Origin of the sequence: Streptomyces sp. NPDC127038, assembly GCF_042725875.1 — a bacterium.
In the GTDB taxonomy this organism is placed as follows: domain Bacteria; phylum Actinomycetota; class Actinomycetes; order Streptomycetales; family Streptomycetaceae; genus Streptomyces.
Map to the genome: position 1 here is coordinate 132,224 of NZ_JBHXDQ010000003.1, position 115,343 is coordinate 247,566.

Genomic DNA, 115,343 nt, shown 5'->3' on the forward strand with positions numbered 1-115,343 from the left:
GGGCGGGGCCGGGGTGGGTGGCCGCCGGAGTCCTGGTGGGGCCGGGGGCGCCCGCGCGCCGCGGCGCGGGGCGGCCCCCGGCCGGATGTCAGCAGGTGCCTTCGTCCTGCCACGGACCCCAGTCGACGCCGGTCGGCGTCTCGTTCTGGGTCCACCACTTGGCTTTCCAGTTGTGGTGGTTGTACGAGGCCTCGTCGCCCGCGGTGTAGACCGTGGCCGAGTTCCACGCCGTCTTGCAGCCGCTGCTCGGCGGCGTGGGCGTGGGCGTGGGCGTCGGGGTCGGGGTGGGCGTCGGGGTCGGTGTGCCGGTGGGCGGGGTCGCGCCGGCGAACTTCACCGAGTACTTCGCGAAGTCCCAGGGGTTCTGGGTCACGCTGGAGCAAGTGCCCGACGTGCGGCCGCCGTTGTCGGCGGGGGAGCACTGACGGTCCCGGTTCAGGGACCAGAAGGTGAAGCGGTCCATGTTGTGACTCGTGGCGAAGTCCAGCACCGTCTGGAAGTCGGACTGGGAGAAGTACTCGCCGCTGTCACTGCGGCCGTTCATCCCGGAGAAGCCCTCGTGGGCGTACGCGGTCGCCTGGTCCCAGCCGAACGTCGACTGGAGGATCGTGTTGAAGTTGGCGAGCGCGCTGGTCTGGGACGCGGCGCCGTTGAAGCCGCCGTCGAACGGCATGATGGAGAAGTTGTTCGGGGTGAAGCCCTGCGACTTCGCCTCCAGCAGCATCTGCTTGCCGAACCAGCCGGTTCCGTCCGCCGTTCCCGGCGTGGTGACGGACACGTACAGGCCCGGGTTGTTCTGCTGGAGGATCTTGGCGGCGCCGATCTCGTTCTTGATGGCCCCGGTGTTCTCGTACTCCGGCTCTTCGAGGTCGAAGTCGACGGCGTGCAGCCCGTACTTGGTGATGACCTGCTGGTACGCGGCGGCCGTGGCGGCAGCGTCCGAGCAGGTCTGGCCGAGCTTGGTGCCGCCGTAGCCGCCGATCGAGATCGAGACGTCGCCGCCCTTGGAGCGGATGGTGTTGATGACCGACTGCACGGCGGTGTCCGAGGAGACCGCTGCCGTGCCGCCCCAAGTGGGCGAGCAGCCGCCGCCGTTGGGGGCGAGGACGAAGGCGAGCTGGAACGCCTTGAGGCCGGTCGCGTCCATGATGGCGGCCGCGTCCGGCGGATCGTTGTCCAGCGGCATCAGGTAAGGGGCGGCGGCGTACCACCGGTTGCTGAGCGCCGTGGTCGCGCCCGAGGCGCTGCCCGCGACGAGTGCGGTCGTGCCGACCGCGGCCAGGCTCACCGCGGCCGCCGCGCCGAGACCTGCGCGAAGACGTCTCACTGTGCCTCCAGAGGGGTGGGGGAACCCCAGCTTCCGGCGTCTGTCGCGGCCACGTCAACAACTTGGACTAGACCAAATAGGTCTTTGGACTAGACCAGACGAACTCTTTACCCGGGGAGCTTCCGCGGCGCTCCGCGCGGTCCCCGGCTCCGGCCGGGCGCTCGGAAATGGCACGCGCAGACATCTTGTCACTGAGTGACATCCGCTCCTACTCTCCAGATGTGACTCGGGAGTAACTAGCGGACATCGTACGGGACTTCGACGTCCGTTCCTGCCGAGCACGGACACAGGAACAAGGCGGCACGGAACAACGGGGAGACAGCACCGAACGGCGGAGCCGCAGCCACGAGCCCCCGGGCTCCGCCCAGCACGACCCTCACACCACACCGCCTCGCCCGGCGTCGTAGACGCACGGGTGGGCACCTCACCACGCGCCGCCCGGCCGACGGCGCGCGGCCGGTGCCTTCGTCCTGTCCACCTCCGCGACGCGTCCGGGCGTGGTCCCGCCCTGCCCGCGTCCGGATCCGTGTGCCGCCTTCCCCCCCTTCACCGGCCCGGAACGTCACCAGCGGTCCCGCGGTGGCGCCCGGCCGGTCTCCCCAGCCGGAAAACGGCGTCACTCCATGGACGCCGTCGGCCGCCCGCACGACCCCCACGTCTTGACGAAGCAGGAGTGAGCCGCATGGAACGACCCCACGACACCCGTACCCCACGCCCGGCGTCCGGCCCGAACCCCCACGCGGACCGGCCCCCGACCTCCCCCCGCCGCGGGGCCCTGGCACGCAACCGCGGCCGGGTCCTCGCCACCGCGCTCGCGGTCCTCGCCGCCCTCGGCGTCCAGGCGGTCCCCGCCGCCGGCGCGGACGCCGTGGTGTCCCGAGGCGTGACCATCCCCGCGTTCTACACCCCGCCCACGAGCCTCCCCGCCGCCAACGGCGCGCTGATCCGCAGCGAACCCCTCCCGCTCGCGCTCAGCCTGCCCGGCCTCGACGGTCCGCTCCCCGGCACCGCGACCCGGCTGATGTACAGGTCGACCGACTCCAACGGGCGTCCCGTCGCCGTGACCGGCGCCTACATCGAACCCACGGCCGACTGGAAGGGCGACGGCCCGCGCCCCCTCGTCGCCGTGGCCCCCGGCACCATGGGCCAGGGCGACCAGTGCGCCGCCTCCATGGGCCTCCAGCACCCGATCACCCTCAACGGCCAGACGGTCTCGGTCGGTTACGAGGACCTCGCCATCTACCGGCTCCTGGCCTCCGGCGCCGCCGTGGTCGTCACCGACTACGTCGGACTGGGCGCGACCGACCGGCTCCACACCTACGTCAACCGCCTCGACGGCGGACACGCCCTCCTCGACGCCGTCCGCGCGGCCCGCGGGCTGACCGGGGCATCGGTCACCTCCGCCTCACCCGTCGGCCTCTTCGGCTACAGCCAGGGCGGCGGCGCCAGCGCCTCGGCCGCCGAACTCCAGCCCACCTACGCCCCCGACATCACCCTGGCCGGCACCTACGCCGGAGCACCGCCCGCCAACCTCACCGAGGTCATCAAGGGCATCGACGGCAGCGCGCTGGCCGGTGCCCTGGGCTGGTCCCTCAACGGCTTCCTCCAGTCCGACCCCGACCTCCAGGCCGTCGCCGACGCGAACCTCAACACCGCGGGCAAGGCCGCGCTCACCGACCTCTCCACCATGTGCGTCGGCGACGCGATCCTCGGCTACGCGTTCAAGAACAGCACGTCCTGGACCAAGAGCGGCGAGTCCGTCAGCCAACTCGTCGCGCGCACCCCGGCACTTCAGGCCACCCTCGACGACCAGCGCATCGGCAACCTCAAGCCGGCCAGTCCCGTACGTCTGGTCACCGGCGTCCAGGACGACATCGTCCCGCACGCCCAGGCCCGTCAACTCGCCGTCGACTGGTGCCGCAAGGGCGCCGACATCACCTACGACGCCATCATCCTGCCGAACCTCGGCGACAAACTGCTCACCAACCACATGGCACCCCTCCTCACCGACCAGGGCGACGCCATCTCCTGGCTGACCGACCGGCTGGAAGGCCGGCCCGCCGGCTCCAACTGCTGGACGATGCCCCTCCAGCCCTGACCCACGCGGTGCGGGCCCGGCGCCGGACCACGGCGCCGGGCCCGTCCGGCCGCCCGTGTCCGATCCGAAAGACAAACGGTCGGCATCGCTCAACGAGGGCCTTTTGGCGGCAAAGCACCCTGAACACGCCCGGGGATTCCTAGGCTCGCCTCCTGTTTCTCAGGATCCGGGAGGACCCGCGTGCCGCAGCCCCATCGGACGAACGAGAACGATCTCGTCCTCCCCAGCGGTTTCGACGACATCGTCCGGGCGATCGACCGGTACGTCGTCGACCGCCGGACCGGCGTCCCCCACGGACAGCAGAGCGCCAGACACCGCCTGCCCGCCCTGCTCCTGACCCGCGAGCCCGCGGCCGAGACCGGCGCGGCGGCCACCGCCGCGACCGGAGCCGCGGCGCGGGACGAGGGACGGGGCGAGGCCGACCCGGCGCTCTCGGCCCTCGTCCACGTCTACCACCACCGTCTGGTGCGCCTGAACAGCGGCGGGACGGGCCACCTGGCCAGCCTCGCGCCCCACGCCATCGTCGACGAGGAACTGCTCGTCTGCGACCACCCGGGGGACGACGCCGAGGGGGGCGACGGCCCCCACGTACGCCTGCTGGACCGGGTCGCCAGACAACTGCGCACCACCATGCCGGACGGCTCCGGCACCCTGCGGCTCACGGAGTTCGACGCCTGTCTGTCGGTGCTGCGCGCCACCGTCCCCGACGGGGACGTGCGGGACGAACGGCGGGCGCTGCGCGACCGGATCTACGACAAGTACGCCTGGAAGTTCGGGTTCGCCGCCGAGGTCACCGCCCTCGGCGAGGAACTCGGCGCCCGGCAGTTGTCGGCCGTCACGAAGCTGGTGACCACACCGCTGGCCTGGCTGTGGCGGTGGTCGTACGGCGTACGTGTCGACCGAGGCGCCCGGTTCCGGTGGGTCGGCGGGATGCTGGACGAACCGGGGCGCAGCTTCCTCAACGCAGCCCTGTCCCTGCGTGACGCCCATCTGCGGTCCCGGGCCCAGGAGCGGGCCGACCGGGAGGCACCGCCGGCGGCCGGCGCCCCGGCGGCCTCGGCGAGGTCGGCCGTGTCCGCCGTCTCGGCCCGCGACGAGGCCGTGGTCCGCCAGATCCTGCTGACCGCGCTCATCCACGATCTGACACGGGCCGCCCGCCCGCCGGTGTGGAGCGCCCGCAGACCCCGGAGGCGATGGCCGTTCGTCCTGCTGCTGCCGACGGTCGGCGGCGACGAGTCGCCGAGCCGCAGACTCCTGAACTCCTTCTCCGCCGTGGCCGAGGAGACCGCCACCTGCCCCCTGCTCGTGCTGGGCGCGGCCACGGCGGACGTCCCGCCGTACGCCGTCGGCCTGTCCCGGCCCGCCGTCCCGAGCCAGAACGTCCGGCCGGGCGCCTACGGCGCGACCGCCCAGGCGGTGACCTCCGTGCTCGCCGCGGGTGCGTCCGGCCGGCCCGTCGAAGCCGTGCGCGCGGTGCCGCTGTCCCGGGTGCCCGACACCGGGACGAGTGCCGAACGGCCCGCGGTGCAGCGGACCGTGCGCTCCCGTGAGCGGCGCGGGAGCGACTGGCTGCGTCCCGGTGCCGCGGCCGTGGCCGTGCTGGCGGTGCTCGCGGTGGTCGCCGCCGGACTGACACGGGTGCCCGGGCTCGGCGGCACACGGCACCACCCCGCACCGAAGCCCGTGGCCGCCGCCGACACCTGGTGTCCCCGGGTCGACACGGGCGAGCGCGTGGGGATCACCGACGGCAGCGACGGATGCGACCTCGCGCACGGCCTGTACGCGGACGAACTCCGTTCCCTCGAAGCCCGGTTGGGCCGCCAGAACGCCAAGGTCGACCGGTCGGGGCCGTACCGGACCCTGGTCTTCTTCGCCCCGCTGAGCGTCGGCTCCGCGTCCCGCCGGACCGTGCCCACGGGTTTCCAGATGCTGCGGGGCGCCCTGCTCGCGCAGAAGCAGGTGAACGACCTGAACCTCAAGTCCCAGATGCCGATCCGGCTGCTCGTCGCCAACTCGGGGGAGTACTTCCACTTCGGATCGCGCGGCGGACTCAACAGGACCAACCACAGCCGCGTCGACGTGGCCCGCCTGATCGTCGACCGCATCCACCGCGACCACATCGCCGGTGTCATCGGCCTCACCCAGAGCCGGCCCGAGTCCCTCCAGGCCGCCGTCGAACTCGACGCCCAGGGGGTGACGGTCATCGGCACCGGCGTCTCGGGCCAGCCCATGGTCGAGGGAGACTCCCCGGTGTCGTACTTCCAGCTCTCCGCACCGGACGCCCGGGTCGCGCGCGTCATGGCGTCCTTCGCCCGGCGCTCGCCCCGGCTGGCGGCCCTGACCAAGGTGCCCGCGGGGCACACCGCGCCCGCCGCGGTGCTGGTCTTCGACCCGCACGACACCTACTTCAGCGCGGACCTGAAGAAGCGCTTCACCGACGCCTACGGTTCTGCCGGTCCGGTCTACCCCGTGCCGTACAGCGAATCGGGCAACGACAGCCAGACGACCTCCGTGGCGGCCGGTGTCTGCGCGCTGATCCACCGGACCGACGGCTTCGTCCTCTACGCGGGCCGGGCCGGCGTCATGTACGACCTGTTCTACTACCTCCAGAACGACAAACAGTGCCGCACGCACCAGGGCCGTATCGCCGTGATGGCCGAGAGCGCCGCCCCGAGCCTGGTGCTCCACCCGGAACTGATGGCGCAGCAGTACGGCTCCCTCAGCCTCTTCTACAACCAGTTCAGCCTGCCCGAGGCCAAGGGCACCTTCGCCACCGCCTTCCGGACGGCCTACCGGGTGTCCTCCGACAGCGACGCCGCCGCCGGCTACGACGCGCTGAACGTCTTCTTCAAGGTGATGAACGAGATCGCCGTCACCGACCCGCAGTTCACCCCCAGCGCCGTGGTCACCTTCCTCCAGTCGACCGGAGTCACCGACTACGTGGGCGAGTCGGGGATCATGACGTTCGGCAAGGGACACAAGTACCCGGTGAACAAGGAGATCGACATCCGGGAGATCACCGGGGACGGCACCAGGATCACCGACCTGACGTGCGGAGCCGTCGCCGCCCGCGAGGAGCCGGTGACGCGCTGGGGCCCGTCCGCGAACTTCCTCTGCCCCGAGGACGACTGACGCCACGTCACGGCGTGTGTCCGGACACGGACAGGAGGCAACCCTCCGGCATTCTCTTCCGTCCTCGTGGGACGGGGGAGCGCTTCGGGACCGACGGGGCGACGGGGGCGTATGCCGACCAGGAGGAGAAGAACCTTGTTCCGTGTCCGGCGCACAGGTGTGGTTGCCGCGGTGCTCGTCGCAGCGGTCGCGGGATCGCCAGGATCGACCCAGGCACAACAGAACACGGCGGACCCGGTGCGGTCCGTGAGACCCGTCGCGGACGCCGGCGGCGGACTCCCCGCCGGGTGGAGCGTCACCGGCCGGGGAGCGGTGCGCCAACTGGTCTGGCACGCGGACCGGCCGGTGCCCCTCAGCGACTCGGGCGTGGCCTTCTATTCCGGGGACCGCCTCCTCGGCCGCCCCGCCGGGTCGCCGGACGGCCGCACCTTCCGGCTCACCCTCGGCACGGCCCCGCTCGACGGACGGCCCGACCTCCGGGCGCGGACCGGCGAGCGGCGCCTGGACATCGCGGGATCCGGAAGCGGCATGCCCGCCGCTCCGGCCGGGTCGGGAGAACGGCCGGGGCTGTCGGCCACGCCCCCGACGCGATTACCGGTCAACGCCGTCGACCCCGGCAGGCCCGGTTCCTACCGGACGGCGACCGGCGACTACAAGCTCCCCTCGGTCCGGCTGCCCGGACTCGCCGAGCGCGTGGAGATGCACGCCGTGGTGGTCGCGCCCACCAACGCCCCCGGACACCGGCCGCTGGTCCTGTTCCTGCACGGCCGCCACGCCACCTGCTACACCGCCCGGGGCCGGGACACCAGCGGCGACTGGCCCTGCCGCGCGGGCGCCCGGCCCATCCCGAGCTACCGGGGATATCTCACCGACCAGAGACTGCTCGCCTCCCAGGGATACGTGACCGTGTCCATCGCCGCCAACGGCGTCAACGGACAGGACTACGCGGCGGAGGACGGCGGCGCACAGGCCCGCTCCTCCCTCGTACGGCAGCACCTGGCCCGCTGGGCCGACTGGGCCGCGCATCCGGCCTCCGCGCCCCCGATCGTGCGGCGCACGGCCCTCGCCGACCTCTCGCGCGTCCTGCTCGTCGGCCACTCGCGCGGCGGCGAAGGGGTGAACAGGGCCGCCATGGACAGCCTGTACGGCGCCCCGGCCGACCAGGACGGCTACCACGGGCCGGTGCGCTGGCACATCCGCGGCACCGTCCTCATCGGTCCCACGATCTTCGGCCAGAACCCCACGCCCGACGTGCCCTCGGCGACGATCCTGCCCGGCTGCGACGGCGACGTGTCCGACCTCCAGGGCGAGATGTACGTCGACGCGACCCGCGGGGTCAGCGGCGGGGCCGCCCTGCACAGCGCCGTCTACATGGTCGGCGCGGACCACAACTTCTTCAACAGCCAATGGACTCCGGGCCAGGCCGAGGCACCCGCGGAGGACGACTTCTGGAGCGGGGACACCCCCGACCGGGTGTGCTCCCCGGGCACCGCGACCCGGCTGACGGCCCGTCAGCAGCAGGCCGCAGGCGCCACCTACATCGCCGCGGCCGCCCGGCTGTTCGTCGCGGGCGACGACCGGGCACGGCCACTGCTCGACGGTACGGGCCGGCGCGCGCCCTCCGCCGGTCCCGCGCGGGTGCTCACCCACGCGGTCGGCGGGCGCCGCACTCCGGCGTTCCTGCCCGACGGGGACGTGACCGTCTCCGGCGGCAGGCTGTGCGACGAGGTGACCGAGGTCGTCTCCGCGGCCTGCCTCGGCTCCGGCCGGAGCGGTGTCTCGCCGCACTTCGCCTCGTGGGCGCCCTCGCGGGAGCCGGGCCGGCGGGCCGTGGCCCTGCGCTGGACGGCGGCCGGCTCCCCGGCCGTGGTCCGGTCGGCGAGCCCCGTCCGGCTCACCGGCTCCAGGGAGCTGGCGCTGCGCCTGATCGTTCCGCCGGACTCCGGGGACACCCGGTTCGACATCGGGCTGACCGACACCTCCGGCCGCCGGGCGGTCCTCGGACGGGTCCGGCTCGACGGCCTGCCCGGGACCGGCCGCACCGCCTCCTACTGGGGCCAGGAGGTCCGGCTGCCGCTGACCGCCGCCGTGCGCGCGGGAGTCGATCTGCGCCGGGTGAGGTCCCTGTCGGTCGTCCCGCGCACCGGCTCGGGCCAGGCGTGGCTCGTCGACTCCTGGGGGTGGCGGGCCGGCACCCCCGCGGTGCGGGCCGCGGACCTCGCACGTGTCGACATCGGCCGGACGACCGTCGCCGAGGGCGACTCGGGCGTGCGGACGTACCACGTGCCGGTACGGGTCAGCGGGCACGGCAGCGGCACGGTCCGGCTGTTCGTCGCCGATCCGGAGACCGGCCGGACCACCGCGCGCGAGGTGACGGTACGGCCCGGCGGCCCGACGCCCGTCGTGCCGGTCGAGGTCCGGGGCAACACGCGCTACGGCTACGACGTGTCCCACGACGTCTTCGTGAAGGCGGTCCACGGCACGGTGGCCGGTGCCTACCGGGGCGGGGTCACCGCGCGCGACGACGATCCGGTGCCCGCCGTCGAGGTGACCCCGGCGGCCGCCGAGGCCACCGAGGGCGGAAACCTCACCTGGCGGGTGTCGCTCTCCGCCGCGGCCGACGTGGAGATCTCGGCCGACGTCGTCGTCCTGCCCGTCACCTCGGGGACCGAACTGTCCACCACGGACGTCGACTCCCGCTGGCTGGCCAGGTATTCCGCGGAGGGGCCGCTCCCGTCGCGGCCGCTGTCCCGGCTGCGCGGACTCTCGCTGTACGCCGATGTCCCGCCCGGCCGGACGAGCACCGAGATCACCGTCCCGATCGCGACGGACGCCGTGACCGAGCCCGCGGAGAAGGTACGGCTGCGGCTGGAGCTCTACGACGAGCAGACCGGCACCCGGCGCGACGGACCGGAGTTCACCGGGACGGTGCACGACCCGGCGTAGCCGGCGCGGGCCCGACGGTGCCGGCCTCTCCGGGAGGCCGGCACCGTGATGTGCGGAACTGCGCCGCCTCTCACGGTCGTTGCCTTTCGTCCGCGTCGGCCCGGAATGGGCTTCCACGCTGTCTTTCGACGACCTCCCGAAGGGCTTTCGGCGTCACGTTCGGTCAGAGTCCGGTGGCACAGCGAAGGGTTCCCGGCGATCTTGGTGCCTGGGGTGAACCGCGTCTGATCACCGTCGTGTTGGCAGTAGGCTCAACCTGCTGCGGCGCCCCGATGATCACTCTGCTCGGTAGGCACCGAGCCGTGGCGATCGACGAGAACCCAACGGCGTGAGGATGAAGCACAAGTGCTGATAGCGGGGCGGTATCGGCTCCAGACCACTCTCGGGCGGGGCGCGATGGGGGAGGTGTGGCGGGCCCACGACGAGATGATCGGCCGGTCCGTGGCCGTCAAACTGCTTCTCTCCCAGGACGCCGACCCGACGGCCGCGGCCCGGTTCCGTCTGGAGGCCCAGACCGCGGGTCTGCTCAACCACCGCCACGTGGTGGGCGTCCTGGATTTCGGGGCCTTCGACAACCGGCTGTTCCTCGTGATGGAGCTGGTCGAGGGCGACAGCCTCGCCAACGTCCTCACGGGCGCCGGGACGCTCCCCGCCGACCGGGTCGCGCGGATCGCGGCCGAGTCCGCCGCGGGGCTGGCCGCCGCCCATCAGCAGGGCATCGTGCACCGCGACATCAAGCCCGGCAACCTGCTCCTCGACGCCGAGGGAAGCGTCAAGATCGGCGACTTCGGCATCGCCCGCTTCATGGACGATCCGGCGGGCGGCCTGACCGCGACCGGGCAGATCGTCGGCACCAGTCTGTACCTGGCCCCCGAGCGGGCCCTCGGCAAGACCGCGGGACCGCCCTCCGACATGTACTCCCTGGGCTGCGTCCTGTACCAACTCCTCACCGGGCGGCCGCCGTTCCAGGCGGGCAGCCCCGTCGCGGTCCTGCACCACCACCTCGACTCCATCCCCACTCCGCCGCGGGAGCTCGGCGTCGATCTGCCGCCCGCCTTCGAGAACTACCTCCTCAGCCTGCTCGCCAAGCAGCCCGAGGACCGGCCCACCGCGCTCCAGGCGGCCGCCTGGTACGGCTCGGGCGCCTGGCAGGGACGCCCGGAGCCGCTCCCGGCCGTGACGCCGGAGCCGCGCCGCCACCGGCAGGACATCAGGGCCGCGGGCCCCGCAACCACGTACGCCCTGCCTTCGGTGGTCCGGGACACCAACGGCGGCGGCCGCCGCTCACGCCGGCGCCAGCGCTCGGGAGCCGCCGAACTCCTCGCCGACCGGCGAAGACTCGTGGGGGCGGCGGCCGGAGCCGTGGTCTTCCTGCTGGCCGTGCTCGTGGGCGTGGCGATGTTCTCGCCCGACAGCAGCTCCGCCGAGACCCCGGAACCCGGCTCGACCGCCGGGGTGAACACCTCCGCGCCCGCCGCCACGGCCCCGGCAGGCCCTTCCGCCGGCTCCTGACCGGCCGGGCGCCGACGCGGCCTCCCCCGCCCGGAGGCGGGCGTCCGGGCGGCGGTCGCGGGCTCGGGAGCGGGTGCGTCGAATGACATAACTCCCCTGTATTTGTGCGGAGTTCGTCGATCTGGCACATGTGAGACGTGGCGCTTTCGTGCCATCGGCTCGCTGTTCCCGGCGCAGGTACGGGGCCGGTAGAAAGCCTTCCATGATCTCCCGCATACCTCCCCGCCCAGGCGGTCGACGGTCGCTCGCGGCCGTGGCCGGTGCCCTCGCGGTTCTGACGTCCCTGGCCGCGCCGCCCGGTCTCGCCGCAGCCGACACGTCCTCAGTCGCCTTAGGTCCGAGCCCCGTTGCGTCCACCGGCGCCGGACGGCACACCGTCACCCTCCTCACCGGTGACGTCGTCCGCGTCGACGGTCCCTCCGGGGGCCCGCAGACCGCCGACGTGACCCGCCCGCCCGGGGCCCTCGGGGGCGTGCGCACCGAGACCGTGGGCGGCGACCTCTACGTCTACCCGGACGAAGTGCTGCCCTACCTGGCCGCGAACCGGCTGGACCGGCGGCTGTTCGACGTCACCGCCCTGATCGAGCAGGGGTACGACGACGCGCACAGCGACGGCATCCCGCTGATCCTGGGCTACGGCTCCAAGGCGACGCCCTCCACGGAGGCCACGCCCGGAGGAGCCACCCGGGTCCGCGACCTGCCCGCCATCCACGCCAGGTCCGTACGCGCGGCGAAGAAGCGGGCCCGCGCGCTGTGGCGTTCCGTCGCACCCGCGGCCTCCGCGCGGGCCTTGAAGGCGGGTTCGGAGTCCGCCGCGCCCCGGCTCGGGGACGGACTGTCCAAGATCTGGCTGGACGGCCGGGTCAAGGCGACCCTGAAGGACAGCACCGCGCAGATCGGCGCACCCGACGCCTGGGGCAAGGGCCTGGACGGCAAGGGCGTCAAGGTCGCCGTGCTGGACACCGGAGCCGACTTCGACCACCCCGACCTGAACGGCCGGATCTCCGCGTCGCAGAGCTTCGTGCCCGACGAGACCGTCCAGGACGGCCACGGCCACGGCACCCACACCGCCTCCACCGTGGGCGGCAGCGGAGCGGCCTCCGACGGCGCCGAGAAGGGAGTGGCGCCCGGCGCGGACCTGATGATCGGCAAGGTGCTCTCCAACAGCGGCTACGGCCAGGACTCCTGGATCATCGCCGGCATGGAGTGGGCCGCCGGGCACGGCGCCAAGGTCATCAGCATGAGCCTCGGCTCCTCGGACCCCTCCGACGGCACCGACCCCATGAGCCAGGCGGTGAACCGCCTCACCGACGAGACCGGGGCGCTCTTCGTGATCGCGGCCGGCAACTCCGGCAGCGAGGCGTCCCTGGGCAGCCCCGGTGTCGCGGACGAGGCGCTCACCGTCGCCGCCGTCGACGCCGGCGACAAGCGCGCGTCCTTCTCCTCCCAGGGCCCGCGCCTGAACGACTACGCCCTCAAGCCCGACATCTCCGCCCCCGGCGTCTCCATCCTCGCCGCCAAGGCGGGCGGCAGCGCGGCCACCGGCTGGTACCAGTCGATGAGCGGTACCTCCATGGCGACCCCGCACGTCGCGGGCGCCGCGGCGATCCTCGCCCAGGAGCACCCGGACTGGAAGGCGCCCCAGCTCAAGGACGCGCTGATGAGCACGTCCGAGCAGTTGCCCAACTACACGACGTACCAAGTGGGTTCGGGCCGCGTCGACCTCTCCGCCGCGACGGCCGCAACGCTCACCGCGACCGGCTCGGCGTACTTCGGCATCGACTCCTGGCCGCACGCCGACAGCACGCCGGTCGACCGCACGGTGACCTACACCAACACCGGCGACTCCGACACCGAACTGCACCTCGCGCTGAACGCCTCCGTCGCGGGCGGTCCGTACGACACCGACCCGACCGCGGGCAAGGGCACCCCGGCCCCCGACGGGATGTTCACGCTCTCCGCAGACACCCTGACCGTGCCCGCGCACGGCACCGCGACGGTCACCGCGACCGCCCGGCCGGCCCTCGGCGCCGACGGCCGCCGCTACCTCGGGCAGATCACCGCCACGGACGGCTCCGGTGCCACGCTCGCCCGCACCCAGGTCGGCCTGTACCGGGAGGACACCCGCCACACCCTGCACATCACCCTGAAGGACCGCTCCGGCAACCCGGCCGCAGGCTGGGTCGAGATCCAGCGCCTCGGCAGCACCGAGGACCCGTACAGCGCGACCGTCGACGACAGCGGCAAGCTCGACCTGCGCATGCGCGAGGGCACGTACAGCCTCCTGACGTATCAGGACGTGGCCGGCAGCCACGGCCCCGACTCGCTCGGCATGGCGCTGATGGGCGACCCGGAGGTCGTCCTCGACCAGGACCGGACCGTCGACCTCGACGCGAGCCGCACCCGTGAGGTCACCGCCGAGGTCCCGCGCCGGACCGAGGACCGCGCGCTGTCCATGAACTGGTACCGCGCGGACGGCCAGGCCGCCAACTCCTACGGCGTCGGCGCCGTGGAGGTGCAGTACCTGCTCGACTCCGCCTACGACAGCATGTTCGTGCTGCCCACCCGCAAGGTGACCCAGGGCACCTTCGAGTACGAGACCCGCTGGCGCAAGGCACTCCCGCTGCTCACCGTCACCGACGACGGCAGGCCCGTCCCGGTGATCACCCAGACCGGCTCCGCGCGGTACGACGGACACAAGCGGCTGCCGGCGGTGTACGCGGGCACCGGAACCCCCGCCGAGTACACCGGGCTGGACGTCAAGGGCAAGGTCGCGCTGGTGACCCGCTCGGACGCGCTCACCGGCGCACAGCGGGCGCAGGCGGCGGCCGACGCCGGGGCGGCTCTGCTGCTGGTCGTCGACGACCGGCCGGGCAAGCTGATCGAGTCCGTCGGCGGCACCATGCCCGTGTTCTCCGTGACCGCCCGCGACGGCGCCCCGCTGATCGCCGGCGCCAGGCGCGGCCGGCTGCGGCTGGACGTCGAGGGCGTGCCCAACTCCCCTTACGTCTACGACCTGTCCGACCCGCACCCCGGCCAGATCCCGTCCACCGGGCTCACCTACCGTCCCCGTCCCTCCGAACTGGCCACGGTGGAGATGCGGTTCCACGGCGCCACGCCCACCCAGAGCGGCGAGTGGAGGTCCGGCTTCCGTCCGTACCGCAAGTACGGCTTCGGGTACCTGCTGCGCCAGGACATGCCCGCCACCCGCACCGACTACGTCTCGGCGCAGGCGGGGACGCAGTGGGTGGAGACCTCGGGCACAGGCCCGGGAATGCTGCTGTCGAGCCAGAGCACACGCACGACGTACAAGCCCGGTTCGTTCCAGGTCCGCGACTGGTTCAAGCCGGTGACGCACCCCGCCAACGGAGGCACCTACTGGTGGTCGCAGCGGCAGAAGACCTCGCTCGCCTTCAACGTCCAGCCCTGGTCCGACAGCGGTGACGGCCACGGCGGCGTCATCCAGAGCAACGGTCCGGCGAAGGTCAGCCTGGCGGTCTACCAGGACGGCACCCTGCTCAGGACCATCGGCTCTTCGGCCCTCACCATCTCCCGCCCGCCGACCACACCGTCGGTCTACACCCTCGACCTGACCGCCGACCGCGACGCGGCCACCTACCGGTTGTCCCCCCACACCCACACGGTGTGGCAGGTGAAGTCCGACCCGGTCACCGACCCCACGGTGATCGACCGGGTGGCGGTGATGCAGATGGACTACGGCGTCGACACGGATCTGGCGGGTGACGCTCGTGGCGGCCGCCAGACGCTCCGTCTCACCCCGCACCACCTCGACGGCGCCGCCGGCGCCGGGAAGATCCAGGGCGCGACGCTGTCGGTGTCGTACGACGACGGCACCACCTGGCAGCCGGTCAAGGTCACCGGCAAGTCCGGTACCTGGACCGCCTGTTACGAGGCCCCGCACCACGGCTATGTGTCGCTGCGGGCCGAGGGCTGGGACGACGCGGGCAACCGCATCACCCAGGAGGTGATCCGCGCCTACGGTCTGAAGTAGTCCGCGCACGGAGGCCGTCGCCCCGAACCGTCGCCCGTCCAGGGACCGCCGGGGCGACGGCCTCCGTCACAAGGGGCCTCCGTCGCGAGGGGCCCCGTGCCGAGGGGCCTGCGCGGTGACGGAGGCCCGGTTCGGGACCGGGACGGCCGCCTTCGGCCGGACCGGGCAACCAATTCGGGTGCTCGGCCGTCCTTTGGACGAGGATCCCGGACGGGAGGCGCCCATGGGCCTGGTGCGTGCATTGCTGCCGCTGTCGCGTGCGGCGGCCCGGCTGAGCCCCGGGCCGGGCGGACGGCTGCTCGGGGCCGCCCTGACGCGCTGCGTGGCCCCCTACTGGGTGCTGCTGCGACCGCCCCCGCCGCTGCGCCGGCTGGCCTGGGCCGAGGAGGCGACGGCCGTCTACGGGGCGCTCGCCGGCACGGACCGCGCCCGCACGCGGGACCGGGACCTGCTGGCCCGCAGCCTGGTCTGGCACGCCTACACGCTGGTGCTCGTCCAACGATGCGAACAGGCCTGCGCGGCGCTGGACGCGGCCTCGGACGTGTCCGGCGCGCGGTGGCCGCCGGCGCAGCGGGCCATCGCCCTGCATCTGCGGGCGCAGGCGCGGTTCGGCCTGGCGCGGCTGGACGAAGCGCTGGGCTCGGCGGGGGAGTGCGTGGCCGCCTACCGCCGGCTCGCCCCCACCCGGCGGGACCGGACGCTCGGCGGTCTGCCGGGTGCGCTGCGCACCTACGCCCTGGTGCTGGCCGCCCAGCACCGCACGGAGGAGTCGGTTGCCGCCTACGAGGAGTGCACGGCACTGCTGCGGGACATGTCCGTGCGGCAGTTGAGCCACGCGGTCCTGGTCCGGGTCCGGGCGCTGTGCGAACTCACCTTCGGACTGGCGGCGTTGGGCCGCTACGAGGAGGCGCTGTCCGTGGGCCGGGAGGCCCGGGACGCCGCCGACCCGCTCATGCTGCGGGTCGCGCCCGAGATCGTACGGCCGTTGAGGGTGCGGCTCTTCGCGGACCTGGCCCGATCGCTCCAGGTGACCGGGGACCTGCCCGCGGCCCGTGCCACCGCCGCTGAGGCCGTGGCCGAGGCCCGGACCCTGGCGGGCCGGGACAGGGCGTCGGGTGAGCCCCTGCTCGTCATGGCGCTCGACCGCCTGGGCGACCAGTACGAGGAACTGGCGGACCGGCCCGCGGAGTCGGCCGCCCGGCGGGAGGCGGCCGATCTGGCCGCCGCTCTCGCCGCCGAACGGCCGGCCGCCCACGACCCGCTCCTCGGCGTCTGCCTCGACCGGCTGGCCGAATGCCACAGGGCGGCGGGCGACCGGCGCGATGCGGTCCTGGCGGGGGAGGGCGCCGTGGCCGCCTACCGGCGCGCGGCGGATCTCGACCCCACCGCCTACGATCCTCAACTCGCCAGGGTGCTGGCGGACTTGAGCCGGTCGCGGCTGGAGGACGAGGACCCCGAAGGCGCGGCCGTGGCCGCCCGGGAGTCGGTCGCCCTCACCCGCCGTCTGACCGAGTCCGACTGGACGGCCCATCACGTCCTGACCGCCCGCCGTCTGCGGGTGCTGGGCAGGGCCCTGCGCGGGGCGGGCGACCACGGGGCGGCCGTCGCCTGCTACACGGAGTCGGAGTCCATCCTCATCGACGAGTCGGCGGGGCCCGAGGGCGTCCGGTACACGGCCTCGCTGGCCGCCGCACGGCTCGGTCTCGCGCTCACCCTCGACGCCGAGGCGCAGGCCCGGCTGGCCGAGGGCCGGACCGACGACGCGGTGGCCGCGCTGCGCTCCCTGCTCGCGCTCACCCGCCGTACCGAGCAGGCGGACGTCCACGCCCGCTGTGTGGCCTCGTTCGCCGACGCCCGCGCGGAGTACCCGGACGTGGTCCGGCAGGCCTGGACCCGGGCGACCGGGCAGGGCTTCCCGACGTTCGTGTACCGGTGGTCCGCGGCCGTGAGCGGGGAGCGGCCGCCGGGCGCGACCTGAGCTGCGGCGGCCGATCGGGCGGATCCCCGACAGACCGGGCGCATCACGGCAGGGAAGCGGAACGCTCCTTCTTAAGTGCGGGTTAAACGCGTCTTAAGCAACCATGGGTGCGGTCGGCCGCCATAAGTAACCGCAGGTCAGGGCGATTTGGCGGACGCCGGTGGCAGTTGGCCTCTCAACGACCCGTGCGTAGCATCGGGGCTCACCGGTGCCGCCCATCGCTTCCGGAGAGCGCTCTCACGCTGTCGCCCTCCTCGCTCACCCGCTCGTTCGACCGCACGGCGGACGGGGCTCCGCACGGGTCCACACTCCCCACAGCCGCACAGACAAGGGGTGTTCAGTCATGGCTGTTCATCGCGCACGCCGTTGGTCCCTCGGAGGGCTCGCGTTCCTGCTCGCCACGGGTGTCGCCGGTGGTGTCCTGTTCACCACCACGGGTCCCGCCGCGAACCGGGCCCACGCCGCCTCGGTCACGCAGACCTGGTCCGACGAGTTCGACGGAGCCGCCGGGAGCGCGCCGAACTCCGCCAAGTGGACGCTGGAGACCGGTGGTTCGGGCAACGGCAACCACGAGCTCCAGTACTACACGAAGAGCACCGACAACGCCGCCCTCGACGGGAACGGCCACCTGGTCATCACCGCCCGCAAGAACGGCGACAGCGGCCTCCAGTGCTGGAACGGCACCTGCCAGTACACCTCGGCCCGGCTCAACACCGCGCAGAGCTTCACCCAGGCGTACGGCCACTTCGAGGCCCGTATCAAGGTGCCGCGCGGGCAGGGCGTGTGGCCCGCGTTCTGGATGCTGGGCGACAACCTGGGCAGCGTGGGCTGGCCCAACAGCGGCGAGATCGACGCCATGGAGAACGTCGGCAACGAACCCGGCACCGTGCACGGCACCATCCACGGCCCCGGCTACTCCGGCGCCGGCGGCATCGGCGCCGCGTACACCCTGCCCAACGGCAAGGCCTTCGCCGACGACTTCCACGTCTTCGCCGTCGACTGGAGCCCCAACGCCATCACCTGGTCCGTGGACGGGCAGGCCTACGAGACCCGCACGCCGGCCGACGTGAACGGCAACAAGTGGGTCTACGACCACCCGTTCTTCATCATCCTGAACTTCGCGGTGGGCGGTGACTGGCCCGGCAGCCCGAATTCCGCCACCTCCTTCCCGCAGACCATGACCGTCGACTACGTCCGGGTCACCGCCGCGGACAGCGGCAAGCCCACCACCGGGACCGGCACCACCGGGGCCATCAAGGGCATCGGCGGCATGTGCGTGGACGTGGCCGGTGCCTCCAGCGCCGACGAGACGCCGATCCAGCTCCACAACTGCAACGGGGCCGACGCCCAGAAGTGGACCGTCGGCACCGACGGCACCGTACGGGCCTTGGGCAAGTGCCTCGACGTACGTGCCGCGTCGACCGAGAACGGCGCCGCGGTCCAGCTCTACGGCTGCAACGGCACGAAGGCGCAGCAGTGGAACCTCGACTCCGCCGGAGCGCTGACGAACTCCGGCTCGGGCAAGTGCCTCGACGCGAAGGACAACTCGTCGGCGGACGGCACCCGGCTCCAGATCTGGACCTGCTCCGGAACGGCCAACCAGAAGTGGACCCTCGGCTGACGAGCCGCCAACCCGCCCAGCCCCGCAGGGCATCCGTACCCCATCGCGTGAATCCGGCCGCTTCCCCCGGCGGCCGGCCCCGCACTTCCCCCGCCGCCTCCCCGAGGCGCGAGCACCAAGGAGCACACCTCATATGACGCCCCGTCACCAGCGGAACCTGACCCGTCGCAAGACGCTGTTCGCCCTCGGCGGCGCGGCCGTCGCCGCACCCGCCGTCGCGGCGATAGCGCCGTACGCCATGGCCGGGCAGACGCGCGCCACCACCAAGGCCGCCGCGGGCTCGCTCCCGCTGACGATCGTCAACAACAGCGGTTCGTTCTCCAACGCGTCGGTGCACGTGTACATCGTCGGCAACCAGAACGGGAAGCAGGTCCGCGTCACCCAGGACGGCAGGCTCGTGCCGGTCGCCCTGTCGGACAACGGCGCGGACGGGTTCACCGACTACGCGCTCACGCTGGCCAAGAGCGGCGAGACGAAGATCAGCCTCCCCTTCATGTCGGGCCGCATCTATGTGTCGCTGGGCGCGAAACTGAAGTTCAAGGCCGTCAAGGACGGCAACGGCAACGCGGCCCTCCAGTTCCCGGCCGGCTGGGTCAAGTCCGACCCCAGCTTCCGGGTGCTCCACGACTGCGCCGAGTTCACCTTCAACGCCTCCGGCATGTTCTGCAACACCACCATGGTCGACATGTTCAGCGTGCCCATGAACATCCGGCTGACCGGGGCCAAGCAGCAGACCACCGGCGCCGTCCGGGCCGGCGGTCGGGCCGCCGCGTTCGCCGCGATCAAGCGGAACGCGGACTTCGCGCCCCTCGTGGTCGACAACCTCCGCATCATGGCCCCGGGCCACGGTCTGGACGCGGGCCTGTTCGCCAAGGACTACCTCGCCCCGTACATCGACCAGGTGTGGAGCACGTACACCGGCAAGAACCTGACCGTCAAAACCAACGCGGGCACGTTCACCGGCCGGGTGCGCGGGGACCGCTTCACCTTCACCGGGCCCGCCTCCGTGTCGTTCGCCAAGCCCTCCACCCGGGACGTCCTCTTCTGCGACGGCAACCTCGCCGCGCCCAACGACGGCACCACGGGACCGGTGGCCGCCGTGCTCGGCGCCGGGTTCAACCGCTCCACCCTGCTCAGCAACCCGGCACAGCCGACCACCAAGGCGGCGGACTTCTACCGGACCGCGCTCACCAACCACTACTCCAAGGCCGTTCACGCGGCCACCGTGGACGGCAAGGCCTACGGCTTCGCCTTCGACGACGTCGCCGACTTCGCGTCCTTCATCCAGGACACCGCCCCCACGGCGATGCGCCTGACCCTGTCGCCCTTCTAGAGCCCCCGGAGCCCCTCGCCCCCCCGCCGTCCGGGCGGGGCGCGAGGGGCTCCGGTCGCGCGTCGGCGCTGAGCGAATATGGTGGAACTCTGACAAACCAGAATGTTCAGGTGGTTAACGGTATACGGAAGTGTCATGGTTTCATCGCTGGGCGGACGTGACCGACCGGACCCGGAACTGGACAAGGCCGTGCTCGGAGCGCTCTTCTCCGAGTCGACCGTCGGGCTGCACGTCTTCGACACACGGCTGCGCCTGGTGCGCTTCAACACCGCCGCCCGTTACGTCAGGGCGTTCGCCCTGGACCAGGCCCTGGGGCGCCATCCCCGGGAGTGGGCCGGTGACTTCTACTCCGGCCCCTACGAGGCGATCCTGCTCCAGGTGCTGGACACGGGCGTGGCCGCGCTGGACGTGGAGGTGCGCGGCCATCTGAGGCCCGACCAGCCCGAGCTCGTGCTGTCGCTCTCCTGCTTCCGCCTGGAGGACTCCGCCGGGGGCGTCATGGGCCTCGCGACGGCGGTCGTGGACATCACGGAGCGGACCCGCGCGGCCGAGCGCCTGGCGCTGCTGGAACGGGCGGGCGGGCGCATCGGCACGACGCTCGACATCTTCCGTACGGCCCAGGAGTTCGCCGACGAGATGGTTCCCGCGCTGGCCGACACGGTGGTGGTCGAGGTCCTGGACTCCGTCCTGCGCGGCGACGTCGGCGAACCTGGCACCGTCCTGGAGTACGGGGCCCTGCGGTGCACCGGCCGCCGCTCCGCCGACCACGAGGCCGAGCGGTACCTGCCCTCCATCGGCGAGGCGGTCGGCCTCGCCGCCGCGACCCCCTTCGCGCAGTGCCTCTCCGACCTCGGTCCCCGCCTCCTGGAGCGGCTGGGCGCGGAGGCGGACTGGCTCGCGCGGGAACCGGTGCGCGGGCGTCGTCTGACCGAGGCCGGCGCCCACTCGCTGCTCGTGCTGCCGCTCGTCGCCCGCGGATCGGTGATCGGGGTGGCCCACTGCTACCGGAACCGCACCGCGTACCCCTTCGACGGGGGCGAGCTCGCGCTGGCCGCCGAACTCGCCGACCGCGCGGCCCTGTGCCTGGACAACGCCCGCCTGTACGCCAGGGAGCGCTCGGCCGCCCGGATCCTCCAGCTCAGTCTGCGGCCGGCCCGGGTCCTCGGACACGGCGCCGTGGAGACCGCCCACAGCTACTGCCCGCTCGGCGCGGGCGGCGACTGGTTCGACGTGATCCCGTTGTCCGGGGCGCGGGTGGCCCTGGTGGCGGGCGACACCGCGGGCACCGGCCTGGAGGCCGCCGCCACCATGGGCGAGGTACGGGCCGCGATCAGCGCGCTGGCCGTCCTCGACCTGGCACCCGAGGAACTCCTGGAGCGGCTGCACGACCTGGTGACCAGGCTGCACGGAGAGCGTCCCCCGCCCCCGGACGCACCGGCGGACGACGAACGCCGGGACACCACGTGCCTCTACCTCGTCTACAGCCCCGTCACCCGCCGGTGCTCCGTCGCCGCCGCCGGGCATCCGCCCCCGGTGCTCGCCCTGCCCGACGGCACCGTCGAGTACGCCGTGACCCCCACCGGACCGCCCCTGGGCCGGGGCCTGGCGAAGTACGACTCCGCCGAGTTCGAGGTCCCCGAGGGCAGCGTCCTGCTGCTGTCCAACAGCGCGCTGCTGCGTGCCGTGTCCGACGATCCGCAGGAACAACTGGACCGGGCCGGCGACGCGTTGCGGCCGACGCACCGGCCGCTCCAGGAGATCTGCGACGAGGTGCTCTACAAACTGGCCCCCGAGGAGCCGGACAACGACGCCGTCCTGCTGCTGGCGCGCACCCGCGCCCTGGGGCCCGGCCAGGTCGCCTCGTGGACGCTGCCCAACCACCCGGCGTCCGTCTCCGAGGCCCGCGCCCGCACCGAGCGCGCCCTGACGGCCTGGGGCCTGGAACAGCAGGCCTTCACCGTCACCCTCGTGGTCAGCGAACTCGTCACCAACGCGGTCCGCTACTCGGACGGCCCCATCGAGGTCCGGCTCATCCTCGACGGCCGGGTCCTCGTGTGCGAGGTGACGGACGACAGCAGCACCGTGCCGCACCTCCGGCACGCCGAGGAGGTCGACGAGGGCGGCCGGGGCCTCTATCTCACCTGGCAGGTCAGCAGGCGCTGGGGGACCCGGCCGGAGAACCGGGGGAAGACGATCTGGGCGGAGGTCGCGCTGGGCGAGGACGGCTGAGCGCCGCGCGGGCGGGACCCGGCAGCTGGCCGTGTCGTCCGGCCCGGTCGGCGGGGCCGTCCGTTACGCTCGCAGCGCCATACCGGGCCCGAGGTTGCGGAGGACACGACGGCGGGGATCAATCGCGAGCGCGTCGTCAGGACGCTGACGTTCTGGCTGCGTCCCGCGTTCGCGCTGCGCGTCCTCAACCGGTTCCAGAAGCTCGTGGGCTTCGACCGCTCGATGGCCCTCGCGTCCAGCGCCCTCACCGCGCTCATCCCGCTCACGATCCTCATCGGTGCCCTGCTGAGCAGCTTCTCGGACTACGACGCCGCCGACCGGATCGTCCAGCGCTACGGTCTCACCGGGCAGGGCGCCGACGCGGTCAAGTCGCTCCTGGACCCGGCCGAGAGCGCCGGCGCGAGCGTTGGCGTGTTCGGGAGCCTGTTCCTGGTCATCTCCGTGCTGAGCTTCGCGCGCGCCTCGCAGCGGCTGTTCGAGCAGACGTGGGAACTGGCCCCGCTGAGCGTCCGCAACACCAGGAACGGGCTGTGGTGGATCCTCGGGCTCGGCGGCTACGCGGTCGTCACCGGGTGGCTCCACGCGGTCCTCGGGGCGAGCAAGTTCGGGGTGGTGGCCTCGGCGTGCGAGATCCCGGTGAGTGTCGCCTTCCTGGTCTGGACCGGATGGCTGCTGTCCGCGAAGCGGATCTCCTGGCGCGACCTGCTGCCCTTCGGCGTCACGGCCGCCGTGCTGACCGCCCTCTACTCGGTGGGCGCGTCCGTCTACCTGCCGCGCCTGTTCAACTCCTACGCCGGGCGCTACGGGGCGATCGGCGCCGTCTTCGCGATGATCTCGGCGCTGTTCGCCGCGATGTTCGTGATCGTCTCGGCGGCGGCCCTCGGACGCGAGATGCGTGACGAACTCGACCGGATCCGCGTGGGCGACCGGCCCTCGGACGACGAGGTCCGCCGCGAGTGGGACAGCGTCGTCGAACAGGCCCGGTCGCGCTGGCGCACCACCCGCGAACAGGTCTCCTCCCGGCGGCGGTCGAAGGACGCGAAGGACGCGAAGGACAAGGACCGGAAGAAGAAGGACACGTAGAAGCGGTGCGGCGATGAGGCGTTGGGGCTACGTCGCGCGGGCGACGAGCAGGGCGACGTCGTCGTGGTCGTCGGGGTTGCGCAGACCGTACAGGAGCAGGTCGCAGATCTCCTCCAGCGGCCGGTCCGGCTCGTCGAGGTACCCGAGGAGCACGTTCAGCCGGTCGTCGATGGGATGCAGCCGGGTCTCCACGAGACCGTCCGTGTAGAGGACGAGCAGGTCACCGGTGTTCACCTCGAACGTGGTGGTCTCGAAGGGGACGCCGCCGATGCCGAGGGGGGCGCCCGAGGGCAGGTCCAGCAGGGTGGCGGCGGAGCCGGGCCGGGCCAGCGCGGGCGGCATGTGTCCCGCGTTGGCGATGCGGCAGCGCTTGGTGTGGGGGTCGTACACGGCGTAGAGACAGGTGACGATGTAGTGCTCCAGGTCGCATGTGATCTTGTCCAGGTGGTGCAGCACCTCGCCGGGGTCGAGATCCAGGTCGGCGTAGGCGCAGGTCGCCGTGCGCAGCCGGCCCATGGTGGCGGCGGCGTCGATGCCGTTGCCCATGACGTCGCCCACCACCAGCGCCGTCCGGTCACCGGCCAGCGGGATCATGTCGTACCAGTCGCCGCCGACCTCGCTGGTGGACTGGGCCGGCTGATAGCGGGACGCGACCTCCAGGCCGGTCAGGTGCGGGGGCCGCTCGGGCAGCAGGCTGCGCTGGAGCGTGACCGCGGTGTTGCGCACGCTCTGGAACCAGCGGGCGTTGTCGATGGCCACGGCGGCACGGGTGGCCAGCTCACCGGCGAGCACCACGTCGTCCTCGTCGAAGGGGAGCGGATTGCGGGTGCGCTTGAGGTCGAGCGCACCGAGCACCTCGCCGTGCGCGATCAGCGGCACCGCGAGGTACGAGTGGACGCCGGCCTGCGCCAGCAGGGCCGTGCCCTCGGCGTCCCGGGCGATCCGCGGCAGATCGCGTTCGCCGACGTGCTTGACCAGGACCGGCCGGCCGGTGTGGACGCACAGGGTCACCAGCCGGTCGCCGTCGTACGTGGCCAGATCGCCGGGAGGGTCGGCGGCGCGCAGCGCCACGGTCGGGTGCGAGGCCTTCAGGGCGAGGGCCCGGAAGAACTCCGGTCCGTTGTCCGGTCTGCGCCGGGGCCGGCAGGCCAGGACCGAGTCGAGGACGTCCACCGCGACCACGTCGGCCAGTTCGGGTGCGGCGATGTCGGCCAGCTCGCGCGCGGTCTGCTCCACCTCCAGGGTGGTGCCCACCCGGGTCGAGGCACTCGCGACGAGCGCCAGCCGGCGCCGCGCCCGGTCGGCCTCGGCCGCCGCGCGATGGCGTTCGGTGACGTCGACGACCGAGACGGCCGCTCCCAGCACCCGTCCGCCCGGGTCCTCCAGCCGGTAGAAGGACAGGGACCAGGCGTGCTCGTGGTCGGGATCGACCGGCGGACGGCCCACGTGGTACTGGTCGAGCAGCGGGGTGCCGGTGGTGAGCACCTGCCGCAGCGCCGACTCGACGGTGTCCACGTCGGGAAAGGGCAGCGTCTCGCGCAGATGCCGGCCGACATGGTCCTCGGCGGGAATACCGTCTATCCGCTCCAGCGCCGGGTTGACCATGAGGTAGCACAGGTCCGGGTCCATCAGGGCCAGCCCGATGGGTGACTGGTTGATCAGCTGCTCGCACAGGGCCAGATCGGTCTCGACCCGCTGGAGCAGGGTGTGGTCGGCCGCGATGCCCAGCGCGTAGACGTCACCGCGGTCGTCCAGGAGCCGCATGTTGCGGAACTCCATGAGCCGGGTGCTGCCGTCCTTGTGCCGGATGGGGAACGCGCCCGCCCAACTGCGGCCCGTCTCCAGGACGTCGGCGAACAGCTCGGAGACGGCCTGGAGGTTCTCCGGATGGATGATCAGTCGCGCCGCGTACTTGCCGAGGGCCTCCTCCGCCGTGTAGCCGATCAGCTCCTGCGCCTGCGGGGTCCAGAACACGATGCGGCCGTCGGAGTCGAGGACCAGCGCCCCCACGCGCAGGACGTCCAGCAGGCCGGTCGGCCGGGTCGCCTCGGGCTCGCGGCTCTCCGCATCCTCGAACTGCGTGGACTCGGCTGTCATCCCTGGCCCTCCTCCACCGGCCGGCGCGGTGTGCCGGGCTCCGTGGCCGCCGCGGCACCTGTGTGTCGGCCCCGGCCCTTCCATGCTGCGCCCTGCCCACGGGCTTGCCCACTCAGGGACCCGCTTTGGCATGTTCAGGCCCGCCGGGTGGGCGGGCGCGCGCCGCCGTCCCGCGGCGGTGATCGTCCGCCGGGTCTGCACATCGGGCGGACAAGCAGGAACATGGTCCTGTAGAGGATGAGAGCCACATGGTTTCTGCTCAGGAAGGTTCCGACGCGCCCGTGTCCGAAGGACCGGGCGGTCTCGACGCGTCCACCGACGCGGCGGCCGTGGTGTCCGCCGCCGGGGTGGTGATGGGCTGGACCAGGGGCGCCGAAGCGCTCCTCGGCCATTCGGCCGCCGAGATGGTCGGCTCCTCGGCCGCCCGGCTCCTCGCCCTGCCCAGGGACCCCTCACGGGTCGCGGCGGTCGCCGAGCGCTGCCGCCGCGGCATGGGCTGGAGCGGTCAGATCCCCCTGCGGCGCCGCGACGGCCGGCGCGTCGACGTGGACCTGCGCGTCTCCGCCTCCTTCGGCATGGGCGGGAGCGAGTGCTTCCTCGTCTCGGCCCGCGACCGCGTACGGCAGTGGACGGTGGGCCCGTCCTTCCTCGACGGCTTCCTGACCCGTTCGCCGGTGGGCATGGCGGTGCTCGACCTCCAGCTGCGCTACGTCTGGATGAACGACACCCTGGAACACCTCGGCGGAGTGCCCCGCGACCAGCGGCTCGGACGCCGGCTGACCGAACTGCTGCCCGGGCTCCAGGCGGAGACCATCGAGGGCCTGATGCGCAAGGTCCTGGCGACCGGCGAACCGATCATCGACTACGAGTACCTGGGCTGGAGCTGGGCCGACCCCCACCGTCGGCACGCCTACTCGTCCTCCTTCTTCCCACTGCTCGGCGTCGACAACGCCTACACCGGCGTGTGCTACATGGTCCTGGACGTCACCGAGCGCTGGAACGCCCGGCAGCTCCTGTCGCTGGTCAACGAGGCCGGGACCACCATCGGCGGGACCCTCGACGTCATGCGCACCGCGCAGGAGATCGCCGACTTCGCCGTGCCGCGCTTCGCCGACTTCGTCATCGTCGACCTCCTGGAATCCGTCCTCAGCACCGAGGGCCACGGGGCCTGGCTCTCGGACGCGGGCCCCGCCCCCGCGAAGCCGGTGATGCGGCGCGCGGGAATGAGCTCCGTACGGGAGGGCTGCCCGGAGGCCGTGGCCCGCATCGGCGACCGGGCCGACTTCCTCCCGCCGCCGCACGACGTGCACCTGCTCACCAGCGGCGAACCGGTCCTCATCCCGGTCCTCGACCCGGACGACGACCTGTGGATCGCCGAGGAACCCGCGCGAGCGGCCAGCATCCGCCGCTACGGGCTCCACTCGCTCATCTCCGTGCCGATGCGGGCCCGCAACACCGCCCTCGGACTCACCACGTTCCTCCGCTCGCTCAACCCGGTCTCCTTCCAGCCCGACGACGTCCTGCTCGCCCGCGAGGTGGTGGCCCGCGCGGCCCTGTGCGTCGACAACGCCCGCCGCTACACCCGCGAACACACGGCGGCGGTCACCCTCCAGCGCAGCCTGCTGCCCCAGGCGCTGTCGGGCGGCACCGCGCTGGAGGTCGCCTCCTCGTATCTGCCCGCGGACCCCAGCGGCGGGGTCGGCGGCGACTGGTTCGACGTCATCCCGCTGTCCGGGGCCCGGGTGGGCCTGGTCGTCGGAGACGTGGTCGGCCACGGCATCACGGCGGCGGCCACCATGGGCCGGCTGCGCACCGCGGTGCAGACCCTCGCCGACATGGAGCTGCCCCCCGACGAACTGCTGGCCCACCTCGACGACCTCGTGCTGCGGCTCAGCGAGGAGCGCACCCAGGAACGGCGGGCCGACGGGAACGGCACGGACCGCGAGACGGCACGCAGCACCACGGACCAGGAGGCGGCCCGCAGCACCACCGCCTCCTTCCTCGGCGCGACCTGCCTCTACGCCGTCTACGACCCGGTCACCAGGCGCTGCACCATGGCCAGGGCCGGACATCCGCCCCCCGTGGTCGTCGCCCCCGACGGACAGGTCTCCTATCCGGAACTGCCCGCCGGGCCTCCCCTCGGCCTCGGCGGGATGGCCTTCGAGAGCCGGGAGGTCGAACTCGCCGAGAACAGCCTCGTCGGCCTCTACACGGACGGGCTCGTGGCGGGGGCGCACTACGACATGGAGCTCGGCATGGCACAGCTGGGGGAGCTACTGGCCCGGCCCGACCCCGATCTCGAAGCGCTGTGCGCCGACGCCGTACGGCAGCTCGTGCCCGTTCCCCAGCCCGACGACATCGCCCTGCTGCTGGCACGCACCCACAGCCTGGGCGACGAGCACGTCGTCTCCTGGGAGGTGCCCGTCGACCCGGCCGCCGTCTCCGAGCTGCGGGCCCGTGCCACCGGCGCCGTGGAGGCGTGGGGACTGGGGGAACTGACCATGACCACCGAGCTCATCGTCAGCGAACTGGTCACCAACGCGATCCGTTACGCCGTACCGCCCATCCGGCTGCGGCTGCTCTGCGACACCCGGCTGACCTGCGAGGTCTCCGACGCCAGCAGCACCGCCCCACGCCTCAGACACGCCCGCAGCACCGACGAGGGCGGCCGGGGCCTGTTCCTGGTGGCCCAGCTCGCCCACCGCTGGGGCGCCCGCTACACGGCGGAGGGAAAGATCATCTGGGCGGAGCAGGAGATCCCCTGAGGGTCAGCCGCGCCTCGGATCCCCTGAGGGTCAGCCGTCCTCGGCGCCGCACCAGGAGCGGTACGCGGCGACCGCCGTGGGCAGCGTCGGGAAGATCCGGTCCTCTCCCACCGACGCGCTCAGCCCGTAGGCGTCCAGATCGTCGCGCAGATCCTGCTTGACCCGGGCCATCGCGAACTCGATGCCGCGCTCGCCCAGTTCACGGCGCAGCTGGTCGAGCGAGTCGAGGGCGGTGATGTCCACCTCGACGTTGGCCTCCGCGTTCAGGACGAACCACCTGACGGGGACCTCCTGTTCGGCCACCGCGTCGAGGGCGCTGCGCCGGAAGTCCTCCGCGTTGGCGAAGAACAGCGGGGAGTCGTAGCGGTAGACCAGCAGCCCGGGGATCACCCGGGCGTCCGGGAAGTCGTCGACGTCGTGCATGCCCGCGAGGCCGGGCACCAGACCCTGGACCGCGTCGTGCGGGCGCGCCACCCGGCTCAGCAGCTCGGCGACCGACAGACCCACGGCCACCAGCACCCCGTAGAGGATGTCGAGCGCGAGGACGCCGACGAGACAGCCGAGGGCCAGCAGGAGTTCGCGCAGCCGGAAGGAGGCCAGCCGCCGGAACCCGGCCAGGTCGATCATCCGGATCGCCGCGTAGACGACCAGCGCGCCGAGGACGGCCGAGGGCGTGTCCGTCAGCAGGGGACTCAGGAACAGCAGGACGGCCAGCACGGAGACCCCGGCCGTGAGCCCGTACGCCTGGGTGCGCGCGCCGGTGGACTGCGCGAGGGCGGTGCGGCTGGCGCTGCTGCTCACCGGGAACCCCTGGAGGACGCCCGCGCCCAGGTTCGCGGCGCCCAGGGCCAGCAGCTCCTGGTTCGCGTCCATCGTCGTACCGTCGTCGGTGGTGAAGGCGCGCGCCGTGAGGATGAAGTCCGTGTAGCCCACGAGCAGGACACCGACCGCGGGCAGCAGCAGCTGGGGCAGCGTGTCGAGCGGGGGGACGTCGGGGCGGGGGAGTCCGGCCGGGATCTCCCCGATCACCGCGATGCCGTGGTCCTGGAGACCGAAGGCCGCGACCACGGCCGTACCGGCGACCAGGACGAGCAGCGGCCCGGGGACCCGCCAGCGGAAGCGCGTGGCCAGGTACAGGACGACCAGGGCCGCGGCGCTGAAGGCCACCGTGGCGGGATGGATCTGATCGAGGTTCCCGAGGAAGGAGAACAGCTTCGGGAAGAACTCCGACCCGTCCGTCGGCACCCCGGTGAGCTTCGTGAGCTGATCCACCATCATGATCAGGGCCACGCCCGCCAGATAGCCGATCAGCACGGGCCGCGACAGCAGGTCGGCCACGAAACCCAGCCGGGCCGCCCACGCCAGCACGCACATCAGCCCGACGGCGACCGCGAGCGCCGAGGCCAGCACCGCGTACCGCTGCGGATCACCGTCCGCGAGCGGTCCCACGACCGTCGCGGTCATCAGTGCCGTCGTGGACTCGGGCCCCACCGACAGCAGTCGCGAGGAGCCCAGGAGGGCGTAGAGCACGATGGCGGGCAGGATCGCCCACAGACCCACGACCGGCGGCAGCCCGGCCACACTGGCGTACGCCATGACCTGCGGCACCAGATAGGCCGCCACCGTCACCCCGGCCAGCAGGTCGCCGCGCAGCCAGCTCCTGCGGTAGTGCCTGAGCACCGGGAGCCCGGGCAGCGCCGGTACGGGGACGCGCCACCCTCCGCCCGGGGTGCCGTGGTGCTTCGACACGGGCCGTTCCTTCGGATCGTGCCGGCGGGCTCATGGTCAGGGCCCGCGCGGTCAGTCGGTGGGCCGGGCTCTGCGGGCCAGGAGCTTACCCACCTCCCACACGACCAGGAACGCCACGGCGGACAGCAGGGCCCAGCCGAACTGCCGTGCGTCGATCTCGGTGGTGCCGAGGATGCGGCGGAACCCGTCCAGCTGCGTCACCGCCACCGCGAGGACGAACTGGGCGAGCGCCGTCCAGTTCATCTGCTTGCTGTCGAACGTGCTCGCCGTCAGCACTGAGTCCGTCTCGCTGCGGCATTCGAACGCGGCCACGATCAGGCAGAGGGCGAACGCGGTGAACGCGATCGAGCTGCCGATGTGGACGCTGTCGTAGCGGGACTCGCCGAGCTTGATCAGCCCGAGCAGGATCAGCGTGATCGCCAGACCGCTGAGACCGACGGTCACCATCACCGGCCGGGTCAGCACCGACTCCCCGCGGGGCCGCGGCCTGCGCCGCATCAGCCCCGGGCTCTCCTGGTCGAAGCCGAGCGCGAAGCCGAACGAGGCGTTGACCACGAAGTGGATCCACAGCACCTGCGGCGGGGTGAACGGCTCGCCGGCCGCGATGTTGAAGATCGTCGCCCCGAGGAAGGTCAGCACGAACGTGACCAGCAACAGCAGCACGAACCGGATGTACTTGGTGAGGTTGTCGTAGAGCTTTCGGCCCTGCTCCACCGCGTAGACGATCGTCGTGAAGTTGTCGTCGGACAGGATCATCCGGGCCGCGTTCTTCGCCACGTCCGTACCGCTGCCCATGGCGATGCCGATGTCGGCGGCCTTGATCGCGGGGGCGTCGTTGACGCCGTCGCCGGTCATCGCGACCACGGCGCCCTTCTTCTTGAGGGTGTCCGCCAGCAGCACCTTGTGCTCGGGCGCGACCCGCCCGACCACACCGATGCCGTCGATGCGCGCCAGCCGCTCGCTCTCCGGCAGCGCGGCGAAGTCGGCGCCGAGCATGGCCTCGCCCGGGATCCCCAGCTGCCGGGCGATGGCCGCCCCCGTGGTCACGTCGTCCCCGGTCACCATGCGGACCCGGATGTGGGCCGCCTGGGCGCTGGCCACCGCCGCCTTCGACTCCTCGCGCGGCGGGTCGACCATCCCGACCAGACTCGTCATCCGCAGCCCGGTCACATAGCCGAGCAGATCGCCGCCCGGATCGAACTCCGCCGGGTCCAGGTCCCTGGTGGCCGCCGCCATCACCCGGCGCCCCTCGCCGCCCATGCGCTCGCCCTGTTCGTCGGCCCGCCTGCTGAGCTCCGCGTCCCACGGAACGGTCGTGTCACCCGACAGCGCGGTCGTCACCCGCGCCTGCACCGCCGGGGCCGCGCCCTTGACGAAGCAGCGCACCACCGGCCGCCCGGCGGCGTCCACGGCGGAGTTGAAGGTTGCCATCAGCTTGTACGTCGGGTCGAAGGGCAGCGTGGCGAGCCGGGGCAGCCGCTCCCGGGTGGCCTCGATGTCCAGGCCCGCCTTGTGGGCCAGCACCAGGAACGCGCCCTCGGTGGGGTCGCCCACCACCTCGCCGTCCACCAGCTTGCCGTCGTTGGCGACGAGGTAGGGGAGGATCGCGTCCTCGATGCCCGCGGCGGAGCCCGCGGCGTGGTGGATCCGTCCTTCGAGCCCGTAGCCCGTGCCCGAGACGGTGTACCGGTCGGCGGGCGTCACCACCTCCACCGCCGTCATCTGGTTCATCGTCAGGGTGCCGGTCTTGTCCGAGTTGATCGCCGACGTGAACGCCAGCGTCTCGACGGACGGCAGCTCCTTCACGATCGCGTTGCGCTTCGCCAGATTGAGACTGCCCACCGACAGGATCGCCTGGGTCACCGTGGGCAGCGCCTCGGGGATGGCGGCGATGGCAAGCGAGACGGCGCTGACGAACAGGGCGTCCCACGCCTGGTCGCGGCTGCGCCCCAGCGCGAACATCACGATCATCGTCAGACCGGCCGCGGCGGTGATCCACAGCGTCAGCGTGTCGAGTTCCCTGGTGAGCGGCGCCTCCTCCGCCTCGGTCGCCGACAGCATCTCCGAGATCTTGCCGAGCTCGGTGCCCTCACCGGTCCCGGTGACGATCACGAGACCGCTGCCGTGGGTGACCGGGGTGTGCATGAACGCCATGTTCGACTGGTCGCCCGGCCCCAGCACCACCTTGGGCAGGGTCGCGGCGTCCTTCGACGCGGGAACGCTCTCGCCGGTGAGGGCCGACTCGTCGATCTGGAGCGCGTGCGCCTCGATGATCCGCCCGTCCGCCGGAACCTGGTCCCCGGCGGAGATGTGCAGGACGTCGCCCACGACCACCAGCTCCGCGGGGATCTCCGACTCGCCGCCGTCCCGCCTCACCCGGGCCGTCGCCGTCAGCATCGACTGGAGCGCGTTCATCGCGCTCTCCGCCTTCCCCTCCTGCCGCAGGCCCACGACCGCGTTCAGCAGGGTCAGCAGGATGAGGATGATCGCCGTGCTCCACTCCGCGATCGCCAGCGAGACGACCGCCGCCACCACGAGGACGATCTGCATGTAGCTGCGGTACTGCTCGGTGAACCGCCGCCAGGCCGGCTTCGCCTTCTCCTCGGGCAGCGCGTTCGGCCCGTTCTCGGCCAGCAGTTCGGCGACCCGGGCCGCGGTGAGCCCGGACGCCGGGTCGACACCGAAGGCCGAGGCGACGTCCTGGGGGTCACGCGCATACCAGAGCTCCGGAGCGGCGCGCTCCGGAGCCTTCGGGCCGCTCGACTGCATCGCCATCTCAGCTCTCCGATCTGGATCCGGTACGCCGCCGGTGTCCCGGGCGGCGGCAGGGACCTACTTCCGCTTGCGTTTGACCGGGTGAGCGGCCGCGTACGGATCGGCCGGCGCGCCCTTCGGAGCGTCGGCCTCCAACTCCCGCCTCGCCGCACGGAGTTCCTTGCGCGCCTCCTTGCCGACCACCGGGTAGGCGGGATCGATGTCCATCAGCGTGTGGGCCAGGACCGCCGCGGTGGAGATGCGCGCGAACCACTTCCGGTCCGCCGGCACGACGTACCAGGGCGCCCACGGCGTACTGGTCCGCGAGAGCATCTCGGAGAACGCCTCCTGGTACTCGTCCCACCGCCGGCGCTCGCGGACGTCGGCCGCGGAGAACTTCCAGTTGCGCTCGGGCAGGTCCAGCCGCTTCATGAACCGGGTGCGCTGCTCCTCCTTGGACAGGTTCAGGAAGATCTTGACGACCTTGAACCCGTTGTCGGTCAGATAGCGCTCCCAGTCGTTGATCGCCCGGTAGCGGCGGTCCCAGACGTCCGGCCCGCGCACGTCCGAGGGGAGCCGCTGCCGGTCGAGGACCTCCCGGTGCACCCGGACGACGAGCACCTCCTCGTAGTGCGAACGGTTGAAGATCGCGATGTCGCCGCGGGCGGGCAGCCGCGCCGCGTACCGCCACAGGTAGTCGTGGTCGAGCTCCTCGGTGGACGGCTGCTTGAAACTGCTGACCTTGACGCCCTGGGGGTTCACCCCGCTCATGACGTGCCGGATCGTGCCGTCCTTGCCCCCGGCGTCGAGCGCCTGGAGACACAGCAGTACGCCGTACGTGTCCTGGGCCGCCAGCCGTTCCTGGTACTCGGCGAGCAGCTGCACGCCCGTGCGCAGCAGCTCCACTCCCTGCTTCTTCTTCAGGCCCCCCTTGTAGCGGGGGTCGAAGTCCTCGGCCAGGTTCACCCGTGAGCCCGGTTTCACCCGCAGCGGCTCGATGAGCCTCGCGACGCGTTCGGCCCTGGTATCGGTCATGACGACCCCGCCTCTTCTCCTGTCACGGTGAGCACCGCACGGTCATGGGCGCTCACCGACACCTCCCAGGTCGGACGCGGACGCGGGCGCGGGCCTGAGCCTGGCGGGGATCCAGCGGCCCAGCAGGGGAGTGCGGCGGGGCCGCTCGGCGGACTGCTCCGCCGTTCCCGCCGTCATCGTTCCCCCGGCCCCCGTGCCGCCCGGGGCGGCCGGCGCCGGGGCGGCTTCGTCCCCGCCGAGTCCGGAGAGCAGCGCGCGGACCCTGCGCTCGATGAGGATCGGGACGTACGTCCTGACCTTCGCCTGCCGGAAGGAGCCGCGGGCCGTGGCGACGACCTGGTCCACGACGGAGGGGTCCACCGAGGGGTACGCGGCCTTCAGCCGGGCGGCCAGGCGCAGGAGGGCGACCGCCTCGTCGTGACGGACGTCCCCGGGGGCGGGCGCTGCCGCCGGGGGGACGGTGTCCGTCGGTGACGAGGGGGCGTCCGCCGGGGGGACGCGGTCCGTCTGCGGGGAGGCGGTGGTGCCCAGCGGAGGGGCCGTGTTCGCCCGGGGGGCGGACGCGCCCGCCGGAGGGGCGGCGTCCGTCCGCGTCTGCGGGGCGGGAGCGCGACTCGCCCCGCGTGATGCCGTGCTCTCGTCGGCCGTGGCTGCCGGCTCGTCCGTCTTCATCGTTCGACCACCCGCGCGCTCGCAAGTCCCGAGCCTCAGGGGGCGAGGACCGCCAGGCCCACGGTCACGATCCGGCTGCCCCGAGACGGCTCGACGGCCGGGATACGAGGCCGTCCCACTCATTCTGGGTCCGCCCGGTCGAAACCGCCTCACGGACGATCCGCACCGGCCGGCCACCCGCGGGACCCTCGGACCCCGAGGCGTTCCGGGGGCGCGACGGCCCGCGCCACCCGGCCCGTACCGGCGGCCGTGGCCCGCGTCCGGGCGGTCCGGTGGACGCGGACGGCACGGGAGGGCGGGGTGCGGCGGAGGGGCGGGCGGGTGGCGCGGACCGCGTGAGGTCCCGGCCGACGCCGGATGGCTCGAACAACCTCAGTGACGCGGGTAGACACAGGTCGTCAACCACCCGCGCGGTGACGGGGGTTGTCTGTACAAGGGCGGGGCTCAGCCGAAGGCCTTGACCGCCTGGTAGTAGGTCCACGCGGTGCTGTCGCAGGTGGTCTTCGTCGCGCCGCTGTAGTTGGCGCAGACCCGCTCCAGATCCGCGTACAGCATGCTGTCCAGACGCGGCTTGTTGGCGTCGAAGGTGCCGGCGGCCTTGTAGTTGCGGTACCCGAAGTCGTGCCGGGCGCAGGAGGTGGCGAAGGGGAAGCCGAACGGGTTGTCCGGGGAGTCGGAACAGTAGTCGGTGGACCAGTCGAACGCATACGCTGACCAGGCCGACTGGTTGGCGCGGGCGGCTACCCAGGCGTTGTAGCTGGACGCGCTGGTCTGGGTCCAGTTGGACAGGACTTGGGGCTTGTCGGCAGGGGCGGCGCTAGCGGCTGTAGCGGTCGCCGTGACGGCGACGAGGGCCATGGCCGAGGCGGCGAGGCCGGTGGCGAGTCTGCGGTGCATCCCAACACCTCCATGAGGCTGCGACCCGCCCATCGGGCAGCAGGTTCATGACAAAGATGATCGGCATCGCGACCCCTCTTGCCTAGTGTCTGGACCCCAACAATCAGTTAACTCAGGGGAGTTGGGGCGGCACGTTTCATGGCTGAGGGCGCCATGGCGGCCTATGGCTGGATGTGTTCACCGCGGGCGGGACGTGTCCCGGTCGGAACCCATCCGTCCCGTGCCCGGTGCCCTGCGCCCTGTGCCCCGTGTCCCGTGTCCCGTGTCCCGAGTCCCGTGTCTCTTGTGTTGCGGGTCCGTTCGCGTGTCCCTCCCCTGTGCGTGTGTGCCGGAGTGGCGGCCGCGTGCGGTCGTCCGTGTCGCGGACTCGCGTCCTGCCGACGGGGCGGCGAACCACCGGTGTGCCTGACCTGGCCTGGCGTGTGCGGTGCCGTGACCGGATCGGTCCGCCCCCGGACCCGATGCGGCCTGTCCCGGTGGCCCGTCCGCCGGTCAGAGTGGAGACATGACCCGAGCACTGATCGTCATCGACGTCCAGGAATCCTTCCGCGCCCACCCGCTGTGGGAGACCATCTCCCACCCGAAGATCAGCCACCAGGTGGACCGGCTCGTCGCCCTCGCCCGCCGGGCCGGGGACACGGTGGTGTGGGTCCTGCACTCCGAGCCCGGCAGCGACGGCGTCTTCGACCCGGCCCTCGGCCATGTCCGGCTGATGGACGAACTCACGCGCCGGGACGGCGAGCCGCTGATCCACAAGACCTCGCACAACGCGTTCACCACCACCAACCTCCAGCAGCTCCTCACCGAACGCGGGGTCCGCGAGCTCACCGTCTGCGGGATCCGCACCGAGCAGTGCGTCGAGACCACCACGCGTCTCGCGAGCGACCTCGGCTACCAGGTCACCTTCGTCACCGACGCCACCGCCACCAACCCCATCCCGCACCGCGACGCCCCCGAGGGCCGGAGCGTTGCGGAACTGCTGGCCGACCCCCGCACCCTGAGCGCCGAGGACGTCATCAGGCGCACCGAGTACGCCCTGGCCGGACGCTTCGCCACCATCGCCACCGTCGAAGAGCTGGAGACCTCCGCCGCCTCTCGGGCATGATGACCGGATCGTGAGCGACATCGTCTTCTTCCTGGTGCCCGGAGTCCATCTGCTGGACCTGGCCGGCCCCGCGCAGGTCTTCTCCACGGCCGCCGACTTCGGGCACCCCTACACCCTCGACTACGTCGCCGAGCGGCCCCGGATCACCACCGCCCAGGGGCTGCACGTGACGGCCCGGGTCGACTGGCCCGAGCTCGGCCCCGATGACCTGATCGTCGTGCCCGGCTGGCGCGCGCTCACCCTCGGCGACGGGCCGCCCATCGCCGAGGACAGCCTGCGGGCCCTGCGGGAGCACCACGCCCGCGGCGGCACGGTCGCCAGCGTCTGCGCGGGAGCCGACGCCCTCGGCCGGGCCGGACTGCTCGACGGCCGTCGCTGCACCACCCACCACGACGTCCAGGACGAACTCGCCCGCCGCCATCCCAGGGCCGCCGTGGTCCGCGACGTCCTGTACACCGAGGACGACCGGGTCGTCACCTCGGCGGGCATCGCCAGCGGGATCGATCTCGCCCTGCACCTGGTCTCCACCCGGCACGGCCCCGCGGTGGCCGCGCAGATCGCCCGGGACATGGTGGTCTACGCACGGCGCAACGGCCACGAACCCCAGGCCAGCGCGATGCTCCGGCACCGGTCCCACCTGGACGACACCGTGCACCGCGCCCAGGACCTCATCGACGCCCGCTTCGACGGCCCGGTGCCCCTGCCGGAACTCGCCGCGGCCGTGGGCGTCAGCGAGCGCACCCTCACCCGCCTCTTCGCCCGCGCCACCGGCGGCCTCACCCCCCTGCGCTATCAGCAGGCCCTGCGGCTGGAGCGGGCCGAGCACCTCATCAGCCACGGTGTCACCGTCGACGCCGCCGCCCGCGCGGTGGGCTTCGAGGACGCCCGCATGCTGCGCCGCCTGCGGGCGCGCGCGGCCTGACCTCAGCCCTCCTGCCCGGCCCCCGTGAGCGTCGACCGCTGGCGCGCCGCGCGCACCGCCTCCGTCAGGGTGGCGATGTCGTAGGCGCCGTGGTGCCTGCGGCCGTCGACGAAGAACGTCGGGGTGCCCGAGACACCGCTGAGGTCGGCCGACTCGACGTCCCTCGCGATCCGTGCAGCTCCCGCCCCGCCCCTGAGGTCCGCGCGGAACCGTTCGCCGTCCAGGCCGAGCAGTGCGGCGTACCGGAACAGGTCCTTCGGCCCCAGTTCGCCCTGGTGCCCCATGAGCAGGTCGTGCATCTCCCAGTAGCGGTCCTGCCGGTCCGCCGCCTCGGCGGCCTGCGCGGCGAGCTGGGCGTTGGGGTGCACATCGGTGAGCGGCAGATGGCGCCACACGTAGCGGACGTCACCGAAGTCGGCGAGCAGCTCACGCACCACCGACTCGGCCAGCCCGCAGTACGGACACTCGAAGTCCCCGTACTCGACCAGGGTCACCGGAGCGCCCAGCGGCCCGCGCACATGGTCGCGCTCCACGTCGACCGGTTCGCTCAGATCGACGATCGTCTGCCCCGTGCCGAGCAGCGCCAGCGCCCGGGACCGCCCGGAGAGGGCACCGAGCACCAGGGTGACGACCCAGGTGAGCAGGAACGAGCCCGCGACCGCCGCCAGGATGCCGATCTTCGCCTGCGCCAGCCGGTCACCGTCGAAGGCCAGCGACGCGATCAGCAGCGCCACCGTGAAGCCGACCCCGGCCAGCGTGCCGCCCGCGGTGATGGCGCCCCAGCCCACGGGCGGATGCAGCCGTCCCCGCCCGGCGCGCGTGGTCAGCCAGGTGCCGCCGATGACACCGACGGGCTTGCCGAGCAGATAGCCGAAGAGGATGCCGAGGGTCACGGGGGAGGTGAAGGCGTCGGCCAGCTGACCGGCGCTCAGGGTGATACCGGCGTTGGCCAGCGCGAACAGCGGCACGATCACGTAACTGGTCCACGGGTGGAACATCTGCTGAAGGCGCTCGTTCGGGGAGAGCGTGGAGGCGAGACCGCGCCGCACCGTGCGTTCCAGCTCCGGCGTCGGCTGCTCTCGGAACCGCCGGAACAGCCGGCTGGCGTGCTCCAGATCGCTGCGATCGGCCGCGTACGCGTACGTCAGCATGCCCATCGCGAGGCCCGTCACCACGGGGTCGATGCCCGACTTCAGCAGCGCCACCCAGATCGCCACGCCCAGCACCCCGTACAGGGACGGCACGCGTGCGCCGATCGTGCGCCGCAGCAGCAGGACGACCACGAACAGGCCGAGCGCCGTCAGCAGCGCGGGCAGCGCGATGGTGTCGCTGTAGGCGAGGACGACGACGGCCAGGGCCAGGAAGTCGTCCACGACGGCGATGGTGAGCATGAAGACCCGGAGACCCCCGGGCAGCCGGGAGCCGAAGACGGCCAGCATGCCCAGGGCGAAGGCGGTGTCCGTCGACATCGCGGCCCCCCAGCCGTGCGCCGCCGAGCCGTGGCCCGCGGTGACGGCCAGGTACACGACCACCGGGACGACCATGCCGCACAGCCCCGCCAGCAGCGGCAGGGTGACCCGGCGCCGCTCCCGCAGCTCGCCCAGGTCGAACTCGCGCCGCGCCTCCAGACCGACGACGAAGAAGAACAGCGTCATCAGTCCGCTGTTCACCCACGCCCGCAGGTCCATCGACACCCCGCCCGACCCGATACGGATCGACAGCACGGTGCTCCACACCTTCTCGTACGTGCCGGGACCGATGTTGGCCCAGGCCAGGGCCAGCAGCGCGGCGGCCAGCAGCACGGCCGCGCTGCCCGTCTCGGTCCGCAGGAACGCGTGCAACGGGCTGCGGGACTGCTTGCCGCACTGGGTCCTGCCGGACATGGGCGAGGCGTCGGAAGGCGTGGTCACCCTCCGATTCTCGCCCCGGACCCGGCACTTCCCCAGGCGACCGCCTCCGGCCGCCCGGACCGGTCAGTTTCTGAGAAGCGCCGGGGGCCGTGTCTCGCCTAGCGTGGCGCAAGGTGCTCCCGGCGCGCCGCGCGAAGCTGGTTGGATCGGGGCAGGCGATGCCGGCGGGTCCGCGAAGGCGGCTCCGCCCGACAGATGGAGAGACGATGAGCAAGGCCACGAGGACGGACCCGCGGTCGTCCGCGCCGCACGGTGCCGACAGCCACGATCTGATCCGTGTGCTCGGCGCGCGCGAGAACAACCTCAAGGACGTCAGCATCGAGATCCCGAAGCGCCGGCTCACGGTGTTCACCGGCGTGTCCGGCTCGGGCAAGAGCTCACTGGTGTTCAACACGATCGCCGCCGAGTCCCAGCGGCTGATCAACGAGACGTACAGCAGCTTCGTGCAGGGATTCATGCCCACGCTCTCGCGGCCCGAGGTCGACGTCCTGGAGGGACTGACCACCGCGATCATCGTCGACCAGCAGCGGATGGGCGCCGACCCCCGCTCCACCGTCGGCACCGCCACCGACGCCAACGCCATGCTGCGCATCCTCTTCAGCAGGCTCGGCGATCCCCACATCGGGCCGCCCAGCGCGTACGCGTTCAACGTCCCCTCGGTCAGCGCGAGCGGCGCCATCACCGTGGAGCGCGGGGCCAAGAAGGCGGTGAAGGCGACCTTCAACCGCACCGGCGGCATGTGCGTGCGCTGCGAGGGCCGGGGCTCGGTCTCCGACATCGACCTCACCCAGCTCTACGACGACTCCAAGTCCCTCAACGACGGCGCGATCACCATCCCCGGGTACGGCTCCGACGGCTGGAACATGCGCCTCTACAAGGAGTCGGGCTTCGTCGACCCCGACAAGCCGATCCGCAAGTACACCAAGCGGGAGCTCCACGACTTCCTCCACCACGAGCCGACCCGCATGAAGATCGCGGGCATCAACATGACGTACGAGGGGCTCGTCCCGCGGATCCAGAAGTCGATGCTCTCCAAGGACAAGGAGGCGATGCAGCCGCACATCCGGGCGTTCGTGGACCGGGCCGTCACCTTCGCGCCCTGCCCCGAGTGCGAGGGCACCCGGCTCAGCGAGGGCGCCCGCGCGTCGAAGATCGAGGGTGTCAGCATCGCCGACGCCTGCGCGATGCAGATCAGCGACCTGGCCGAATGGGTCCGCGGTCTCGACGAACCCTCGGTCGCGCCCCTGCTCGCCGCGCTCCGCCAGACCCTGGACTCGTTCGTGGAGATCGGCCTCGGCTATCTCGCCCTGGACCGCCCGGCGGGCACGCTGTCCGGCGGCGAGGCCCAGCGCGTCAAGATGATCCGCCACCTCGGCTCCTCGCTCACCGACGTCACCTATGTCTTCGACGAGCCCACGGCCGGTCTGCACCCGCACGACATCCAGCGGATGAACGACCTGCTGCTGCGGCTGCGGGACAAGGGCAACACGGTGCTGGTCGTGGAGCACAAGCCCGAGACCATCGTGATCGCCGACCACGTCGTCGACCTCGGCCCGGGCGCGGGTACGGGCGGCGGCTCCGTCTGCTTCGAGGGCACGGTCGAGGAGCTGCGCAAGGGCGGCACCGTCACCGGCCGTCACTTCGACGACCGGGCCAAGGTCAAGGAGAGCCCGCGCGAGTCCACCGGCACGCTGGAGATCCGCGGCGCTTCGGCGAACAACCTGCGGGACGTGGACGTCGACATCCCGCTCGGGGTGCTGGTCGTCGTCACCGGGGTCGCCGGCTCCGGCAAGAGCTCGCTGGTCCACGGGTCCATCCCCGAGGGCGAGGGCGTGGTGTCGGTCGACCAGGCCCCGATCCGCGGTTCGCGGCGCAGCAACCCGGCGACGTACACCGGTCTGCTCGACCCGATCCGCAAGGCCTTCGCGAAGGCCAACGACGTGAAGCCGGCGCTGTTCAGCGCGAATTCGGAGGGCGCCTGCCCCACCTGCAACGGCGCCGGCGTCATCTACACGGACCTCGCCATGATGGCCGGTGTCGCCACCACCTGTGAGGACTGCGAGGGCAAGAGGTTCGACGCCTCCGTCCTGGAGTACCGGCTCGGCGGCCGTGACATCAGCGAGGTCCTCGCGATGTCGGTGGACGAGGCCGGGGAGTTCTTCGGCGCGGGTGAGGCGCACACGCCCGCCGCACAGCGGATCCTGGCGCGCCTCGCCGACGTCGGACTCGGCTATCTCACCCTCGGACAGCCGCTGACCACGCTGTCCGGCGGCGAGCGCCAGCGCCTCAAGCTCGCCACCCACATGGCCGACAAGGGCGGTGTGTACGTCCTCGACGAGCCGACCACCGGCCTGCACCTCGCGGACGTCGAGCAGCTGCTCGGGCTGCTCGACCGGCTCGTCGACTCGGGCAAGTCGGTCATCGTCGTCGAGCACCACCAGGCGGTCATGACCCACGCCGACTGGATCATCGACCTCGGCCCCGGGGCCGGCCACGACGGCGGCCGGCTCGTGTTCGAGGGCACCCCGGCCGACCTCGTCGCCGCCCGCTCCACCCTCACCGGCGAGCACCTGGCGGCGTACGTCGGAGCCTGACGGGAGTGCCACCGACGTGCGGGACGGGTCCGGCGGCGGCCGGGGCCCGTCCCGCACGACCGCCGCGGACCCGGGCGGCCGTCGCCCACGTACGGGCGGGAACCGGCGAGAGCTCCGCCGAGCGAGGCGGGTGGGTGACCGGTCGGCGACTGCCGGGCGACCGGTGGGCAACGGGTGAGCGACCGGTCGGCGCCATGCGGGCGACACGCGGGCGGCACGTGGCCGGCACGTGGTGCCTCACGCCGAACGGCAGCCGCCCCGACCGGAAGTGGCGCCTGCTCCGGCCCCGGCAGCTCCGCGCGCGCCCTGTCCGAAATGCACCTACGGTTGACGCATCAAGTGGCGCCGGCGGACACCGATTCCTTCCGCCTGACGCGCCTCCGTCCGCGCATCAGGAGACCGGCAGCCATGACCACAGCATCCGACACCCCTGTCCTGGACACCATCGCCGCCATGACCGTCGACTCGGTCGAGCGGTGCGAACTGCCCACGGACCAGCTCCTCCTCACACGTATCGCGGCACTCGCGGCCTCGGACGCGCCTCCCATCTCCTACCTCGCCCACATCGACCCCGCCATCCAGGCCGACCTGACCATGGCTCAGGTGCAGGACGTCCTGGTGGCCATCGCCCCCATCGTGGGGACGGCCCGGGTCATGACCGCGGCGGGCAACATCGCCAGGGCGTTCGGCATGGCGATCGCGGTGGCCGAGGCGGAACTCGAAGGCGACGCATAGCCCTGGCCGCCCCGGTCTCGTGGCCGGTCAGCCTTCGTACGGGGGCCCGTCGCCCTGCGCGCCGGGCCCCGACGCGCCCTGCTGCTCCCTGCCCCGCTGGACCGCCGACACGAGCAGCCGGGCGGCCACGCCGATCAGCAGCACGTTGACCGCCATCTGCCCCGTGACCAGGGACCTGGCGGTCTCGCTGCGCGCGGTGATGTCTCCGAAGCCGACCGTGCTGAAGACCGTGACGGTGAAATAGAGGGCGTCGGTGCGTGTCAGGGTCTCGCTGAAGCTGCCCGGCGCGCTGCGCTCCATCAGGTAGTAGACGATCGCGAACAGCAGCAGATAGAGCGGGGCGCTGGTCGCCAGCGCCTCCATCGCCCGCAGTTCGGGCCGCGAGGCCCGGGTGATCTCACGGATCTGCCAGGACAGCAGCAGCGCCACGGCCGCGATCCCGCCGACGAGCGTGATGATGGTGGCCGGGGTGAAGGCCTTGTCGAGCGGGAGCACGTAGTAGGCCGTCACCAGGACCGCCGAACTCAGCAGCGAACGCAGGGTCGAGCGGATGGCCTCCCTGTGGCTCCTCCTCGGACCCCTGATCACCGCTCCGCCCCGCTGTTCTCCGCCACGACCGTGCGACCGTGCCGTCGCGCGGACCCAGCCTTCCGGACACCTCGGCCGGCCTGCGGCAGGCGCACCACGCGGTCACCGGGATGGCGGTGTCGCCGACGGGAGAACACGGGCGCCGCACCGCTCACGTGGGAGGTGGGCGGTGCGGCGCGTGTGCACGGGCTCGATCCGTCAGATGCGGCGATCGTCGACCGGGGTCAGGCCGTCGTACTGCGGTACCAGGGGATTCCACAGCTCGGCGAACCGCGCCTTGGCCTTGTTCGCCTTGGTGTTGTGGACTCCGGCCTCGTAGTCCGCGCCCGGCTGACCGCCGTGCCCGCATCCATAGATCGGATCGTCCGTCACGAACTCGACGGTGTCCGAGGCCCAGAGGGAGTAGGCCCGGTCGGCCTCCGCGGACTCCGTCCACGCGAGGGACAGGGCGTCCAATGCCTCGGCCAGGTCCCCGTCCGCCTGCGGTCTGAGCGTGGCGAGCTTCTTCACGAAGCTCTCGCGGGCCTCGGCCACCGCCTCCAGGTCGTCACGGGCGTCCCGGACGGGCCCCGCGCCTTCGGAGCAGTCCTGGGCCCGTGCGATGGCCTTCTGCACGCGAGTCCGCAACGGGTCGTTCTCGTCCAGCAGCGACTGCACCTCGTTGACGATGGCTTCCGGTGAACCGGCCGACGCGGACGGGGACGCTCCGGAGTCGGACGGACCCGTCGGTGCGGCAGAGGCCGGCGCCGAAGGCGGGACGGAGGCGGCGGTTCCCGGGACCACGGTGTCGCCGGTCGCGCGGGTCGTGTGCGGCGGGGCGGCCGACCGGTCGGAGGCCAGCCGTATCCCGGCCGCGGTGACGCCCCCGGCGAGGACCGCGCTCGACACCAGGGTCACCGCGACGACACCCCAGCCGATCTTGCGCCGTCCCGGCTGGGGCACGGGAGCGTGAACCATCGGGGGTACGGGGGCGGGGTACGCCGCCATGCCGCCGGTCGGCAGGTTGGCGAAGGCGTCGGCGTGCTCCCGAGCGGAGGGGAACGGGGTGCCGGACCGCACCGGGGCGGGGGTGGGCGCCGGGGGAGCCGGGGGACCGGCGGGCTGGGCGGCGGCGGCCGGTGTGCCGTTGGGGGCCGCTGCCGGGGCGGCGACCGGTCCGTCGACGGCGGTGAGGGTCGGTGCGGCCGCCTGGTCCGCGGGTGCGAGCGGCTCGTCCGCAGGTTCGGCCGGTTCCGCCGTCGGTGTGATGGGCTCGTCGGCCTGCTGGACCGGCTGGTCCTCGGATACGGTCGCCTCGTCGGCCTCGTCGGCCTCGTCGGCCTCGTCGGCCTCGTCGGCCTCGTCGGCCTCGTCGGCCTCGTCGGCCTCGTCGGCCTCGTCGGCCTCGTCGGTGTCCGCCGGTTCACCGGGCTCGGCCGGCTCCGCAGCGGCCTCGGCTGATTGCGGCTCGCCGGTGGGGGCCGCCTCCGCCTCCTCCTCGTCCGAAGGCGTCTCCGCCGTTTCCGGCATCACCGGCGGAGCCACAGGCGGCTCGACGGCCACCGGGGCGACGGCCGCGACCGCGACGGGAGCAACTTCCGCAACGGCAAAGGGAGTTGAGGTCGATACGGGGACCGGGGTGAAGGGCGCGGCGGGGGCCGTCAGGGTGGAGGGCCGGTGTCCGGGGTGCCCGCTCAGGCGCCTGCGGAGGGCCGCTGGCACGGGCACCTCCCCGACGCGTGTGATGCCGAGCCGACGGGCCACCGCCGGCACACCGAACGCGCCGAGCGCGGCCCAGACCGTCGCCGCGAGCAGGACGGTGGGAACGCCCAGCCCGAGCGACACCGTGCTGCCGTCCACCTGCGAGATGTGCGCCGCGGCGAGCGCGTAGGCCAGGAGCGACGAATCGCCGGTCTCCGCGGACAGACTGACCGCCACCCCCGCCATCACGGCCAGCAGCAGGAACCCCGCGACGAAGCAGACCGCGGCGCGAACGGCGGCGGCGGGGCGAGCCGCCTCCCGCAGGACGCCCGCGCCCAGCATCAGCGCGGCCACCACGGCGAGCAGCACGGAGAGCCGGACCCAACCGCTCAGGTCATGGAGCTCGAACAGGGAAGCGGACACGGAAGAGGCCGAAGTGTCCGTGACGAGGAGGGTGTTGGAGAGGTCCACGGACGCACCGGAGGCCAGCCCCAGGAGGACCGCGCCGAGGTTCGGGGCCAGAAGCACCGCGGGGATCAGCGCGGAGGAGCCGGCCTCGGACACCAGGTACACCACGGCGGCGAGGCCGGCCAGGGCCACCGGCACGGCCAGCGCCAGGCCCGCCCCGCGAGCCGCGCGGAGCCAGTCGCCGAGCCCCGGCCGACGGGCGGCCCAGGCCGACAGCGGCACCCGGCACAGCGTCGGGAAGAGCACCACGGACGCCAGCAACAAGGTCCACCAGGCCGCGCGCAGCGGGGAACAGGTCACGGACACCGTGACGTCCGAGAGGTTCAGCGCGCGTTCCAGGTAGTTCGCCGAGGCGTCGGAGGAGTCCGACGCGAGGGCGACCGACGTACCGGCCGCCCAGGCCAGCAGCACGGACCCGAGTACGGCCGACAGCACACCGCGTACGCCCAGGAGCAAGGCCTCCGAGGTGTCGAGGTGCCTTCCGGCGGCGGCCCTGCCCCGCAGGTACAGCCGGGCGCCGAACCACAGGGCCGCCGCCCACAGCAGCGTCACTCCGAGCGGCATGACGGAGAGTTCGAGCGATGCCGACGCCGTCGAGTCCTGCCCCGTCAGTTCGAGTCCCGGGCGGGCGCCGAGGGCGGACAGGACGACCGCGAGCGCGGCGGGGAACGCGCCGCCGAACGAGGCGTCCTGGGCGGTGAGCGCCAGGACCAGGGACAGGATCAGCAGCAGCGCGGCCGGCAGGGCGGCCATGCGGGCGGGCCCGATCCAGTCGCCGTTCAGCAGACGGGTCAGCGCCGTGGCCGCGGCGGACGGAGGCTGCGCGGTGGGCGGCGAGGAAGGAAGGGGCGGTGCCGCCGGGGACGGGGCGGGCGCCGGGGCGCTGGTGGGGCGGCCGCACGAGGCGCAGTAACGCGCCCCGTCGGTCACGGAGTCGCCGCAGTGCGGGCAGAAGGCAGGCATCGATTCCCTCGGTGAACGTGGCAGGCAGACGTGAAGACGGCGGGTCCCGGCCGTGGGCCGGTCGGTGCTAACCGCTTCGCGTGAAAGGCGAGGGATGCCGGAAAGCTGATGGAGACGAAGGAGGAACGGGACGTCGAAAGCTCTCTCAAGTCACCTGCATGTGAAGATCATGTGAGCAAGGTGTGATCATGAATATCAGGGCGCGGCATCGTGATCAAGAGATGTGGCGCGACTGGTTGTACGTCGCACGAGTCGCCCGAGGCATCCTTGCGGTGAAGGGAGCCCGGCTCCCGGCCCCCTTCACCGCTTCGCGCCTCGTTCTCACGGTCGCAGCAGCGTCACCTCACGGCGGTGCGCGGCCTGGACCTCGGGGGACCAGTCGCCGGTGCAGTAGACGGACACCTCGCTGATCGAGCCGTCGCGCACCTCGGCGCGGACCATCTCACGGCAGTACCAGTTCCCGTCGGCGTCCTCCCAGCGTTCCTCGAACTCGATGACCATCCCGGTCCCGGTGACCTCCACGCGGTGGCGCGGGACGGTGCCGAGGGCGGGGTGGCTGCGACGCCGCACGTCCACGAGGTCGTCACGGCCGGCCGTCTGGAGCCGCCACTGGGGCAGGCTCAGGTCGAGGAACACGTCGTCCGTGAACAGCCCGTCAGGGGCGCTGTTCGTCCGGAGGAACTCCACGAAGAGATCGGCCAGTTCCTTGGTCCGGCGGGCGTCGGGGGCGCTCATGACGTCGCCTCCGCGAGGTTGTGGCCGACGACCCGCATGGTGCGGTCCAGTTCGGCGGTGGGGCTGAATTCGACGACCTCGGTTCCGGCGAAGAGGAGCGGCAGGTGCCCCGGAGCCCCGTAGTAGGCGTCTCCGGCGTGGAAGACCTCGTCGTGGTCGGCGTACCGGAACATGATCTTCCCGGAGATCACCTGGCCCCAGTGAGGGCACTGGCACCGGTCGTCGGGCAGCCCCCGGAAGAGCGGGCCAGGATCCATGTCCGCCTTCATGGTCTCGTACGAGACGGTGTACGGGCCGATCTCGGCGTACCGGCCCTCGATCACCGGCTCGTCGACCTTCAGCTCCGCCTCTGCTTTGGCTGTGCGCGGCATGACCTCCGCCTTTCGTTCCCCGGCCGTACCCGGTTCCGTACGGCGCCTTCACCCCTCAGGCGTGAGACCGGGCGGCACGATGTGAGGTCGCGGCTCACGCCGGCCCCGGCTCCCGCGGCCCCCGCGGTGCGGCTCGGGGCTCACAGGCGCCAGGCGGGCGGGTTCTCGGGCTCGTAGACGCACAGCGTGCCCGTGCGGACGGCCGTCCCCAGATGGCGCCCGAGCTCCGGGTGGACCGCCGCGACCCGGCGGACGGCGGCGCGGACGCGGGCCGTCACGGCCGTACGGGCGCGTTCCGCGGGGGAGCCCGCGCGGCGGACGCGGCCGCCGATGCCGTAGGCGGCGGACAGCTGACGGACGAGCGCGTCCTTCTCCTCCGCGATCCGGCGCGACCGCGCCGCGTCCCCGCGTGCGTCCGCCTCCTCGGCCTCCCCTTCGAGCTCGCGCAGCCGCCGCCGGTACGCGGCGCGCGCGGTGGCGTCGACGACCTCGCCCAGGTCACCGGGAGCGTGCAGGTCCCCGGCGCTCGTGGCGGCCCCGCCCGCGGCGGCGCCCGGTGCCGCCAGATCGACCGCCGGGACCGGGGTGCCGGGGCGGCCGAGGAGCACCGCGATGTCGTGCAGACCCTTGCTGTCGGGGAGGCGGGCCTCGCGGCCGGCGTACACCAGGTGCCACAGCGGTCCTTCACGCCGGAACTGCGCCACGGACGGCGGCGGAACCGGCTCCCGCCCGTGCGCGCCGGGTCCTGCCGTGCCGGGTCCTGCCGTGCCGGGCCCCGCCGTGACGGGGCCGGTCGTGACGGGGCCCGCGGTGTCCCTGGCTCCCGTGTCCCCGGCTCCCGTGTCCCCGGGCCGCGGGTCGCCGGGTCCCGTGTCCCCGGGCCGCGGGTCGCAGGAGACCTGGTCCGGAGTACCGGCGCCGGTGCCGTCCTCCGGCACGCCGGCCGGCCGGGCGTCGCCCCCACGGAACACCGCCGCGGCGACCGCCGCCCCCGGCGAGCTCCCCGTCCCGGACCTCCCCGGCACGCCCTTCTTCCCGGCGGAGGTCCGTGCCCCCGCCGTCTCCTCCGCGATGCGCTCCGCCAGCGCCGCCGCCCCCGCTTCCACGGCGGCCCGCACGGCGCGGTCGCGGTGACGGCGGGCCGCCCCGTCGTCCCCCATGGACCGGGCCAGCAGCGCCAGATGACGGTCCACCGGGCCCCGGATCGCCGCGCCGATGCCCTCCACCGCGAACAGTCCCGCGTACGGTGCCAGGGCGTCGTAGAGGGGACGCGCGGACGGATGGGTGCCCACCGCGCCGACGGTCTCCGCGGCCTGCGCCATCATCGGCAGCCACTCGCTGTCCCGGGGAGCCCCGCCGAGTGACGGCATCACCCCGGCCAGCCGGCGGGACGCCTCCTCCAGGTGTCCCAGCTGCGCCGCGATCAGCGCCAGGGTGACCCGCGGCCACACCCCGGGCATCCGCTCCAACGGCGCCCGCTCGCGCAGCAGTCGGAGACTCTCCCGGTCACCGCTCTCCGCGTACAGACACCAGCGCTGCGTCTCCGCGAGCAGCGCCGCGTTGGGGCTGCCCGCCGCGCCGCCCAGCACCTCCACCTCGTCGAGCGCGGCGGCACAGTCGTCGTAGCGCCCCTCCATCAGCGCCCGGGTGCCGCGCCACAGGGGCACGTACCACGCGTACAGCGGCTGTCGCAGCGGCCGGGCGGCGGTGTCGTACGCGGCCGCCTCGGAGTCGGCCGCGGCGAACGAGCCGGTCTCCATCAGCGCGACCAACCGCAGCCGCCGGCCCAGGAGTTCGAGCGGGAGGTCGCGCCCGTCGCGGGCCACGGTGATGATCTCCCCGGACCGGTCGAGGCGGTCGCGACAGTGGTCGGGGCCCGAGCGCGCGTCGCACAGCGCGGCCAGTGCCGGTCCGAGCGTCGCCGGGTCGTTCGCCTCGCGGGCCGCGGCCACCGCCTCCTCGGCGAGAGCGACCCGGTGTTCCTCGGTTTCGAGGAGCGCCGCCGCCAGGGACAGCCGGGCGGTGACGGCGGCACGCAGGGCCGCGTGCGCCGGATCGCCCGCGAGAGCCGAACGGGCCTCGCCGAGCAGGTCGGCCTGCTCACGGTCGGCCACGTCGACCTCGAAGCCGACGGGACCCGTGCCGAGGCCGAGCGCGGCCCGCGCCAGCAGATCGGGCCGGCCCGCCCGGCGGGCGAGCGAGGCGGCGCGCAGCAGCGTGGTGCGCGCCGCCTCCCACTCCCCGGACCCGAACCGCGCGGCCCCGAGCCCGAGCAGCACCTCGACGAGCTCCCCGGCGTCGTCGTCCCCTCGGAGGGCGGCCTCGCCGCCGCGACCCCCGTCGGCCGCGGGGGTCCCGAGGTCACGGGCGCCAGCGGTCGCGTACGCGGCCACGGCCCGCTCGTACCAGCGGGCCGCCTCCTCGAACGCGAGCAGCGCGGCGGCGCGCTCGGCGGCCTCCCGGCAGTACCCGGCGGCCTCGCGCGCGTGTTCCGGGCCGGAGAGGAGGAGGTGGTGGGCGACCTCGGCCGGGCCGGTGTCGCGGCCGCGCCCCGCGTGGCCGGCCAGCACGGCGGCCAGCGCCCGGTGCAGCCCCGCCCGCTCGGCGGGCGCCGGCCTGCCGGACAGGGCCTCGCGCAGAAGGTCGTGCCGGAAGCGCCCCTCGTTCGCCCCGGCCTCCGTCAGCAGCCCGGCCCCCGCCGCCTCCCCGAGCAGTGCGCGCACCTCGTCGAGGGGCACGGCCGCGGCCTCCGCGAGCACGTCGAGCCGGAACCGTGTCCCCAGCAGGGCGGCGAGATCCAGCAACCGCCGTGCGCGCGGCGACAGTTCGGCGGTCCGGGCCCGGACCGCGTCCCGGATCCGCACGGAGACGGCCGTCGCCGTGCTCCCGGAAGAAGGTGCTTCGAGTCCGCCGCCCGACCGGAGCAGTTCCGTCACGAAGAACGCCTCACCGCCCGTGTACGCGGCCAGCGCGCGCACGGCCGCGGGCGCGGGAGCATCCCCTTCGCCGCGTCGAGCAGGGCCGCCACGTCCCGCTCCCGCAGCGGTCCCACCGGCAACGCGGTTCCTCGGCGCAGCAGTTGGGCGCGGGCCCAGGCGCGGTCCTGCCAGGCCGAGTCGTCGTCGCGGGCCGTGGCGAGCAGCAGGACCCTCGCACCGCGTACGGCGTCCGCGGTCTCCATGAGCAGCCGCAGCGAGGAGGCGTCGGCCGCGTGGACGTCGTCGAGGACCAGCAGCAGCGGCCGGCGCCGTGCCACCGTCGTCAGGATCTCGGTGACGTCCCCCGCCAGTCGCACCCGTGCCGCCTCCGGGTCCGCCTCGGCCCGCCCGCCCGCCGCGGACCCGGCCAGCACCGCCCGCAACGAGGGCGACGAGGCGACCAGCCGCGCGCACCGCACGTCGTCCACGACGAGTTCGCGCAGCAGCCGCGACCAGGGCCTGAGCGCGTGTTCCACGGCGTCCGGCGGGCACCACGTCCACACCGTGCGAAAGTCCCCGGCGCGGGCGGCGGCCTCCTCCGCGACGCGGGTCTTGCCCGCCCCCGCCGCTCCCGTCAGGGTGACGAGCCCGCCCCGGCCCGCGGCGGCGCGTTCCCCCGCCTCCCGGAGCTCACCGAGCACGTCCTCGCGTCCCACGAACGGGAAACCCGTCACCATGGCAGTCGTCCTTGTCGGTTCTTCCGCGCCACGCCCTGCCGTAGAGCCTAGGCAGGGCGGACGCGGCCCGCGCGGCACGGACACACCGGGGACGGCCGCGGCCTTTCGGCTCCCTCCGCCGGGAACGGCCTCAGTCCGTCGGCGCCGCGCGGTACGGGCGGAAGAACGCGCGCAGTTCCTCCGCGTAGACCTCGGGCTCCTCGAAGGGGGCGAAGTGTCCGCCGCGGGGCGGCTCGGAGAGGTACGCGAGGTTCGTCGTGCGTTCGAGCCACGCCCTCGGCGGCCGCACCAAGTCGCCCGGGAACAGCGAGAATCCGGACGGGACCTCGACCCGGCGGGCCAGCTGCGAGGGCGGGATCGCCCCGTTCGCGGCGTACATGCGCATCGACGAGCCGATCGTCCCCGTGAGCCAGTAGAGCGTCACGTTCGTCAGGATCTCGTCCTTCGTGAAAGCGCGTTCGACGTCCCCGTCGCAGTCGCTCCAGGACCGGAGCTTCTCCACGATCCAGGCGGCGAGAGCGGCCGGTGAGTCGTGCAGACCCACGGCGGCGGTCTGCGGCTTCGTCCGGTGCATCGCGGCGTACGCGCCCTCGGTGGCGCCCCAGGCCGCCACGCCCTCCATCCAGGAGCGTTCCTCGGGCGTGAGGTCGGCCGGGTCCCCCGTGAACACGGGAAGCCCACCGTCCATGCGGTGCACGGCCACCACACGGTCGGGGTGGTCCAGCGCCAGATAGCGGCTGACGTGGCTGCCGATGTCACCGCCTGCCGCGCCGAACCGCCCGTACCCGAGCACCTCCATGAGCTCCGCCCACAGGCCGGCGACGGCGATCGAATCGAGCGGCCGTCCCGCGGGGCGTTCGGAGTGTCCGTAGCCGGGCATGTCGGGCACGACCACGTCGAAGGCGTCGGCGGGATCGCCTCCGTGCGCGCCCGGATCGGTCAGCAGCGGGATCACCTTCGTGTACCGCCAGAACGAGTCCGGCCAGCCGTGACTGAGCACCAGCGGCAGGGCGGGCCCGGCCGGCGCGACCGCACGGGCGTGCACGAAGTGGATGCCCAGGCCTCCCAGCCGGACGCGGAAGCGGGGGAGCCGGGCCAGCTCCGCCTCCCGCGCGGGCCAGTCGAAGCCGTCGGCCCAGTAGGAGACGAGCTCGCGCAGATACCCGAGGTCGGTGCCCAGCGACCACCCGGCGTCCTCGGGGGCGTCGGGCCAGCGGGTCGCGCGCAGCCGCGAGCGGAGGTCGTCGAGTTCGGCCGGGTCGGTCCGGGCGGTGAACGGCACGGGGTGCGGCGGGACATCGGACATGCTCCGCATCCTAGGGAGCGTGCCGGTCGGATCGGGGGCACCGGCTCGCGCCGCGCCCGCGGCGCCGACGGCGAAGGGCGGGAGCCCGGCACACGGTGCCCGGCTCCCGCCCCCTGGAACGCGTCCGCTCAGGTGCGGTAGGCGTAGTACGCGGCGTTCGGGTACGACGCGATGATGCTCGCCAGCGACCTGTTGTAGGTGTTGGTCGAGTGGTACGACACGTACGGCACACCCTGCGGGCTGCGGTACGTGACGATCATCGTGTGGTCCTTGGACCCGTCCTTGTTGAAGTCCATCTGGATGACGTCACCGACGTCGGCCTGATAGACGTTCGCGAGGCTGGTGACCCGCTTCGAGGACAGCGCGAACCACGAGAACTCGTTGACGCCGACGAACGAGTCGGACTGGATCTCGGAGTTGCCGAACCACTTGTGGAAGTCGGTCCCGTCACCGGGAACGTGCTTCCAGCCGCCGGCCTTCAGGGTCTGGCTGACGAAGTTCGTGCAGTCTCCGCCGGCGCCCTCCCCGTTGAAGTCCGGGTAGGCCGGGTTGTAGTTCTTCCAGTACTTCGCGGCGTACGCGGCCATCGCGTTGTAGTCGTAGCCGGTGGCCGAGAAGTTCTTCGGCTTCGCCGGCGCCGGCGTCGTGATGGCGGCGCGCGTCGCCGACGGCGGCGCGGTGCTGGCGGTCATCGGCGTGACGACGGCCGGCGTGGCCTGGACCTGGTTGACCGCGACCCCGTCGTCCGTGTCACGGATGCCCGTGAGCTGCCAGTCGCCCGCGCGGTCGGCCTTGAACGTCAGCGTGTGGTGCGCCTCGAAGCCGGTGGTCTTCGGCTCCGAGCCCGTGGCCTTGTCGTAGGCCAGCGAGGTCGTCTCGGTGACGTCGACCGTCGCGTGACGGCCCTTCACCCGCGTACGGTCCAGCGTCACCGTGGTGTTGGCCGAACGGTACTTCTCGCCGAGCTCCGCCAGACGGGCCTTGCGGCTCTCCAGCTTCGCCAGCGCGGACTTCTCGGCACGCGACTGGGCCGAGGACAGGCGTACGTCGCCGGAGAACCGGGACGTCTTCTGCTTCGTTCCGTCACTGCCCACCAGGGCGTCGGTACGGTCGGTGAAGACCGCGTCCGCCAGCTTCTGGAAGGTCGCCTTGGTGGCCGCGTCGACCTGGGGGTCGGGGACACTCGCCGCGCCCGCGGACCAGTTGGGCAGCAGGGCTGCGCCAGCGACGACCGAGGCGGCCGCCGCCCCGACTATGGTTGCGCGTTGCCGCTTACGGCTCAGTTTCCTTGATTTCAATGGGATTCCCCTCTACACCGGTATTCGATACCGGAGCCGCATCCTCGCACGACGTGTGTGTCCCTTGTGAAGGGGGTTGCCGAAGCGGTATCGGGGCACGGACACGGAACGCCGCAGCTCCGCGCTCGGACCGGCCGCCCGCGCCGGCCGGCCTCCCGGCCGCCGCGCCGAGGACCACGGCTACCTCCCGGACGGACATACGCCGATACAGGTGTCCGTGCGTCATATGCCGTCGGGGGCGCGGGCACTGGGGCGGACCGGACGTCTCCCGGACGGGTCCCGCGGGCGGCCGCCGCTCTGCGTGTGTCCCCCCGAGCACGTCGAACGATCATGGCCCGCCGGTCCGCGTACCCTCTCAACCGTGCCGCCATCTCCCTTGCACCGCGTCGCCGTTCTCGTGCTCGAAGGCGCCAAACCACTCGATGTCGGCATCGCCGCACAGGTGTTCACCACCCGGGCGAGCATGCCGTACGAGGTACGGGTGTGCGGCGCGGAACCCGGACTCGTCACCGGCGGCGACGGACTCTCGTACCACGTCGCCCACGGCCTCGAACAACTCACCTGGGCCGACCTCGTGTTCGTCCCCGGCTACCGCTCCCCGGACCGCGAGGACCCGCCGCCCGCCGTCGTCGCCGCGCTGACCGCGGCCCATGAACGGGGTGCCCGGCTCGCCGCCATCTCCACGGGCGCGTTCGCGCTCGCCGCCACCGGACTGCTCGACGGCAAGCGCGCCACGACCCACTGGCACTACACCCGGGCGCTCGCGGCGAAGCACCCGCTCGTCGACGTCGACGAGAACGTCCTGTTCGTCGACGAGGGAAGCGTCCTGACCTCCGCGGGCGCCGCCTCCGGCATCGACCTGTGCCTGCACATCCTGCGCGGCGACCTCGGGGTCGCCGCGTCCAACCACGCGGCCCGCCGGCTGGTCGCGGCCCCCTACCGCAGCGGCGGCCAGGCCCAGTACGTGCCGCGCAGCGTGCCCGAACCGCTCGGCGAACGGTTCGCCGCCACCCGCGAGTGGGCCCTGCACCGGCTCGGCGAACCCCTCTCCCTGGAGGCGCTCGCTCAGCACGCCGCCGTGTCACCGCGCACCTTCTTGCGGCGCTTCGCGGAGGACACCGGGTACACGCCGATGCAGTGGGTCATGCGAGCCCGTATCGACATGGCCCGCGAACTCCTGGAGCGCTCGCAGTGGAGCGTCGAGCAGATCGCCGCGGGCGTCGGTCTCGGCACCGGCGCCAATCTGCGGCTGCACTTCCACCGGATCCTCGGGACCTCCCCGAGCGAGTACCGGCGCACCTTCACCCAGGGCGAATAGACGGTCCCGGACGGGCCGCGGCCGGCTGGCGCGATCCTTGCGGACCATGGCGATCTCGCCGCTGTCACCGCCCGGCGCCGCGCGCGAGTCTGGAAGGGAGCCGAAGGGACATACTCATGACACGCATCGCCATCAACGGATTCGGCCGCATCGGACGCAACGTCCTGCGCGCCCTGCTGGAACGCGACACGGACCTCGAGGTCGTCGCGGTCAACGATCTGACCGAGCCCGCCGCCCTCGCGCGCCTGCTCGCCTACGACTCGACGTCGGGCCGGCTGGGCCGCCCGGTGACCGTCGACGGGGACACCCTGGTCGTGGACGGCAGGCGCATCAAGGTGCTCGCCGAGCGTGAGCCGGGGCAGCTGCCCTGGGCCGAGCTGGCCGTGGACGTCGTACTGGAGGCCACCGGCCGGTTCACCTCGGCCAAGGCGGCCGGAGCGCACCTCGACGCCGGCGCCCGCAAGGTGCTCGTCAGCGCCCCCGCGGAGGGCGCCGACGTGACGCTGGCGTTCGGTGTCAACAACGACGCCTACGACCCCGCCCTGCACACCATCGTCTCGAACGCGTCCTGCACGACCAACGCGCTCGCCCCGCTGGCCGCGGTGCTCGACGAGCTCGCCGGGATCGAGCACGGCTTCATGACGACGGTCCACGCCTACACCCAGGAGCAGAACCTCCAGGACGGCCCGCACCGCGACGCCCGCCGGGCCCGCGCCGCCGCCGTCAACATCGTGCCGACCACGACCGGCGCCGCCAAGGCGATCGGCCTGGTGCTGCCGAACCTCGACGGCAAGCTGTCGGGCGACTCGATCCGGGTGCCGGTGCCGGTGGGCTCGATCGTCGAGCTCAACACCACCGTGGCCCGTGACGTGACCCGTGACGAGGTCCTCGCGGCCTACCGCGCGGCGGCCGAGGGCCCGCTCGCGGGCGTCCTCGAATACTCCGAGGACGCGCTCGTCTCCTCCGACATCACGGGCAACCCGGCCTCGTCGATCTTCGACTCGGCCCTCACCCGCGTCGACGGCCGCCACATCAAGGTCGTCGCCTGGTACGACAACGAGTGGGGCTTCTCCAACCGCGTCATCGACACGCTCCAGCTCCTGACCACGGGCTGAGGCCGAGCCCGGCTCGGGCGGCGGTGCGGCCCATGGCGGACGGGAACCGACCAGGAGCAGGCGGGCGCTGCGCGGGCCTGGTTCTGGTCGGCACCGCCGCTTCGGCTCTCCGAAGTCGGGGCGGAGTCCTCAAGCAGCGAGTGGAGCACCAGGTCCGTGGTCGATGAGTCGTAGTGGGCCGTGGCTACAACCTGGGCCGACCTCCGGCTCCGTAATTTCGCAGCGATGTACCGGCGCATGGGGGTTGGGTCCATGAGGTCTCTCCGCGCAGAGATCCGACCCACCCCCCTGTGCCAAGGCATGAGGAAGACCGTCCACACGGTGGGCACGCACTCTCCCAGGAGTGCTGACCGGCCCGCCATCGGAGGATCTCCGGGCAACAGGCCGTGAACGGCGCTCAGGCGCCTAGCTGATCGGAGCCTCTGCCCAGTGCACAGTCACCCGATCCTCGGTGTTCGCGTTCCGGCCGCGGCCGATGGACTTGGCGATGGTGATGCGGTCGACGAAGAACGCCAAGAAGCTACGCCGGTCCTCCAGGCCCCAACCGCCCCACGTCGACTCCGGCCCCAGCGGGTCACCCTCCGGATCCGTCCACTCCGAGGGGATCGCCACCGTGCCGGCCTCGGCGGTTCCCAGTTCTTCCACGCGTCCGGCCGTTCGTGCCTCGTGCGCCGTCAACCGCTCCACGGACTCACGGAACATCTGGTCACCCACGGCACCCGCGTACAAGCCTGCCTGCCGGTCGACATACAGCGTGCGGAGCGCTTCGCTCACGTGCTCCAACTCGGCTCGGGCGGCTGCTAGTTCGGCTTGTCGCTCACCCGTGTCCGCTTGCGCTGCAAACCGGCGTGCGGCCTCGGCGAGCCATTCGAGATCTTCGGGGCCTTCGGGGTCAAGCACTGTCAGCCGGGACCACACGGTACGGGCCACCACGTCGTCAGCGGCGTCCATGTTGATGGCCAGACCACCGTGTCCCGGTACGGCGCCGGACTGGGCACGGTTGCACCGGTAGAGCTGCTTGCCCTCCCTCCGGTCGGTCACCATGGACGACCCGCAGACGCCACAGAAGAGCATCCCGGCGCCACCCAACAGCGACGGCACGGAGCGCCCACCCTGCCGGACCACCTGGGGCGCACGGCCGTCGAGTACGTCTTGAAGGCGCCACCAGTCATCCGGCGGAATGATCGGCTCATGCGCAGCCAGCGGTGCCCCTGAGCCGTCTCGCAGGATGACGCGCTTGGTCCCCTGGCGTTCGGCGGCGTAGCCGGCAAGGCGCGGGTCACGGAGGATGCGGAGCACCGTGGACGACACCCACGTCGTACGCTCCAGCGGCTGGCTGATGCCTCGGGCCCGGCGGGCGGTCACACGCGCCGACATGTCCGCCGCCTTGGTCGGTACGCGCTCGGTGTTCAGCTTGCGAGCCATGGCCGATGCGGTCATGCCACCCAGTGCCCAGGACACCATGTCGCGCACGAATGGGGCCTCGACGGGATCGGGGACCAGCCTGACCACCACCAGTTCCCCGCGCGGCTCACGCGTCGACTGGAAGCCGTACGGGGCCATGCCGGACACGTGGCTGCCTGCCGCCCTCAGCGTCTCTTTCGTCGCCGTGATGTACGCCGACTTCATGTCGGACTCTTGCTGGGCCAGTGCAGCGATAAGACCGAAGATCGCGACGCCCATGGGGGTGGACGTGTCCAGGTAGGGCTCTTCGACGCTGACGAGCAGCACGCCGTGTTTGGCCAGCTCCTCATTGATCAGCATGGCCTCGAGAGCACCCTGTCGAGTGAGACGGGACAGCGAGAACACGACCACTGCGTCCACGCGCCCGGCGCGAACGGCGGACATCATCTCCTCGAACTCCGGCCGGACGACCTTCGGGTCCCAGCCGGATTTACCGACGTCGGCGAAGTGACCCGCGTCGTCCCAGCCCTTGGCCGTGATCAGTCCCTCGCACTTGGTCCGCTGCGCTCCGGGGGACGACGCGGAGTCGTCCTCACGCTTCCTTGACTGTCGGATGTAGGACACTGCGCGCACATGGTCCAGATTAGGGGCCCAGTCGGAGCCCCGTTTGACGAGAGGTGTCATGTGCCCAGCGTAGTAAAAATCAACGTCCTGACCGTGCCGGCCGAACAGCGGGAGACCCTCGAGAAGCGCTTCGCTTCGCGTGCCGGTGCCGTGGAGAGCTCCGACGGCTTCGAGTGGTTCGAGCTCCTCCGCCCCGTCGAGGGCACCGACGACTATCTGGTGTACACCCGTTGGCGTGACGAGGCCTCGTTCCAGGCGTGGATGGAGGGTCCGATGAAGTCGGCCCACCAGGGCGGCGGCGACCGCCCGAAGCCCGCCGCGAGCGGGTCCTCGGTCTGGTCGTTCGAGGTCGTGCAGCAGGCGGCGCCGAAGAGCGCCTGACACCCGTCGGCGACGGACCCGCCCCGCACCTCGCGTCAGGTGCGGGGCGGGTTCCGTCACGGGACGCCCACCTCGAACAGGACGTACCCGGCGTAGGAGCCGGAGGCCAGTGCCGCGACGGCCAGGACCGTGCACAGGACCGGGGTGCTGAGCCGGCGCATGGCGGTGGCGTAGGGGATCAGGAGCGGGAAGGCCGGGAGCAGGTAGCGCGGGACATTGCCGAAGATCTGCCGGCTGCCCAGCACGAGCGCGATGGTCAGCAGGGTGCTCGCGACCAGCACCGGCGGCGGGCGCAGCCGGAACAGCAGGGGCAGCGTGATCAGGGCCAGCAGGACGGTGCCGGCGGCGATGAGGTCTTCGTGGGGGAAGGCGAAGAGATAGTCGTAGTGGCCCACCATGAGCGAGGTGAACACGTCGACGGTGTGCCGGCCCCCGTCGAACGAGTGGGCCCACGCCTTGTCCTGGAGCGTGAAGTACCCGCCGTAGTCGCCCATGCGGTGGCCGACCCAGCCGAGGTAGCCGACCAGACCGACCGGGGCGATCAGCACGGCGGCGAGGGGACGCAGGAACGCGCCCCGGGCACCTGCCCGCTCCAGGGCCAGGGAGTCCTTCGGACCCGGGGGCAGGGAGCCATTCGAACCCGGGACCGAGGAGCGCTGCGGGTCCGGGGTCGGGGCGTCCCTCCGGCCGCGGGTCGCTCGCCACTGCCGGACCAGGTCCATGAGTGCCGCCAGCGCGAGCGCCGCGATCAGCGCGGTGGCCGTGGGCCTGGCCAGGCCCGCCGCGCAGGTCAGCAGACCCGCGGTGAGCCACTTCCGGCGCATGACGGCGTAGCAGGCCCAGGCGACGAGAGCGATGTAGAGGGACTCCGAGTAGCCCGACCACTCCACACCGGATCCCGGCCACACGGCCCACAGCCCGGCCGCGGCCAGCCCGGCGCGCCGGCCGCTGACCAGGGCGGTCACGGCGCAGACGCCCAGCGCGGCGACGAACGAGGCGGTCACGGAGACCGCAAGGCCCGCGCCCAGCGGACCGAGCCCGGTGCACGAGGAGACCAGCCGCATCAGGGCCGGGTACAGAGGGAAGAACGCGGCGGAGTTGCCCTCCAGGGTGATCAGACCGGTGGCGCCGCGCACCGGCACGAGGGCGGGGTGGTAGCCGTGCGCGGCGATCTGCTGGTACCACCAGCCGTCCCAGGTGGCCAGGACGTCCCAGACGTGGGCGCCGCCGCCGAACCGGGGGTTCTTCCGGCGGAAGTCGCCGGAGGAGTCCAGCAGGTACATGAAGACGCAGAAGCCGATCAGCTTCGTCGTGCCGTACAGGGCGAGGACCGGACCGTGCCGCCGCGTCGCTCCGCGCAGCCGCCACGCCGTCCCGCGCAGCCGCCGGCGCCAGGCGCGGCCACGGTCCTGGACCGTGCCCTCCGGCGCTGTCACGACGGGCCAACGGACGGCATTCTGTGCCCTGTTGCCGTCCGGCTGTGCCGAACCGGGCGCGAGACTGCGCTCGTTCATCGCGGTCCGCCTCCCGTCCCGCCGTCGCGGCCGCCGGCGGTGAACACCCAGGCGCGCAGGAGCAGGAAGCGCAGCAGGGTCGCCGCCAGATTGGCGGTGACGAGGACCGTGAGTTCGGCGGAGCGTCCGGGCGCACGGGTCCAGTGGTGCAGCGCGGCCAGTGAGCCGCTGGTGAGGGCGAGGCCGAGGCCGAACACGGCGAGCCCCTTGGCCTGGTGGCGCAGCGCTCCGCCCCGGCCGCGCAGTCCGAACGTGAGCCGCCGGTTGGCCGCGGTGTTGGCGAGGGCGCACACGAACAGTGCCCAGGCGTTGGCGGCCTGAGGCCCCGTCACCGGACGCAGTGCCGCGTACAGCAGCACGTAGCCGATCGTGCTGACCGCGCCCACCGCGGCGAATCGCAGCAGTTGGGCCGTGAGGGAGGCCGGTGGCGTGCTCCCGGTGGCGCGTCCGAGCCGCGCCGTGGGCAGCGTGCCGCGGGCCAGCGCGCGGCCGATCCTCGCGATGCCCCGCAGGTCGGCGACGGCGGTGGAGACCAGGTCGACCCGGCTGTCGGGGTCGTCCACCCAGTCGACCGGCACCTCGTGGATCCGCAGCCCGGCGCGCTCGGCGATCACGAGCAGTTCGGTGTCGAAGAACCAGCCCGAGTCCTCCACCAGGGGCAGCAGCCGCTCGGCGACATCGCGCCGGACCGCCTTGAAGCCGCACTGCGCGTCCGAGAACCCGACCGCGAGGGTGGACCTCAACAGGGCATTGTAGCAACGGGAGATGATCTCGCGGCGGGGGCCGCGGGTCACCCGGGAGCCGCGGGCCAGCCGGGTGCCGATGGCGATGTCGGAGTGTCCGGAGATGAGCGGGGCGACGAGCGGCAGGAGTGCGTTCAGTTCCGTGGACAGGTCGACGTCCAGATACGCGAGCACCGGCGCCCGTGACTCCGACCACGCGGTGCGCAGGGCCCGGCCGCGTCCCTTCTCCTCCAGCCGTATCCACGTCGCCTCGGGCAGGTCGGCGGCCAGCCGGGCGGCGATGCGCGGGGTGGCGTCGGTGCTCGCGTTGTCGGCGACGGTGATGCGGAACGGGTACGGGAAGGTCTCGCGCAGATGGGCGTGCAGCCGGCGCACGCTCGGCTCCAGATCGGTCTCCTCGTTGAACACGGGGACGACCACGTCCAGCACGGGTTCCGTGTGGCCGGCCGGCAGCGGGAGCCTGAGGGGCAGGCGGTCCACGGGCCCGCGGTCGGCGGTGCGTTCCTCCGGGCGGGGGTGCTCGCCGGGTGCGGGTCGCGGCGGCCCGCCGTGATGTTCCCCGACGTTCTCCGGGTCCGCGAAGCTCCCGGAGTCCGTGCGGGAGGACGGCAGTGTTTTCGTCATAGTCTGTCCTGTTCTGTTCTCCGTCGCGCGGCAGGCCGAAGGCGCTCACGGCCGGACCGTGCCGACGGAGTGGGGATGTGCGTGCTGTACGGGCGGGGGCGGCGGCCCCGGCGGCGAGGTCGCGCCGGGGCTCCGGACTACCCGGTGCCGGTCGCGACCGACGAGGACGGTTCGGGTCCCGACGGCGGCGGAGAGGAGGTCGGGGTGTTGCCGGGCGTCGCCGGTTCGGTGGCGGGCGCACTGGTCGTGGCCGTGCCCCGGCCCCCGGGCCCGGAGGAGACGGAACCCGGACTCCCGGCCGTGGTGGGCGTGTCGGGCGGCCCGGAGGTTCCGGTCGGGCTCTCGCTCGTGGAGGTGGCCGTCCCGGTGGGTTCGCCGTCCGAGGACGGGGTCGGTGACAGGGTGGCGTACGGGGAGGTGGGGGTGACCGTGGGCCGCGGGACGGGGCCCAGGGGGCGGTCGCGGTCCGGGGTGTGCGGCAGCAGGAACAGGCCGACGCTGATCCCGGCGGCGGCCAGGACGCAGGTTACGGCCTTCTGGGCCGCGCGGATCCTGCGACGGGTGCGGACACCGGCCCGGAGGCTGTTCTGCTGTGCGGGCTCGAAGGGGGTGTGTTCCTGGGCGTCGCGCATCATCCGCGCCAACTCCCGCTCGAAGTGGTCCATTCTTCCCTTCACCCCACCGGCTCGATGACATCCGCCAGGATCTGGCGCAGCCGCGCCACACCGCGTGACGCGTGGGAACGGGCGGTGCCCAGCGGGCAGCCCAGGACCTCCGCGACCTGCCGTTCGGGCAGGTCCTGGTAGTAGCGCAGCACCACGGCCGCCCGTTGCCTGGGCGGCAGTTGGGCGAGGGCCGCCTCCAGGCGCGAACGTTCCACGACGGCCGCCGACTCGTCGCCGGTGTGCGCGAGGTCCGGCAGCGCCTCGACGGGGCGTTCGCCCCACCAGCGCCGCCGGGCGGAGCGCGCGGCCGCACGGGCGAGGATCTTCCGTACGTACGCCTCGGGGGCCTCGTCGGCCACCTTCGGCCAGACGAACCAGAGTTTGACCAGGGCCTCCTGGAGCAGGTCCTCGGCGCGGTGCCGGTCGCCCGCGCAGAGCAGACGGGCGAGGTGGAACAACGCCGACCAACGGGCCGCGACGAACGCGTCGTAGCCGCCGGTCCCCTCGGCTCTTGTCTGTCCCATCCGCACCGTCCCCGCACTTGCCGGCTCGTACACCTGGAGAAAGACGTCGGGAGGTGCCTCGCTATGCACTTGTGTCACGTGATCTGGGTCACGGGCCCGGGGTGGGTGTCCGGGGCCGTGCTCTCAGCGGCCGGTGGTTCCCCGCCGTACCCGGGCCGTGCTCTCAGCGGCCGGCGGTCCTCCGCCGTACCCGGGCCGCGCCCCTGCGCCGTTCCGCCCGGAGCTCCCGGAGGTAGGCGCCCGCGTCCACCTGGATGGTGTGGCGGGTCGAGGCGACGTAGCGGCGCGCCAGGCCGGCGCGGTACGCGCTCGTCTCCCGGCGCATCCGCTCCGGCCCGGGCAGTGCGCACCGGCCCTCCAGGAGGTCGGCCACCCAGTGCGCCTGCGCCTCCGCGAGCGGCATGATCGCGCCGAGGGGCTGGACCAGTCCGATGAAGTAGAGGCCGGGACGGTCCGGGGCGACCACCCGGTGGTAGAGCTCGATGTCGTTGCCGGACGGATCGATCACCTCGGCCCCGAGGAACGGGAAGGCGATGTCGTAGCCCGTGCAGTAGACGACGGCGTCGAACTCCTCCGCGCTCCCGTCCTCGAACGTCACCCGGTCGCCCTCCAGCCGTACGGGCGCGGGCTTCACCGTCAGGTCGCCGTGGCCCAGGCGGGAGAGGAGGTCGTCGGAGATGGTGGGATGGGCCCCCAGCACGCGGTGCCGGGGCGTCGGCAGCCCGTAGTCGCTCAGTCTGCCCCGGCTGAGCCGCAGCAGGAGCCGAAGTCCCCGTTCCTGCACGGCCAGCGGGGCCCTGGCGAGCCAGGAGCCGGTGAGATGGTCGGTGGGCACGCCGAAGAGGTACTTGGGCAGGATGTGCGCGCCGCGCCGCATGGCGAGGACCGTGCGCCGGGACACCCGCGAGGTCTCCACCGCGATGTCACAGGCCGAGTTGCCGATGCCGAGGACCAGAACACGCCTGTCGGCGAAGGGTTCCGGCGTCCGGTAGTCGTGGGAGTGCGTCTGGACGCCGGTGAACGTGTCCGCGCCCGGAAGGGACGGCTCGGGCCAACGCGGCTTCCAGTGATGCCCGTTGGCGACCAGGACGGCACCGTAGAGGCGCTCCGTGGTCGCGCCGGAGTCCAGGTCGCGGCTCGTGACGCTCCACCGTCCTCCGGGGGCGGGTTCGACGCGGACCACCTCGGTGCGGAAGGCGATCGACGGCCGCAGCCCGAAGTGGTCCACGAAGCTGTCGAAGTACCGGGCGATGTGGAAGTGGCTGGGGTAGACCGGACAGTCCCGCGGCATGGGGAAGCTCGCGTACTCCATGATCTGCCGCGAGGTGTTGATGTGCAGCGAACGGTAGGCGGACGACATGCCGTTGTCGTTCAGATAGCGCCAGTTGCCGCCGACCCCGGAACCGGTCTCGTAGCAGTCGTACGCGATCCCGCGCGCCGCCAGCACCTGGCAGGCGGCGATCCCGGACGAGCCAGCCCCGATGACGCACACCTTCTCCACGCCCGCCCCTTCCGTGGTGCCACCTGAGCATCCGCCTGTGACCACTCGCCTGTGACCACCCGGTCACATGACCGGGTGGTCACAGGCTGCTGTGCGTCGACCGCGGTGTCAATGACCCTGACATGAAGGGGAGTTAAGACGACGATCGACTCAACCGCCGTACCTGCGAAGGCATTTGCCGTCGGCGCCGATTCCCGCCGACTCGTTGACAGCGCGTGTCCGCCGCGCCGACGATGACCGGGCGGTCACATGACCGCCCGGTCACACGCGGGAGCGCTCATGCCCACTGCCACCTGGACCCGTCTGTCCCCGGTGCGGCGCGAACGGGTCCTGGTCGCCGCCATGGACGAGTTCGGCACCCACGGCTACTCCACCGGAAGTCTCAACGTCATCGCCCGCGAGGCCGGCGTCGCCAAGGGCTCGCTGTTCCAGTACTTCGAGGGCAAACTCGACCTGTTCGCCTACGTTGCCGAGCAGACCTCCCTGCGCGTCTACGCCGCCATGCGCCCATGGCTCGACGGCTACGACGGCTCCACGGAGTTCTCCCGCCATCTGACCGACGCCCTGGAGGCGTGGCTCGACTACTTCGCCGGACATCCGCTCGAACGCGGGGTCACCGCGGCCACCAACATGGAACTCGACCCGGCCGTACGCAACGCCGTACGCGCCCCGGTGCAGGACATCTACCTCGCCGGCCTGCGCCCCCTGGTCGAGCGCGCCGTCGGCACCGGAGACCTGCGCGAGGGCGCCGACGTCGACGCCCTGCTGTCCCTGTTGCTCGTCCTGCTGCCGCACCTCGCCCTCGCGGCCCACACACCCGGCCTCGAAGGCCCCGTGCGCCTCGCCGGCGAGCCCCCCGAAGTCCGCCGCGCGAACATCGCGCGCCTGATCGGCCCGGTCCTCGCCGACTTCGTACCGAAGGGGCCCTGATGGACACACCCGACTACGACGTCCTCGTCATCGGCTCCGGATTCGGCGGCAGCGTCACCGCCCTGCGCCTCACCGAGAAGGGGTACCGCGTCGGCGTCCTGGAGGCCGGCCGCCGCTTCGCCGACGCCGACCTCCCCCGCACCTCCTGGCAGGTGCGTGACTACCTCTTCGCCCCGCGCCTCGGCTGTACGGGCGTCCTGCGCATGACCCTGCTCGGGCACGTCCTCGTCCTCACCGGCGCGGGCGTCGGCGGCGGATCGCTCGGCTACGCCAACACCCTCTACGAGCCGCCCGCGACCTTCTACCGGGGCTCGTCCTGGGCCGGCATCACCGACTGGCGCGTCGAACTCGCGCCCTACTACGCCCGGGCCCGCCGCATGCTCGGCGTCACCCCCAACCCCCTGTTCACCGACGCCGACCGGCTCCTGAGGGACACCGCGAGCGACCTCGGCCGCGCGGACACCTTCACGGCCGTGCCCGTCGGCGTGCACTTCGGGCCGCCCGGCACGGAACCCGGCGCCCGGGTCGCGGACCCCTACTTCGGCGGCGTTGGACCCGACCGCAACGCCTGTCTGCACTGCGGCGCCTGCATGACCGGCTGCCGGCACAACGCCAAGAACACCCTGCCCAAGAACTACCTGGGCCTGGCAGAACGCGCGGGCGCCGAGGTGATGGCCCTGCGCACCGTCACCGACGTCACCCCGGACCCGGTGGGCTGGGCCGTCACCTCGGTCCGCACCGGCGCCGGACCGGCGCGCCGTGCACGGACCCTGACCGCCCGGCACGTCGTCTTCGCGGCAGGTGCCCTGGGCACCCAGAAGCTGCTGCACCGGCTGCGGGAACGCGGGTCCCTGCCACGGGTGTCGCCCCGCCTCGGCCGGCTGACCCGCACCAACTCCGAGGCGATCCTCGGCGTCCGGTCGAGGGACAAGGCCGCCGACTTCAGCCGTGGCGTCGCCATCACCTCCTCCGTGCACCTCGACGAGAACACCCATGTCGAGGCCGTCCGGTACGGCCGCGGCAGCAATCTGCTCGCCCTGCTCGGCGCGATGCTCGTCGACCCCGTGCCGGGCCGCTCCCGGCTGCTGACCGGACTCGCCGCGATGGCCCGCAACCTGCGCGGACTGCCCGGCCTGCACAACCCGCGCCGCTGGTCCCAGCAGACCGTCGTCCTGCTCGTCATGCAGTCCCTCGACAACTCCGTGACGACCTACCTCCGCCGCACTCTCACCGGGCGCCGCAGGCTGACCAGCCGCCCGGGCGAGGGCACCCCCAACCCGACGTGGATACCCGCGGGGCACCGGGCCGCCCGCAGAGCGGCCGAACGCAGCGGAGGCCAGGCCTGCGGCACCTGGGCCGATCTGTTCGACGTCCCCACCACCGGCCATCTCATCGGCGGCTGCGCCGTCGGCGAGAGCCCGCAGACCGGTGTCGTCGACCCCTACCACCGGCTCCACGGACATCCGGGCCTGCACGTCATCGACGGCTCCACGATCTCGGCGAACCTCGGTGTGAACCCCTCGCTCACCATCACCGCCCTGGCCGAACGGGCCGTCGCGCTGTGGCCCAACCACGGCGAGGAGGACCCCCGGCCCGCACCCGGTCTGCCCTACCGCCGGGTGCCGCCGGTACCGCCGCGGCACCCGGCCGTGCCCCCCGGCGCACCGGCGGCCCTGCCGCCGCATCCCCCCACAGAGAAGGACACCCCGTGACGAGCTACCCCGAGGAACCCTGGCGGCTGGCAGGCCAGATGTACGTGTCGCTGTGGCTGGTGCCGGTCCGCGAACTGCCCCCGGTCGCGGCCGGCACCCGGCCGGTGACCGTCGCCGGACGCGGCGCGGTCGGCGCGGCCTGGGTCGTCTACGAGAACGACAGCGTCCTGCACTACAACGAACTGCTCCGGGCCGTCCTCGTACGGGACGGCCGCCGCCCGCGTGTCTGCGTCACCGACATCTGGGTGGACAGCGCCGCATCGATGGCGGGCGGCCGGGAACTGTGGGGCATCCCGAAGGAGATGGCCGACATCGACATCGACCGGACCGCAGGCGTACGGGCCGGGGCCGCGACGGAGAAGGACGTGCTGGCCACCGCTGCCTTCGAACCCGGCCGCCGCATCCCGGGCCGCTGGCCCCTGGCCTACCGCGTCGTCCAGAACCTCGACGGAGGCCTGAAGACCAGCTCCGTACGCTCACGCTCCGCCCTGCGCCTGGCGCGGGCCCAGTGGATCGCCCAGGAGAGCAGCCCGCTGGGGGAGTTGAGCCGCCGCAGACCGCTGCTCAGCCTGGCCCTGAACGACTTCGCCATCCGGTTCGGGGACGCCGTCCCCGAACCGGCCACGCGGCCGGCACACGGCGTCACGCCCCGGTCGCGGTGAGCGGACCCTGCGGCGAACGCGCCGACGATGGATGAGAGTTGGACAAGTGGAGGGCGATCAAACCCTGTTCCGGCGGCCTACCGGCCGGTATACAGACCAGGTTGGGTCTGCCGGGCAGGAGCCGTCCGGTCCGTCGCGGCGCCGCGATCCCGCGCGCCGCGGAACACCGGTACCCGTTCAGCAGGCTGTCATGGGTTTACGGGAGGGGCACGATGAACGATCACACGCGTCCGGAGATCGCCGTTCCGAAGCGGCGCGGCGCCACGGCGCTGGGGGCCGCGCTGAGCTGTTGCGCGCTCGTCGCCGGCGTCGCGGCGGCGACCCCCGCCCAGGCGGGCGAGGGCCGTCCGGCGCACGGCGTGGACTATGTCGCCCTCGGCGACTCCTACACCGCCGGGCCTCTGATCCCGCAGCAGGTCGACGCCAACTGCGCGCGCAGCGACCACAATTACCCCTCGATCACCGCGGCCGCCCGCAAGGTCGCCTCGTTCACGGACGTCAGCTGTTCCGGCGCCAAGACCGACGAGATGTGGAAGGCGCAGGGAACCAACGGACCGCAGCTGGACGCGGTGAAGCGCGACACCGACCTGGTCACGCTCCAGATCGGCGGCAACGACGTGGGCTTCGGCCCGATCATCTCCACCTGCGCCGCGCTCAGCTCGAAGGACCTCACGGGCAACCCCTGCCAGCAGTACTACGGCGCCGCGGGCTACGACCAGCTCACCGTGAACATCCTCCAGACCGCTCCCAAGGTCGCCCGGGTGCTGCGCGAGGTGCACGCCAGGGCACCGCACGCGCGCGTGGTGGTCGTCGGCTACCCCGACCTCCTGCCCGACGACGGCAGCGGCTGCTACCCGACGGTGCCGTTCGCGGCGAAGGACTTCCCCTATCTGCGGGACGTCGGCAAGCGGCTCAACCTGATGCTCCGCACGGTGGCGTTCCTCAACCGGGCCGAGTACGTGGACACGTACACGCCGACCGTCGGACACGACATGTGCAAGGCTCCCGCCGACCGCTGGATCGAGCCGCTGCGCCCGACCTCGCCCGCCGCTCCGGCCCACCCCAACGCCAAGGGCCAGGAGGCCATGGCGGGTGCCGTACTGGCCGAGCTGGGCCGGGGAGCGGGTCACCACCGCCGCTGACCGGCCGGGTCAGGGTGCCGGCACCTCGTCCACGAACGCGGTGCCGGCGCCGCGGTAGGCGGCCACCTTCGAGGAGACCTGGGCCGGGGTGAGCACCTGGTCCTTGACGTGCAGGACGTAGTCGACCTGTTCGTCGTAGGCGCGCGCCCCGGTCGAGGTCTGTCCGGCGAGGTCGATCAGCCACTGGTTGAAGTTGATCGACATCGGCCGTTCGGGCAGGTACTGGGCGTCATGGGTGCCGAACAGCTGACCGTCGATGTAGTACTTGATGCTGGTGCCGTCGATCGTGAGCATCAGGTCGTGCCAGCCGGCGTAGCTCTGGCGGGACTCGGTGTGCTGGTTGACGGCCTGCCAGGGATCGGGGTTGTACGTCTCCCAGGACGTCGTGTAGAGGATGTCGCCGGTCTCGCCCCAGCCGCCGTTGGGCAGGTACTCGAAGTCGTACTCGGCGTAGTCGTCGGCCATCGGCGCGGTGAGGTCGTTGATGGTGAAGAACGTCTGCACCAGGTGGTCGCCGTCGGGCCCCGATTCCGGGGCGTCGGCGAACTTCACCCGCGCCGCGTAGGTGCCGTTCTTGAACTTCATGCTCTTCGAGACGACTTCGGTCTGCCGGGTCGACTCGGCGGTGCCCGCGGTCGAGGTCTCCAGGTTCATGACCTTGTTGCCCGACACGGTGGGGAAGGTGACCTTGGACGGGTCCCAGGTCGCGCCGGGGACCCCCGGGCCGCCGGAGTCGGAGCGGACGTTCCAGCCGTGCGCGGAGATCGCGGGGTCGCTGGACGAGGTGTAGCTGAAGTCGTCGAACAGGGCCTGGCCACCGCCGGGCGGGTCGGTGGGATCGGTGGGATCGGTCGGGTCCGTGGGGTCGTTGCCCTCGGGCGCGGTGCCCCACACGGTGGTTCCGGCGAGCTGGGCGGTGACCTTGTTCCAGTCCGCGTACGAGGTCTGCGTCCCGCTGAAGGAGTAGTCGTCCGCCTGGTTCAGCGGCTGCCAGCTCGACTGGTAGAACCGCAGTTGCATGTCACCGGTGTCGGCGCCCGGTGCGAGGGTGCCGGCGCCCGAGGTGAAACCGATCTCCAGGTACGTGTCCGCGGTCCCGGTCGGGTGGGCGAGTGCGCCGAACGTGCCCGTGACGTTCGCGCACCCCTTGACGGCCCAGGAGCAGGCGAAGCGGTACGTGGCGCTCGCCGAGTCCGCCTTGAAGTAGTAGCGGATCTTCACCTGGCTCAACTGGACCGTCGAGGCACCGGTGTTGCGCACCTTGAACCAGGGTTCGCTCTGGTCGGCGGTGACCCCGGGCGCGCTGGTGCGGTACTGGACGGCGAGGCCGCCGGCCGCCGCGGCGGGGGCGGACATCGGCACGGCCACCAGGGCGGTGCCTCCCAGCAGGGCCGACAGGGCGAGGGCCACGCGGCGGCGGCCGGAGAGGGGGCGGTTGCTCATGTGGGTTCCTTCCGATGGGCTCCCGCGGACCGCGGGAGGTGGGGGTGCTCAGGAACACGAGGAGACGTACCGTGCTTGACCAGTTGGGCCGATCGGCCTTACCAGTTGGCGTTGCCTGAAAGTGGCATAGACCAATCCGCACGTCAACCCCCTTGTGCGCAAGGGCAGTTGACATTCATCCGCGATATGTGTCACCCGTCCGCCGAAGGGAACCGGAAGCGATCCCCATGACCTGCGGACCAGTTAAGGTCGGAGGGCATACCAGTTGGCCGGCACCGACGACGAGCGAGGTCTCGTATGGAGATCGATCCCGCCGCCTCCCGCGCGGTACTGAAGCGTGAAAGGGTCCGCGACACGATCCTGGAACTCATCGAGGAACGCCGTCCCGGCGACGCCATACCCTCCGAACGCACGCTCTGCGCGCAACTCGGGGTGTCCCGGCCCACCTTGAGGGCGGCCGTCGACCAACTGGTCCTCGCCGGGCTCCTGGTGCGCGAACACGGCCGGGGCATGTTCGTCGCGGCCGAGAAGATCACCCAGGAACTCGTCCCGGACCGGCGGAACTTCAGCCTGCCCCGGGCCGCGGGCACCTGGACCAGCCGGCTCCTGGAGTTCAGCACGGTGCCCGCGGGCGCCCGGGTGGGACGCAGACTGCGCCTCTCTCCCGCGGCGGACATCCGGTACGTGGCCCGGCTCCGCCTCGTCGACGGCGCGCCCATGGCCATCGAGTACCTCCACGTCCCCGCCCGTCTGGTGCCCGACCTGACCGGTGACGAACTGGAGAACGGCGACCTGTACGAGCACCTGGGTGAACGGCACGGGATCCAGGTCGCCGAGGCGGTCCAGTCCATCGAGCCCACGGTCCTCACCCGCGACGAGGCGGGCCTGCTCGACGTGCCGGAGCTGTCGCCGGCCCTGCTGTTCGAGCGCCTCACCTCGGACGCCTCGGGCCGGCCGGTGGAGTACGTCCACTCGGTCTACCGCGGGGACCGCTACCGCATCGTCTCCCGGCTGGCCCTCGGCCCCCGCTCCGGACGGCCGTCACCCGGCGAGGGGCACCACCCGGGAATCCCCCCGGGCGACTTCCCGGCCGCCGAACCCGTCACCTTCTCCACGCGGGGCGTGGTGGCCGACCGCCCGTTCGGAGCGGTCCACGCCGACCCCGGCGCCGGCTGACGGTCCGCCGCGCCGGGCCGTGGCACCTGGGCTAGGGTGATCTGGACAATGTGCTCATTCCGGTCGTTCGTGCTGCCGGTCGTCCCGCCCCTCCGACGCCATCGCCGATCCGCGATGTGGCGCGAAAGCCCGTGTGGCAGGCAGGACTTGAGGGTCGTCGCGGGGAGTCGCCGGCGTGCGCGTTGCGGACCAGACGCGAAAGGACCCGTACATGCCCTTCGTCACCGCCAAGGACGGCACGCAGATCTTCTACAAGGACTGGGGATCGGGCCCGCCGGTCGTGTTCTCCCACGGCTGGCCACTGACCGCGGACGCCTGGGACGCCCAGATGAAGGTGATGGCGGACAACGGCTTCCGTGCCGTCGCCCACGACCGGCGCGGCGGCGGACGCTCCGGTCAGCCCTGGCACGGCAACGACCTGGACACGTACGCCGACGACCTGGCCGCCGTCATCGAGGCGCTCGACCTGCGGGACGTCATCCTGGTCGGTCATTCCACCGGCGGCGGCGAGGTCACCCGCTACATCGGCCGGCACGGCTCCGGCCGGGTCGCCAAGGCGGTCCTCGTCGGCGCGATCCCCCCGCTCATGCTCAAGACCGAGGCCAATCCGGAGGGTCTGCCGATCGACGCCTTCGACGAGATCCGCAAGGGCGTGGAGACCGACCGGTCGCAGTTCTACCAGGACCTCAGCGCCCCGTTCTACGGCGCCAACCTGGAGGGATCGACCGTCAGCCAGGGGACACGGGACGAGTTCTGGCTCTGGGGCATGACCGTGGGCCTCAAGGGCGCCTACGACTGCGTCAAGGCGTTCTCCGAGACCGACCTGACCGAGGACCTCAAGAAGATCGACGTCCCGACCCTCATCGTGCACGGCGACGCCGACCAGATCGTTCCCATCGTGGCCTCGGGCGACAAGTCCTCGAAGCTGGTCAAGGACGCGGTCTACAAGGTGTATCCGGGCGCCCCGCACGGCCTCGCCATGGTGCCGGAGTTCGCCGGGAGGTTCAACGCCGACCTGCTGGAGTTCGCGCGCGGCTGACGCCGGCGGCTCCCGGGAAAAGCCTCCCGGGAAGGGCCCTCCGGGGGCGGCCTCCGGAGGTGAGGCGGAACGGGCCCGCCGGGTCCCGCCGGACCTCGTCTCAGGACGGTGGCCCGGGGGCCCCGGCGGGCCCGTCGCCGTCCGCACCCTCCCGCTCCTCCTCCGCGTCGGCCCCGTCCGCCCCGTCCGCTCCTTCGGGCGCCTCCGGCAGGGCCTGCTCGGTCCAGATGGCCTTGCCGTCGGGCGTGTAGCGGCTGCCCCAGCGCTCGCACAGCGCGTTGATGAGCTGAAGCCCGCGGCCCCCCTCGTCGGTGTCCGTCGCACGCCGGATGCGGGGCATGGTCAGACTCGCGTCCGACACCTCGCACACGAGGGTCCCGCTGCGCAGGAGCCGCAGCCCGATGGGGCCGTTGGCGTGCCGGATGACGTTCCCGACGAGCTCGCTGGCCAGCAGTTCCGTCGTCATGACCAGGTCGTCCAGATGCCATCGGGCGAGCTGCTCCCGTACGTGGCGACGGGCCTCGCCCGCGGCCTCGGGGCCCTCGGGCAGGGCCCACGAGGCCACCTGCCGGTCGGCGACGTGGTGCAGCCGCGCGATCAGCAGGGCCGCGTCGTCGGCGGTGGGCCCGCCCGGCAGCAGCCCCGCGGTCACGGAGTCGCACAGCGCCTCCAGGTCGGCACCGTCCGCCCGGCCGGCCAGCAGTCCGGCGAGCTGGTCCATGCCCTGGTCGATGTCCCGCTGCGGCGACTCCACGAGCCCGTCGGTGTAGAGCACCAGAAGGCACTCCGCGGGCAGCTCCAGCTCCGTCGTCTCGAACGGGGGGAACGCGGCCCCCAGCGGAGCGTTGACGGCGATCTCCGGGAAGTGGGTGCTGCCGTCCGGCCGGACGACGAGCGGCGGGGGATGGCCCGCCCGCACCACGGTGCACGATCCGTCCGTGGAGTCGTACAGCGCGAACAGGCAGGTCGCGTACGAGTGATCGCCGAGGCCGCCCACGATGTCGTTGAGGTGGCCCATGATCTCGTCGGGAGGCAGTTCCAGGGCGGCCAGCGTGTGCAGCGCGGTGCGCAGGCGTCCCATGGTCGCCGCCTCGGACAGGCCGTGGCCCATCACGTCACCGGCGACCAGGGCCACCTGGCCGGCGGACAGCGGGATCAGGTCGTACCAGTCCCCGCCCACGTCGGAGGTCCCTCCGGCCGGCAGGTAGCGCGCCGCCGCGGTCGCCTCGGGAACGGTGGGGAGCCCCCTGGGCAGCAGCGCCTGCTGGAGTTCCTCGGAGCGGGTGAGCTCGGCCTCGTACAGCCGCGCCCGTTCCAGCGCGTGCGCCACCAGGGCGCTGATGGTGATGAGGAGCGTGCGTTCCTCGGAGGTCAGCCGGTGCTCGGTGTCGAAGGCGATGACACACACGCCGAAGGTGTGTCCCGAGGCGGTCAGCGGCAGGAAGGCCCAGGCCCGCTGGCCGCTCGGAGGCCGGTTGCCGGCGGCGGGAAAATCGGCGGTCCACTCCTCGCGCGACGAGTAGAAGCGAGGCGCGCCGGTGCGGACGGCGTCCCCCGCGGGACCCGCGTCCGCCGGTTCCATGCCGTGCGCCGCGCGCATCGGCTCCGGAAAGGAGCACGGTCCGCCGACGGACCCGATCCGCACCAGCTTCTCGTCCTCCAGGACCATGACGAGCAGGGCCTGGGCGCCGAACGGGGGCAGCACGCGCTGGGCGACGGCCGTCACCACGTCCTCGGAGGTGGTCGCCGAGGCCAGCTGCGTGGTCAGCTCGGCCGTCCGGCTCGCCCGCTCGGCCGCGGCCTCGACGGCTGCCGCCTGTTCGGCCTCACGGCGGCGGCGGTCGGTGACATCGGTGAAGTAGACAGTCAGCCCGCCGGGTACGGGGACGATCCGCAGGTCGTAGCGGCGCCCCGTGTCGGCCAGCGTGATGTCGAACCCGGCGGCCGACGCCTGCCCGGCACCGGTCCGGCACCGCTCCTCGAGGCCGGGTACGTGGCGCAGGGCGGGCAGGTCCCACAGGCTCCGGCCGAAGAGCTGCTCGTCGGCCGAGCCGAGGATGCGCTCCGCCTCCAGATTGGCGAAGGTGATCCGCCAGTCCTCGTCCACGGACAGGAAGGCGTCGCTCATGTGCCGCAGGGCACGGCTGAGGGCGTCGCGGGTGGAGCGCGCCGCGTCGCTCGCCCAGCCCTTGCCGATGATGCGTGCGACCTGGCCGTCCTCGTCGAGCACGACATGACCGGACGCGCGGGTCCAGGTGTACCCGCCGTCGCTGCGCCGGACCCGGTACTCGGCCTCGAAGGGCGCATGGGTGCGGATGGTGCGTTCCGCGGCGGCCAGGGTGCTCGCGAGGTCGTCGGGGTGCACGACCTTCATCCAGGTCTCGACACCGGGCACGAACTGTCCTGGCTCGGTCTGGTACACCTTCATGGCCGCCTCGTCCCACAGCAGCTCGCCCGTGCGCACGTCCCACTCCCAGGTGCCCACCGGAGTGGTGTCGAGGTCGGTGCGCATGCGGGTGGGCGTCGGCATCCGCTTCAGCCGGTTCGAGGTCCATTCGGCCACCGCGGTGACGAAGGCCCGCTGTTCGGGTCCGGGTTCCTCGTTGTCACCGGTGAGACAGGTGATCGCGCCGATGGCGCGGCCCTCGTGGGCGAGCGGTACGGCGAACCAGCCGGAGCGCGACAGCAGGGGCGCCGTGGGTTCGGCCAGGTCGGCGGGGAGCGCGGCCACCCAGACGGGCCTGCCCGAGCGTACGGCCCGTGCGGTCGCCGTGGGTCCGTCCTGGTCGACGATCTCCCACGCGCGGGTGACCGACGACGGCAGTCCGGTGGAGGACACCAGACGCAGGGCCGACATCGGGCCCCGCAGGTAGACGGCCCCGCCGACGCAGCCCAGCTCCGCGATGGAGTGCTGAAGGGCGAGCCGGAAGACCTCGCTTTCCGTGATGCCGTCGTCAGCGGTGTCGAGTAGGTCCAGCCGCCTGATCACAGACCCAATATAGGGCGCAATGTCTTAAATGACATTAAAGCGATGGTGTGCGTACGGGGGTGCTCCGGGCCCTTGTCCCGGGTTGCGGGGTGCGGTGCGCGACACCACGCTGGCCACGACGCCCGCGTGATCGACGGCCCGGGACCGGTCGCCCGTGTCCCCCGGGTCGCGCGGCGGTCAGCGTCCGGGTGCGCCGGCCGGGAGGGCCCGACGACGGGAGGACGGTGGCACACAGGTGAACGCCGGATCACGTCGTCCCGGCCGACGGCCTGGCGAGCCCGGGACGGGTCCGCCCGGTGAGCCCGGCCCGGGGAACGGCGTGCGCCGGACGCCTCCCGTCGGGCGGAACCGTTCCTCGCGCGGCGCCCGGGCGGTCGTACGGGCGCGCGCCGACGCCCGTCGCGGCGCCCGGGAGCGCCAGCGGTTCCCGGTGCACCACGGTCTCGGGGTGGCCGCCGCGTACGCGTGGCGGCTGCTCGTCGTCGGAGTCGTCGCCTACGTGGTCTTCGCGCTCCTCGGAAAGCTCCAGCTCGTCGCCGTGGCCCTGTTCCTCGCGCTCGTCATCACGGCGGTCCTGCGTCCGCTCGCCGATCTGCTGGCCCGCCGCATGCCGAGGACCCCGGCGGTGATCATCAGCATCCTCGGCAGCATCCTGGTGGTGCTCGGCGTGATGGCGCTGGTCGGGCGCGTCGTCGCCGGCGAGTCCGGGAGCCTGGGCCACGAGTTCGCCGGGGGACTGGGGCGGATCGAGCGCTGGCTGGAGGGCTCGCCCTTCCATCTGAGCCACGCGGTGCTGTCGGGTCTCCAGGGCAAGGTGGTCACCTTCGTCTCGGAGCACCGCTCGGTACTGATCAGCAGCGCCCTCAGCGGCGCCGGCCGCGCGGTCGAGTTCGTCACCGGGCTGGTGCTCGCGCTGTTCTGCTCCCTGTTCTTCATCCGCTCGGGGGACAGGTTCTGGCGCTGGTTCCAGGAGCTGATGCCGGAGAGCGCGCGGGACCCGTGGGACCGCGGCGGGCGGGCGGCCTGGCGGACCTTCGCCGGGTACACGCGCGGCATCATCATCGTGGCGGGCACCAACGCCGTACTCGTCGGCATCGCCCTCTACGTCCTCGGCGTCCCGCTCGCGCTGCCCCTCACGCTGCTGGAGTTCTTCGCCGCGTTCATCCCCCTGGTGGGCTCGCCGGTCGCGCTCGGCGTGGCCACCGTCGTCGCGCTGGCCACCCGGGGGCCGGTCGTCGCGATCATCGTGCTGGCCCTGATCGTCGTCATCGGCCAGCTGGAGGGGCACGTCCTGCATCCGCTGGTCCTGAGCTGGGCCGTCCGGCTGCATCCCGTGGTCGTGGCCATCTCCGTCATCGCCGGGAGCATCCTGGCCGGTGTGACCGGCGCCGTCGTGGCGGTACCGATGGTGTCGGTCGCCTGGTCGGTGATCAGCGAGCTGCGAGCGGACCCCGAGCCGGAACCCTCGGGGCGCTCGCCGTCGGCCCGCGAACCGTGACGGCGCCGCGGTCACGTCGTGCCCGTGGTGCCCTCAGGACGCCTCGACGGCCGCCTTGATCCGCTGGCCGAAGGCGTTCGCGTCCTTACGGGCCGCACTCAGCGCGAATCCCACCAGCAGCTTGCCGATGCCGTGGCCCTCCAGGACGTTGAAGATCCTCACGCGGGTCGTTCCGGGGCCGGTGGACTCCAGGTCGTAGCCGCCCTCCTTCGCCATCACGACGTTCTTCGAGACCTCGGCCCAGCGGATCCGCCGGGACGGCTCGAACTCGGTGATCCGGAACTTCCGGCCCGTCTTCATGCCGGCGTCCTTGACCGTGCTGGTGAACACCGTTCCCACGGCCGTCGGGCCCTCCGGGGTCTTGGCGATGGCCTGCACCCTGGGGCTGAACTTGGGATCGTTCGTCCCGGCGGCGAGGAAGGCGAAGACCTCCTCGACCGGGCGGTTGATCTCGGTTGTCGCCTCGAACTGACCGGACACGTTTCCTCCTGTGCTGCGATCACTGACCGCCCGCTGAGGGCACACGGGACCGGCCCGCGCCCGTTCAGCCTAGGGGTCTGTGGCCGGGCGGGCGCGTCGCGCGGGAATCTTCAATGGTCGGATCCGTCGACCGGCCGCGCGGGCTCCTTCAGTGGTCGAATCCTTCGGCCAGGCGCACGGTGTAGCCGTCCTCCTCCATCAGGACGACGGTGACACCGAAGGGGTTGGGATGGTCCAGCTCCATCGGGGTGAAGGCGTAGTCGACGGCGGCCTTGACCGGCGGCGGGAGTTCGCCGTCCGGACGCGGCGCGAGGGGCTGCTTCCACACGAGGGCGGCGGGGGAGCCGACCGGGTCCTCGGAGCCCTCGGACGGGGCCTCATCGTCGTACGGGAACTGGTGCAGCACATGGCCGTCCGGGGTGGCGCGGACCATGTTCAGGCAGGGGGAGGGGCCGGTGGCGGGCAGCTCGCAGGCGGTGGCGACCTCCCGCGTCTCCCAGGCCAGGACGACCTCGTCCGCGCCGGCCGCCGCGGCGATGTTCGACAGCGCGGCGATGCCGGTGAGCGCGTCGGCCCCGGGCTTCGTCGGACGGACCCAGACCAGACCGACCAGCTCACCGCGCACGAGCGGCATGATGACCGGCCGCGGCACCGCGCCCTCGCCCACTCCCTTGACGTAGGCGCTCTTCATCGAGCCGACCAGCGTGTCCCACGTGTTCGTGTCCACGGAAGCCCCTTTGCCGCTGTTGTCTTCGATCACCGCCGACCCTGTCACGCGGAGCCTCCCCGTGTCAGCGGGATGCCCGGCACACGCCCCCTTCGGGGCCCGGCCCGGGCGGGCACGCGGGTGTCGCCCGGGCCCGACGGGACCGATGGCCCTAGGCTCGACGGGATGGGGCGTGTGGAGATCCTTCAGCTGCTGGTCTCGCCCGTGCACCGCTTCGAGGGCCGCCCGGGCGACGGGGCGCCCCCGCTGCCCGACGCGGACATGGTGACCACCGCCCGGGTGCGCGCCGGACTCGGGATCGTCGGGGACCGCTACTTCAACCATCCGGCCCATCGCAACGCGTCGGTCACCGTCATGGCCGCCGAGCGCTTCCCGTTCGGACCGGAAACGCTCCCGGACCTCCGCCCGACCCGGCGCAACGTGCTGCTGCGGGGCGTGGACATCGACTCCTTCGTCGGCGCGACCGTCTCCCTGGACAGCGGCACCGGCCCCGTGGTGCTCGCCGTACGCAGCGCGGCCAGGCCCTGCGCGTGGATGGACACCACGCTCGGCCCCGGCGCGCGACGGGCGCTGCGCGACGGCGGGGGAGTCCGCTGCCGCCCGCTGACCGACGGCACGCTCACGGTCGGACCCGCGCGGTTCGAGGTCGTGGAACCCGCGCCGCCCGGGAACCGGCTCACCGGGCGCTGACCCGCCGGGAGCTGACCCAGGGTGTTCCGTCCGGGTGGTGTCCGAAGGGCGTCCAGGTGGCGTCCGGGTGGTCGTGCGCGGCGGCTGCGACCCGCCGTGTTCAACCAGTTGGTTGACTACGGCGCGAACCGGTCGTACGGTTATTCAACCGACTGGTTGAATACGTGAGGTGAGAGGTGTCCGACGACCGGCTGTCCCGGGTGTTCTCGGCCCTGGCCGACCCGACGCGGCGCGACATCGTGGCCCGGCTGGCCTCGGGGGACGCCACCGTCGGCGAACTGGCGGAGCCCTACGAGGTGACCGTGCAGGCGGTGTCCAAGCACATCAGGGTGCTGGAGGACGCCGGTCTGGTCAGCCGCAGCAGGGACGCCCAGCGCCGGCCCTGCCATCTGGAGGGTGAGGTGTTCGACCTGATGACGCGATGGATCGAGCGCTACCGCCGCGAGGCGGAGGACCGCTTCCGCAGGCTCGACGCCGTCCTCGGGCAGCTCGGGGACGAGCAGGGGGACGGCACCTCGGAGAAGGAGGCGGCATCGTGAGCACCACGGACACGGGCGGCCGGCGCGAGACACGGATCGAGGCCGACCCGGCACTGCCCACCATCCTCATCAGCCGGGAGTTCGACGCCCCCGTGGCCCATGTGTTCCGGGCCTACACCGATCCGGACCTGGTCGTGCGATGGCTCGGCCCGCGCCGGCTGAAGATGCGGATCGACGTGTACGAGGCCCGCACCGGTGGCTCGTACCGCTATACGCACAGCGAGGACGACGGGACGGAGTACGGCTTCCGCGGGGTGTTCCACGAGGTGCGGCGCGACGAGCGCATCGTGCAGACCTTCGCGTACGACGGCTTCCCGGACGGCGTCAGTCTGGAGACCACCCTGTTCGAGGACCTGGGCGGCCGGACCCGGGTCACCACCACGTCCCTCATGGCGTCCATCGAGGCACGCGACTCGATGATCAGAAGCGGTATGCAGCGCGGGGTGCGCGAGGGCCATGAGCGCCTCGACGAACTGCTCGGCGAAGGCCCGAGCGGAAATCCCGGATCACGTTCACGGACCGAGACGGAAGGCCTGACATCATGACGAACGCAGCCGACGAGCACCGGACCGTCGCCGGGCTCTTCACTGAACGGGTGCGCGGAGTCCGCCCCGAGGCCTGGGACCACCCCGCGCCGGTCGAAGGCTGGGTCGCCCGCGACGTGGTGCGGCACCTGGTCGAGTGGTTCCCCGGCTTCCTGAAGGCGGGCGCCGGGGTCGACCTGCCGCAGGGGCCCTCGGTGGACGAGGACCCGGTGAAGGCCTGGACGGTGCACAGCGACGGTGTCCAGAGCCTCCTCGACGATCCGGGCACGTCGCACAGGACCCTGTCCAACCCGCACATCGGCGAGGTCCCGCTGGACCAGGCGGTCGACCGCTTCTACACCGCCGACGTCTTCATGCACACCTGGGACCTCGCACGGGCCAGCGGCCAGGACGAGCGCCTCGACCCCGACCGATGCGGGCGGATGCTGGAAGGCATGCTGCCGCTGGACGAGGTGCTGCGCGCGAGCGGGCAGTACGGCCCGCGCGTCGAGGTCCCGGACACCGCGGACGTACAGACCCGCCTGCTCGCCTTCATCGGCCGCCACCCGTGAGGCGGCGTTTCGGACACGGACGGGGTCCCGTCCTGACCGGCTGACACTCCGACGGACGGCCCGGGACTCACCGGCTATGGGCTGCCGGGCTCACCGGCCGTCGGGTCACAGGTCGCCGGGCTCACCGGTGACCGGCCGCCAGGTCACTGGTCGTAGGGCTCGCCGGGCACTGGCCCCTGGCCGCTGGGCCGTGGGCCGCCGGGGCACGGCTCACCGGCCACCGGTCGCACGCTCACCGGTGACCGGCCGCTGGCACGGGCTGCCGGGCTCACTGGTCGCTGGGTCGGGGGCCACTGGCCGCCGGGTCGCGGGCCGCTCGGCTCACCGGCCAACGGCCGCCGGGCTCACCGACCGTCGGGCTCGCTGCCGGGCCACCGGCCCTACCGGGCGGGCGCCGGACCCGCCGGTGGCCGCACCCGGATCCCTTCTCCACCATCACCCTCCGGGGCTCCCCCCGGGGCGCCTCACCCGTCCGCGGGGGCCGGGGCCTCCCGGACGCCGGTGGTCGCGGGGCGTGATCCGTCGCTCCGGACCGCGGGCGGCGGCCCGTCCTGGCCGCTGCCTCCGATCCCCGTCAGCTCCGCCGCCAGGGTCTGCAGCCAGGTGTCGATGTCGACCAGCGCGGGCAGCACGCGGGCGGGGGCGGAGGAGACGACCTCGTGCGGAAGCGGCATCGGGGCCGCCCGGACGCCCCCTGGCGGAAAGGCCGCGGCCTGGTCCATCGCCGTCGCCAGCCGCCCCGCGGACTCCCGCGCCCAGCTGACCGCGTCGGGCGGCGCGGGACCGTACGCCTGCCGGGGCAGCCAGTGGGACCCGATCACCGCGTGCGAGGCGCAGTTGAGCGCCAGGTGCCAGTCGGGCCCACTGTCGACGGGATCCCTGCCGCCCTCCGTCCGGTACTGCGCGTACGCGCCCTCGGCGATCCGGAGCCGGTGCCGGGTGAGCCGGAGCGCCTCCTCCGCCGCGCCCTGCCCGGAGGCGGGACCGCCGGGTGTCCCGAAGGCGCCGGACGTCCCGGACGCGCACACGACGGCGGACGCGGTGACCCGCACCAGCGGCGCCGCCGAACGCAGCACCTCCGCCACCCCGCGCCGGACCTCGGCGTGGGCCCCGGCGGGCCAGGCGAGCACCCCGCACACCAGCCCGATCGTGCAGCCCGCCAGGACGTCGAGCAGCCGGGTCTCCGCCAGCCGCCAGTCCGCGGGGGCGAGCTGGCTGAACGCGGCGGCGACGACCAGGGTGAACAGCCCCTGCGCCCAGGCAGGCCCCGCGATCGGCCCCACGGAGAACGCCACGAACATCGCCGGTATCAGCACGACGGCGTACACCTCGACCGTGCCGCCGGCCCCCAGGATCAGCACTCCGGCCGCCAGCGCCCCGAGCAGCGTGCCGACCGCCGCCGAGCGCACCGTGGACCAGGTCGCTCCCGCCGTCGTACGCCCCAGTGTCAGCACCGCAAGCAGGACCCAGAAGCCGTGTTCGAGTTCGAGGGCTCCGGCCACGAGACGGGCCGCGCCGAGCCCGAGCGCCGTGCGTACGGCGTTCTGGAACAGGACCGAGCGCAGGGTGAGATTGCCGGTCAGGCGCAGCGCCAGCAGTCGCGGCGCGGAGGGCCCCGCGTACCAGAACTGCTCCGGCGGCAGCCCCGCCGCGTCCCGGCGACCGCCGATCGCCACGGCCACCGCGGCCTGCGCGGTCAGGGCCGAGGCCGCCGTGACGAGCAGGTCGGACCGGCACTCCAGCAGCCGCTGCGAGGCCTTGGCGTCCGTGTCGAGACCGGCGTCGGACGGCTGCCCGCGCACGGCCACGAACTCGGCGACCATCTCCTCCAGCGCCTCGGGTCCCGGGACGGCGCGCGCGCCCCGCAGCGCTGCCGCCGTCGCGGTGCAACCGGCGGCGACACCGCGCAGCAGCGCCTCCGAGGGCGGATCGGCGGCCGTCGCGGAGTCCGGCCGCTCGGTCATCCGGGCCAGCTGGTCCAGCACCCGCCGGGTCGCGGCCCCCGCCTGCGCCAGCCCGCGGTCGGTGCGGCCCGCCCCGGTCGGACGCGAGGCCGGTGGCGCCTGTGACAGCCGCAGCGCCAGCCCTTCCGCGCGCAGCCGCCCGGCCCGCTCGGGATCGTGCCGGTGGCCCTGGGCGAACGCGAGCGCCGAGGCCGCCGCGAGATCCAGGGCGGAAGCGATCCGCGCGCGGTAGGGCGGGACGGACGGGGCGGGCAGGAGCAGCAGCTCGCACAGGACAAGGAGGGCGACACCTGTCAGCAGGCCGCCGAGCCGCTGCGGAAGGGTGTCCGGCGCGTACGGCGGGAAGCAGGCGAGGACGTAGAAGAGCAGCAGTCCCGGTACCGCGCCGGCCGCCGCCGGTCCGTAGGCCGAGGCGAAGGAGATGGCGAAGCCGATCACCAGCATCCCCGCGACGGCGGAGGCGGTGGTCACGGCGAGGGCGGTGCCGAGGGCCGTGAGCGCGACGGCCACCGGCAGGGCGAACAGGATCGTGCGCGCCCGATCCCGGCCGCCGCCCGGGATCGGGGAGAGGAGGCCGAGCGCGATCGGCGCGAACAGGGCGTAGACGGCGACGACCGGCTGGTCCAGGCCGTAGAGGGCCCCGTAGAAGCCGGCTGCGGACGCCACCGTGACGCGTGCGGACTGCCGTACGGCCCGTACGCGACCGGGGGAGGGGGGCCGCTTCGGCATGGACGTTCCTTCCCCGGCGCCTCCCCGGGGCCGTCCCCGCCGTACGCCCATTGTCGGACGGGACGGCATCGGGGGCACGGGCAGCGCCTCGACCCGACCTCGCCCGGCCCGCGCCCCGGGCCCCTGCCACGCTCGGCCGGCGGCCCGACGTTGAGCGACGGGATGCGGTCCCCGTCCTCGTTCCGGACCCGAGTCGCGGGATCCGTCCTGGTTCGATCGACGGCCCGGACCGGAGCCACGGGACCGTGCCACGCCCGGCCGGGGATTCGGCATCGAGCGACGGGATCCGCTCCCGCCCGGTCCCTGACCCCGATCCGAGCCGCGAGACCGTTCGTTCCACGCCCGGTCGGTGACCCGGTCGTGAGCGACGGGATCCGGCCCGGCTCCGTCTGCCCCCGAACCCGGGCGACGGGACCGGTCTCGCTTCGGCCCGGGGCTCGAAGGCCGCTGGACGACGGGCCCGAAGGCGGCTGGACGACAGGGATGACGGCGGCTCGACGGTGGCCCGATCCGGTGCCCGTACGACCGCCCGGTCGGGGCTGCCGTCCCCCGCCCCGCGCGGCCCCGCGTCCTTCGTCGCGAAAGACGGCAACGAGCCTACCCGGCAAGGCAGTTGGACCGAGGGAGGTCCCGCGGCGGCCGTTCGCCCGCACGGCCCGTGCCACGGTCCGCAAGCGGGTCGTCACCCGGCGGCCGAGAGTGTGCCGTCTGATCAGGGGTTTCGCTACCCAGGAGCCGGGCGAGCGCATAACATCCGGTCGGGAAGTCACCCGGAAGGCACGCCGGGGCAACCTGTCGGACCCGGACCGCACCCGACCCCCCGTCACTTCTCCGCCCTTCTCCGCCTGCTCAACCGTTCAGCCCCGCACGAAGGAACCATCAGTGAGCGAATCCGGATCCTCCGGAAGAGTCCAGCCGGCTCACGCCGGCGATCCCTCCCGAATAGGTCCGTACCGGATCGTCGGTCGCCTCGGCGCCGGAGGCATGGGCACCGTCCATGCCGGAGTCGCCTCCGACGGAACGCGTGTGGCGGTGAAGGTCATTCACCCCTCGCAGGCCCAAGAACCCGAATTCAGGGCCCGTTTCAGGCGCGAAGTGGACATGTCCTCCCGTGTCACCGGCCCCTACCTGATCCCCCTCCTCACCGCCGACACGAGCGCCCCGACCCCCTGGCTCGCCACCGAGTACGTCGCGGGACCCACGCTGAACCAGCAGGTCCTCACCCACGGACGGGTCACCGGACCCAGCCTGTACGCCTTCGCGGCCGCCACCGCCCAGGCGTTGGCCGCCGTCCACGCGGCCGGCGTCGTGCACCGCGACGTGAAACCGCAGAACGTCATCCTCACGCCCTCCGGCCCCCGCGTCCTGGACTTCGGGATCGCGCACGCGGACGACGACACGAGGGTCACCCGCCCCGGAGCGACGACCGGCACTCCCGGCTGGATCAGCCCCGAGCAGTACCGGACGGGGGCCACGGGATCCGAGGGCGACATGTTCGCCTGGGGCGCGCTGGTGGCGTACGCGGCCACCGGGAAGTCCCCGTTCGGCACCGGCGCGCCCGACGCGGTCGCGGTCCGCGTGATCTCCGGCGAACCCGACCTGGACGGCGTTCCCGCACCCCTGCGCGAGATCGTGCTCAGGGCACTGGCCAAGGACCCCGCGGAGCGCCCGTCAGCCGCCGACGCCGCGGAGGAGTGCTACGAACTCCTGGCGGCGCAGCTCATCCAGGCGATGCGCGCCGACACGCTGTTCACCCGGGCGGAGGACATGATCACCGCGGTGTGGGACATGCCGCCCGTTGACGATCCGGCGTGGCCGCGCCCCGCACGACGCGGCCGACGGCCGTGGGCGGGCATGGTCGTCGTCGCCGCGGCGGTGATCGGCGGCCTGGCGGGCGGAGTGGTGGCCCTGATGCCCGGCAAACAGGAGGGCGGCCGTCACGGCACCTCCAACGCGTCCTCCGTTCCCGGCTCTTCCTCGCCCGCTCCGTCCGCCTCCGCCTCCTCGGCCCCCGCCTCCTCCCCGGCCGCCTTCCCCTTCCCGCAGCCGTCAGGTACGGGCACGAGCCCGGGAGCGAGTACGTCGGCCGAGCCGGAGCGGGCCACGAACGAGCACCCGGCGAGCGTCGAGAACTGGGCCGAGGCGCGGCCGGCCCGGGGCCGGGGCGAGCACGACGTGGCCCGTGCCGTCCTGCACGACCAGGGCGTCCTCGTCCGCCAACTCGGCGAGGGCATCGACCTCGACCCGGGAGCCGTGACGTTCCACGCCCCGCGCGGGGAGGTGTACCTCTCGTACCGGCTCTCCTCCGACGAGCCGGGCACGATGTACGCGGAGACGGAGGCGGCCGGGCTGATGTGCCGGACGCTGCGCGAGGTCGTACTGCGGCTGCACCCGGAACTGCCGTACCGCACCTTCGTCATGGTCAAGGAGGCGAAGGGCCGCGACCCACGGGTGACCTGGGACGACGACTTCCTCACCGACGCGCGCTGCGCGCCGTCCGACGGCTCCGGCCTGAGCACGGTCGCCGCCGGACCGGTCTGGACCCCGGACGAACAGGGCCTCGGCCAGGCCATGATCCCCAGTACCGACGGCGACGAGATCGACGTCGCCGGGCGCGCGACCAGGGAGATCATCGAGCGGACCAACGCGATGCGCACGGTGCTCGGCACGGGCCGCGCGCTCGGCAACGCCGAGCTCAAGATGGGCTTCGACCCGGGCCACTCGGCGATGTACGTGTGGTCGGACTACGGGACCTGGAACCAGCGGCAGGCCGCCGCCTGGGCGGACATGGCGGCCGGCGAGGCGTGCCGCGCGCTGGTGGGACAGCGCGACGGCGCGGGCGACGCGTGGCCCTACTCCCGCTACGCCGTGGCGGAGCGGGCGGGCTCCGGCTATCTGATGATCCGTTGGGGCACGGCCGCGACAACGGCCGACTGCCCGGTCTGACCCCCTGGGCCGACCCTTCGACGGTCGCCCTCCCGTCCGGACGGGCTTGACCCTCGACCTGGTCGAGGCCCCAGGGTCTCGGGTGTGGAGAGCGAGATGCGCAGCATCGGCGAGATGGCCCGGGACAGCGGACTGAGCGTCAGCGCCCTGCGGTTCTACGACCGTGGCGGTGTGCTGGTCCCCGCCTGGGTGGATCCTGCGAGCGGTTACCGATGGTACGGCGCCGAACAGCTGGAAGAGGCGAGGCTGCTGGCCCGGTTGCGGCGGGCCGCGATGCCGTTGGCGGACATCCGCCTGGTGCTCGCCGGCTGGTCCGGCGCGGACACCGGTCTCGTACGCGGACTGTTCCAGGCGCATCTGCGCCGCCTGGAGGCGGGCCTGTCCGATGCCCGCGACGAGTTCTCCACGCTCCGAGCGATCCTCGACAGCCGGGAGAAACCCATGACATCACCCAGTACCGCCGCCGTCCGCCTGTCCCTCTCCGCGCCGGAACTCGCCGGTGCGCTGGACGCGGTCCGCTTCGCCGTCGGCCGCGACCCCGAACTGCCCGTGCTCGGCGGTGTCCTGTTCGACATCGAGGGCGGGACGCTCGACGTGGTGGCCACGGACCGCTACCGCATGGCCGTCGCGCGGACGGCCGCCGCGGGGCACGCAGGCGCCCCCGCGCGCGTGGTCGTGCCGATCCCGCTCGTGGACTCCATGCGGGCCCTGCTGAGCGGCGAGGAACCGGTCCACCTCTCCGTCGACGGCGACCGCGTGACACTGGAGAGCGGTGCAGGGCGGACGGCCGGGCCGTGCCTCGGCCACGACTTCCCCGACCACCGCCGCCTCGTCGACGCGCCGGACGGCCGTCTGGCCCCGGTGCACACGGAATCCTTCCGGGAGGCGGTGCGGACCGGGCCCGTCGTCCAGGGCGATACGAGCGGGCCGGGCGGGACGGCCGCCGACCTGACCCTGCTCAAGGTGACGGACGAGGGCGGGGTGACCCTCGGCGACGACCGCTGGGGCGACCAGAACCAGGTCGCGGTCAACCGCGCGTACCTGCTCGACGCGCTCGACGCCGGGGCGCGCGAACGGCTGGTCCTGGAGATCGGCGTGGCCACCGCGCCCATCGCGATCCGACGGCCCGACGACGAGCACACGTTCTCGCTGCTGATGCCGGTGCGTCTGGAGAACTGAGCCGAGACCCCCGGACGGACGCGACACGCCCCTCCGTGCCCTGATCGGACCGGAGGGGCGTTACTCACTTTCGGGTGACCCCCGGATGACGTGCGCTGACGCGAGAGATGGCCTGATTCCGCCTAGATGCTGCCGTAGTACGGGAGTTGGTGAGGGCAGTCCATCACTTTTCAGCTTTCCGTAGTTAAAGGCCATATACAGGCGCCTGTAACTGATATGTCCGTAATTGGTAACAGCGGTCTGGTGTCGCCCGTCCTGGGCGGGGATGTGCAGCAAGTTATGACTCCTCGGCCACCGGGCCGGGACTCGCACAGGGTCGCACCGTGCGGGTTCCCCGTGAGGGGTGCCCGCACGGGGTGTGCCGGCTCTCGAACCTTGAGGAGCTTTCATGTCCCTTTCCACCTCTGTCACTGCCCGCCGCGTGGCGGCCGCGGCCATCGCGGCCGGCGCCCTCGTCGGATCGGCCTCCGTCTCGGCCTCGGCCGCGGAGCCCCGCTTCGAGAGCAGCCACGTCGCGATCAGCCGGGTCCAGGCCGACGCTCCGGGTTTTGACGACCGCTCCGCTCGTTCCCTGAACGCGGAGTGGGTGGAAATCACCAACTCGGGGCGTCACGGTGTGAACCTGGACGGCTGGACGCTGTCGGACCGGGAGGGCAACCGCTACACCTTCGAGGACTACCGCCTGGCGGCCCGCTCGACCGTCCGCATCCACACCGGCTTCGGCCGTGACACCAGCCGCGACCTGTACCAGGACCGCCGCAACGAGGTGTGGGACAACCACTCCGACGTCGCCACCCTGCGCACCGAGCGCGGCCGCTTCGTGGACAGCGTCTCCTGGGGCCGGCACCACGACCGCGACCACGGCCGCGACGACCGCCGCGACCACCGCCGTGACGACCGCGACCACCGCGGCCACGGGCGTGACGACCACCGCGACCACCGTGGGCCCGGCCGCGACGACCACCGTGACCACCGCGGTCACGGCGACGACCGCGGACGCGGCGACGACCGCGGCCACGGCCGTGACGACCACCGTGGCCCCGGCGACCACCGCGCCGGCGACAACCGCGACCGCGGCCAGGGCCGGCAGGGCCGGCAGGGTCAGCAGGGCCAGCAGGGTCAGCAGGGCCAGCAGGGTCAGCAGGGCCAGCAGGGCCAGCAGGGTCAGCAGGGTCAGCAGGGTCAGGGTCAGCAGGGCCAGGGCCAGCACGGTCAGCAGGGCCAGCAGGGTCAGCAGGGCCAGCAGGGTCAGCAGGGTCAGCAGGGCCAGCAGGGTCAGCAGGGTCAGCAGGGCCAGCAGGGCCAGCAGGGCCAGCAGGGCCAGGGCCAGCACGGTCAGCAGGGTCAGCAGGGCCAGCACGGCCAGGGACTTGGCCACCTCCTCGGTCACTGAACCGCGACCGAGACCACACCGCTCGGGGTGAACGCGGGTGACATCCGGTCGGTCGTGAGGGCGACGGGCTGTGCTCCCTGGCCCGCACGGACCCGATGACGTACGAACCCGCAGGCGGCAACGCCACAGAGGACCCGCACCGGCAGGTGCGGGTCCTCTGGCTGCGTGCACGGACGCGAGCCCCGCCTCACAGCACCCGGCGCCTGCGCCCCAGCCAGGTCTGCGCGATGACGACGACGGCCAGGAACGCGCCGCTGACCACCTGCTGATAGGCGGAGTCCAGGGAGCCGATCTGGTTGATGACGTTCTGGATGACCTTCAGGAGCAGCACCCCCACGAGCGAACCGCTGATGAAGCCGAACCCGCCGGTCAGCAGGGTGCCGCCGATGACGACCGCGGAGATCGCGTCCAGCTCCATGCCCGAGCCGAGGATGGTCACGCCCGACGCGAGCCACGCCGCGTTGAGTGCTCCGGCGAGTCCCGCGCACAGCCCGGAGAGCGTGTAGACGGAGATCTTCGTACGGGCCACGGGGGCGCCCATCAGGGCCGCCGCGTCCTCGTTCCCGCCGACCGCGTACACGTACTGTCCGAACCGGGTGCGCCGCAGGACCACCGCGCAGAGTACGAACAGGGCGACCGTGATCCACACCGGCACGCCGACGCCGAGCAGCGAGCCCTGCCCGAGCTTCCCGAAGAACGACCCCTTGCCCACGAGATACGTCCTGGAACCCTCGTCGGTCACCGAGAGCAGGATGCCCCGGGCGCCCAGCATCGAGGCCAGCGTGACGATGAACGGAGCGAGCCGGGACCGGGCGATCAGCAGGCCGTTGACGAGGCCGATCAGTCCGCAGACGGCCAGGGGCAGGAGCAGCGCGGCGACCGCCCCGTACCGGGACGCCCAGGCGGCGAGCACACCGCCGAGCGCGAAGAGCGAGCCCACCGACAGATCGATGCCACCCGTGATGATGACGAACGTCATGCCGAGCGCGACCACGGCGAGGAACGCCGAGGAGAGCGCCATGTTCTCCAGGTTGTCGCCGGTCAGGAAGGTGTCGAAGCTGAACGACGCGGCGGTCATCGCCACGATCAGCGTGACCAGCGCGCCGTGCTGCTGAGCGAGGGCGCTGAGCCGTTCGGAGCGGCCGGCGCCGGCCGGCTCGCCCTCGGCCGTGTCCTCGGCGTGCACCGGGATGTCCACGTCGGTCGTCATCGCTTTCCTCGTTCCCGTGCCGCGTAGACGGCGAGGACGATCACCACGGCCTGGGCGATCTGGGTCCACGACGGCGGCAGATCGTGCTTGATGAGCGTGGTGGTCAGCAGCTGGATGAGGACGGCGCCGGCGACCGTGCCGCCGATGCGGATCCGGCCGCCGCTCAGCGGTGTGCCGCCGACCACGACCGCGGTGATGGCCGACAGCTCCATCAGGTTGCCGAGCGAGGAGGGGTCGCTCGCGGTGAGCCGGGCGGTGGCGAGCACGCCCGCGACGGCCGCGAGGACGCCCGAGCAGACGTACACGAGGACGAGGACACGATGGACCGGGAGTCCGGCGAGCCGGGCCGCCGGGCGGCTGTCGCCGATGGCGAGCAGACTGCGGCCGAAGGTCGTGCGCCGCACGACGAAGCCGACCAGCAGCGCGAGGGCCGCGGCGATCAGGACGACATAGGGCACTCCCAGGACGTCCCCGGAGCCGAGTTCGGCCATTGCCGGGTCGTGGACGTCCTTGAGCTGGGGGAGGAGCACCAGGGCCAGCCCGCGCCCGGCGACCATCAGGGCGAGGGTCGCGACGATCGGCTGGACGCCGACGAACGCGATGAGCGCTCCGTTCGCGACACCGACCACGGCACCGCCCACGAGCGCGATGAGGACCGCGACCCCGGGCCCGTAGCCGAGATACAGGGACAGCAGCGAGGTGGACAGGGCCATCACCGAGCCCACCGCGAGGTCGACGCCCTCGCTGCCGATCGCCAGCGCCATGCCCAGCGCCACGATCAGGACCGGGGCGACCTGCACCGCCTGGGTGCGGAAGTTCTCGGTGGACAGGAAGTGCGGGGTGAACACGGTGTTCACCAGCAGGAGGACCACGACGCCCAGATAGACGCCGTACTCCTGGAGCAGGGCCAGCAGTCGGTCGCGGTCGGCGGTCACCCGGCCGAGTGTCAGGTCAGTCATCGTGGCCTCCCGGGCCGGTGGCCCCGCCCGTGCCCGCGCCGTCGGCCCCGGCCGTGACAGCGGCCCCGGACGTGACGGCCGCCCCGGCCGTGACAGCGGCGGCGGGTGCGGTGGCGATGGCCCGCATCAGCCGGTCCTCGGTGACGGCGTCGCCGGTCAGCTCCTCCACGACCGCGCCGTCCTTGAGGACGATCACCCGGTCGCTGCCCTCGACGAGTTCCTCGGGGTCGGAGGAGATGAGCAGGACGCCCAGTCCGTCCTCGGCCAGTTCGTCGATCAGTTTCTGCACCTCCGCCTTGGCGCCGACGTCGATGCCCCGGGTCGGCTCGTCGAGGAGCAGCACCTTGGGCTGCATGGCGAGCCAGCGGGCCAGCAGCACCTTCTGCTGGTTGCCGCCGGACAGTTCGCCCACCTTCTGGTGCGGGCTCGCGGCCTTGATCCTCAGCCGCTTCACGAACGTGTCGACGATCCGGTCGATGCGTGCCTCGTCGACCAGGCCGAAGCGGGAGAGCCCGGGCAGCGCGGCGAGCGCGATGTTCTCCCGGACCGAGAGCCCAGGCACGATCCCCTCGGCCTTGCGGTCCTCGGGGAGCAGGCTGATGCCTGCCCGGATCGCGGCGGGCGTCGAACCGGTGCGCACCCGGGCCCCGGCCACCACGACCGTCCCGGAGTCGATGGGCAGGGCGCCCGCGATGGCCTTGGCGGTCTCGGTACGTCCCGAGCCGAGCAGCCCGCCGAGCCCCACCACCTCACCGGGCCGCACGGACACGGACACGCCGTGCAGCTGATGACGTACCGTCAGATCAGTTGCCTCCAGGACGGGTTCGGCATCGACACCGTGACCGCCCGCGAACTTGGTCAGGCCCTCCTGCCGTACGTCCGCGATCTCCCGTCCGAGCATCAGCGCCACGAGCCTGAGCCGGTCGAGTTCGGCGATGCGCCCCGTGTGCACGACCTTGCCGTCGCGCAGCACAGTGACCGCGTCGCAGATCTCGTACAGCTCGTCGAGCCGGTGGCTGACGTAGATCACCGCGATGCCCCGCTCGCGCAGCATCCGGATCACCCCGAACAGGGTCCGGACCTCGCGGGGTTCGAGCGAGGAGGTCGGTTCGTCCATGACGACGGCGCGGGCGTCGACCGAGACGGCGCGGGCGAGGGCCACCATCTGCTGGGCGCCGACGCCCAGTTCGCGCAGCGGCCGGCGGACGTCGACGTGGAGTCCGAGGTCGCGCAGCGCCTCCTCGGCCTGCCGGTGCATGCTCCGGAAGTCGATCAGGCCGAGCCGGCCGCGGGGTTCGCGGCCGAGGAGGAGGTTGCGGGCCACGCTCATCAGCGGGACCAGGTTGACCTCTTGGTAGATCGTGGAGATTCCCGCGTGCTGCGCCTGGAGCGGGGTGGCGAAGCGGACCGGGGAGCCGTCGTACGTCACCTCGCCCTCGTCGGGCTGGTAGACGCCGGTGAGGACCTTGATGAGGGTGGACTTGCCCGCGCCGTTCTCGCCGATGAGCGCGTGCACCTCCCCGGCGCGGGCGGTGAAGTCCACGTGGGACAGCGCCTTCACGCCGGGGAAGGTCTTCGACAGACCGGTCACTGACAACATGTCAGAAGGCCTTGCCCAGGTCGGCCTTGGCGTTGTCCTTGGTGTACGAGCTGTCCTGGATGACGATGTCCTGGGAGACCTTGTCGCCCTTGGTGAAGGCGTCCAGGGTCTGGAAGGCGAGCGGCCCGAAGCGCGGGTTGGACTCGATGACGCCGTCGATCCAGCCGTCGACGATGCCCTGGACGGCGTTGCGGGTGCCGTCGATCGTCACGATCTTGACCTCGCCCGGCTTCTTGCCCGCCCCCTTGAGGGCGTTGACCGCGCCGAGGCCCATCTCGTCGTTCTCGGCGTAGATCCCGGTGATGCCGGGCTTGGACTGGATGAGGTTCTCGGTGACCGACTGGCCCTTCTCCCGGGCGAAGTCGCCGGTCTGCCTGAAGACGATCTTGAGGCCGGGAGCCTTCTCCTTGATGCGGTCCTCGAAGCCCTTGGTGCGTTCGGTCGTCACGTTGTTGCCCGCGGCGCCCAGCAGGACGGCGATCTCGCCCTTGCCGCCGGTCGACTCGATCATCTGGTCCGCGGCCCGCTTGCCCTGCTCGATGAAGTCGGAGCCGATGAAGCTCACGTAGTCCTTGCAGGCGGTGGCGTTGATCTTGCGGTCGATGGTGATGATCGGGATGTGCTTGGCGGACGCCGAGCGCAGGACCGGCTCCCAGCCGTCGGAGTTGAGCGGCGCGATCACCAGGAGGTCGGCGCCCTTGGCGATGAGGTCCTGGACGTCGCTGATCTGCTTGGAGAACTGCGACTGCGCGTTGGCCGTGAGCAGCTTCACGCCCTCCTTGGCCGCCTCGGCCTTGATCGACGCGGTCTCCGCGATCCGGAAGGGGTTGGCCTCCTTCTCGGACTGCGAGAAGCCGACGGTGGCGGACTTCAGGTCGATCTTCTTCGCGCCGTACGCGTCGATGGCGCAGGTCGGGCCCGAGCCCGTGGACGGTGAGGCGACGACCTGGCCCTGGTCGCTCGCCCCGGCGGAGCTCTTGTCCTTGCCTGCGGAGTCGTCCTCGGACTTCGCGCATCCGGAGACGAGCGCGAGGCTCGTGATGAGGCCGGTGGCGAGGAGGGTTCTGGCGGAGGTGCGGTGACGTGGTGCGAGCGGCTTCATGGAGTCCCCAAACGGCGCGGCCCCGGCGCTGAGAGCGCTCCCGGGGATGATCGGCTCTTGCGGTCAACTCGGTGTACTCGTCGTTCCGGGGAGGTTTTTACATCGTTGGAAGAGACCTGTAAAGCCCTCCGTCCGAAATCCCGTCAGCGCCGGCCCAGCGTGCTCTCACGCTCGATGAGCCGGAAATCGGCGGTCAGTTCACGTCCTCCGGGCTCCGTACGGCCCGACAGACTGCGCAGCAGCGAGGCCACCGCCATCCGCGCGATGGCCTGCTTGTCCGGCGAGATCGTGGTCAGGGTGACCGCGCCGAATCTCCCCTCCTCGATGTCGTCGAAGCCCACCACCGCCACGTCCCACGGAACCCGCAGGCCGCGCTCGTGCAGTACCCGCATCGCGCCGATCGCGACCAGGTCGTTGTACGCGAAGACGGCGTCCGGACGGACCCCGGAGTCCAGCAGCCGGGCCATCGCCCGCGCCCCCTCGTCGCGGTCCCAGCCGCCGACCGGGACCACCAGCTCGTCCGGCGCGGGCACCCCGGCCTCCGTCAACTCCTCGCGCCAGCCCGCCAGTCGCAGATGCGCCGGCCGGTTGGCCGAATCCGTACGGGCCCCCAGGTAGGCGATCCGCGAGCGTCCCCGGCTCAGCAGATGGCGTACGGCACTGCGCGCGGCCGACACGTTGTCGATCGCGATGTGGTCGTAGGGCAGTTCGTACTCCCGCTCGCCGAGCAGGACCAGCGGCACGTCGTCGGTGCGCGAGCGCAGGTCCTCGTCCTCGAGCTCCAGCGGGCTGAGGATCAGGCCGTCGATGACATTGGCCCGGAAACCCTGGCTGACCAGCACCTCCTGCTCCCGGTCGCCGCGGGTGTGGTCGAGCAGCACGGTGAACTCGTGCTCGGCGGCCGCGTCGATGACCGCCCCCGCCAGCTCCGCGAAGTACGGGTTGCCGAGCTCGGGGACGGCGAGGGCGATGATGCCGGTGCGGCCCTTGCGCAGATGGCGTGCCGTGAGGTTCGGCCGGTAGCCCAGCTCGTCGATGGCCCCCTGGACCCGGGCCCGCATGGCCGGGGTGACGTGCGGATAGTTGTTCACGACGTTCGAAACCGTCTTGATCGAGACGCCGGCGTGTTCCGCGACGTCCTTCAGGCTGACCCGCAAGGGATCTCCTCTTCATCGATGTGCGCCGCTGCCACCTGGGCGTTTGTCATGACCCTGGACAGAGACCGGGACCCGTGCTGTGATGCCCACTCCCGCTACTTCCAACGTTGTACAGACTGAAGCAACGAGCCGCCACCCTTCCTCAGCCAAGGAGGATCCGTGCGCATCAGAACACTCCGCCCCCGACTGACACTCCTGGTAGCCGCGTTACTCGCACTGACGGGGCTCACCGCGGCCCCGACCGCCACGGCCGCCGACACCCCCGTCGAAGTCCACGGCCTGAAGGGCGAGTACTACACCCAGTCCGCCCCCGGCGCCTTCGACTTCCACGAGCTCAAAGCCACCGGACTGGACACCAACCTCGATTTCGACAACCTGGAGCCCCGGCTCGCCTTCGCCACCGGGCAGTCGGACGACGTCAACGTCCGCTGGACCGGCCGGATCGTCCCGGAGAAGACCGGCCCGACCACGTTCTCGATCATCGGGGACAACGGCTTCCGGCTGTGGATCGACGGCCACCTGACGATCGACCACTGGGTCGACGACTGGGACCGCGAACAGACCTCCCAGCCCGTCGACCTGACGGCAGGACAGGCCTACGACATCAAGGTCGAGTACTTCGAGCACTTCGGCGGATCCAACCTCCATCTGCGCTGGACCCCGCCCGGCGGCACCAAGACCGCCGTCCCGCAGTCCGCGTTCCGGCTGCCCGACGGATACGCGTACGACGGAGCCATCGCCACCACGGTCCAGGCCGACGGCCGCAGCCTGCGCCTGGACTTCGCCCAGCCGCTCACCGCGCCCCCGGCGGGATTCACGGACCACGTCGAAGCCGTCGTCGGCGGCGCCAAGTGGCCCCTGACGACGGCGAAGCTGGACCCCGCCGACCCCAAGTCCCTGATCGTGGGCCTGAAGGAGCCCGTGGTCGGCAACAAGTCCGGTACGGCCAGAGGCACCGCCGACCTGCGCTACGACGGCACGGGCGGTCTCTCCGGAACGAACGGCAACGTTGTCAACGCCTTCTGGAGCAGCGGCGCCAACCGCTCCACCCACGAGCTGCGGACCAAGTGGGCCGACCAGGTCGAGGCCGGCAAGGCCCGCACCGAGTACCCCAGGCCCCAGCTCACCCGCACCGACTGGCGCGATCTGAACGGCTCCTGGCAGTTCGCCCCCGCCAAGGCCGGTGAACAGCCGCCGGTCGGCAGGAAGCTCGCCGAGAAGATCCGCGTGCCCTACCCGGTGGAGTCCCAGCTCTCCGGCATCGAACGGCACGAGGACCGCATGTGGTACCGGCGCACCTTCACCGTCCCCCGGGACTGGAAGGTCGGCTCCGGCAAGCACCTCCAGCTCAACTTCGGCGCCGTCGACTGGCGGGCCGAGGTCTACGTCAACGGCACCAAAGTCGCCGAACACCAGGGCGGCTACGACAAGTTCAGCGCCGACATCACCGCCGCGCTCAAGCCCGGCCGCACCCAGGAACTCATCGTCGGCGTCTACGACCCGACCGACGCGCAGAGCGGCGAGAACCCGCCGGTCGGCAAGCAGCGCCTCGACCCCAGCGGCATCTGGTACACCCCGTCCTCCGGCATCTGGCAGACGGTCTGGATGGAGCCCGTGGCCGCCGACCACGTCGACTCGCTCAAGCTGACGCCCGACGTCGGGAACAGCCGGCTGACCGTCGAGCCGACGGGCGTGCGGGACGGAGTGCCGGTCACCGCGACCGCGTACGCCGGCCACCGCGAGGTCGCCACCGTCAAGGGCCGCACCGGGCAGCCCCTCGTCCTGAGGATCACGAACCCGCACCTGTGGTCACCCGACGACCCCTTCCTCTACGACCTGAAGGTGAGCGTCGGCGCCGACCGCGTCCGCAGCTACTTCGGCATGCGCTCCATCGCCGTGGAGCAGGTGAACGGAACCCCGCGCACCGTCCTCAACGGCAAACCCGTCTTCATGATGGCCACCCTCGACCAGGGCTTCTGGCCCGACGGCCTCTACACCGCGCCGACCGACGACGCCCTCGCCTACGACCTGAAGATGCACAAGCAGATGGGCTTCAACGCCGTCCGCAAACACATCAAGGTCGAACCCGACCGCTGGTTCTACTGGGCCGACCGCCTCGGCCTGATGGTCTGGCAGGACATGCCCGCCATGACCGCGGGAGTCGACCCCAGCGCCGCGTCCCGCGCCGAGTACGAGCGCGAGATGAAGCAGGTGATCGACGAGCACGTCAGCAGCCCCTCGGTCGTCATGTGGGTGACCTTCAACGAGGGCTGGGGCCAGTACGACGAGGCCCGGATCGCCGACCAGGCCAAGGCCTGGGACCCGACCCGCCTGATCAACTCCATGTCCGGCATCAACCTCGGCGTCGACGGCGGCACCGGCGACATCATCGACGAGCACGGCTACCCGAGCCCCGCCCTGCCACCGAACCCGGACGGGAAACGGGCCCTCGTCAGCGGCGAGTACGGCGGTCTCGGACTCGCGGTGCCCGGACACGCCTGGTCCGTGCAGCAGTCGTACGTGGACGTCGACCCCTCGGCGTACACCGACGACTACCTGGCCCGCCTCGCCGAGGTGCACAAGCTCGCCTGCCAGGGCGGCAACGGCGCCGTCTACACCCAGATCTCGGACGTGGAAGGAGAACTCAACGGCCTCATCACCTACGACCGCAAGGTGGTCAAGCCCGACGTGGCCCGGCTGAAGGCCGCCCACGACGCGCTGATCCACGACGCGTCGCAGGCGACACCGGCCGGCTGCTCCTGACGACGAGGCGCACGGAACACGCCTCCCCGCCGTTCCGCCCGCCCCCGACCACGGCCCCCTGACAGGCCGTCGGCGCGGTCCGCCCTCCCCCGAAGGACGGCGGACCGCGTCCGGGCACGCGGTTCACGGCTCCGTCCGGCGGCACGTCGGGCCGTACCCCGGTCGGCCCCGGCACTAGTGTCGGCGCCATGGACGGTGATCTCCGAGGTTGGCGGGCGTGTCTGCTCAGCGGGGCGGTCTTCGCCGTCTGCATGGCCGGCACCACCCTGCCGACCCCGCTCTACGGCCTCTACCGGGAGAAGTTCGGATTCTCCGAGCTCACCGTCACCGTCGTGTACGCCGTGTACGCCTTCGGGGTCATGGGCGTGCTGCTGCTCGCGGGCAACGCCTCGGACTCGGTGGGCCGGCGACCAGTACTCCTGGCCGGCCTCGGATTCGCCGCGGCGAGCGCCGTCTGCTTCCTGTCCGCCACCGGCCTCGGCTGGCTCTACGCGGGCCGGCTGATGTCGGGCCTGTCCGCGGGCCTGTTCACCGGGGCCGCCACCGCCCACGTGATGGAACTGGCCCCGCCGGGCGGCGCCGCGCGGGCCACCTTCATCGCGACGGCCGCCAACATGGGCGGGCTCGGCTGCGGTCCGCTGCTCGCGGGGATCCTCGCCCAGTACGCGCCCTGGCCGCTGTATCTCCCGTTCGCCGTCCATCTCGCCCTGGTGGCGCTCTCGGCCGTCGTGGTCCTGCGGCTTCCCGAGACCGTACGGGAGCGGAAGCCGCTGAGCACCGTACGACCACAGCGGCCGGGCCTGCCCGCACGGGTACGGCCGGTGTTCACGCCCGCCGCGATCGCCTCGTTCGTCGGCTTCGCCCTGTTCGGGGTGTTCACCTCCGTCAGCCCCGCGTTCCTCTCCGAGTCCCTGGACGTGACCAACCACGCGGTCAGCGGACTGGTCGTCGCGCTCGCCTTCTTCGCCTCCACGGCCGGACAACTCGCCGTCGGACGAGTGGGACCGGGACGCTCACTGCCCCTGGGCTGCGTCGCTCTCCTCGGCGGCCTCGCGCTGCTCGCGGGCGCGCTGCGCTGGGACCTCCTGGTCCTGGTGGTGCTGAGCGCGATCGTCGGCGGAGCCGGTCAGGGCCTCGCGTTCCGCGGCGCCCTGACCACCGTCGCCCAGGCCTCGCCCGAACACCAGCGGGCGGCGGTGATCTCCACCCTGTTCGTGGTCGCGTACGCGGGCATCTCCGTGCCGGTGATCGGGGTGGGCGTCCTGGTGGGCCCGCTCGGCCTGGAGGGCGCCGGCCTCGTCTTCATCGCCTGCATGGCCGTCCTGGCGTCGGTGGCGGGCATCTACCTTCTGCGCCGGCCGAGTTCGGCGGAGACCTGAGCCGGGTGCGGGCCGCGGAATCGCGCGCATAGGGTGTCGGCATGTCACTCGGTCACACGGTCCTCCTGTCCGGTCGTTCCATCCGGCTCACCGAGCTGTGGATGTCCTCGACCTACTCCGGCATGCTGGAGGGCTACCCGTGCAAGCGCGTCAACGACCTGAAGGTCGATTGGCTCCAGCGGCGCGCCGAACGCGCGTACCCTTCCCAGCCGGTCCATCTCGTCCCGCCCTCCCGCGAGTACCCGGACGCGACCCCCGGCGCGTTCGGTCCCGTCGAGATCCTGCCCTCCGTGTTCTGCATCGGTTCCTTCGACTCCGCCCCGCTCGAACCGTCGATGGACGCATCCACCCTCGTCGTCGCCTGGTTCCAGCACACACCGGACGTCCCGGCGGGCGAGAACGCCGACCCCGCCCTGCGCGGCATCGACTGGGAGACGCTGGCCCAGGACTTCGAGCTGTAGCCACGGGTGCTGGTCGCGGCCGCGCGATGCCTCGCGTGCGGGGCCAACGGCACAGGCCCTAGTACGGCCCGCCGCGGAACAGGCTGCTTGCGTGGTGGCGCGGACGGTCGCCACGTTCGTGGGCCGTGTCGGAACGGTCCGCGGGTGCCGACAGCGCGGCCAGGTTCCGGAGGGCCACCAGCCCGGCCAGTACGTCGTCACGGTGCTCGGCGGCCTTCATCCAGGCCGGCAGCCGGGCGAACATCCCCATCGTCGGGGAGGCCCGTCGCTCGCGCAGCCGAGCACCCACAAAAGCGGCCAGGGCGTCCACGTGCTCCACGTCGTAGGCCCACAGGATCCGTCCTGCACAACGGGTCTGGAGCCACAGGGGGCGCCGGAAGAACGGGTCCTCGGTGCCGCCGGGCACCGCGCCGATCAGGGCGTTGCCCCGCTGCTCGGCCGTCCGGTCGGCGACCGCGCCGCAGCCGGAGCAGACGAGCCTCCGGGGCTGGAAGAGCAGATCGGAGAAGTACTTCGACGCCTCGACGCCGGGCCGGAGGGCGACGAGAGCACGGCCACCGCACTTGGGGCAGACCACGAGGATCCGCCCGGTGAACCGGGCGAGCCAGATGCCGTCGTCGCGATGGCGGACGGGGTCGGGCTGTGCCGGCTCGGTGTTCATGACGAACACCCTGCCAGGCGCGCCGGGCCCCCGCGACCGAGATACGGGGCGGGCGGGCGTACGGGACCCCGACGACCCGACCGGAGTGGTCCTGGCCGGATCCGAGCCGTGAACGTACCCCGCGGTGCAGGCCAGTTGCCGATTTCACGGCTCGCCCGCGACTCATTATGATCTTGGCATGTCTGTGCAGAACTCCGACAGGGCCCTGTCGCGCAAGCAGCGACTCCAAGAGAAGCAGCGTCGTCAGCTGGCGGTGGTCGACACCGTGGACAAGGCCGAGGCCAAGGTCCGCAAGGCCGAGGTCGAGGTCGCCATGGCCGTCGCCGAGGCGGTGCAGGTGTTCGGCGGCGTCCAGGAGGCCTCCGAGGGCCTCGACATGCCGATCCAGACGGTCCAGCGCTTCCTCGGCATGGCCAAGGACGAGGCGGCGTCTACGGCGAACGTGGTCGAGTCCGCGGGCGTTTCCTGAACGCGTCTGTGTCGTAGCCGGCCTTCGGGACGATCCGAGGCCGGCTTCGGTGTGCACGGGGGCAAGTCCCCCTCCCTGAAGGCTGCTCGCCCTGAAGAAACCCGATCGCGGCCGACGGGAGTCTCAACTCACGCTGTGTGAACGTGAGTACTGGGTGATGAGCTCGAACTCGACCGTCACCTCAAGGAGATGGCGTGCCCTCGGCCGTCCCTGCCGAGGCCGGCGTACCCTCCCGGATCTCGTGCAGCGCCTCTTCGAACATGCCGCGGGCGCGTGTGAACCAGTCGGCCAGCACGGCGATCTCGTCCGGGCCGTAGTCGCCGAACAGGGACGCGAGTCGCTGATAGACGGGGCCGTAGATCTCCAGAATGCGTTCCTGGGCGGTCTCCTCCATGACCACGCAGACGCGTCGGCGGTCGTCCGGGTCCGCGGTGCGCCGGATGTAGCCGGCCTTCTCCAGGCGGTTCAGCACGCCCGTGACCGCCCCCGTGGTGAGCCTGGCCCGGTGCGCGAGATCACCCGCGACCAGTGACTCGCCGGCCATCGACGCCTCCATGAGGAAGCCCAGGCAGGTCAGGTCGGTGACGTTCAGATCCATCCTGCGGGCGATGTCCTGCTGCCCGAACTGTGCGGTGGCGATCATCCGGTCCATGGCGTAGAGCGCCTGCTCCGCCGTCGCTGCCGGGCGAGCCTTGCGATCACTCACGAGTCCTCTTAGCATCTAAGATAATTAGCTCGCGAGATAAGAGATCTCGCGACGGGGTCAGCTCTACCATCTTCACAGCTCTTGAGGAGCGCGATCATGTTCATCCACGGTGACGACGACCACGACCTGGGCCATACCGTGGCCGGCTGGACCGGTGCGGGGATCGCGACACTGGGATTCGGGCTGTGCGGGTTCGCGGTGGTGACGGCGTCCGGGCTCCTCGCGCTCACGGGAGCGGCGGTGCTCGTCCTGGCGTCGCTGAGCACTTGGGCGCTCCACCTGGCTGGTTGGGGGAAACCGAGCGGACCCCGCGCGGCCGGCCAGTGGGACTGGCGCGTGCGGGACGGCGCCGCCAGGGACGGCCACGCCGACTGCATCGCCTGCCGTGCGGCGGGGCGGCGGCCGTCGCGCCGGCGGGCCACGGCCCCCACCACCGAGCCCGCCGTCGCCGACACCTGAGGCGAACGGAAGACGCCGACGTGTCCCTCGGGTGCCGAGCCGAGGACGAGCCGAGGTGAAGGGGGCCGATCGTGGCGTACAAGCTGTCGGGCATCCGTCCACCAGCCGATGCTCGCGGGGGCATTGATCACCCTGATATGACATCGGGATGACTGCCGAAGAGCTGGATCCCATGGACCGTCTGCTGGCCGAGCGGGCTTGTGAGCGCATCGTCGTCCAGTTCGTCCACACGCTCGACCTCGGTGACCCCGGCGACGTGGCCGATCTCTTCACGTACGCGGGCTTCTGGGAGTGGGCAGAGGGGGACCGCCGGATCGAGGGCCGCGACGCGCTTCGGTCGTACTTCGCCGGCCGGCCCGCGGGCCGGCTCTCGCGCCGGATCTGTACGAACATCCTGGTCACCGTCACGTCCGAGTCGACAGCCACCGCGACCACCTACTTCACGACCTACCGCGTCGACGGACACACCGGCGGTTTCGTGCCCCCGCGAGCGCCCACGCAGGTCGGCCACTACGAGGACACCTTCCGCAAGGTCGAAGGCCAGTGGCTTCTCGACTCGCGTTCCCTGTATCTGGCCTTCGCCGGACCGACCGAGCGACTTGAGGCGGCAGCCGAGAACTGAGCACACCGCGCCGGACCGGCCGGCCGATGTGCCGGCGGGCCCCCGCCTAGCGCAGTGACTCGTAGAACGGCCGCTCCGGTGCGGACGCGCCCGCCATGACGCCCTCGCCCCGCAGGTAGGCCAACAGCCAGTCGCCGAAGGTCATTTCGTGGAGGACGAACTCTCCGCTGTCCATTTCCTGTACGCCTACGGCCCATGGCGCCGACGGCTCGTACGGGATGCGGAGGAACACCGTCTCCGCCGCGTCCTCCTTCAGCCAGAACTCCATCGACTCCCTGATCACTTCGAGTGTCGCCATGGCATCCCCTTACCGGCACGGGCGTGATCAGTGTGATCACGGGAGCATCCCGTGCCGGGACGCGACCTGAATCGGGTCCCCGGCGTGAGCGGCTTCGTGCGTTACGCGCCCTCGGACACATGGGTGATCGCCAGCAGGGCCATGTCGTCGGCCGCGCGGCCGCCCGTGTGACGGTGCACGTCGGCCAGCAGGGCGTCCAGGAGGGCGTCCGGGCGGGCGTGTCGCAACAGGTCGGGCCTGCGAGCCGGTTCGTAGAACGCGCCTTTCGCGTCACGGGCTTCCGTGAGTCCGTCGGTGTAGAGGAGCAGCGTGGCGCCCTCCGGGAACGTCAGCGTGTCGACGTGCTCCGGACCGGCCGCGAGAGCCGTCAGGCCCAGTGGCAGCGCGGGCCGGCTGGGTTCGACGTACCGCACCGCGTCCGGCAGCAACAGCAGGGGTGCGGGATGACCGCGGTTGACCAGCCGGACCTTGTTCCCGTGCCGGGGGAACTCCACGACCACGCTGGTGATGAACCCCTCGAGCCCGGTCACCCCGCCGGACTGTTCGAGTTCGAGGGCGACGGCCCGCTCCAGCCGTTCCACGAGCGCGACGAGGCTGGGCTCCTGGAGGGCCGCCTCACGGAAGGTGCCGATGCTGTCCGCGACGGCCCTGACCGCGTTCAGACCCTTGCCGCGCACGTCGCCGATCACACAGCGCACGCCGAACGGAGTGTCGACCACCGCGTAGAGATCGCCGCCGATCTGCGCGTCCGACTGCGCGGCCTCGTAGCGCGCGCCGAACCGCAGCGGCCCGCTCGCCCTCGGCGGGTCGCGCAGAACGGCCCGCTGGACGGTGGCCGCGATGTCACGGGCCGACTGGAGCTGTGTGTGCAGGTGATGGAGGAGACGGTTGAGGAAGGCCGAGATCACCGCCACCGTCGCGACCATGGCCAGTTCGCTGTACTCGGTGGCGGTCCTGTGGAAGCCGAAATAGCCGAACATGGCCAGGTCGAGGAGGAACGCCGCCACCCCGGTGACGACGGTGCCGCGCAGGGACAGCAGGGGAGCGGCCGTGAGGATCGCGGCCGCGTAGAGAGCCGCGGCACTGACCGTGGGCGGAGTGACGAAATCGATCACCACGGCCGCGCACAGCAGAACCACCGGCAGCAGGGGCCTCCACCTTCCGATCCGCTGCCACACCGTCAGCCCGGCCACGTGCTGCTCCAGACGTCGACTCATCTCCCGGCCGGCCCAGGCTATGAGCTGCCCGACCGCCGGGCCGCCCCATCGTGCTCCGGCTCGCACGCCACACGACGGCTATGACCCGAACGCCGCACACAGGACGGACACGCGGAGGGTGGTGCGGCGAAGAGTGGCGCCCGCGTGGGGCCGTTAGCACACGGACCGAGGCCCGCCCGGCAACTCCCGGCTTCGCGCCCCGTGAGGTCCCGGCCGCCTGAACAATGCGGTATCCGGTACAGACGAAGAGGGGATCCGGTGGCTCGTCGCACCAACACGTCCTGCCTGGGCATGGCAGTCAAGGCCTATCTGCTGCTGAACCTGTGGACGGCGATCGGCTATGCCCTGGCACTGCCGGTCACCCTGCCCGACCTGATGGCGTCTCAGGATCCGCCGGTGCACGTCAAGGGCCCCGTGCAGTACGCGGTCCTCTACGGTGTGCCGGTCGTCGCCGCCGCCGGCGTGGCCCTGTTCGCGAGCCGCCGACGGTCCGCCTCCCCATGGGCGGTCGTCGCCCGCGCGGCAGCGGTGCTCGTACTGGGTCAGATCGCCGCCCACTGGGCCGAGGCCCGCTTCGACGCACCCGTGTGGAGTGCGCGCGCGATGGCCCAGTGCGGTGCCGCCGGGCTCACCGCGTTCCTCTGTCTGGTGGTGGTGCGCCGGTGGGACGACCGCAATCTCCCCTCGGGAAGCCGTCGTCCCGGTCCGGGCGAGATCTGGCACGCGGTGGTTCCGTTCCGGGACAACGAGGGCAGCAAGGAACGCTACTGCGTGGTCGTGCGGAGCCGTTCCCACTACGTGGAGGTCCTCAAGATCACCAGCCAGAACAAGGACCACCGCGACGACCACATCCGCATGCCAAACGACGGGTGGGACTTCACCTCGGGCAAGGACCACTGGGTCGAGATCGGCCTTCAGCCGCTCAGGGTTCCGTACCAGAACTTCACCGACGTCCGCCCCAAGGGCCGCTGCCCCCGGCAGGTCTGGCGCCGGCTGCGGGCCGAGAACCCGGCACCCGCGGCCTCCGCGGTGTGAGGGCCCATGTGGTGGAGCGGACCGGGCGCCGCCGCCGAAGTGATCCCGGATGGGACGGCAGGAGGAAACGCCGTCTCAGCGGTCATGGATCAGGACCGCCATGTCCGCGCCGAAGCCGGCCACCAGCCGCCCGTCGGGCGCCATCGCCAGCGTCTTGATACGGGATGGAAAGGCGTACGTGCCGATGTTCCGCCCCGTGCTCGCGTCCCACATCCACACGGTCCGGTCGCCGCCGGCGACGACGACAGGGCGACCGTCCAGCGTGCCGGTCGCCCCCGCGCACACCTCACCGGTGTGTCCCGTCAGCGGCGGTGTCAGCTGTTCGCCCGTGGCCAGGTCCCAGAGGTGGACCGCTTCCGCCTTGCGGCCGGTGAGAAGGACGCTGCGGCCGTCGAGCGTCTCCAGGGCCAGGGCGCCTTGTTGCCGCGGCTGCACTCCGGTCCATCGGCTCGTGGTCAGGTCCCAGACGCGGCCCTCCCGGGTCACCCCGACGAAGTTGCCGTCGACCGCCGCGAAGAAGTCGATGGAGGAGCTGGTGTACTCGCTGGTCGACCGTCCGTGCAGCTCTTCCCGGGTGGTCAGGTCCCATATCCGTACCGACTTGTGCCGCTTGTCGCGCGTGAGGAGGACGGCCCGTCCGTCCACCGTCCCCGCCGTCAGCAGATCCACGGCGGAGGTATGACCGGTCAGGGGCTCCCCGAGCTGTCCCCCGCCGTCGAGGTCCCAGAACCGCACCCGCGTGTCCGAGCCGCCCGTGACGACGACACAACTGCCGTTCACGACGGCCGTGGTGACGCCTGTCACGGTGCCGGCACGACCTGTCACGGTGCCGCCACGACCGGCCGGCCGGCTGCCGGTCTCCCCACCCGACTCCCTAGCTGTCTCCCTGCCCGACTCCTCACCTGTCTCCCGGCCCGTCTCCCGTGCACCGTCGAGGTCCCAGATCCGCACCGTTCGGTCGTCGCCACCGGTGACCGCGCGGTGATGCCGGTTCACCACTGCCGTCGCCACTCCCCGCACGGTCGCCTCGTGGCCCGTCAGCGACGGCCGCAGCTGCCGCAGCGTGGACAGATCCCACACCTCGACCGGCCCATGGGCATGGGCGAGGAGGGCGGCGGGGCGGTCCTGGAGCACGGTCACGGCCGCCGTCTCCACGAACGCGGACGCGACGGGCTCAGCGACCTGCTCGCGCCTGGCCAGGTCCCAGACGTGCACCTCGTAGGCATTGGCGCTGACGGCCAACGGGCACTCGGACGCCGGATCCGTCACCAGAAGGTGCGCCCTGGCGTTGAGGTCCAGACTGACGCAGCGCCGTGCCTTCCCGTCGCCTTCCACCGTACGGTCGTACGGCTCGTCCGCGAACTCGCGCGGCTCGTCGGGACGCTCGCCCCGGGCGCCGTACTCCCGTCCCGTGACCAGGTCCCACACCCGGACGGTCTCTTCCCCCGTGATCAGGTCCGTCGCCGCAAGGTCCGCCGAGTGGCTGGTGACAGCGACAGGACGGCCGTCCACCACCGCCGTCGCCAGAGCGGACACGAAACCGGTGCGCACGGTCAACGGCACGCTGTGCGGGGAGAGGGTGGCCAGATCCCACACGCGCACCACGTCGTCCACGCAGGCGCCGACCACGACCGGCCGACCCCGAACTCGTCCGACGGCCAGCGATTTCACCCAGGAGTCGTCGTCGGCGGAGCACGTGCCGACCAGTTCGCCGCGTGCCAGGTCCCATACTCGAACGGTCTGGTCGTAGGCGCAGGTGACAGCGACCGGACGGCCGTCCAGCACCGCCGTCGTCAGCGCCCGTACGGCGCCGGTATGGGCGGACACCGCCTTGCCGAGCCGGCTGCCCGTGGCCAGATCCCACGCATGCAGGGTGCCGTCCTCGCAACCGGCGACAGCCAGACCACGGCCTTGTAGGACCACGGTCGCCAGCACGCCTACCTTGGCCGGCACGGGCAACGCGTACCGCAGCCGGGAGTCCAAGTCGTTGCCGGTCGCCCACTGCACGACCCAGGCGTCGTCGGTCTCTTGGGGGACCGGGACCCGGGCGATGCTTCTCGCCAGCTCTCGGTTCCCGTACCGGGCGGCGTCCAGCGCCAGCACCTGCCGCCGTACCTCCGCGCCGGAGTCACGGTGCACATGGCCCGACGTCCGGTACACGGCGGCCGCCAGCGTCTCATCCTGTCCGGCGGCGCCGTCCAGGCCCGCGAGGATCAGCTCCGGGTCGCCGTGCACCAGCCATCCAGGATCGGTCAACCGGCCACCTGTCGCAGCAACTTTGCGATCCGGAGCGTGGTTTCGAGGTTCGCCAGACATGACTGGCATGGTAACCAGGCCACCATCGTCAACCGTCGTCCGGCATAAGCCCGTTGGTGAAAGGCCGCCGGACACCGAGCCGCGTCCCGATGTCAGTGGTGCCTGCGAGACTCGTTCCATGATGGTGAAGCTGCCCTTGGACAGCCCTCGTTGGCATGATCTTGACGGTGTGAAGGTCGAGGAGTTGCGGATACTCCTGGAGCAGTTGGCCTCCGCCACCGCCACCGGGGGCGGCGAGGCGTGGCCGCGGACCTGGAGGGACCTGTCCGGCGGTCTGATGGATGACGGGGTCGTCCGCGATGGGGCCTATGCGGCTCTGCCCCATCTCGTCGAGGCGGCGGCGGCCCTGCCTCCGGACCAGACGGTGGACTTGTGGGTGGACCTCGGATTCCTGGTGACCGCCGACCACCGGCCCCCCGTCCCGGCCGATCTCGAGGCGGGCTTCGCCGCCGCGCTGCGGCTGGCCGAGCGGGCAGCCGTGCGCAGCCTCCTCGCCGCCGGTGCTCCCGGTCAGGTCTGTGCCCAACTCGCGCTCTCCTGCGTGGCCTTGGCCGGGCATCACATGGGCGAGGTGCTCTGGCGGTTCCCGGACGACCTCGAAAGCGGCCTCCTGTTGTCGTGCCCCGCTTGCGGCTCAGACACGGAGGTCTCCGGGCTCTCCGCGCTCTCCGTGGACCCGGCGCGGCCGCCATCGGAGGCTCCACAGCTGCCCGACTCCGACTCCGCCTCCGTCCCTGTCCGGCCGGAGGGGCATCCCTGGGGCGAGGCCGGTGCGGTGGTGCGGGAGGACGCGCTGGGGGAGGGCTGGGCACCCCTTCTACGGGTGGCGCGCGAGGTCGCGGTGAGGGGGGTGCCCCCCGAGACACCGGGACAGGCCGTCCTGTGCCTGGTCGCCGGGATGGTCGCGGTCACGGGGACCCCGCAACGGGAAGCGGGGGAACTGGCCCGCCGACTGATGGCGCTCACCGGGTACTTCCGCTGCTGGGACTGCGAGCGCACGTGGAGGATCGCGGACGGCCTGGCGGAGCACCCGGACGGCGCGCAATCCCTACACAGTCCGGCTCGGGCCCTGACGGACTCCGACGGGCCGGCTGCCGGGGCGCGACCGGCGGCGCCCGGACGCACCGGCCGGGCGGCGACGCGGTTCCGGCAGGACGGGAACGCGGTGGTCGCGGCCGACGGCACACCCTGGGGCCGTATCTCGGTGTTCTCCGACTCCGTGCCCGGTTCTTCGGGGGGCGTCGACGCCCTGGCGGTGGTGTCCCGCCCCGGTCTGCCGACCCTCGTGGGCGGCGCCGGGGACAAGGGTGTGGTGTGCCTGTGGGACGTGGCCGACGGCAGACTCGTCCACGATCCGCTGCCCGGACATCCTGACGCCGTCCGCTCGATGACGACCCTGCCGCTGCCCGACGGCCGGGTCCTGCTGGCGAGCGGAGGCGGCAGCGGGACGATCGCCGTGTGGAACCCCCTGACCGGGCAGCCGGTGCGCGAACCGGCCGGCGACCGGCCCGGCGGGGTGACCACGATGTGCGCCGCCCTCGTCCCCGACGGCCGCACACTGCTCGTCACCGCCACACCCAAGGGCGCCGTCCGGATGTGGGAACCGGACAGCGGTGAGTGCGTCAAGCATCTGAATCCCTACGGCAGTCCGATCCGTTCGGTCACCGCCGTCCCGATCTCCGCCCATCACACGCTGATCGTGGCCTCGGACACCGCGGGCCGTGTTCATGTGTGGGATCCAGCCGTCGACGACCCCTGGGACCGCGGCGCGGCCGTGCCACTGAGCGCACAGGCGCTCGCCGGTGCCGACCATCGGGCGGCGGTCGTGGGGGCCGTACCGACATCCGACCGGACCATGCTGGCCACGGCGGACGAACTGGGCGTCGTCATGCTCTGGGATCCCGCCACGGGTTCCCCGGTCGGCGACGGCCTGCCCAGCGACACGGGCACCGCCGGCCCGCCGCTCATCACCGCGGCCACCCCTCACGAAGGCCCCACGGTCCTGGTCACCGGCACCCGCCACGGCCACCGGCTGCGCCTGTGGGAACCGGAGACCGGCCTGGTGCGGCACATCGCCCTGGACGTGTCGCTCACCTGCCTGGCCACCACGGGCACGGACCTGATCGTCGGACATGACCGAGGAGTCCTCAGTCTTCCGCTGGCGCTGCGCGCAACACCTGTGTGAATGAAACCTTCTGAGCTCCAGTCACCAACCCTTGCCGCGCGGGTTGGCGTCGCCAGGGTTCGTCCCTTGTCAGGGCTTCCAACGCTGCACGGATCGCACTGACGCCACTAAAGACAATGTTTTGATTGGCTGTCGCTCGTTGCTTTGGGCCTGGACATAGTTGAGCGGCTGGTGCCGGACGGGCTGTGGGGGAAATCCTGCAGGACGCGGCCCCGGAGACGCCGATCCGCGCCCCAGGGCGGAGGCCGGCGGTGGTGCGATGACCGCGCGGTCGAACTGCACGCGGACAAGGGCTACGACTTCGACCACCTGCGCGGATGGCTGCGCCGCCGGCAGTTCGTGGCGCGCATCGCCCGCCGCGGCATCGAGTCTTCCGGCCGCCTGGGCCAGCACTGCTGGGTGGCCGAGCGGACGATGTCCTGGCTCAACGGCTGCTGCCGGCCGCACCGCCGCTACGAGCGCAAGGCCGAGCGCTTTCTCGCCTTCGTCGGCATTGCCAGCGCCCTCATCTGCTACCGCAGGCTCAACTGACAACGTTCGCTCAACGCCGAAGCAGCCGGCTCCCCGAGGACCACTGGCAGTGGTTCGCCGGCGCTATGAGCGGTGGCGACAGCGAGCACTTGGACCTGATCACGCGATGGGTGCGCGGGGAGGTCGTCGGCAACACGGTCGGCATCAAGGTTCGGGGAGGTCCGTTCCACGGACGCACCAGGATCGTGCAACTGGACGAGCGCCATCAACCGCCGCCGCGTCACATGACACATCACCGAGCCAACTGAGGGAGCGTCTAAAGTCTCGGTGGGCGGCGGCCCCCGGCCCCACAGGCCCAGGCTGCGTACATCCGGTCGATGCTCTTCAGTCTTGGGCGTGTTGTGGTGCGGGCAGTCGCGGGGCCGGCGGTCGCGCCGCACGCTCGGCCGGGGCGGCCGGGCTGCCCGGCGCGCCGCAGGCGCGCCCTTGAGGAAGTGAAGACTGTTTCGACCGATCTACGGTTCCGGGTCGGTCTTCGGCTCGAAGCGGCGGGCGTGTGCTGCGGCGCGCAACAGTGACTGGGCGACTCGCTCGGCGTCATCGGCCGACAGGTAGATCTCCTGGGTGAACAACACGGCCAGCCGAACTGTGCCGTCCAAGGCGTTGGTTGCGACGTCGACCTGTACCCCGTTACCCGTCACGTCGTAGACCTCAAGGTCCAGATCGCTTCTGAATGCGCTCATGTCCTGAGCTTGCATCACGGAACGTGCGGGTTACTCGCCGGCGTCGATCCGGTAGGTGAGTTCGGTGCGGGCTGCTCCGATGTGGAGTTCTTCGAGGAGCAGGGCCTGGTCGTCGGTGCCGCAGGTGACGCGGGAGACGTGCAGGACCGGGGTCGCGTCGGGCAGGCGCAGCGTGGTGCGTTCGTCGGGCAGCGGCATGCGGGCCCGTACCGACTCCGACCACCACAACTCGTGGCCGGCCGCCGTCAGCATGCTGTAGATCGCGGCCGGGGCGGCGTCCGGCCTCTTGCCGAGATCGGATACGGCTTCGACGGTGGCGAAAGGGATCAGGGTCCGGAGCATCGCGCGGGCTCCGGTGTCCGGGTCGGCGAGCAGCTGGTCACAGCCGAACAGGGCTTCTCCTACCTGGAGTCCCAGCAGTTGGGCCGTGGCTTCGGTGGTGTGGGTGCGGTAGGTGTGGGGTTCCTCGGCCTGTTGCCAGACGGCGACGCCGTACAGCCTGAAATGCCCGGCCGGCGTCCTGCCGATGTGGCGGGAGATCGCGATCGCGGGACCGCTGGCGGAGCGTACGAAGCTGCCCTTGCCGTGATGGACGTCGACGAGTCCCTCCGCGCGCAGAGCGGCGACGGCGTTGCGGACGGTCGGACGCGAGACCTTGTAGCGCTCCATGAGCTGGGCCTCGGAGGGGAGCGGGCCTCCGGGTTCGTACTCGCCGGCCAGGATCGCTTCGCGGATCGCGGTGGCCACCTGCTGGTAGAGGGCTCCGGGGCGCTGGATCTCGGTCATCTCGGCATCTCCGGGTGAGGTCGTAGACACGTCGCACGCGCGACATCACTCGTCAGCATAAGTAGTTGCACCCTCGTCGTGCAACGGATGCGACTGCGGCAGTCCTTTGCGTGGATGTCGAAGACGCGAGATTCCTGTCTAGAGCGCGCAGCAGAACAGACCATGCCGCTGCTGCGCTTGCTGATAGGAGAGGTTCGGTCGATGACTGATCCTGCGTCAGGAGTCGAGCGTGATGTCCAGACTGGACGAGAAGCCTGGCCCCTCTTCCCCGTCTTGCGAGTGCGTGGCTCCGCCTTCAGGCCAGATGGACACCGCACGCCAGCGGTACTCATCTTGTTCGGCCGGCTCAGCCGAGAAGGCAACGGACTGACCGGCGGTCAATTCACGGAATCCTTCGGCCTGAATGGCTGAAAAATGTGCCCACGCACTGTCCGGGAAGGTATCGGAAGCGAGAACTCCCCGTCCTTCCTCGCTGTGCCACTCAAGCACGCGGCCGGTCCCGACGGGGGCCACGCCGCCGTCGACCGGCCAAGCTGCACGGCGACAAGGGCTACGACTTCGACCGAGTACGCGCATGGCTCCGTTCCTGCAACATCACACCGCGCATCGCGCGCCGGGGCGTCGAGTCCTCTCAGCGCCTTGGTCGGCAGCGCTGGACCATGGAGCGCACCGTGGCATGGCTGTCCGGTTGCCGCCGCCTGCACCGTCGCTACGAGCGCAAGGCCGACCATTTCCCGGCATTCGCCGGTATCGCCGCGGCCCTGATCTGCTTTCGCAGGCTGACAGCCTGATCGGTGAGGCCTTCGAGCTGCGATGATCCTGTGCCAACACGACACATAAGCGAGGAACGCCATGACCGACTACCTGCCCGCAGTCATGGCCATGCTCGGCCCGGCCCAGAACCAATACGCGGACCCCACCGCCTGGGACCGCCTCCACGCAGAACTCGACATCCGGCTACCGACCGACTACCAAACCCTCGTGGACGCATACGCCCCCATCCAGCTCAACAGCCACCTGTACCTGCACCACCCCGCGACCGAACGCTGGAATCTGGGCCAGGACATACGGGACTCGGCCCGTGCTTGGTCCGCGATCTCCTGGGACGACCTTGACCCGGACGAGGACCCCCGCCTGCTGTTCGGACTCACGGAGTTGAGCTTCGGTACGCGCAACGGACTGTGGCCGATCGCCGGCACCGATCGAGGTGAAACGCTGTTCCTTGTGACTGCGGACGACACAGCCCCTTGGATCTTGGTCGAAGACGGTGAAGGCGGCTGGGCCCGGTACGACATGAGCTTCGCCGAATGGCTCTACCGCTACCTCGTCGGCGAAGACATGGCCGGCCCCAACACTTCGGCCTTCTATCCCGGCCCGGTGAAACTGTGTCGCCTTCCGATGACCACCGGCGACCGGCCAGAACCCTGGAGAGGGCCTGAGCGCGGCATGTAACCTCGCCTGCCACGGCAGTCGCAGACGCTCATCACGTCACCTTGAAAGCCAAACGGGACGTCCACTAAGGCGGCATCGAAGACCGCCGCAGGGCACGGAACAAGCCGAGGTCGAAATAACAGTCTCTTCAACGAAACATCGGCAAACTGAGGTTGGAAAAGGGTTGCGGACCCCCGCCCTGGTCCAGCGGGTTCGGCTTGATCTCCACTCGGTTGGTGTCGAACCCCCTGCCCTTCTTCGTCGCCGGGTGTACGACCACGGCCGTGAACAGGAACCGTTCGCGGCCGACGCCGGGATCGGGACGTCGCCGGTGGTCGGTGACGGCGTCGTCTGCGCCGTGGACGCGGAGACCAGTGAGGAACGCCGGCGCCTGCGGACCGGCGGAGAGGTGACTGCTACGCCCGTGGTGGCGGGCGGGACCGTGTATGTCTCAGGCGAGGATGATTTCCGTACGCGATGCACACCTCCCGGTAGCCTGTTCGGCGTGAAGTTCCATGCCGTGGCGGTCGGCTGTCGATGAGTGAGCCGGGAGTGCCCGTCACGATCGTGGGCGCGTGTCTGCGGGACGGCAGCGGTGGGAGCCCGACCGCGGTGCTGGACGAGATGCCGCTCAGTGACGAACAGCGTCGCGCCCTGCCGGTTCTGGCCGGGACTTCGCATGCCGTCTTCGTCTCCTCTCCCGGAGCCGGGCCCGGTGGTGCCCCGGTCTCTTTGCGCTTCTTCACGTCCGAGGGAGAACTGCCGGCCTGCGGTCATGGGACGGTCGCCGCCCTGGCCTTCCTCGCCGCACGGGCCGGAGGCGAAACGTACCGGACCACCCTGCACACCTCGGGGCGCGTCTTCGAGGGCTGGGCCACGTGGGACGGCACAGAGGTGAACGCCGGCTTCCAACCAGGTCCCGTGGAGCTGCGGGAGCCCGCCGGGACCGAGTGCGCGGACGTCCTCGCCGCCGTCGGCGTCACCGGGCTTACTCCGGCACCCGGCGCCGCCGTCGCCTCCGTGGGACGGCCCCGTTTGCTGGTACCCGTCACCACCCGGTCCGCTCTTGCCGCGCTCGCCCCGGACTTCGACGCCCTCCGCGCGGCCTGTGACCGGCTCGGTCTCCTCGGCTGCTACGTCTACTCCGTACCGGAGTCCACGGGTCGCGCCGCCGCCCGCATGTTCGCCCCGTCGATCGGCGTCCCCGAGGACATCGCCAACGTCAACAGCACCGCCTGCCTCGCCGCCCACCTGGCCGCACGGGGCACCACCCGTATCGCTGTGGACATGGGCGACTCCCTCGGCCGCCCCGCGACGATCACCGCCACCGCACGACCCGGATCCGCGGGCCCACTGATCCACCTCGGAGGCACCGCCAGGTTCCTCCGAGCCGTCCGGTTCCCGACGTCGATGCCACCCCGGGCCGTTGGCTGACGAGGGGCGCCCGGGGACGTCAGATCGAGGGCCCTGGAGCGAAGTCGGCTCCGCGGGAACCTTCGGTCGGCTGCCGGACACGTATAGAGCATGGAACTGAACGACGCTGGTCCTGCCGTACCGGTCAGAGACATATCTGATCGCGAGCTGTGGACGAGGGCCGTCGACGGTGACCGGGAGGCGTTCGGCCGGATCTTCGACCGGCACGGGAAGGCCGTCTACAACTACGCCTTCCGGCGGACCGCGGACTGGTCGGAGGCCGAGGACGTCACCTCGACGGTGTTCCTGCATGCCTGGCGTCGACGATCCGAGACGGTGCTGGAGCGCGACTCCGCTCTGCCCTGGCTGCTCGGCATCGCGGACGGCCTGCTGTCGAACATCAGACGGCGGCTGAGGCGGGCCGAGGCGTTGCTGCACCGGCTCGTCTCGCACGACGAGTCGGTGGGCGACCACGCGGACCGCGTCGCCGGAATGGTGGACGACGAGCTGCGCATGTCGGAGATTCACCGCGCGCTGGCTCGGCTGCCACGCCACGAACGTGAAGTCGTCGAGCTCTGCGTCTGGTCGGGTCTGGACCAGCAGGCGGCCGCGGCGGTGCTGAAGGTGGCGGTGGGCACCGTGAAGTCCAGGCTGCACCGGGCGCGTCGGAGGCTCGGGAGCGATCTCGTCGGCGGTGCGACGGTCGGGGCGTCGTTCAGTTCGAGGAATCCCGTCAACTCGAAGGAAGTCGCACGATGAATGACATGCAGGGCATTCCTGCGGCTCCTTCCGATCGTGATCTGCCGGACCACCGGCGGATCCGCGAGGAGCTACTGATGAAGATCGGCCCAGAGGACCAGGACGCTTCGCCGTTTCGCAGGTGGGGGGTGCCGTTGAGCGTCGCGGCCGGTGTCACGGCGGTGAGTGTCGCGGCGGTGGCCGCCTTCGGTGGGACGGGGCAGGCGAAGCCGCGCGTCGCCGAACCCGGGCGGAGCGGCGCGAGCCCGACGAGCGCCGCGTCGCCGACTCCGAGCGCAGGCGGCGGCTCCACATCCGGAGGAACCCACTCGGATCCGTCACAGGATGCCTTCACCATCACCGGCACGACGACGACCCCGATCGCTCCCGGGACCGTCTCCAAGATTCTCTCCTCCTGCCTGGGGTCGGACGCATCGCGCTATCACGCCGTGGTCGCCGTTCGCACGTCGGTGGTGTCGGACAGCTCCGACGGTGTCGTCGTCGCCGTCGACTCCGCCGACCAGTACGTGCAGTGCGCCTCGAAGGGTGACAAGGGCACTAGCCAGGACTCCCCGCCCACCTTCATCAACAACCGCCTGTGGGGAACCGGCCGGGTCATCGAGTATTTCGACTCCAACCGCGAATCCGCCGGCAAGGGGCGGTTCCTCATGCTGGGCGCGGGGCACTACACCAGCGACGTTGCCAAGATCACCGTCAGCTACGGCCGCAAGCCCAAGGAGTACCCGGCCGTCATGGCGGGCGGCGCGTTCGTCTACGCGGCGGCTCTCCACCCCGACACCCCTCCTGGCCGGCACTATGCGGGTCCGAGCCCCTATGTCCATGCC

At 72.1% G+C, this 115,343-nt stretch carries 86 protein-coding genes and 1 pseudogene (1 of these 87 cut by a window edge); 47 read left to right on the plus strand and 40 right to left on the minus strand.

The window, feature by feature from the left end; translation table 11 throughout:
* Positions 1 to 88: 88 nt before the first annotated feature.
* Positions 89 to 1,327, minus strand: a complete 1,239-nt coding sequence (locus ACFWI4_RS03450; RefSeq protein WP_387190424.1) for a carbohydrate-binding protein — start codon at positions 1,325 to 1,327, stop codon at positions 89 to 91.
* Positions 1,328 to 2,009: 682 nt separating this feature from the next.
* On the opposite strand from ACFWI4_RS03450, the gene ACFWI4_RS03455 reads away from it, so the two are divergent.
* The 10 genes from ACFWI4_RS03455 (at position 2,010) to ACFWI4_RS03500 (ending at position 23,271) form a co-directional block, all read left to right on the plus strand.
* A complete protein-coding gene (locus tag ACFWI4_RS03455; protein ID WP_387190426.1) occupies positions 2,010 to 3,425 on the plus strand; it encodes a lipase family protein in 1,416 nt (471 codons plus the stop codon).
* A gap of 180 nt (positions 3,426 to 3,605) precedes the next feature.
* Positions 3,606 to 6,557 carry a hypothetical protein gene (locus ACFWI4_RS03460; RefSeq protein WP_387190429.1) on the plus strand — a complete coding sequence of 984 codons (2,952 nt, stop codon included), beginning with the start codon at positions 3,606 to 3,608 and terminating at the stop codon, positions 6,555 to 6,557.
* A 111-nt stretch (positions 6,558 to 6,668) separates the two neighbouring features.
* The gene (locus ACFWI4_RS03465; RefSeq protein WP_387190431.1) at positions 6,669 to 9,503 is read left to right on the plus strand and encodes a hypothetical protein; all 2,835 of its coding nucleotides are present in this window, start codon (positions 6,669 to 6,671) and stop codon (positions 9,501 to 9,503) included.
* Between the two features lie 345 nt (positions 9,504 to 9,848).
* Positions 9,849 to 11,015 (plus strand): serine/threonine-protein kinase, encoded by a 1,167-nt coding sequence (locus ACFWI4_RS03470; RefSeq protein ID WP_387190434.1) that lies wholly within the window; start codon positions 9,849 to 9,851, stop codon positions 11,013 to 11,015.
* Between the two features lie 202 nt (positions 11,016 to 11,217).
* A complete protein-coding gene (locus ACFWI4_RS03475) occupies positions 11,218 to 15,027 on the plus strand; it encodes a S8 family serine peptidase (RefSeq protein ID WP_387190437.1) in 3,810 nt (1,269 codons plus the stop codon).
* A 223-nt stretch (positions 15,028 to 15,250) separates the two neighbouring features.
* Positions 15,251 to 17,005 carry a hypothetical protein gene (locus ACFWI4_RS03480; protein WP_387190440.1) on the plus strand — a complete coding sequence of 585 codons (1,755 nt, stop codon included), beginning with the start codon at positions 15,251 to 15,253 and terminating at the stop codon, positions 17,003 to 17,005.
* A 343-nt stretch (positions 17,006 to 17,348) separates the two neighbouring features.
* Positions 17,349 to 18,626: a family 16 glycosylhydrolase gene (locus ACFWI4_RS03485; protein ID WP_387190443.1), complete on the plus strand. Its 1,278-nt coding sequence runs from the start codon at positions 17,349 to 17,351 to the stop codon at positions 18,624 to 18,626.
* Positions 18,627 to 18,759: 133 nt separating this feature from the next.
* Complete coding sequence (locus tag ACFWI4_RS03490; RefSeq protein ID WP_387190446.1) at positions 18,760 to 19,959, plus strand: beta-1,3-glucanase family protein; 1,200 nt, start codon at positions 18,760 to 18,762, stop codon at positions 19,957 to 19,959.
* 135 nt (positions 19,960 to 20,094) lie between these two features.
* A complete protein-coding gene (locus ACFWI4_RS03495; RefSeq protein ID WP_387190449.1) occupies positions 20,095 to 22,188 on the plus strand; it encodes a SpoIIE family protein phosphatase in 2,094 nt (697 codons plus the stop codon).
* A gap of 204 nt (positions 22,189 to 22,392) precedes the next feature.
* Positions 22,393 to 23,271 (plus strand): YhjD/YihY/BrkB family envelope integrity protein, encoded by an 879-nt coding sequence (locus tag ACFWI4_RS03500; protein WP_387190452.1) that lies wholly within the window; start codon positions 22,393 to 22,395, stop codon positions 23,269 to 23,271.
* Between the two features lie 27 nt (positions 23,272 to 23,298).
* Here ACFWI4_RS03500 and ACFWI4_RS03505 read toward each other — a convergent pair whose 3' ends face one another.
* Positions 23,299 to 25,368 (minus strand): SpoIIE family protein phosphatase, encoded by a 2,070-nt coding sequence (locus ACFWI4_RS03505; RefSeq protein WP_387190455.1) that lies wholly within the window; start codon positions 25,366 to 25,368, stop codon positions 23,299 to 23,301.
* 248 nt (positions 25,369 to 25,616) lie between these two features.
* Between ACFWI4_RS03505 and ACFWI4_RS03510 the strand changes: the two genes are divergently transcribed.
* Positions 25,617 to 28,133, plus strand: coding sequence for a SpoIIE family protein phosphatase (locus tag ACFWI4_RS03510; protein WP_387190458.1), 2,517 nt, complete (start codon positions 25,617 to 25,619; stop codon positions 28,131 to 28,133).
* A gap of 30 nt (positions 28,134 to 28,163) precedes the next feature.
* Here the strand turns inward: ACFWI4_RS03510 and ACFWI4_RS03515 are convergent, their stop codons facing one another.
* The 5 genes from ACFWI4_RS03515 to ACFWI4_RS03535 form a co-directional block, all read right to left on the minus strand.
* Positions 28,164 to 29,882, minus strand: coding sequence for a SulP family inorganic anion transporter (locus tag ACFWI4_RS03515; RefSeq protein ID WP_387190461.1), 1,719 nt, complete (start codon positions 29,880 to 29,882; stop codon positions 28,164 to 28,166).
* Positions 29,883 to 29,933: 51 nt separating this feature from the next.
* A complete protein-coding gene (locus ACFWI4_RS03520) occupies positions 29,934 to 32,651 on the minus strand; it encodes a cation-translocating P-type ATPase (protein WP_387190736.1) in 2,718 nt (905 codons plus the stop codon).
* 63 nt (positions 32,652 to 32,714) lie between these two features.
* Positions 32,715 to 33,671: a polyphosphate kinase 2 family protein gene (locus ACFWI4_RS03525; protein ID WP_387190464.1), complete on the minus strand. Its 957-nt coding sequence runs from the start codon at positions 33,669 to 33,671 to the stop codon at positions 32,715 to 32,717.
* 42 nt (positions 33,672 to 33,713) lie between these two features.
* Entirely contained in the window at positions 33,714 to 34,343 is a 630-nt protein-coding gene (locus ACFWI4_RS03530; protein WP_387190467.1) for a three-helix bundle dimerization domain-containing protein, read from the minus strand.
* 444 nt (positions 34,344 to 34,787) lie between these two features.
* On the minus strand, positions 34,788 to 35,240 hold the full coding sequence (locus tag ACFWI4_RS03535; RefSeq protein WP_387190470.1) for a phospholipase: 453 nt from the start codon (positions 35,238 to 35,240) through the stop codon (positions 34,788 to 34,790).
* Between the two features lie 505 nt (positions 35,241 to 35,745).
* Between ACFWI4_RS03535 and ACFWI4_RS03540 the strand changes: the two genes are divergently transcribed.
* Positions 35,746 to 36,345, plus strand: a complete 600-nt coding sequence (locus ACFWI4_RS03540; RefSeq protein ID WP_385393032.1) for an isochorismatase family protein — start codon at positions 35,746 to 35,748, stop codon at positions 36,343 to 36,345.
* 10 nt (positions 36,346 to 36,355) lie between these two features.
* A complete protein-coding gene (locus ACFWI4_RS03545) occupies positions 36,356 to 37,267 on the plus strand; it encodes a GlxA family transcriptional regulator (RefSeq protein ID WP_387190474.1) in 912 nt (303 codons plus the stop codon).
* 2 nt (positions 37,268 to 37,269) lie between these two features.
* Here the strand turns inward: ACFWI4_RS03545 and nhaA are convergent, their stop codons facing one another.
* Positions 37,270 to 39,150 carry a Na+/H+ antiporter NhaA gene (nhaA, locus tag ACFWI4_RS03550; RefSeq protein WP_387190738.1) on the minus strand — a complete coding sequence of 627 codons (1,881 nt, stop codon included), beginning with the start codon at positions 39,148 to 39,150 and terminating at the stop codon, positions 37,270 to 37,272.
* A gap of 233 nt (positions 39,151 to 39,383) precedes the next feature.
* On the opposite strand from nhaA, the gene ACFWI4_RS03555 reads away from it, so the two are divergent.
* Positions 39,384 to 41,771 (plus strand): ATP-binding cassette domain-containing protein, encoded by a 2,388-nt coding sequence (locus ACFWI4_RS03555; protein ID WP_387190477.1) that lies wholly within the window; start codon positions 39,384 to 39,386, stop codon positions 41,769 to 41,771.
* Between the two features lie 408 nt (positions 41,772 to 42,179).
* Positions 42,180 to 42,506: a carboxymuconolactone decarboxylase gene (locus ACFWI4_RS03560; RefSeq protein WP_387190480.1), complete on the plus strand. Its 327-nt coding sequence runs from the start codon at positions 42,180 to 42,182 to the stop codon at positions 42,504 to 42,506.
* A gap of 27 nt (positions 42,507 to 42,533) precedes the next feature.
* Here the strand turns inward: ACFWI4_RS03560 and ACFWI4_RS03565 are convergent, their stop codons facing one another.
* From ACFWI4_RS03565 to ACFWI4_RS03600, 8 genes are all read right to left on the minus strand, one after another.
* Positions 42,534 to 43,094, minus strand: a complete 561-nt coding sequence (locus tag ACFWI4_RS03565) for a potassium channel family protein (protein WP_387190483.1) — start codon at positions 43,092 to 43,094, stop codon at positions 42,534 to 42,536.
* A 198-nt stretch (positions 43,095 to 43,292) separates the two neighbouring features.
* Complete coding sequence (locus tag ACFWI4_RS03570) at positions 43,293 to 46,205, minus strand: zinc ribbon domain-containing protein (protein WP_387190486.1); 2,913 nt, start codon at positions 46,203 to 46,205, stop codon at positions 43,293 to 43,295.
* Between the two features lie 321 nt (positions 46,206 to 46,526).
* A complete protein-coding gene (locus ACFWI4_RS03575; RefSeq protein WP_387190489.1) occupies positions 46,527 to 46,940 on the minus strand; it encodes a hypothetical protein in 414 nt (137 codons plus the stop codon).
* A complete protein-coding gene (locus ACFWI4_RS03580) occupies positions 46,937 to 47,311 on the minus strand; it encodes a hypothetical protein (RefSeq protein WP_387190492.1) in 375 nt (124 codons plus the stop codon). The genes ACFWI4_RS03575 and ACFWI4_RS03580 overlap by 4 nt, the downstream gene beginning before the upstream one ends.
* 140 nt (positions 47,312 to 47,451) lie before the next feature.
* Entirely contained in the window at positions 47,452 to 50,247 is a 2,796-nt protein-coding gene (locus ACFWI4_RS03585; protein WP_387190495.1) for a hypothetical protein, read from the minus strand.
* Complete coding sequence (locus tag ACFWI4_RS03590; protein ID WP_387190498.1) at positions 50,244 to 50,966, minus strand: AAA family ATPase; 723 nt, start codon at positions 50,964 to 50,966, stop codon at positions 50,244 to 50,246. Before ACFWI4_RS03590 ends, ACFWI4_RS03585 begins: the two co-directional genes overlap by 4 nt.
* Before the next feature lie 130 nt (positions 50,967 to 51,096).
* Positions 51,097 to 52,272 (minus strand): epoxide hydrolase family protein, encoded by a 1,176-nt coding sequence (locus tag ACFWI4_RS03595; RefSeq protein WP_387190501.1) that lies wholly within the window; start codon positions 52,270 to 52,272, stop codon positions 51,097 to 51,099.
* 128 nt (positions 52,273 to 52,400) lie between these two features.
* Complete coding sequence (locus ACFWI4_RS03600; RefSeq protein WP_385393052.1) at positions 52,401 to 53,570, minus strand: amidase domain-containing protein; 1,170 nt, start codon at positions 53,568 to 53,570, stop codon at positions 52,401 to 52,403.
* 361 nt (positions 53,571 to 53,931) lie between these two features.
* Between ACFWI4_RS03600 and ACFWI4_RS03605 the strand changes: the two genes are divergently transcribed.
* Together ACFWI4_RS03605 and gap are read left to right on the plus strand one after the other, a co-directional pair.
* Positions 53,932 to 54,888, plus strand: coding sequence for a GlxA family transcriptional regulator (locus ACFWI4_RS03605; RefSeq protein WP_387190504.1), 957 nt, complete (start codon positions 53,932 to 53,934; stop codon positions 54,886 to 54,888).
* Positions 54,889 to 55,004: 116 nt separating this feature from the next.
* Positions 55,005 to 56,003, plus strand: coding sequence for a type I glyceraldehyde-3-phosphate dehydrogenase (gene gap, locus ACFWI4_RS03610; protein WP_387190507.1), 999 nt, complete (start codon positions 55,005 to 55,007; stop codon positions 56,001 to 56,003).
* A 405-nt stretch (positions 56,004 to 56,408) separates the two neighbouring features.
* On the opposite strand, the gene ACFWI4_RS03615 is transcribed toward gap, so the two are convergent.
* Positions 56,409 to 58,091 carry a recombinase family protein gene (locus tag ACFWI4_RS03615; RefSeq protein WP_387190510.1) on the minus strand — a complete coding sequence of 561 codons (1,683 nt, stop codon included), beginning with the start codon at positions 58,089 to 58,091 and terminating at the stop codon, positions 56,409 to 56,411.
* On the opposite strand from ACFWI4_RS03615, the gene ACFWI4_RS03620 reads away from it, so the two are divergent.
* The gene (locus ACFWI4_RS03620; RefSeq protein WP_387190513.1) at positions 58,092 to 58,412 is read left to right on the plus strand and encodes an antibiotic biosynthesis monooxygenase family protein; all 321 of its coding nucleotides are present in this window, start codon (positions 58,092 to 58,094) and stop codon (positions 58,410 to 58,412) included. It abuts the gene before it with no gap.
* 56 nt (positions 58,413 to 58,468) lie between these two features.
* On the opposite strand, the gene ACFWI4_RS03625 is transcribed toward ACFWI4_RS03620, so the two are convergent.
* The 5 genes from ACFWI4_RS03625 to ACFWI4_RS03645 all read right to left on the minus strand — a co-directional run bounded on the left by ACFWI4_RS03625 (position 58,469) and on the right by ACFWI4_RS03645 (position 63,983).
* Entirely contained in the window at positions 58,469 to 59,926 is a 1,458-nt protein-coding gene (locus ACFWI4_RS03625) for a hypothetical protein (protein WP_387190516.1), read from the minus strand.
* Positions 59,923 to 61,149, minus strand: coding sequence for a glycosyltransferase (locus ACFWI4_RS03630; protein WP_387190742.1), 1,227 nt, complete (start codon positions 61,147 to 61,149; stop codon positions 59,923 to 59,925). The genes ACFWI4_RS03625 and ACFWI4_RS03630 overlap by 4 nt, the downstream gene beginning before the upstream one ends.
* Positions 61,150 to 61,430: 281 nt before the next feature.
* On the minus strand, positions 61,431 to 61,958 hold the full coding sequence (locus ACFWI4_RS03635; RefSeq protein ID WP_387190519.1) for a hypothetical protein: 528 nt from the start codon (positions 61,956 to 61,958) through the stop codon (positions 61,431 to 61,433).
* Positions 61,959 to 61,966: 8 nt separating this feature from the next.
* Complete coding sequence (locus tag ACFWI4_RS03640) at positions 61,967 to 62,482, minus strand: SigE family RNA polymerase sigma factor (RefSeq protein WP_385393065.1); 516 nt, start codon at positions 62,480 to 62,482, stop codon at positions 61,967 to 61,969.
* Between the two features lie 163 nt (positions 62,483 to 62,645).
* Positions 62,646 to 63,983: a flavin-containing monooxygenase gene (locus ACFWI4_RS03645; protein ID WP_387190523.1), complete on the minus strand. Its 1,338-nt coding sequence runs from the start codon at positions 63,981 to 63,983 to the stop codon at positions 62,646 to 62,648.
* A gap of 279 nt (positions 63,984 to 64,262) precedes the next feature.
* Here ACFWI4_RS03645 and ACFWI4_RS03650 point away from each other — a divergent pair, with 279 nt between their 5' ends.
* The 4 genes from ACFWI4_RS03650 (at position 64,263) to ACFWI4_RS03665 (ending at position 68,429) form a co-directional block, all read left to right on the plus strand.
* A complete protein-coding gene (locus tag ACFWI4_RS03650) occupies positions 64,263 to 64,913 on the plus strand; it encodes a TetR/AcrR family transcriptional regulator (RefSeq protein ID WP_385393070.1) in 651 nt (216 codons plus the stop codon).
* Positions 64,913 to 66,625, plus strand: coding sequence for a GMC oxidoreductase (locus tag ACFWI4_RS03655; protein ID WP_387190527.1), 1,713 nt, complete (start codon positions 64,913 to 64,915; stop codon positions 66,623 to 66,625). The genes ACFWI4_RS03650 and ACFWI4_RS03655 overlap by 1 nt, the downstream gene beginning before the upstream one ends.
* Positions 66,622 to 67,287 carry an acetoacetate decarboxylase family protein gene (locus ACFWI4_RS03660; RefSeq protein ID WP_387190530.1) on the plus strand — a complete coding sequence of 222 codons (666 nt, stop codon included), beginning with the start codon at positions 66,622 to 66,624 and terminating at the stop codon, positions 67,285 to 67,287. Before ACFWI4_RS03655 ends, ACFWI4_RS03660 begins: the two co-directional genes overlap by 4 nt.
* A 212-nt stretch (positions 67,288 to 67,499) precedes the next feature.
* Entirely contained in the window at positions 67,500 to 68,429 is a 930-nt protein-coding gene (locus ACFWI4_RS03665) for an SGNH/GDSL hydrolase family protein (protein ID WP_387190533.1), read from the plus strand.
* A gap of 9 nt (positions 68,430 to 68,438) precedes the next feature.
* On the opposite strand, the gene ACFWI4_RS03670 is transcribed toward ACFWI4_RS03665, so the two are convergent.
* Entirely contained in the window at positions 68,439 to 69,872 is a 1,434-nt protein-coding gene (locus tag ACFWI4_RS03670; protein WP_387190536.1) for a cellulose binding domain-containing protein, read from the minus strand.
* Between the two features lie 297 nt (positions 69,873 to 70,169).
* Here ACFWI4_RS03670 and ACFWI4_RS03675 point away from each other — a divergent pair, with 297 nt between their 5' ends.
* Positions 70,170 to 71,048: a GntR family transcriptional regulator gene (locus tag ACFWI4_RS03675; RefSeq protein WP_387190539.1), complete on the plus strand. Its 879-nt coding sequence runs from the start codon at positions 70,170 to 70,172 to the stop codon at positions 71,046 to 71,048.
* A gap of 211 nt (positions 71,049 to 71,259) precedes the next feature.
* Entirely contained in the window at positions 71,260 to 72,087 is an 828-nt protein-coding gene (locus ACFWI4_RS03680) for an alpha/beta fold hydrolase (protein WP_387190543.1), read from the plus strand.
* A gap of 100 nt (positions 72,088 to 72,187) precedes the next feature.
* Here ACFWI4_RS03680 and ACFWI4_RS03685 read toward each other — a convergent pair whose 3' ends face one another.
* Positions 72,188 to 75,076 carry a SpoIIE family protein phosphatase gene (locus tag ACFWI4_RS03685; protein WP_387190546.1) on the minus strand — a complete coding sequence of 963 codons (2,889 nt, stop codon included), beginning with the start codon at positions 75,074 to 75,076 and terminating at the stop codon, positions 72,188 to 72,190.
* Between the two features lie 319 nt (positions 75,077 to 75,395).
* Between ACFWI4_RS03685 and ACFWI4_RS03690 the strand changes: the two genes are divergently transcribed.
* Positions 75,396 to 76,574: an AI-2E family transporter gene (locus tag ACFWI4_RS03690; protein ID WP_387190549.1), complete on the plus strand. Its 1,179-nt coding sequence runs from the start codon at positions 75,396 to 75,398 to the stop codon at positions 76,572 to 76,574.
* A 33-nt stretch (positions 76,575 to 76,607) separates the two neighbouring features.
* On the opposite strand, the gene ACFWI4_RS03695 is transcribed toward ACFWI4_RS03690, so the two are convergent.
* Both ACFWI4_RS03695 and ACFWI4_RS03700 read right to left on the minus strand, forming a co-directional pair.
* On the minus strand, positions 76,608 to 77,054 hold the full coding sequence (locus ACFWI4_RS03695) for an SRPBCC family protein (protein WP_385393094.1): 447 nt from the start codon (positions 77,052 to 77,054) through the stop codon (positions 76,608 to 76,610).
* A 148-nt stretch (positions 77,055 to 77,202) separates the two neighbouring features.
* Positions 77,203 to 77,781, minus strand: coding sequence for a hypothetical protein (locus tag ACFWI4_RS03700; protein WP_387190552.1), 579 nt, complete (start codon positions 77,779 to 77,781; stop codon positions 77,203 to 77,205).
* 165 nt (positions 77,782 to 77,946) lie between these two features.
* Between ACFWI4_RS03700 and ACFWI4_RS03705 the strand changes: the two genes are divergently transcribed.
* The 4 genes from ACFWI4_RS03705 to ACFWI4_RS03720 all read left to right on the plus strand — a co-directional run bounded on the left by ACFWI4_RS03705 (position 77,947) and on the right by ACFWI4_RS03720 (position 80,106).
* Positions 77,947 to 78,471: a molybdenum cofactor biosysynthesis protein gene (locus ACFWI4_RS03705; RefSeq protein WP_387190555.1), complete on the plus strand. Its 525-nt coding sequence runs from the start codon at positions 77,947 to 77,949 to the stop codon at positions 78,469 to 78,471.
* Positions 78,472 to 78,647: 176 nt separating this feature from the next.
* Positions 78,648 to 79,010, plus strand: coding sequence for an ArsR/SmtB family transcription factor (locus tag ACFWI4_RS03710; RefSeq protein WP_385393100.1), 363 nt, complete (start codon positions 78,648 to 78,650; stop codon positions 79,008 to 79,010).
* On the plus strand, positions 79,007 to 79,555 hold the full coding sequence (locus ACFWI4_RS03715) for an SRPBCC family protein (RefSeq protein ID WP_387190558.1): 549 nt from the start codon (positions 79,007 to 79,009) through the stop codon (positions 79,553 to 79,555). Before ACFWI4_RS03710 ends, ACFWI4_RS03715 begins: the two co-directional genes overlap by 4 nt.
* Complete coding sequence (locus ACFWI4_RS03720) at positions 79,552 to 80,106, plus strand: TIGR03086 family metal-binding protein (protein WP_387190561.1); 555 nt, start codon at positions 79,552 to 79,554, stop codon at positions 80,104 to 80,106. Before ACFWI4_RS03715 ends, ACFWI4_RS03720 begins: the two co-directional genes overlap by 4 nt.
* Positions 80,107 to 80,570: 464 nt before the next feature.
* On the opposite strand, the gene ACFWI4_RS03725 is transcribed toward ACFWI4_RS03720, so the two are convergent.
* Positions 80,571 to 82,799 carry an FUSC family protein gene (locus ACFWI4_RS03725; RefSeq protein WP_387190564.1) on the minus strand — a complete coding sequence of 743 codons (2,229 nt, stop codon included), beginning with the start codon at positions 82,797 to 82,799 and terminating at the stop codon, positions 80,571 to 80,573.
* 882 nt (positions 82,800 to 83,681) lie between these two features.
* Here ACFWI4_RS03725 and ACFWI4_RS03730 point away from each other — a divergent pair.
* The 3 genes from ACFWI4_RS03730 to ACFWI4_RS03740 all read left to right on the plus strand — a co-directional run bounded on the left by ACFWI4_RS03730 (position 83,682) and on the right by ACFWI4_RS03740 (position 88,317).
* A complete protein-coding gene (locus tag ACFWI4_RS03730; protein ID WP_387190567.1) occupies positions 83,682 to 85,745 on the plus strand; it encodes a serine/threonine-protein kinase in 2,064 nt (687 codons plus the stop codon).
* A gap of 96 nt (positions 85,746 to 85,841) precedes the next feature.
* A complete protein-coding gene (locus ACFWI4_RS03735) occupies positions 85,842 to 86,924 on the plus strand; it encodes a MerR family transcriptional regulator (protein ID WP_387190570.1) in 1,083 nt (360 codons plus the stop codon).
* A gap of 388 nt (positions 86,925 to 87,312) precedes the next feature.
* Entirely contained in the window at positions 87,313 to 88,317 is a 1,005-nt protein-coding gene (locus tag ACFWI4_RS03740) for a lamin tail domain-containing protein (RefSeq protein WP_387190573.1), read from the plus strand.
* Between the two features lie 187 nt (positions 88,318 to 88,504).
* Here the strand turns inward: ACFWI4_RS03740 and ACFWI4_RS03745 are convergent, their stop codons facing one another.
* The 5 genes from ACFWI4_RS03745 to ACFWI4_RS03765 all read right to left on the minus strand — a co-directional run bounded on the left by ACFWI4_RS03745 (position 88,505) and on the right by ACFWI4_RS03765 (position 94,345).
* Positions 88,505 to 89,527, minus strand: coding sequence for an ABC transporter permease (locus tag ACFWI4_RS03745; protein WP_387190576.1), 1,023 nt, complete (start codon positions 89,525 to 89,527; stop codon positions 88,505 to 88,507).
* The gene (locus tag ACFWI4_RS03750) at positions 89,524 to 90,486 is read right to left on the minus strand and encodes an ABC transporter permease (protein WP_385394236.1); all 963 of its coding nucleotides are present in this window, start codon (positions 90,484 to 90,486) and stop codon (positions 89,524 to 89,526) included. The genes ACFWI4_RS03745 and ACFWI4_RS03750 overlap by 4 nt, the downstream gene beginning before the upstream one ends.
* Positions 90,479 to 92,086, minus strand: a complete 1,608-nt coding sequence (locus ACFWI4_RS03755; RefSeq protein ID WP_387190580.1) for a sugar ABC transporter ATP-binding protein — start codon at positions 92,084 to 92,086, stop codon at positions 90,479 to 90,481. The genes ACFWI4_RS03750 and ACFWI4_RS03755 overlap by 8 nt, the downstream gene beginning before the upstream one ends.
* A gap of 1 nt (position 92,087) precedes the next feature.
* Positions 92,088 to 93,188, minus strand: a complete 1,101-nt coding sequence (locus ACFWI4_RS03760; RefSeq protein ID WP_387190583.1) for an ABC transporter substrate-binding protein — start codon at positions 93,186 to 93,188, stop codon at positions 92,088 to 92,090.
* Between the two features lie 143 nt (positions 93,189 to 93,331).
* A complete protein-coding gene (locus ACFWI4_RS03765; RefSeq protein WP_385394228.1) occupies positions 93,332 to 94,345 on the minus strand; it encodes a LacI family DNA-binding transcriptional regulator in 1,014 nt (337 codons plus the stop codon).
* Between the two features lie 159 nt (positions 94,346 to 94,504).
* Here ACFWI4_RS03765 and ACFWI4_RS03770 point away from each other — a divergent pair, with 159 nt between their 5' ends.
* The 3 genes from ACFWI4_RS03770 to ACFWI4_RS03780 all read left to right on the plus strand — a co-directional run bounded on the left by ACFWI4_RS03770 (position 94,505) and on the right by ACFWI4_RS03780 (position 98,948).
* Positions 94,505 to 97,108, plus strand: coding sequence for a PA14 domain-containing protein (locus ACFWI4_RS03770; protein ID WP_387190587.1), 2,604 nt, complete (start codon positions 94,505 to 94,507; stop codon positions 97,106 to 97,108).
* A 188-nt stretch (positions 97,109 to 97,296) separates the two neighbouring features.
* On the plus strand, positions 97,297 to 98,487 hold the full coding sequence (locus ACFWI4_RS03775) for an MFS transporter (protein ID WP_387190590.1): 1,191 nt from the start codon (positions 97,297 to 97,299) through the stop codon (positions 98,485 to 98,487).
* A 41-nt stretch (positions 98,488 to 98,528) separates the two neighbouring features.
* Entirely contained in the window at positions 98,529 to 98,948 is a 420-nt protein-coding gene (locus tag ACFWI4_RS03780) for a hypothetical protein (protein WP_387190593.1), read from the plus strand.
* A 58-nt stretch (positions 98,949 to 99,006) separates the two neighbouring features.
* On the opposite strand, the gene ACFWI4_RS03785 is transcribed toward ACFWI4_RS03780, so the two are convergent.
* Positions 99,007 to 99,609, minus strand: coding sequence for a hypothetical protein (locus ACFWI4_RS03785; RefSeq protein ID WP_387190596.1), 603 nt, complete (start codon positions 99,607 to 99,609; stop codon positions 99,007 to 99,009).
* 178 nt (positions 99,610 to 99,787) lie between these two features.
* On the opposite strand from ACFWI4_RS03785, the gene ACFWI4_RS03790 reads away from it, so the two are divergent.
* On the plus strand, positions 99,788 to 100,078 hold the full coding sequence (locus tag ACFWI4_RS03790; protein ID WP_387190599.1) for a hypothetical protein: 291 nt from the start codon (positions 99,788 to 99,790) through the stop codon (positions 100,076 to 100,078).
* A 181-nt stretch (positions 100,079 to 100,259) separates the two neighbouring features.
* Here the strand turns inward: ACFWI4_RS03790 and ACFWI4_RS03795 are convergent, their stop codons facing one another.
* The gene (locus ACFWI4_RS03795; RefSeq protein ID WP_387190744.1) at positions 100,260 to 100,730 is read right to left on the minus strand and encodes a MarR family winged helix-turn-helix transcriptional regulator; all 471 of its coding nucleotides are present in this window, start codon (positions 100,728 to 100,730) and stop codon (positions 100,260 to 100,262) included.
* Between the two features lie 150 nt (positions 100,731 to 100,880).
* On the opposite strand from ACFWI4_RS03795, the gene ACFWI4_RS03800 reads away from it, so the two are divergent.
* Positions 100,881 to 101,243, plus strand: a complete 363-nt coding sequence (locus ACFWI4_RS03800; protein WP_387190602.1) for an HGxxPAAW family protein — start codon at positions 100,881 to 100,883, stop codon at positions 101,241 to 101,243.
* A gap of 148 nt (positions 101,244 to 101,391) precedes the next feature.
* A complete protein-coding gene (locus ACFWI4_RS03805; protein WP_387190604.1) occupies positions 101,392 to 101,865 on the plus strand; it encodes a nuclear transport factor 2 family protein in 474 nt (157 codons plus the stop codon).
* Positions 101,866 to 101,911: 46 nt separating this feature from the next.
* On the opposite strand, the gene ACFWI4_RS03810 is transcribed toward ACFWI4_RS03805, so the two are convergent.
* Entirely contained in the window at positions 101,912 to 102,163 is a 252-nt protein-coding gene (locus ACFWI4_RS03810; protein ID WP_387190607.1) for a hypothetical protein, read from the minus strand.
* Positions 102,164 to 102,264: 101 nt separating this feature from the next.
* Complete coding sequence (locus ACFWI4_RS03815; protein WP_387190609.1) at positions 102,265 to 103,380, minus strand: PP2C family protein-serine/threonine phosphatase; 1,116 nt, start codon at positions 103,378 to 103,380, stop codon at positions 102,265 to 102,267.
* A gap of 258 nt (positions 103,381 to 103,638) precedes the next feature.
* Here ACFWI4_RS03815 and ACFWI4_RS03820 point away from each other — a divergent pair, with 258 nt between their 5' ends.
* Positions 103,639 to 104,415, plus strand: a complete 777-nt coding sequence (locus ACFWI4_RS03820; RefSeq protein ID WP_387190611.1) for a hypothetical protein — start codon at positions 103,639 to 103,641, stop codon at positions 104,413 to 104,415.
* 75 nt (positions 104,416 to 104,490) lie between these two features.
* Here the strand turns inward: ACFWI4_RS03820 and ACFWI4_RS03825 are convergent, their stop codons facing one another.
* A complete protein-coding gene (locus ACFWI4_RS03825) occupies positions 104,491 to 106,671 on the minus strand; it encodes a WD40 repeat domain-containing protein (protein WP_387190613.1) in 2,181 nt (726 codons plus the stop codon).
* A gap of 196 nt (positions 106,672 to 106,867) precedes the next feature.
* Here ACFWI4_RS03825 and ACFWI4_RS03830 point away from each other — a divergent pair, with 196 nt between their 5' ends.
* Complete coding sequence (locus ACFWI4_RS03830; protein WP_387190615.1) at positions 106,868 to 108,916, plus strand: WD40 repeat domain-containing protein; 2,049 nt, start codon at positions 106,868 to 106,870, stop codon at positions 108,914 to 108,916.
* A gap of 144 nt (positions 108,917 to 109,060) precedes the next feature.
* Positions 109,061 to 109,447: a hypothetical protein gene (locus ACFWI4_RS03835; RefSeq protein WP_387190617.1), complete on the plus strand. Its 387-nt coding sequence runs from the start codon at positions 109,061 to 109,063 to the stop codon at positions 109,445 to 109,447.
* Between the two features lie 455 nt (positions 109,448 to 109,902).
* Here the strand turns inward: ACFWI4_RS03835 and ACFWI4_RS03840 are convergent, their stop codons facing one another.
* The 3 genes from ACFWI4_RS03840 to ACFWI4_RS03850 all read right to left on the minus strand — a co-directional run bounded on the left by ACFWI4_RS03840 (position 109,903) and on the right by ACFWI4_RS03850 (position 111,405).
* The gene (locus ACFWI4_RS03840) at positions 109,903 to 110,130 is read right to left on the minus strand and encodes a hypothetical protein (protein ID WP_384794552.1); all 228 of its coding nucleotides are present in this window, start codon (positions 110,128 to 110,130) and stop codon (positions 109,903 to 109,905) included.
* Between the two features lie 30 nt (positions 110,131 to 110,160).
* Positions 110,161 to 110,916, minus strand: coding sequence for a GntR family transcriptional regulator (locus ACFWI4_RS03845; RefSeq protein ID WP_387190620.1), 756 nt, complete (start codon positions 110,914 to 110,916; stop codon positions 110,161 to 110,163).
* A 216-nt stretch (positions 110,917 to 111,132) separates the two neighbouring features.
* Positions 111,133 to 111,405, minus strand: a complete 273-nt coding sequence (locus tag ACFWI4_RS03850; protein ID WP_387190622.1) for a cold-shock protein — start codon at positions 111,403 to 111,405, stop codon at positions 111,133 to 111,135.
* A gap of 11 nt (positions 111,406 to 111,416) precedes the next feature.
* On the opposite strand from ACFWI4_RS03850, the pseudogene ACFWI4_RS03855 reads away from it, so the two are divergent.
* From ACFWI4_RS03855 to ACFWI4_RS03880, 6 genes and pseudogenes are all read left to right on the plus strand, one after another.
* Positions 111,417 to 111,707, plus strand: a pseudogene (locus tag ACFWI4_RS03855) (transposase); the annotation flags it as partial.
* A 61-nt stretch (positions 111,708 to 111,768) separates the two neighbouring features.
* Positions 111,769 to 112,368, plus strand: a complete 600-nt coding sequence (locus ACFWI4_RS03860) for an SMI1/KNR4 family protein (RefSeq protein WP_387190624.1) — start codon at positions 111,769 to 111,771, stop codon at positions 112,366 to 112,368.
* Between the two features lie 247 nt (positions 112,369 to 112,615).
* On the plus strand, positions 112,616 to 112,888 hold the full coding sequence (locus tag ACFWI4_RS03865; RefSeq protein WP_387190626.1) for a PQQ-binding-like beta-propeller repeat protein: 273 nt from the start codon (positions 112,616 to 112,618) through the stop codon (positions 112,886 to 112,888).
* A complete protein-coding gene (locus ACFWI4_RS03870; RefSeq protein WP_387190628.1) occupies positions 112,885 to 113,781 on the plus strand; it encodes a PhzF family phenazine biosynthesis protein in 897 nt (298 codons plus the stop codon). The genes ACFWI4_RS03865 and ACFWI4_RS03870 overlap by 4 nt, the downstream gene beginning before the upstream one ends.
* Positions 113,782 to 113,871: 90 nt before the next feature.
* A complete protein-coding gene (locus ACFWI4_RS03875) occupies positions 113,872 to 114,519 on the plus strand; it encodes an RNA polymerase sigma factor (protein WP_387190630.1) in 648 nt (215 codons plus the stop codon).
* A 77-nt stretch (positions 114,520 to 114,596) separates the two neighbouring features.
* Positions 114,597 to 115,343 carry the 5' portion of a hypothetical protein gene (locus ACFWI4_RS03880; protein ID WP_387190632.1) on the plus strand. The gene runs 66 nt beyond the window's last position, so 747 of the gene's 813 nt are visible here — the first part of the coding sequence; the start codon lies at positions 114,597 to 114,599; its stop codon lies beyond the right edge, outside the window.

Excerpts from the sequence above, each read along its gene's own strand:
- ACFWI4_RS03745 (WP_387190576.1), bottom strand. The coding sequence starts at position 89,527 with ATGACGACCGACGTGGACATCCCGGTGCACGCCGAGGACACGGCCGAG.
- ACFWI4_RS03510 (WP_387190458.1), top strand. The coding sequence starts at position 25,617 with ATGGTTTCTGCTCAGGAAGGTTCCGACGCGCCCGTGTCCGAAGGACCG.
- ACFWI4_RS03875 (WP_387190630.1), top strand. The coding sequence starts at position 113,872 with ATGGAACTGAACGACGCTGGTCCTGCCGTACCGGTCAGAGACATATCT.
- ACFWI4_RS03815 (WP_387190609.1), bottom strand. The coding sequence starts at position 103,380 with ATGAGTCGACGTCTGGAGCAGCACGTGGCCGGGCTGACGGTGTGGCAG.
- ACFWI4_RS03870 (WP_387190628.1), top strand. The coding sequence starts at position 112,885 with ATGAGTGAGCCGGGAGTGCCCGTCACGATCGTGGGCGCGTGTCTGCGG.
- nhaA (WP_387190738.1), bottom strand. The coding sequence starts at position 39,150 with ATGTCCGGCAGGACCCAGTGCGGCAAGCAGTCCCGCAGCCCGTTGCAC.
- ACFWI4_RS03750 (WP_385394236.1), bottom strand. The coding sequence starts at position 90,486 with ATGACTGACCTGACACTCGGCCGGGTGACCGCCGACCGCGACCGACTG.
- ACFWI4_RS03810 (WP_387190607.1), bottom strand. The coding sequence starts at position 102,163 with ATGGCGACACTCGAAGTGATCAGGGAGTCGATGGAGTTCTGGCTGAAG.
- ACFWI4_RS03680 (WP_387190543.1), top strand. The coding sequence starts at position 71,260 with ATGCCCTTCGTCACCGCCAAGGACGGCACGCAGATCTTCTACAAGGAC.
- ACFWI4_RS03590 (WP_387190498.1), bottom strand. The coding sequence starts at position 50,966 with ATGGTGACGGGTTTCCCGTTCGTGGGACGCGAGGACGTGCTCGGTGAG.
- ACFWI4_RS03840 (WP_384794552.1), bottom strand. The coding sequence starts at position 110,130 with ATGAGCGCATTCAGAAGCGATCTGGACCTTGAGGTCTACGACGTGACG.
- ACFWI4_RS03615 (WP_387190510.1), bottom strand. The coding sequence starts at position 58,091 with ATGACACCTCTCGTCAAACGGGGCTCCGACTGGGCCCCTAATCTGGAC.
- ACFWI4_RS03705 (WP_387190555.1), top strand. The coding sequence starts at position 77,947 with ATGGGGCGTGTGGAGATCCTTCAGCTGCTGGTCTCGCCCGTGCACCGC.
- ACFWI4_RS03635 (WP_387190519.1), bottom strand. The coding sequence starts at position 61,958 with ATGGACCACTTCGAGCGGGAGTTGGCGCGGATGATGCGCGACGCCCAG.
- ACFWI4_RS03780 (WP_387190593.1), top strand. The coding sequence starts at position 98,529 with ATGTCACTCGGTCACACGGTCCTCCTGTCCGGTCGTTCCATCCGGCTC.
- ACFWI4_RS03520 (WP_387190736.1), bottom strand. The coding sequence starts at position 32,651 with ATGCAGTCGAGCGGCCCGAAGGCTCCGGAGCGCGCCGCTCCGGAGCTC.
- ACFWI4_RS03480 (WP_387190440.1), top strand. The coding sequence starts at position 15,251 with ATGGGCCTGGTGCGTGCATTGCTGCCGCTGTCGCGTGCGGCGGCCCGG.
- ACFWI4_RS03530 (WP_387190467.1), bottom strand. The coding sequence starts at position 34,343 with ATGAAGACGGACGAGCCGGCAGCCACGGCCGACGAGAGCACGGCATCA.
- gap (WP_387190507.1), top strand. The coding sequence starts at position 55,005 with ATGACACGCATCGCCATCAACGGATTCGGCCGCATCGGACGCAACGTC.
- ACFWI4_RS03725 (WP_387190564.1), bottom strand. The coding sequence starts at position 82,799 with ATGCCGAAGCGGCCCCCCTCCCCCGGTCGCGTACGGGCCGTACGGCAG.
- ACFWI4_RS03670 (WP_387190536.1), bottom strand. The coding sequence starts at position 69,872 with ATGAGCAACCGCCCCCTCTCCGGCCGCCGCCGCGTGGCCCTCGCCCTG.
- ACFWI4_RS03760 (WP_387190583.1), bottom strand. The coding sequence starts at position 93,188 with ATGAAGCCGCTCGCACCACGTCACCGCACCTCCGCCAGAACCCTCCTC.
- ACFWI4_RS03785 (WP_387190596.1), bottom strand. The coding sequence starts at position 99,609 with ATGAACACCGAGCCGGCACAGCCCGACCCCGTCCGCCATCGCGACGAC.
- ACFWI4_RS03595 (WP_387190501.1), bottom strand. The coding sequence starts at position 52,272 with ATGTCCGATGTCCCGCCGCACCCCGTGCCGTTCACCGCCCGGACCGAC.
- ACFWI4_RS03485 (WP_387190443.1), top strand. The coding sequence starts at position 17,349 with ATGGCTGTTCATCGCGCACGCCGTTGGTCCCTCGGAGGGCTCGCGTTC.
- ACFWI4_RS03735 (WP_387190570.1), top strand. The coding sequence starts at position 85,842 with ATGCGCAGCATCGGCGAGATGGCCCGGGACAGCGGACTGAGCGTCAGC.
- ACFWI4_RS03555 (WP_387190477.1), top strand. The coding sequence starts at position 39,384 with ATGAGCAAGGCCACGAGGACGGACCCGCGGTCGTCCGCGCCGCACGGT.
- ACFWI4_RS03795 (WP_387190744.1), bottom strand. The coding sequence starts at position 100,730 with ATGGACCGGATGATCGCCACCGCACAGTTCGGGCAGCAGGACATCGCC.
- ACFWI4_RS03790 (WP_387190599.1), top strand. The coding sequence starts at position 99,788 with ATGTCTGTGCAGAACTCCGACAGGGCCCTGTCGCGCAAGCAGCGACTC.
- ACFWI4_RS03805 (WP_387190604.1), top strand. The coding sequence starts at position 101,392 with ATGACTGCCGAAGAGCTGGATCCCATGGACCGTCTGCTGGCCGAGCGG.
- ACFWI4_RS03575 (WP_387190489.1), bottom strand. The coding sequence starts at position 46,940 with ATGAGCGCCCCCGACGCCCGCCGGACCAAGGAACTGGCCGATCTCTTC.
- ACFWI4_RS03775 (WP_387190590.1), top strand. The coding sequence starts at position 97,297 with ATGGACGGTGATCTCCGAGGTTGGCGGGCGTGTCTGCTCAGCGGGGCG.
- ACFWI4_RS03540 (WP_385393032.1), top strand. The coding sequence starts at position 35,746 with ATGACCCGAGCACTGATCGTCATCGACGTCCAGGAATCCTTCCGCGCC.
- ACFWI4_RS03655 (WP_387190527.1), top strand. The coding sequence starts at position 64,913 with ATGGACACACCCGACTACGACGTCCTCGTCATCGGCTCCGGATTCGGC.
- ACFWI4_RS03845 (WP_387190620.1), bottom strand. The coding sequence starts at position 110,916 with ATGACCGAGATCCAGCGCCCCGGAGCCCTCTACCAGCAGGTGGCCACC.
- ACFWI4_RS03580 (WP_387190492.1), bottom strand. The coding sequence starts at position 47,311 with ATGCCGCGCACAGCCAAAGCAGAGGCGGAGCTGAAGGTCGACGAGCCG.
- ACFWI4_RS03640 (WP_385393065.1), bottom strand. The coding sequence starts at position 62,482 with ATGGGACAGACAAGAGCCGAGGGGACCGGCGGCTACGACGCGTTCGTC.
- ACFWI4_RS03475 (WP_387190437.1), top strand. The coding sequence starts at position 11,218 with ATGATCTCCCGCATACCTCCCCGCCCAGGCGGTCGACGGTCGCTCGCG.
- ACFWI4_RS03455 (WP_387190426.1), top strand. The coding sequence starts at position 2,010 with ATGGAACGACCCCACGACACCCGTACCCCACGCCCGGCGTCCGGCCCG.
- ACFWI4_RS03675 (WP_387190539.1), top strand. The coding sequence starts at position 70,170 with ATGGAGATCGATCCCGCCGCCTCCCGCGCGGTACTGAAGCGTGAAAGG.
- ACFWI4_RS03650 (WP_385393070.1), top strand. The coding sequence starts at position 64,263 with ATGCCCACTGCCACCTGGACCCGTCTGTCCCCGGTGCGGCGCGAACGG.
- ACFWI4_RS03665 (WP_387190533.1), top strand. The coding sequence starts at position 67,500 with ATGAACGATCACACGCGTCCGGAGATCGCCGTTCCGAAGCGGCGCGGC.
- ACFWI4_RS03800 (WP_387190602.1), top strand. The coding sequence starts at position 100,881 with ATGTTCATCCACGGTGACGACGACCACGACCTGGGCCATACCGTGGCC.
- ACFWI4_RS03490 (WP_387190446.1), top strand. The coding sequence starts at position 18,760 with ATGACGCCCCGTCACCAGCGGAACCTGACCCGTCGCAAGACGCTGTTC.
- ACFWI4_RS03465 (WP_387190431.1), top strand. The coding sequence starts at position 6,669 with ATGCCGACCAGGAGGAGAAGAACCTTGTTCCGTGTCCGGCGCACAGGT.
- ACFWI4_RS03755 (WP_387190580.1), bottom strand. The coding sequence starts at position 92,086 with ATGTTGTCAGTGACCGGTCTGTCGAAGACCTTCCCCGGCGTGAAGGCG.
- ACFWI4_RS03505 (WP_387190455.1), bottom strand. The coding sequence starts at position 25,368 with ATGACAGCCGAGTCCACGCAGTTCGAGGATGCGGAGAGCCGCGAGCCC.
- ACFWI4_RS03535 (WP_387190470.1), bottom strand. The coding sequence starts at position 35,240 with ATGCACCGCAGACTCGCCACCGGCCTCGCCGCCTCGGCCATGGCCCTC.
- ACFWI4_RS03860 (WP_387190624.1), top strand. The coding sequence starts at position 111,769 with ATGACCGACTACCTGCCCGCAGTCATGGCCATGCTCGGCCCGGCCCAG.
- ACFWI4_RS03625 (WP_387190516.1), bottom strand. The coding sequence starts at position 59,926 with ATGAACGAGCGCAGTCTCGCGCCCGGTTCGGCACAGCCGGACGGCAAC.
- ACFWI4_RS03495 (WP_387190449.1), top strand. The coding sequence starts at position 20,095 with ATGGTTTCATCGCTGGGCGGACGTGACCGACCGGACCCGGAACTGGAC.
- ACFWI4_RS03525 (WP_387190464.1), bottom strand. The coding sequence starts at position 33,671 with ATGACCGATACCAGGGCCGAACGCGTCGCGAGGCTCATCGAGCCGCTG.
- ACFWI4_RS03740 (WP_387190573.1), top strand. The coding sequence starts at position 87,313 with ATGTCCCTTTCCACCTCTGTCACTGCCCGCCGCGTGGCGGCCGCGGCC.
- ACFWI4_RS03570 (WP_387190486.1), bottom strand. The coding sequence starts at position 46,205 with ATGCCTGCCTTCTGCCCGCACTGCGGCGACTCCGTGACCGACGGGGCG.
- ACFWI4_RS03560 (WP_387190480.1), top strand. The coding sequence starts at position 42,180 with ATGACCACAGCATCCGACACCCCTGTCCTGGACACCATCGCCGCCATG.
- ACFWI4_RS03720 (WP_387190561.1), top strand. The coding sequence starts at position 79,552 with ATGACGAACGCAGCCGACGAGCACCGGACCGTCGCCGGGCTCTTCACT.